The following is a 111,679-nucleotide window of genomic DNA, read 5'->3' on the forward strand; positions in this document are numbered from 1 at the left end:
CGGTCAATCTCGTCGCCCTCGGATGCGAGGTCCGGCTCGTCGGTGCTGTCGGCAACGACCGCAATTCCGAGGACCTCAAGGAAATTCTCGCTCGGAAGGGCGTGTCAACCGACCATCTCGTGACCGATTCTTCCCGGCCGACGATTTGCAAGACCCGCGTCGTAAGCGGTCGGCAGCAGTTCTTCAGGATCGACCACGAGTCCGTTACGCGCCTGTCGCGCGACGTCGAGGAGGCCATCGTCGCCTCGGCTCGCACCGCGATGGCAGACGCCGAGATCGTGCTGCTGTCGGACTATGCCAAGGGCGTGTTCAGCGATTACGTGCTGAAGCAGATCATTGACGCCGCCAAGTCGTCGGGCAAGCTCGTGCTTGTCGATCCGAAGCGACGAACCTGGGAAGCCTATCAGGGAGCGGACATCATCAAGCCGAACGCCGGCGAGCTCGCCGCTGCAACGGGAATGCGTTGCAGCTCCGACGCCGAGGTCGAGATGGCCGCGGCTGCGGTCGCAAGCCAGTTCGGCGGCACGCTGCTCGTCACCCGCGCCGAGGCGGGCATGTCGTTGATCAGGCGTGGGCTGCCCGTCAAGCACTTCAAGACCGCGGTGCTGGAGGTGGCGGACGTCTCCGGCGCCGGCGACACGGCGCTCGCGGCCCTGGCGGTCGCCATGGTTGACGGATACTCGATCGAGGAGGCGACGAAGATTTCCAACGCAGCTGCCGCGGTTGCCGTCAGCAAGCTGGGCACCGCGGTGGTCAGCAGGGCCGAGCTCAACGCGGCGCTGGCGCGGGCCTCCAGCGCCAAGCATCACCCGGGATCGCTCGTAACCAAATCGACGGCGGCCGAAATGGCCGCGAACTGGCGGCGCATGGGCGAGCGCCTCGTCTTCACCAACGGCTGCTTCGATCTCATCCACACCGGGCATATCGAGCTGCTGTCTTTTGCCGCGCGCGAAGGCGACCGGCTGATCGTGGGGCTGAATTCAGATGCGTCGGTAAGAAAGCTCAAGGGGCCGACGCGTCCGATCCAGTCCGAGCAGGATCGCGCCCGCATCGTGGGTGCCTTGAGGGCGGTGGATCTCGTCGTGCTGTTCGACGAGCTCACGCCGCTGTCATTGATCGACGCCATCTCGCCCGACGTTCTCATCAAAGGCGCCGACTATGCCGAAGAACAGGTCGTGGGCGGCGACCTCGTCAAGGCGCGTGGCGGTCGCATAGCCCTGTTCCCCCTGATAGAAGGCCGCTCCTCGACGAAGATCGTGGAACGGATGAAGTCGTGAGTGCGACGATCGAGCCAGCGCTTGGGCTGCGCCGGCTAAAAACTTTTGTCGCCGGGCAGGCGCTGCCGCTTTGGGCGACGGCCGGGTTCGACGAGGCTGCGGGATGTTTTCACGAGCGGCTGGCGCTCTCCGGCGAGCCGGTCGGAGAGGTGCCCCGGCGCCTGATGGTGCAGGCCCGGCAGATCGTGGTCTATTCGCGTGCCTCGCTGGCCGGCTGGAGCAAGGGCGGCGAAGAGCGCGTGTGGCGGGCTTTCGAGAACGCCCGGCGCCGTTACCGGTCGCCGGACGGAAAGCCGGGGTGGATCTTTTCCGTCGATCCCGGTGGTCGCCCCCATGATGCCACGCGTGACCTCTACACGCACGCCTTCGTCCTCTACATGCTCGCGTGGCTTTATCGGCTCGGCGGAGATGCGTCCCTGCCTGCATTGGCCGACAGCACCCTTGAAGATGTCGATCTCGTGTTTTCGCGACCCGCGCAACCCGGTTTTCTCAGCAAGGTGCCGGGGAAGCCGGATTTGCGCGAGCAGAATCCGCATATGCATCTGTTAGAGGCTCTGCTCGCGCTCGCCGATGCAAGCAAGCAGGAACGCTATCTGGCGCGGGCGACCGCGATCGTCGAACTCTTCGACGCGGCCTTGTCAGACCCGGCAACCGGCACGGTTCGCGAAATATTCGGGGAGGACTGGAAGCCGGATCGGGCTCCCGGGGAGAATGTCGTCGAGCCGGGGCATCAGATGGAATGGGCCTGGCTGCTGCGGGAATGGGAACGGCTCACCGGCTTGGACGCGGGCGACAGGGTAGGGCGGCTCGTTGCGCATGCGGTGACCTATGGCATTGACCGGAAAAAAGCGCTGGTCAGGAGCCAGGTGCAGGAGAATGGCGCGGTCATCAGCGGCGGATCGCGCGTATGGCCCCAGACTGAAACCATCCGTGCCCTGTGCAGGGAGGATCCGGACGGCAAGCTCTGGCCGAACCTGGTGAATGAAGTCACAGAGGGCCTGTTCAGAACCCACTTGCCCGCCGATCTCAAGGGCGGTTGGATCGACCAGGTTGATCAGAACGGTGACCCGGCGGTGGCCTATATGCCCGCGAGCACGCTCTATCATCTCGCGGGCGCCGCCATCGACGGCACGAACGCACTCGAGACCAGGTGATCGACCGGCCGACGATTCTGGTTGCCGGAGCCGGCGGCTTCATCGGCGCGCGTCTGGCTGAAACGCTGTGCCGAGCCGGCGTCGCTCACGTCAAAGCCGGAGTCCTGAGCTCGACCAGCCGGGCGCGAATTGCCGCGTTGCCGATCGAGATCGTCGACTGCGATGTCATGGACCAAGGCTCGCTCGACACGGCCATGTCGGGCGTCGACGTGGTCATCCATTGCGCGCGCAACCGGACCGATCCGGGCGCGACCGTGAGGAGCACGGAGCTCGTCCTCGATCGCGCCAGGGCCCGCGGTGTGCGGAAGCTCATCTACATGAGCTCTGTCGCCGTCTACGGCAACGCGCGGGGCATCGTCACCGAGGATACCTCCCCTGTCCCACCCGTCAGCCTTTATGGGCGAAGCAAATACGCCGCCGAGCAGGCGTGCCGGGCCGCCGCCGGTCAACGGCTCGCGGTGGCGGTGCTGCGGCCATCGCTCGTCTATGGACCCTACGGCGAGGAGTGGACGGCGCGCTACATCGCGAGCATTCTCGCCGGCGAACTGAAGCAGCTCGGTCAAGCCGGAAACGGCAAGGCGAACCTGGTCCATGTCGACGATGTCGTTCGCTTCGCGAACCAGCTCGCCGTCGCCGAGCTTCCCAATTCCTATTCCGTTTTCAACGTGAACGGGCCGGAAATCCCGACGTTCAACGCGTATTTCGAAAAATTGAACCGGGCGCTTGGTTGCGGTTCGCTTCCGGATTCTCGCGACGGGTTCGCTCCGGGCGCGGCCATCAAGCGCCCCATCCGCGCGCTCGGCAAATATATTCAGGGAAATCATCAGGGTGCGCTGAGGGCCGCAAATAAAATCCCTGTTCTCAATGGCTTATTGAAGCAAGTTGAAGCGCGTTTGCGGTCGACCCCCGCCGAAGCCGTCGGCTTGTATGACGTCGACGTGGTTTTTTCTGCTTTGCATGCAAAACAGTTCGGCTTTGAAGCCCGGATTTCTCTCGACGAGGGCATTGCCAGTTGTGTGGATTGGGCCACACAGGCCGGTCTCATTTCACGAGACAGAGACTTTCCTTTTGCCAGCCGATAGAGCGGCTCGTAACTTGCAGCGATGAGCCACGACGGACCTTGCATGAGGGCTGAGCGGCTCATGCTGCTTGCAGTTTAGGCAGCGCTGTTGAATTCGAGACCCGGTATGCACTCAACGCCTGAACGTAGATTGGACTGTTCGCTCCGGTAGGATCGAAATAAACTTCCGCGGTCGCACGCGGATTATATGCGATTGTATTCGATGTATTTTTCGAAATTGACTTCAAGCCAACCGATCTTTGATATTTGCGTCATTGGGGCGGGACCTGTTGGGCTCACGGTCGCGCTTGAATGTGAGGCTGCCGGCTTGTCGGTTCTGCTTGTTGACGCCGGTACGGCGGACTCCGGGAAGCCGGTCAACAGCCTGGGCAATGTGGAAATTCACGACAACGCGCGCCACGCGTCGATCGATCTGGTCACGCGAAGCGGACTGGGCGGCACCTCGGCGCTCTGGGGGGGACGTTGCGTCCCCTTCGATGACATAGATTTCGACCAGCGATCGCACGTTCCCCATTCCGGTTGGCCGATCCCGCACCGGGATATCAAGAACTGGTATCGCAAGGCTGCCTTCTATCTGGATTGTGGCGCCGACGATTTCGTTTCTTCGAAAATCGATTGGAATGAAATGCCCGACGTTTCATTTCATACGGTGGAACGGCTTTCGTCGCAGCCTCGCCTGGGTCAGCGATTCAAGACCAGGCTGAAGACGTCGCAGCGGCTCAGCCTTCGCCTGGGCTTCGCGGTCGCCGGTCTGGATCTCGATGTCGACGGCACCTCGGTTCGCACGCTGAAACTCGAATCTGGTCGGACTGACGAAGCTCTGCCGCGCGCGCGCAACTTCGTGCTGGCCTGCGGCGGATTGCAGACGACACGGCTGCTGCTCGAGCTGCAGCGGCAATGGCCACAACGCTTCGGCGGCAATGCCGGTCCGTTGGGACGATTCTACATGGGACACCTCACCGGCAAGATCGCGACGCTGGTGCTGAACGATCCGGCCGATGTGCGGTATTTCGACTATGCGCGCGATGAACGCGGCTACTGGTGCCGGCGCCGGTTCACTCTTCCCGCCGCGACGCAGATCCAGCACCAACTCCTCAATACGGTGTTCTGGTTGGGAAACCCGCCGTTTCACGATCCGAGCCACGCCAACGCGGCGGCGTCATCGATGTTTCTGGCAATGGCGCTGCCGGTCGTTGGAAATAGGTTTTCATCAACGGAGTTCTTCGCCTTCCATCGCGGGCCGCCTCCGTTCCGGTACGGCAAGCACCTGGCGAACGTCCTGCGCGATCCGGCGAAGGCGGTCACAGGCATCGCCCATGCGGCGATCCATCTTGCGTCGTCGCGAAACATCAAGCCCTTCTTCTTCTGCAATCGCCGGGGAAGATATGCGTTGCACTATCATTCCGAGCAGGTTCCCAACCCGTCGAGCCAGGTTCGGCTGACCCATGATCCTCGACAGGGTACGAAACTGGTCGTGGATTTCAGGTACTGCGACGAAGAAGCAGAATCGATTGTGCGCGCTCACGAGGTCCTGGATGATGCGCTCCGCCGCAGCGGCCGCGGACATCTGGAGTACTGGCAGCCGCCGCAGCAACGTGCCGCAGACGTTCTTGCGCAGGCGCGGGACGGATATCACCAGATTGGCACGGCGAGGATGAATGAAAATCAGAGGCTGGGTGTGGTCGACAGCAATTGCCGTGTTCACGGTTTGAATAATTTGTATTTGGCTGGCAGCGCCGTGTTTCCGACGTCGGGGCAGGCGAATCCGACGTTTGCTGCCGTCGCTCTCGCCGCCCGGCTCGCAGAGCACTTGCGCGTTCGATCGGCGGTTGGCGACACGATATCGGCATAGCGGAAAGCCCGGTCTGATGGCAGCCGTGCACCGCGACACGCCGGGATCGAACGGGCCGAAGGCTGTTCTGCTTCAATAGCCCTCATCGACGGTTTGGATACCAAGAGCTGCTACTGCGCGATAGTTTGCGGGGTCAAAAAAACGATGTTAATTGAAACCTTGGATACTTATCCAGCCGCATCACAATTCAAGGCAGATATCATTATCATTGGCGGCGGCAAGGCAGGCGTCGCTCTCGCGCGGGAGTTCATGAACTCGAAGATCGAGGTCCTCATCCTCGAAAGCGGGCTGGTAACGGAGAGCGAGCTCCACGCCGAGTTGAACACGGTCGAGAGTGTCGGGGAGCCCCGAGGGGAGGCGTCCGCAGCGTTCCGCGCCGCCTTTCACGGCGGCAATATGCGGACCTACGATCCGGAGACGCAACCCTACGGGCTGCGCTGCCGGATGCTCGGCGGATGCCCCTACTGGGGCGGCAAATCGGCGACCTTCGACGAAATCGACTTCGCCAGGCGTGATTGGGTCCCGCATTCCGGCTGGCCGATCAGCAGGGGCACGCTGGAGCCCTACTTCAGGCGAGCCGCGGATCTGCTGAACCTGGGTCCGAACATCTACGGCGAGGGATTGTGGGACCTGATCGGGCCGCGGATCAAGCGACCACCGCTCGACAAGTCGAAGCTGCATTCCGCCTTCTGGCAATTTTCCCGGTCGCGGCTCAAGCATACCGAAATCTTGAATCTCGCGGAGGAATTTGCGGTCGAGCACGCGGACAATATTCGCATATTGACCAACGCCACCGTCGTTCACATCGATACCGACGCCGCGGGGAAGACCTTTCGTGGCCTCGAGATCAGCACGATCGGCGGAGCGCGTTCCTATGCAACGGCACGGCTGTGCGTGCTGGCGGCGGGCGGCATCGAGAACGCGCGGCTGCTGTTGATCTCCAACCGGCAGCACGAGCGCGGTCTCGGCAATTCACATGATGTCGTCGGCCGCTACCTGATGGATCATCCCGGTACGCGCATCGGCTACTTCAAGAGGGAGGATGTCAAGGCCGCCGATTATCTGGGCTTTTACACGATCCCGCACAACGGTGCCTTGGTCATGTACCTGCACGGGCTGTCGTTCAGTCCCGAACTTCAGGCCCGCGAGAAATTGCTCAATACCGCCGTTTTTGTCCTGCCCGAGATCGCGCGCGACGATCCCATCGAGGCGATCAAGCGGCTCATGAAGCTGAAGAGCGAAAGCTATTTCGCCGACCTCTGGTCGCTCGTGAAGAGCGCCGGCCTGTTGACCAAAGGCGTCGGCCTGCGGATTTTCCAGAGCAAGTACTTTCCCGGATTCCTGCAGCGACGCATTGTCGAGCTGGTCATGGCGATCAATCCCGGACTGGTGGTGCGTGAGTTTCAGAGCAAGGGCGTTCCTCACAAGCTGGACCGCATGGGGGTCCATGTCATCACAGAGCAGGAGCCTAATCCTGACAGCCGCCTCGTGTTGTCCGATCAGATGGACATGCTCGGCCTGCCCCGGATCAAGGCCTCGTGGAAGATTTCCGAAGCCGACCGCGCAAGCGTCATCCGTATGGGCCTGCTGCTGCTTAAGGAGCTGCCCGAGGCCGGAATGCCGGCACCCGTGATGGAAGACTGGATCGTCAACGACCGGCCGGACGAGGCGCCGCTGATCGACATGGGTCACATGATCGGGACGACGCGCATGTCCGTTGATCCCCGCTTTGGCGTGGTCGACAGCAATTGTCAGGTCCACGGAGTGAAGGGGCTCTATGTAGCCGGTGCTTCCGTCTTCCCGACAAGCAGTCACGTCAATCCGACATTGATGATCCTTTCGCTGGCCATTCGAACCGCCGATCATCTCAAGCAGGTGCTGGCCGACAGAGCCGCCGCGGCGTGAGGGCAATCACTCATCGACTATCTGTTGGAATTTCGCGCCAGCTTTTTGCATCTGCCGATCGGTTGAGGTCAATTTGACGTTTGCCCAGATCTTTTTGGTCTTGTTGGCAACGCGGGTGCAGAGCCAGTCGAGCTGTTCTCTTGGGTCGCGTCGCGCCGGGTAGGGCGGGATGAGGTTTTGTGACCGTGAATACCGTTCGATGATGGGGAATGGAAAAATGGAGTAAATGGGCAGCCGCGTCCGCCAGAAGCTGTCCAGCGCCAGATCGACCGGTTGATCGATCGATCTGAAGCTTTCCAGGAACAACCGGGCACCCGTCTTGGACATCAGGTAGGCCTGGGCTCCCGTGGGGCTGGTTTTGAACCGGACGATTTGTCGGTCAAAAAAGAACGTCAGCGGAATGCTCTCGGCATGGTGTTTGCCGAAGAGTCGGATATAGTCCAATCCTTTTTCCGCGCAAACCGTGCCGAACTTCTCGATCGGGAAGTCGGTGTCGTAGATGACATCGTCCTCCAATACCAGCACGTAGTCCGAAGTGCCGTACTTGAGGTGCTGGTCCAGCACCGCGACGTGGCTCGAGCAGATGGCCACCTCGGGACCAGAGAGCGTGCGTCCGAACCGCCTTCTGACTTCGTCCGGATCATATTGCAGCCCGGCATGCTGAAGTGAATCGTGTGCGTCGAAATAGCGCCACCTTATTCCAGTGCCGTCGAACATTGCCGCAATCCGACAGCGGCGCTCGGTGGCTTTCGGTAGGCTGATGACTACAACCTCAATGGTCTTCATGTTGCCTTCATTTCGAGGCTTCGGGTGGAGCGGATGTTCATGTCCCGGCCGGGCTCATCGCTTCGATCCAGCTGATGGCGGCCACAACAGCTACGAGGATAACGAACGGGCCAGCGTTCTGGCCTGCATCCATATTACGGGAGCAGGGTACTGCGGCCCCAATGAAACGTAGCAAGTGCGTTCAAGTATATCGAGCGTCCTGCTGCACATTTCCGCTGAGTACGTAATCTCACGATGCGCCCACTTGTATGGGTCAATTCGCGGGTTGAAGCTCCGCTGTGCGAAAATCGGCTCCCAATTGGTGTAGATGTGGCGTCCTGTCTCGATCAGGCGCTCCACGCCCCGTTGCGCGGCAAATTTCTTCGCATCCTCGGCTCGCTCGAATATGACGCTCAGGCCGACTGCGTTGGTCGGATCATGGTGCGGCGACACTTTCATCTTTTTGCCTTTCGAAAGATGCTTCACCATCATCTCGCGACGGCTGCGTAGACGGCGCAGAAGAGTGTCAAGCCGCGAAAGCTGCGCGAGCAACACCGCGCCCGTCAATTCGGAAACCCGAAAATTGACGCCGGAAAAAATTGGTTCGTTGCCTTCGAACTCGTGTTGACGGATATAGCTGCCGACGTCGTGATACATGCGGGCTCGCGTGAAAAGCCGGTCGTCATTCGTTATCACGGCGCCGCCTTCGCCGGCGTTAAGGTTCTTGTGGTAGTTGAAGCTAAAAATGCCAACGTCTCCGATCGTGCCCACAAAGCGGTCCTTGTAGCGAACGCCGACGGCCTGGCATGCGTCCTCGATTACATAGAGCCGATGACGCTTCGCGATCGCACTGATGGCGTCCATGTCGCAGACGAGATTCTTCATGTGAACCGGGATGATCGCCTTGGTGTATGGCGTGATCTTCCGTTCGATATCCTGCGGGTCGATCGTCAGGCTCTCGTCAATATCAACCAGCACTGGAACCGCGCCGACGGCGAGCGGAGCGATGGCTGTCGAGACCCATGTGTACGCAGGCACCAGCACTTCGTCGCCAGGGCCTATTCCGGCGGCAGCCAGCGCAGAGATTAACGCGCTGGTGCCGCTGTTAACCGTGAGCAGATGCTTGGCTTGCAGCCTCTCCGCGAACCGAGCTTCAAACCTGCTGGTCAAGCTCGCGCTGCCAGACTCGTAGCGTGACAACGTGCCGCTTGCGATCACACGGCCAAGAGCTAGCATTTCTCTGAAACCGACTCGCGGCATGGAGCGCCTCCTGACGTTGAGTTTAGTAAGCAGCTTTGCAGCGCCCCATCAAGGGGCAGCAAGAAATTTACGATAAGAGTCAAAGAGTTAGGTAAATTGGCGGGCCTCATAGCTGTGTACGACGATTTTCGCAGAGATTTCTGCGCGTTTGTCTGCACAGAGTCTCCCTTCATGTGAATTCCATCGTGGAAGATCGCGATGCATGCGCGTGAAGAAGTGCCGCGATGAAGCGGTGCTATGACGTTGTGATAGCCGGCAGCGGACTCGGCAGCAGCTCGCTGGCTTGCAAGCGAGGCGAGTCGAGTCTCGAGATTCTGGTCATCGGACGGGGAAGGCGACTTAGGCCAGATCCCGGTGATCTGCATCAATCGGCAACTATCTCTGCGGCGTTGCGAACAGTGCGGGTCTTTTCGTTGTCGGAAGGGCAAACAGGTTCCATGGCTCCATTCCTTGTTAAGTGCGCGAAAGCAGTTTCGAACCGGTCGAACGTCGCTTCGCCGGCATGGACCGCCTTTCACCGCGGCTTTACGCGCTTGGCAGGTGACGTGGTCAGCATTTGCCGATTGGGGACTTGATGGAGATCGTTGATCTTGCCTCATTCGATGCCAACTCGCTTTTCGAGGCGGATCTCATCATCGTCGGGGGTGGCCCGGCCGGCTTGACGATTGCACGGGAGTTCATGGGGACATCAACGCGGGTGCTGCTCCTCGAAAGTGGGCTCATGAATGAAGCGGCAAGCCATTCAGCTCTTTCGGAATTGGAGAGCGTCGGAGAACCGAGTACCGAAGCGCAAAAACAAAAACGCAGGATTTTTCACGGCGCCATCTCGTCAACATGGTCACAGGAAGCGCAACCCTATGGAGTTCGTTGCCGGGCGCTTGGCGGGAGCAGTCACGTCTGGATGGGCAAGTCGGCTGCGTTTGATGCGATCGATTTCCTCAAAAGGCCCTGGGTCCCCGATTCGGGCTGGCCAATTGCAGGGGACACACTGCAGGACTATCTCGACCGCGCAGCCGCAGTGTTGAATCTCGGACCCAATGTATACGACGAGCGGCTGTGGGATCTGATCGGCAGTTCGCATCCAATGCCTGGGCTCGCCTCGGACGACCTTCGATCCTTCTTCTGGCAATTCGCACGCTCTCGTCTCGATCAATTCGACAGCATGAGATTTGGTCAGGAGTTCGCGGCGCTGAAGGCGAACAACATCCGCGTTCTGCTCAATGCGACGGTAACGCGGATCGGCTTGACGCAGGATGGAAACTGCTTCGACCACGTCGAGATGTCTACCGTTCGCGGAGTGAAACACCGGGCGAAGGCAAGATCGGTGGTCATTGCCGCGAGCGCGGTCGAGAATGCGCGGCTGCTGCTGGCGTCAAACAACATCCATGCAGGGGGAATCGGCAATCATCAGGACCTGGTTGGTCGTTTCCTGATGGATCATGTTGTCGCGCGGGTCGGCTCGTTCAAGCCGAGCGACATCCCGATCGTGGCGCGGCAATTTGGCTTGTACGGTATCCGTTATGGCGGACGAACGCACATGTATATGCATGGTCTTGCTCTGACGCCGGACGTTCAAGAGCGCGAAAATCTGCTCAACTGCGCAGTTTATTTCATGCCCGACCGTTCACCGGACAATCCTTGGGATGCGCTCAAACGCCTGATGCGCCGCAAGACTCCTCATCCGATAAAGGATGCATATTCCGTGATCTCGGGAGCGGCGCTGATCGCGAAAGGCATTGGCGTGAAAGCCTTGTCCAGCAGGGGTAGCGTGCCGCACAAGCTGGCGGCTGTTTCAATAGACGTCATCTCGGAACAGCGGCCTGACCGTGACAGTCGAATCACGCTGTCGGAGCGGACTGATGCCCTGGGAGTGCCGCTTGCAAGGGTCGATTGGCGTATCAATGATGACGAACGTCGAACGGTTGTACGAGCCGCGCGTATGACCGGAGCCGCGTTTGCGCGGGCCAATCTCCCCGAGCCGATCCTTGAACCTTGGATTCTGCATGAGACGCTGCAGAACGGCGACCTGATAGATTTTGCTCACACCTGCGGGACCACCCGCATGTCGAGCGATCCGCAGTCCGGCGTGGTGGATCCGAACTGCCGGGTGCACGGGGTTTTTGGACTCTATGTCGCCGGCGGATCGGTATTCCCGACCAGCGGACATGCCAATCCCACGCTCATGATCCTTGCTCTTGCAATTCGTCTCTCTGATACGATCAAGTCCCAACTTGCTCGGGCCGGATAGCGACCGCCAACGCCGCAAGGGGTGATCGAACGTATAGCCATCGACAAGGTCGACGGCAGCCACGTCATTGCGTTGCTTGGAGCTATCGACCGAGCGGACGGGACCATCCCGCAGGCGGCGTTCATTCGATTTCCAGCACCAGGGCGTGGTCACTGAGGGTCAGCGGAACCGAGTTGACCGCGGTGAGGACCTGGATCGGTGTCGTGCCGGCCGTGACGTCATAAATCCTGACTTTCGGACGAGGCTCGCCGAGATCGACCGTGATGGCGCTGTGGCCGCTGACCTGCTCTCCCCAAACGATCAGCTCGAACGTGCCGTTGCTCTTTTGCAGCAGCAGATCATGGACAGTGGGCGGAGCGTTTGCGATCGTGTAGTTGAGCTGCCGGGGACGCTCGACGGGCGCGTTGTCGGCCAGAATTGACGTGAGGTTGTGGATGTATGTCGCGGCCAGCTTTGGCGTCCAATCCGGGTGGAAAAGGCCCTGATTGCCGCCGCCGCCTTCGCCTTCTCCGAGTTGGTAGATGAAGGTGTAGCGCCATCCCCGCTTGAACTGGGCGAGATAGGTGTTCACCAGAACGATGCCCTGCGTTCTTTCTTCCTCAGGACTTGCCGCGTCCCAGCCGGTTTCCGTCGTCACCCGCGGTAACGTCAGCAGTTGAGCGTTGGAATATCCCGGGAAGTGCCTTTTCCAGGTTCGTCCGTATTCGCCGTAGAGGCCATCCCAGCGGCCGTCCAGCACGGGATCGGCGGCCTGCCATGCCTGGTTGTCGACATAGCCGGCGCGGACGCCACTGACGTAATTGTGTGCGTTAGCGTAGTCGGCGAACCCCGTGCCCTCGGCAAGCAGCGTTTCTGCGCCGGCGGGAATCGTCAGGAACTGAAGACCGACATTGTCGGTTTCGGCGCCTCCTTCCGAGACATGAAAAACCGGGTAGCGGCTCAATTCAGGGTCGTTCTTGACCGCGCTGTAGAGATCCCGCTGCAGTTCGGCCACGGGCAGCCAGCTCACCCCGCTCGGCAGCAGGTCAACGAGCCAATCGGGGGTCCAGGCCGGGAGCCATTTCAGGCTCGTCCCGCCGCCCTGTCGCCCCTTGTAGGTGATCGGGAAATTGTTCGGCTCGTTCGGCCCTTCGATCGCGAGCAGCGCGCCGGCACGGGCCAAAATCCGCGCCGCGGCGGTGAGCTCGCTGACATCGATGCCGAGCAGATCGACCATGACGCCGGTCTGGGCATGGAGCATGAGGTGGCCGGTCAGGTGGCGGTGGCTGTCGCGGATGTTGCGGACGCCGAGATAGCGGAGCGGCTCGACATAGGCATAGGGGTTGTATCCCTGATCGATATGGGTATTGACCCCAAGCGAGCTGAGGAACGTATCGCTGCTTGTGGCGGTCACGCCGGTAGAGGAGGGGGCATCCGCCGCCAAGGCCGCAGACAGCGGACCGCCAAGCGCAAACACAGGCAGCAGCGCCACGCTCAAAACCGTGGCGATGGCACGGCTGGCGGTTATCCGCGGTGACCATGCCGACCTCACTGTCCCCCCACCATGCCGGCTTGGGTCGCCTCTTCCTGCGACTGCAATGTCTTCGTGATTACCATTGTTCAATGAAACAAGCCCCTGTCTTGGATGCTGATCGAGCTTCGCCGATGCGAGGAGTGGTGTCGCGTGGAGAATCTTGCTATCGACGACCTTTCTCGATTTTCTCTCTTTATCTTGCCGGCAAGCACAGAGCCGGCTCAGGGACGGATTTGATGGCATTTTCCATTTTTAAGGGCGGGTTGCTCATGAATTGCCAAGGGAGAAGCGGGGACGCAGCTTTGTCTCCAGTCACAGCAGGAGCAATGGAGCCTGACGTCAGCCTTGCATGAACGGACTTGGCAGCAGCGGTCGGCGGAGCGCGCGATGACGCCAATCCACATCAGTGATAATCAAGCGCGGCGCCCGCTGCCTGTCGCGGTCGTATTCTGAAAATGGAAATCACCGACCGCCGCGCCGTTGGACAGAGCTGGGCCATCAACGGCCGCTTTTTGACTCAGCGCATGACCGGCGTGCAGCGTTACGCCTACGAGATCGTCAGCGCGCTCGACGTCATCCTGACGCAGGCCGGCGGCGATGCTCCTGCCATGCGACTGGTCGTGCCGCCCGGCGTCGAAGCGACGCCCGCATTGTGCAGCATCGGCCTTTGCCGGACGGGCATGGGGTCGGGGCACGCCTGGGACCAGTTCGTTCTGCCGTTCCACGCGGGAGCAGGGGTGCTGAGCCTTGGAAATTTCGGGCCGCTTCTTGCGCGGCGTCACATCGTCTGCATTCACGATGCGAACACCTTCATCCTGCCCGAGAGCTACTCGCGCGCCTTTGGTTTGGCTTATCGGATGCTGCTGCCGTTGGTGGGCGGGCGGGCCAGCCGTGTCGCGACCGTGTCGCGGTTTTCCGCAGACATGCTGGTGAAATACGGCATCTGCACGGAGGACAAGATCTTCATCGCGCCCAATGGGCATGAGCATGTGCTGCGCTGGGACGCGAGCCGTGCCCAGGTTCCGGTCCTGGCGCGCCTGCAACGTCCCTATATCCTTCTGCTCGGGAGCGTCGCCAAGCACAAGAATATCGACCTCATCCTCGCGCAGGCCGAGGCCCTTGACGCAGCGGGGATCGAGATTGTCGTGGCCGGCGGCTCATCGAGCATCTTTGCCAATGGTGAGCCGACGGTCCAGCGATCCAATGTTCATCATGTCGGCTTTGTCGGCGACGATGACCTGGCAGCCCTTTACGGACGGGCGCTGTGCCTGGTCTTTCCGTCCACGACCGAGGGCTTTGGCATACCGCCGCTGGAAGCCATGGCGCTCGGATGTCCGGTGATTTCTTCCAGCGCGCCAAGTCTCGTCGAACTGGGAGGCGACGTCTTTCTCTACGTCGATCCCAGCGATGGCGATCGCTGGAGAGAGGCGATTATCGCGCTGTCACGAAATGCGGACCATCGTGCCGAGCTTTCCGCAAAGGGCCGGCAGCGTGCCGGACTGTTTTCCTGGAAACGCAGCGCAGAGATCTACCTTGGAGAAATTCGTCGACTGCTGCCCTCGGCGGATTGAAGAGGCGTGTATCGCCGGGCTGTCGCGGGGCGCCCTTCGTTACGCGACCATTTTTGCAACGAGGCAGGCCCGTCGCTCGGCGTTCGGCAAAACCGATGGAGCGAAGCTTCACGCGTCGGCGGCTCCTCAGATGAGTTTCCAGACCAGCCAGCCGATACCGGCCCACATTGCGCTGCTGATCGCAACCGCAAGCGCCCAGGGCCAGGGCGACGAATATCTCAGCGCCGGCCCGTAGGAGACGCTTCGCCCGTGGGATCGGTTGGATCTCTCTGCACCGCGCGCCACCGAGCGGGCGGGAAAATATGAATATCGTGACATTGACACGGCCGGCCCCCTTGCCAAAGCAACAGGGCACAAAATCATTTAATGATTTGGCCGCTGCGATGTTCCAATTGTGGCTTTATTAAAAAAGGTTAACCTTTCACCCAGTGTCGCTCAACGCGCCGCGCCGTCTGCTTCTCCGGCTTTGCGCCGCGCTCGAACCCCTGATTTGTAGGATTTTTCAAGGCGTTGTTCACTCAGATCGCAACCGTGAGGCGAGCGGGGGGGCCCCGTATTCGTGCGGAAGGAAAGGCGCCGAGTTTTCAACAACATTCCTCGAAGCAGCGCGATGCCTCGGCATTTTCGAAAAAGTGTCCGGAACACGCGCGTCCTCCAGCGCGCACCGTCGAAAATGTGGGCAGAACTCGTGTGCGCCTCGGCAGATGGATTGATCCCATTTGGGATATTGCGATAGTGCTCGGTGAGATGCAGCCAACGCCCGACAAGACCAAGCCGAAGCGCAAGCAGATTGCACGCGCCGAACTCGAACAGGTGATTGCCGAAGCAGTCAAAGCCGGTGACCCCGAGTGCCAGGAGTTTGTCGGCGTGATCGTCGAGCATGTTGCTCCGGCCGCGCCTGAAGGCGCCAACTGGGCCGTCAAGGGCATCAAGTACGGCAAGGCTGATCGCGCGCGCTGTGATGCAGCCTTGTCTGTATGTGTGGCCGAGAAGCAGCGCGAGTTCGAAATTTCGGACTGACGGCGCGATATCGCCTCCCGTCGCCGAGCGAAAGCGCCAAAGGGCAATTGTCCTGAAGGGCCGGGTCGCTATAATAAGCCATTGTTTTTTTGTGGTGTTTTCCTGATGCGGATTGGTGGCGCCATTTTGCTCGTGGCCGGCGTTTTGCTGTGCCTCACCATCGTATGGGCCACGATCGGGTTCCTGATGATGGGCTTCGGCCTGATCTGCCTCAACCTGGCGGAACTGAGACAAAAGCGGCTGGTGCCGTTGGCCAGGAAAAGATCGGAGAATACATCCGTCGCGCGGCCTTCTTCCCAGGCCGATCGAAAAGAACCGGAGCTGGTGGTGCGGCGCGAGGCTCCGCCGCCGGCTGCGTCGATCGCAGCAGTCGATACTGAACAGCATCCGTCCTATCCGGCCGAGCAGGTCCACCACGCCTTTCCGCCGGACCCAGCCGCGTCACCGGCCGCACCGCCTCTCGCTGTGAGAGCCGAGCGGGGACCGCCGATGTCGGTTGAATCCGCAAACGTCGCGCCGGAGCCTTCCGCGCAAAGCCTGCAAAGAAGGCGTCCCGCCAGCCGCCTGGTCCCGACCAACGCCAATAGCTATGACGGCGAAAAGTGGCGCGCGATTGCGCGCGACGATGCCGATGTCGCCAGGTCGATCGACGCTCTCGCGCCCTTCGGGAAAAAATACGTCGATCAACTGGCGACGGCGTATCTCGCGTTCAACGACAAATCTCATCTGCCCGTCATCATGAAGATGATCGCCGCCACGATCAGGAAGGACACAGGGCGTGACCTGGCAAGTCCGGACGACGATGCCGGGATGGACCTCGTCAACGTCGTTCTGAGTGAGGCGCGCAACGCGAGCGGCGCCGCCGCCGCGCCGGCGTTCTCGGAGCCTCAAACCAGAGAGCCCCTCCCGAAAGTCGAGCCTCGGCGGCGTCCGGATGAGGCCGACACCAAGGCGAGGATTGCCACGACCGAAGCTGCAGCGAGGGCGAAACAGCCGACAACCAGCCGGGTCGGCGCGCTGCCTGCCGCGCGGTCCTCCGATACCACGCAGTCTCCACCAAGGCCGCGCGAACCGATCGACGGTGACGAGGCACGCGACCTGACCGACCTGTTCAACAAGATCGCTTGAGGCATCGGTGCTGCGCTTTCAGCCCGGACAGGGGCCCTCGGGCGGTCCGGGCATTCACTCTGTTGGTAATCCCCTTGGATACCCTCCCCAAATCGGCTTGACTCTCCCAGGTCGGCATACTGCAATGCAACGATTGCAATGCAGCATGGTGCCTTTATGAGTGAGATCATTGATCGTGCTTTCAAAACCTATGAATTGACCCGTGCGATGGACACCGCGCAATTGGCGCAAACGCGTGAGAAAATCGGCCGATATATCGACAAGCTGGTGTCCGCCGGACAGAAGGACCCGCAGCAACTGACCGAATTTGCGCGGGCCTATCTCAAGGAGTTGGACCAGGGCCCCGACCCCCGATTCACGGGCTGCTGATCGCAGCCGAACGAGGCGGAAGGCCGGCTTTCACCCCCGCGCTCGAGCGCACATGCAAGAGCGACGTCTTTGCGCGCGCCGGCAAGGCGCTCTCGCCTTTCGAATTCAGAACAGCAGCCACAGGATGCGGGCAGCGATCGCATGCGCGATCGGCATCACGACGCCCTTGCTCTCGAGCAGGAAGACGAGGATCGAGCCCGTCAAGACCGCAATCGCGCCAAACGCCAATCCGCTCCAGCGCTCGCACCAGATCCTGTCACGCTCCGGCAAGCCGGGCGTGCGGAAAGCCTTGAAGACGAGGTAGGCCGCGGCGGCTGTCGCGCTGATCGTCCGCACCATCGCGAGCAGGAATTCGCCGACCGTCAGCTCGCCGAGTCGCCTGTCGAGCACCGCAAACGGAAAGACCTTGTGAAAGACGATGTAGGCGACGAGCAGCAACACGAATGAGCGGAGCGCGATCGCACAGCCGCGCTCGAGTCTTGAACTGTCGGTTGGGACTTTGGCGCGCAAGAAAAATCTGGACAAGCAAACAAGACCTGGCAATCGGCGTTGAAAAGGGCAATGTCGCGAAAACTGTCGATAGTAGCGGCCGGCAAATTAGCCGAAAGCCGGAAATATAGGCGATAAATCTACTTTTTGGGCGGACGCAGCGCGGCACTGTAGCATTCGAGGCGTCGTTGTCGGCGACAGCAGCGCGGGAAAGCATTTGCCTGCATCCGGCATTTTCGGCATGATATTCCGCATATTCCGCATATTCCGCGTTCGCGGCTAGCAGCTATTTTCACCAAGTCTTTTGTCATGTTGAAGTCATTTTTCGGCCACCTCCGGGCAAGGCGCGTTTCTCCCTCGTCGCGGGTGGAGACAATTTTATCTCCGCAGACTGCATCTGTTGAGGAGATCTGGAATTCATGGCGGTATAGCGCGCCGCCGCCGGCGCCCCGCGCGCCGAGCGAAACTGCGCAGAAACCGGATACCCCACCCAAGCGGGAAAGCAGGCCGCCACCAAAATCGGCCAATGCTGCCGGGCGAGTCAATCAGCTCAAGCGGCTGGGCGAATACGAGATGGCCTTGCGGGTTGTGCTCGGTGAAATCGAGCGAGAGGAGGAGAGCGGCTCCTTCGTCCTCGAGCGTCAGATCGTTCCCTGGTATTACTGGGAGGCGGCGTCGATCTATCGGAAGCTCAAGCGCTATGACGATGAGGTCGCCCTGGTTCGGCGCTTTGCCCGCAACTACGACATCAATTTCAGGGCTTTTTCGAAGCGTCACCGCGCTTCCTCCGGCGCCCACGATGCGTGGGCTGCGCGATTCCTGGAACGGCTCGATACGGCCAAGGCTGCGGCGGCCGAGCAGCAGGCTGGCGCGGCAAGGCAAGGCTAGTGGAGCGGATTTGACGTTCGCGACCCGCCTTCCGAGGTCCGATCAAATGCGTCGCCAGCCGGAGCTTTGCAGGTAACCTTACCCGGCGTTGTCGACTGACATAGCGCGCCCCAGGGGATATTGATCGGCATTCATTTTCGTCGATGCATAATGGTCCCTTCGGCGCCGACGCCGCGGCTCCAGACCAGCAATTTGCGCCGGAACAGGGAGCGCCCATGACCCCAAAAATCATGACCCCAAAAGTGATGACGCGAAAAATCATTCCCCTGATCATGTGCGGCGGCGCCGGAACGCGGTTGTGGCCGGCCTCGCGCGAGGTGCGTCCCAAGCAGTTCCTGCCGTTGTTCGGCGCGCGCTCGACGTTCCAGGATACGCTGGCACGGGTGTCCGATCCGGCGCTGTTCGAACGGCCGATCGTCATCACCAACGCCGCCTATCGCTTCATGGTGCTGGAGCAGCTCGCCGAGATCGGCATCGAGGCCGACGTGCTGCTGGAGCCGGCACGGCGGGATTCCGGTCCTGCGATCGCCGCCGGCGCGGTGTTTGCCCGATCGCGCGACGAGGAGGCGGTGGTGCTGGCGCTTGCCGCCGACCACGTGGTGCGCGACACCGCGTCCTTCATCGCGGCCTGCCGCGAAGGGCTGGCGGCAGCGGAGCAGGGGCGGATCGTGACCTTCGGCATCAAGCCGGAGCGCGCGGCGACCGAATATGGCTACATCAATCCCGGCGAGACGGTTGCCGGCGCCGTGCGCGCGGTTGCGAAGTTCGTCGAGAAGCCGGACCAGGCCAAGGCCGCCGAATACCTCAAGGCCGGCTATCTCTGGAACAGCGGCAACTTCATGTTCCGTGCCGCCGTGCTGCTCGACGAATACGGCAAGCTCGATCCCGACAGCGTGCAGGCGGTGACCGACGCGGTCGCCCGGGCCGGGCGCGACCTCGGCTTCGTCACGCTGGAGCCGCAGGCCTTCGGCGCGGCCAAGGCGATCTCGATCGACTATGCGGTGATGGAAAAGACCGCGCGCGCGGCGGTGGTGCCGGTTTCCTGCGGCTGGTCGGACGTCGGCTCCTGGCACGCGGTGTGGGAATTGTCGGACAAGGACGCGCAGGGCAATGCGGCGCGCGGCGCCGGCGTGTTCGAGGATTCCCGCAACTGCAACGTCGTGACCGACAAGGCGCTGGTGGCGCTGGAAGGCGTCGACGATCTGGTGGTGGTGGCGACGCAGGATGCCGTGCTGGTGTCGCGCCAGAAGGACGCCAACGGGCTGAAGCGGCTGGTCGCGAAACTGAAGACGGTGGCGCCACAGGTCACCGAGGATCATCTCAAGGTGCACCGTCCCTGGGGCAGCTATCAGTCGGTCGACAATGGCGAGCGCCACCAGGTCAAGCGGATCATCGTCAAGCCGGGGCAGCGGCTGTCGCTGCAGAAGCACTACCACCGCTCCGAGCACTGGATCGTGGTGCGGGGTGCGGCGCGCGTCACCGTCAACGAGGACGTCAAGACCGTGCACGAGAACCAATCGATCTACATCCCGATCGGCGCGGTGCACCGGCTGGAAAACCCCGGCAAGATCCTGCTGGAGCTGATCGAGGTGCAGACCGGCAGCTATCTCGGCGAGGACGACATCATCCGCATCGAGGATGACTACCGGCGGTCGTAAACGTTGCGTTCCATCTGAGGATCGCCTTATCTATCGGGCAGACGTTGGCGCCGCTCGACGTGGACGCTGCGGACGAGCCAGGCGATGCCGATGACCGAGGACGAACGGAACAAGAGACAATCGATCATCGACGCCTGCCGTCGCATGAACGCACTCGGCATCAATCAGGGCACCTCGGGCAATATCAGCCTGCGCCACGGCGAGGGCATGCTGATCACGCCGACCAGCGTGCCCTATGACGAGATGGTGCCGGAGCAGATCGTCTTCATGGGCTTCGATGGCGCCTTTGCGGCTGGCGCGAAGCCGTCGAGCGAGTGGCGCTTCCATCTCGACATCCTGCGCGCGCGGGGCGACGTGAATGCGGTGGTGCATGCGCACCCGACCTATGCGACCGTGCTCGCCATCATGGGCCGCGAGATTCCGCCGATCCATTACATGATCGCGGCTGCCGGCGGCGAGACGATCCGTTGCGCGCCCTACGCGACCTACGGCACCGCTGAGCTGTCCGCGCATGCGGTCAAGGCGCTGGAAGGCCGCTTTGCCTGCCTGCTGGCCCATCATGGCATGATCGCGGTCGGACCATCGCTTTCGCGCGCGCTGTGGCTTGCCGTTGAAGTCGAAACGCTGGCGCGCCAATATCACGGCTGCCTGCAGGTCGGGGAGCCGCCGCTCTTGTCGAGCGAGGAGATCGAGCGCGTCCGACAGAAGATAGCCGGATATGGGCATGCGTAATCCGTTCGCAACAATCAGAGCGCGCGCCAAGCGCCGCGACAGGGGAGTTTTCGCATGAAGGAATTTTCCGGCAGGATCGCCGTGGTCACCGGAGGCGGCACGGGCATGGGCCGCGAGCTGGCGCGCCAGCTCGTCGCCCAAGGCTGTCATGTCGCGATGTGCGACGTCTCGGACGACGCGATGAACGAGACGCGGCAGCTCTGTGCGGCGGAACGATCCTCGCCGGCGGTGCGTGTCACCACCCATATCGCCGACGTCTCCAGCGAAGCACAGCTGCAGCGCTTTCGCGACGAAATCGCGCGCCAGCACGCGACCGATCAGATCCACCTGTTGTTCAACAATGCCGGCATCGGCGGTGGCGGCAGCCTGTTCACCAACACCCGCGAGCAGTGGGAGCGCACCTTCAACATCTGCTGGGGCGGCGTCTATCTCGGCGTGCGCACCTTCCTGCCGATGCTCTTGAAGGCCGACGCGGGCCACATCATCAACACCTCCAGCGTCAACGGCTTCTGGGCCTCGGTCGGCATGGGTGTGTCGCACACCGCCTACAGCGCCGCCAAATTCGCGGTGAAGGGTTTTACCGAGGCGCTGATCAACGATCTCCGCCTCAACGCGCCGCACATCAGATGCTCGGTCGTGATGCCCGGTCATATCGGCACCTCGATCGTCTCCAACTCGCGCAAGGTGCATAACGGTGTTGACGAATTGTCGCCGGCCGATCTGGTGCAGACGCGGCAGCGGCTGAGCGGTGCCGGCATCGACATCAGCCAGATGTCGGATGCGGACATCCAGAAGCTCGCGCAAGAGCGCGCCCGCAGCTTCCGCGAGGAGGCGCCGACCACCGCTGCCGCCGCGGCCACGATCATTCTCGACGGTGTGAAGGCAGGGCGGTGGCGTATCCTGGTCGGCGACGACGCGCACCGGCTCGACGAGCGCGTGCGCGAAGCGCCGGAACGCGCCTATGACGCGGCGTTCTACGAGAGCTTCGCGAAAGAGGTCGGCTGGCGGCTGGGGTAGGCCTCGGCCGCGCGCTGGTGCCGCCGATCTGAAGTTCCCACAATCTGCGGCGATGATCCCCTCGGGAACTTCAGATCGCGGCGATGTATCACGAACTTCGGAAAGCGGTCGCTGGACGCGCCCGGTAGGCGAGGCGCGAATGGCCGGCGCAATAGGGGAGGCCCTCGACCGGCAGGTTGCCGCAGAAGCAGAAATCATCCGCGCCGGGGCTGTTGATCGGCCACCGGCAGCGTCCCTCGTTGAGCTCGAGCAGGGAGCAGCGATGCGCGTCGCTGATCGGCTCAGCTAGGGCGACCGGCTCAGGCTCGGCATAGATCGCGCGCAGGATCTGGTATTGCTGGCGCGGCGTCGTCTTCAGCCGGGCGTGCTTGTCGGACTCCTTGCGCGCCTTGCGCCGTTCGCGGGTGCGCTTGTCACGGGTGAGGTTGAGCCGCGACAGCTTGCCGATCACGGCGTTGCGGCTCACCCCGATGTCGGCGGCGATCTCGCGGCAGGAGAGGCCGGCGGCAAAATGGGTCTTCAGCAGTTCAAGGCGTTCGTCGGTCCAGGTCGGCAGGGCAGGCATGGTGTCGGTTTCCAGGGTTGGAGCCCTTCCGCATCCTTCTGCCTTGCGCTGATTCGACCCTGCCGCACCCCAAAACCCCTTACGTCTTGCCGTTGTCGCGGATCGAGAGCAGCCCATCCTTGATGGCGAGCCGGATTCCTTCCTCGATCAGCGTCCTTGCGACGCCGGGAACGCTAGTACCGTGGGTGCCCTGTCTCACGAGCTTTTCGAGATAGGCGATGGTCGAAAGCGCCAAGGTGACTGGAACGCGGTCGGTCTCGGCTTTTTCTGTGGCCATGGCCTAAAAAGCTAATCGGTTACTTGTGTACGGAAAAGTATCTTTTCAGACTCTATTAAGATTTGGGCTGGCTGTACAGGGTTCTCCGTCCGTTTGGTTAAGCCGTTGATATAAATAATAATATTGTCACGCGCCAAACCAGCCCGCCGCCCTTTCGGGAAGCAGGCCGGTGCAGCGGACGGAAAAAGCCGGGTCTTCGGGGTTTTTTCGCGCGAATCCGAGGGCTCCAGGCGGGGAGGTCGGGTGGACCGCAGGCGCGCCCCTAAAAGGCTTCGCGCGCCTGATCGTGATGCTGGTCTTCGGGCTCTGCTGGATGGTCTGGAATACCGCGCAGTATCTGTGGTGAGCTCCACGATCTGGTCCAGTTGCGCGGGCCGATTGTCAGAGCATTTCGTGATAGAGGCCGATCGCGGACAGCAGCAGCGCGATCAGCGTCCATGCCACGGGGCTATTCAGGTATCGCCACACCGGAGCCTCCCAATTCGGCCGGAAAATCCCTCAGCTTCGGCAAGCCGTCTTTCATCGGCAGGACCGTCTCCGCGTAATTGACGTGCACGTGGGGCGTGAATTTCAGCGCCGGGATCGTCGCCGCATAGACGTCGACCAGGCCGAGCGGCGGATGGTCGGTCATCAGATGGCCGCCGCAGCGCTTGCAGTATTGGCGGTGGCTGCTTTCGGTCTTCATGTATTTTCCGATCAATTCCGCGCCTCTGCTGACGCGGACATTCTGCGGCTTCCACAGCGTGAACGCGTTGACGGGCGCAGCCGACCATGAGCGGCAGGATGAGCAATGGCAGTAGCCCATGCCCTCCGGCTCTCCCTGCACCTCGATCTCGACGGCGCCGCAGAAGCACTTGCCCTTGTGCGTGGTCATGTCCTGATCTCCTTCGGTTGACGCCTGCTTCTCGCCTGTCTGCGCGGCGAACTGAATGATCAGGCGTCTCGATTGCATGACGCGGCGTTCGTTCCTGCGCCGGCGCGGCACGACGCTTGACCGGCCGTCCGGGTCGCATGACAGGTCGTCCGCAATCGACGAGGGCGATTGGCACCGCGTTGAACGGATCGCCAGTTTTGAAAGACCAATCGAGGAAGGACCCTCTCGAAAATCCGGCGAGCGCGCGACGTGGCCACCGACACCCTGTCCGACGTCCTGAAGACCGTGCGGCTGACGGGGGCGGCCTATTTCGATATCGCCGCGCAAGAGCCATGGTCGGTGCACTCGCCGGCGCGCGACCTGATCCTGCCGCGCATCCTGCCGGGCGCCGACCATCTCATCGCCTATCACGTGGTGACGTCGGGCCGCTGCTTCGCGGGCCTTGACGGCGGCGAGGCCGTCGCGGTCGAGGCGGGCGAAGTCGTGATGTTCACGCATGCCGACCCGCATGTGATGTCGAGCAGCGCCGGCATGCAGGGTGAGGCGCCGAGCGCCGACATGATCGACATCGCCGAAGCCGGGCTGCTGCCTTTCCACATCAATCTGATGAACGGTGGCGCGGTGTCGGCGCGGCTCGTCTGCGGCTATCTCGCCTGCGACGCCAAGCCGTTCAACCCGCTATTGGAAGCTCTGCCGCCGATGCTCAAGGCCGGCGACATCAGCCGCAACGATTCCGGCTGGCTTGGCCATTTCATCCACTTTGCGGTCGCCGAGGTTGCCGAAAAGCGCGCCGGCAGCGAAAGCATTCTGACCAGGCTGAGCGAACTCATGTTCATCGATGTGGTGCGGCGCCATATCGAATCGCTGCCACCGCAAAAGACCGGCTGGCTCGCGGGCCTGCGCGACCCCTCGGTCGGCAAGGCATTGGCGCTGATCCATGCGCGCCCCTCTTTCAACTGGACCATCGAAGGCCTGGCGCGCCAATGCGGGACCTCGCGCACGGTGATGGCCGAGCGGTTTTCGCAGTTCGTCGGGGTCCCGCCGATGCACTATCTCGCGAAATGGCGAATGCAGGTCGCCGCCGAGATGCTCAACCGCGGCAATTCCCAGATGGCGACGATTGCCGCCGAGATCGGCTACGAATCCGAGGCCTCGTTCAGCCGCGCGTTCAAGAAGATGATGGGCGTGCCGCCGTCGGCGTGGCGGCAGGGCACGCGGTAGCAGGTGCGGACGGTCACGCGGCGCGCCCGCGCTCGGGACTTCAGAAAACGGCCGGAACGATCATCTCGGGCGGGACCTGCTCGCGCCGGTACGAGGGATCGTGGATGCGGTCGGGCAGCACAACGGGAGGATGCGCGACCTCGCCATAGGGGATTTGCGTCAGGAGGTGCGCGATGCAGTTGAGCCGCGCGCGCCGCTTGTCGACCGCCTCGACCACCCACCACGGCGCCTCGGCAATATGCGTCCGATGCAGCATCTCCTCCTTGGCCTTGGTGTACTGCTCCCAGCGACTGCGCGACTGCACGTCCATCGGACTCAGTTTCCACTGCTTGAGCGGATCGTGGATGCGCATCAGGAAGCGGAACTGCTGCTCCTCGTCTGATATCGAGAACCAGTACTTGATCAGGACGATGCCGGAACGCACCAGCATACGCTCGAACTCGGGCACCGACCGGAAGAACTCCTCGACCTGCCCCTCGCTGCAAAACCCCATCACGCGTTCGACGCCGGCGCGGTTGTACCAGGAGCGGTCGAACAGCACGATCTCGCCGCCGGCCGGCAGGTGGGTGGTATAGCGCTGAAAATACCATTGGGTACGCTCGCGCTCGTTGGGGGCGGGCAGCGCCGCGATCCGGCAGACGCGCGGATTGAGCCGCTGGGTGATGCGCTTGATGACGCCGCCCTTGCCGGCGGAATCGCGGCCTTCGAAGATCACGGCCACCTTGAGCTTGTGGTGCTGGACCCAGTCCTGCAGCTTGACCAGTTCACCCTGCAGGCGGAACAGCTCCCTGAAATAGACGGAGCGCGGAATTGACGGCTCGTGCTCGTGCGCGGGGCTCGCGGCGCGGAACTGGTCGAGCGCGTGATCCTCCAGCTCGAGTTCGAGTTCTTCATCGAGGCTGTCGCGCAAATCGGCGCCAATCCGCCCGCGTATCTGTTCCTCGTCGATGGTGCTCATTCGCATTCCCCTGTCCTGGTTGGTCCGGCCCCGAAATTCCCGTGCGCCCTTGACGCTGGTATGACGGAAATACGGGCCGGGACTGCCCGGGCGCCTTGCCTTTCACACCGCCGTCAAGAACGGCCGCTAGGCAGGAGCAGTCCTTGCCGGCGCGGCGATCAGCCGTCGCGCCCTCGCACAAGCCTTCCTCGCGCAAGCCTTCCATGCAGCGGATGATCGAGAATTTCCGGATCGGCCGCCATGCCATGCGCTACAGCGCCTTCGTGCCGCGGCTCTACAATCTCTGTCGCTCGTTCGGCTTCGTGCGGGAGCGGATGATGCCGTCGCGCGCCTTTTGCTCCGACGAGAGCCAGGGCTATCCGGTCATCCTCATGACCCAGCATTTCGGCACCTTTCCCTTCGACCACGGCAGGGTCGGCGGCAAGGTCGCGGTGAACCGTCACGGGCCCTATGCCCATCACGGCGAAGACCTCGTGATCGTGCAGGCAAGCCATGTCGGGTACGACGCCGACAGCAGGCGCTTCGGCGTCTACCGGCGCCACCGCACCGCCGACCGCGCCTTTGGCGACAATTGCGGCAAGCTGTGCGCAGTGTTGCGCTGGTACCAGGAGGAGTATCGTCACGCCTGCGAGCAGGTGCTGTGCGGTGTGCTGGACGGCGAAGCCGCCGTCAGCGTGGACAACCAGTTCCTGGATGAGAGCCGGCCCGAGGGCCTGTTCCTTGATCTTGACCGCGTCATCGATCGCGCGAGCGGTCCGGTGAAGGTGCTGAGCACGGCAAAGGTTTTTCGTCCGTCGTCGGATTTGCGCCAACGCCTGTCGGAGACGGACTGGCAGGAGCCGCCGCGCGCGATCGGAAGCGGGCTCACGGCGGACCTGTTCACGTTCCGCCGGCCGCCGGCTGCCGACATCGAAGGCCACGATATCCTCGAGGCGGCGCTGCAAGCCGCGATGCCCGCGCTCGTGACCTCCGCCCATCCCGCGCTCGACGCCGCGCGCTACCACACCCAGGCCGAATTCGATCGCACCTATCGCAGCTTCCTGCGCGAGCCGTGCTACCGCGACAAGAACCTGCTGTTCATCGCCGGCATCAACATCGACATCTCGCCGCGCGAGGCGTTTCCGTTTCCGCTGATCAAGTTCGTGCCCTGGGCGGCCTATGTCTGCCTGCGCGACGGAAGCAGCTTTCTGATGGAGCAGCACGAGATTTCCGATGCGCTGCAACGGCAGCCCCTGGAGAACCCCGAGCGGCTGTCGTTCGACGAGGCGATCCAGCGCATGGCGGATGCCGACGAGATCCGCCTGCCGATCGATTGAGTTGCCGCAGGTGGAGCAATCGCTCAGCCCGCTCGCTTCGAGAGGCCGCTCGCCAGCGCCGAATAGTGCTGGTGGACATGAGCGGCGCCATAGGCACGTTCCAGCCGGCGCAAGGTGAAGTGACCCTTCGCGATCCGCTGAAAATGCTCCATGAAGATGATGTTGACGGTGGCCCCGCTGACCGCGCCGATCACAGGCACCGCGCCGGCGGCGATCTTGTCGGAAACGACCAGGCCGAAGCGCGAGACGATCTCGGTCACGAAGCCGGCGACGACAGGCGCGGATGCATCGACCGCGCCCCGCTCGAGGAACAGCGCTGCGACGTCGCCGGTGTATTTGCTGATCAGCGTGCGCGCGGCATAGTAGCCGACGTCGACATTTTCCTCCGTGCGCTTCGCGCCGAAGGCGAAGACTTCGAGGCAGGCCAGGCGCGCTTCGAGCTTCGAGAGATCCTCGCCCTCGTGCTGGGCGATCTCCGCGATCGCGCGCAGCATGAAGGTCGTGGTCAGCGGCAGCTCGACGGCGAGCGCGCCGAGGCCGAGCATGCCGCTCACGCCGCCTGCAACCCCCGCAAGCAGCGAGGAGAACGTCGTTGCCGGCGTTCCCGCCGGCTTTTCGTTCAGCGTATCGACGACGACGTCGAGGCCCTTCATCACGGCCGTGCGCACCAGTCCCGACAGCTGGCGGTTGACCGTCTTCGGCAGCAAGGTGAGGATCCGGTTGACCGGCGCGCCCGCATAGTCGGCAAGCCGCGCCGCGAAGTTCGGGGTTTCCAGATGCCTGACCGCGACCTTGAGCGCGGCATGGTCAGCCGGGGTCAGGACGATCGTGGTCGGTTCATGGCTCATTGATATCTGAGGATCGGCCGGATTCCGTTCATGCTGGCGAGGATCGCCGAGCCGTTGCTGATCAGCGCGGTGATCTCGGGCGTGATCAGCCCGCCGGGCAGCGCAAGCCCGAGCGCCAGCGTGTTGAGGATCGCCACGATGCCGTAGTTCTGCCTGATCAGGCGAACTGCGCCTTGCGAGATCTCGACCGCCTTGACGAGCTTCCACAGCGAATCCTCCATCAGGATCACGTCGGCGGATTCATGGGTGACTTCGGCGCCGTGCTTCATGGCGATGCCGACATCGGCGAAGCTCAACGCCGGGGAATCGTTGATGCCGTCGCCGACCATGGCGACCCTGCGGCCCGAACGCTGCAGTTCCTGGATCACGCTTGCCTTGTCGGCCGGAAGCATGTCGGCGAAATGTTCGGTGAGGCCGAGGTTGCGGCAGACGGCGCGCGCGACCACCGCGTTGTCGCCGGTCAGCATGATGCTGCTCCTGATCCCCAGCGCATGCAGACGTTCGATCACGGGACGGCTCTCGTTGCGGATCTCGTCGGAATAGGGGACGAGGCCGGCGAGCTCGCCGTCGACGGCGATATAGAGGCTCGAATAGCCGCGCTCATCCAGCGCGGCGCGGTCGGACGCCGAGTGTCCGACCGCAATGTCGCTCTGGCGCATGAAGCGCTCATTGCCGACATGGACGTAGTAGCCGTTGACCTGGCCCTCGACACCAAGGCCGATCCGATAGGTGGTCTCGTTGCAGGCGGGGATGTTGACCTTGAGCTGTCGTGCCCGGGTGCGAAGCGCCTCAGCGACCGGGTGCTGCAGCCGGGTTTCGGCGGCGGCGGCAAGGCCGAGCAGATGGCCCGGCGTGATCGATTTCTGGTAGGACAGGATGTCGAGCACGGCCGGCGTGCCGTGGGTCAGCGTGCCCGTCTTGTCGAACACGATGGTGTCGACATCGGCGAGCTTCTCCATGTGGCCGCCGCTCTTGATGATCATGCCGGCGCGCGCCGCGTGCGTCATCGACGACAGCACCGAGGTCGGCGCGGCGACGCGGATGCCGGTGCCGTAGTCGACGATGACGAGCGACAGGAAGCGGTTGAAGTCGCCGGTGACGGCCGCGGTGGAGGCTGCGAGCGCCAGCGTCGGCGCGACCAGGCGGTCGGCAAAGCGCTCGGCGTGGTTCTGCATGCGGGTGTCGCCGATCGGCGCGGATTCGACGAGATGCACGATCTGGCCGGCGGTGGTGGCCGAGCCCACACGAAGCGCCCGCACCGTGATCTGGCCTTCGCGGATCACGGTCGCGGCAAAGGCGGCTTCGCCCTTGCCGCGGTTCACGGGAAGGCCTTCGCCGGTGATGGTCTTCTGGTCGATCGTGGCCTGGCCCTCGATGACCTCGCCGTCGACGGGGATCATCTCGCCGGGATAGACGACTACGAGATCGCCGGCCGCAAGCTCGGCTGCGGGAACCGATATCACCGCGCCGTCCCGCTTGATCCAGGCGGTCTTGGTCTGGAATTCGAGCAGCTCGCTGATCGCGCGGCGCGAGCCGGCCGCGGTGAGGTCGCGGATCCAGTCGCCGAGTTTGATCAGCCAGGTGACGATGCAGCCGGCGAGCGGATTGCCCTGCAGGACCGAGGAGGTGATGGCGAGCGTGTCGAGCACGTCGATGTTGAGGCGCTTCTCGTTCGCCCAGACCTTCCAGGCACGCCGGGCGATCGGCACGGCGTTCCACAGCATCAAGGGCATGTTGAGTGCGATCACGACCGGATTGGCGGAGAACGCCATCGCGAGCGACAGCGTCGGCAACGCCAGCGGCGATTGCTTCGATGCTTCCTTGGCTCGTGCGCTCGATGGCGCCGCCTGCACAGCCTCCGCGCAGAACGCCTTGATCTCGGCGAGGCTGAGGCCCTTGACGCGATCGAGCAGGAGGCGGAGTAGCGTCTCCTGCGCCGGGTCATATTCCAGCACGAGGCTCGCGCAATCATAGTTGATCCGCGCGCTGCGGATGCCGTTCTGCGCGTTCAGCCAGGCGAGGAAGGTTTCGGCGAGCCGGCGGTTGTGACCGAGCGCGGGGATGCTGAGCCGCACCCGTCCGCGCATCGAATGTCGAAAGGAGTATTCCATGCAGTCCAGGTCTCCGCCGGCGCGTCGCGTCACGCGGTGGCGGGGACTTCCTCCTGCTGTTCGGCCGCGGCCATGTTGGCCTGGATCATGTGGTTGAGCGCGAAGATCGCCAGCGTGACCCAGACCGGGGTCGCGGCGTTGGCGCCCACCTCGAAAATGGTGAAAGCGGCAATGCCGCCGGCGAGCAGGATCTTGAGGTCGACGACGTTGCCGGTCGCGATCTTGATCTGGTGATCGAAGTCACGGAAGAAATCGACTACGGCCTTGGCGGTATGGGAATGTTCGGCGAGATATTCGGCTTCCTGCTCGATCTTGCGCGCCAGCGCATCGATCTCATTGTTCGGCGGCGGGCAATGGACGCCGGTGTGATGCTGAAGCTGGCCGTGAAATGCATGGTGCTGGTCGGTGTCGTAGTGAAGCACCACGCTCCCCGTCACCGGGTTGACGATGACCTCCTCGATCCCGGGGATCACGGCAAAGGTCTGCTTGATCTGCTCGGCCAGCTCAGGGTTGGCCTTGACCGACGGAACCTTCATGCGGATGCGCCCGGGCACCTGGTGCGCGATCTGCAGCTTCATCTTCGTCATCGAAAAATCTCTGGTGCTTGATCGCAAGCCCGCGACGCCGGGCCGCCGGCCTCGCGCCGCGTTGCATTCCCAACGGCCGGCGGTCCAGAAGCCGGCCGTCATCGGCCGGGTCTTGGCTCAGGCCGCGGTCTGGCTGCGGCCGGCCGGCGGCTTGGTCGCCTGGGCCTCATTCTCGGCCTTCACTTCGGCAACGATGTCGTTCACCTGCTCATGGGCTTCGGCGAACATCTCCTTCGAACGCTGCGCGAGCTTGTAGGTGCCGCGGACCGTGGATTTGAACAGCGGGTTCAGCGCACCCGCGAGCTTGGGGAAATATTTGGGGGCCGCGACTGCAGCGACGCCGACCGCAATGCCGGGCAGCAGCGCCGCCTCGAACAGGGCTGCCCCGACGGCAACCACCGCCACGGCCGCTACCGTCTTGTTCAACCCGCCGTTTTCCTGATCATCGTCCACCTGAGCGGCTACGCCGTCGGAATGAGACGGATCATGACCATTATGGCTGATGGGCATCGCAAACGTCCTTTGTTGAAGCCGCGGACAAACGCCCGCCCGCCATCCATAAAGGGCGATTGAAATGGATTAGTGACAGTTGCGTGACGGGCATTTTGCACGGTTGCACGGCGGGCATGACCCCCGCCGGGCGCAGACACGGGATGCGGCAGGCTGACGCGCGAGGAGGGCGGAGCCGTCTCGCCGGACCGGCTCAGCCGTGCACGATGTTCTTGGCGATCATGCAGTGGATGCCCTTGGAGCCGTTCACGGTCTGCGTCACCCGCAGGTCGGCGGCGAGGCTGCAGAGCGTATAGGCGTCCTCGCGCGACAGGTTGCGCTTTTCGCCGAGCAGCACGATCATGTCGCGCAGCGCCCGCACCACGCATTGGTCGAGGTCGGGGTCCATCGCCATGGTCATGAAGTGATCGGGCGTCTCGGCGCGGGGATAGGCGAGCCGCAGATCCTTGCGCAGCGTCAACCGGAAGCGGCCCTGAAGTGCAGTCTCGATCGCGGTGACGCAGACCTCGCCGTCGCCCTGCACGCCGTGCCCGTCGCCGCAGGAGAACAGCGCGCCCGGTACGAACACCGGCAGATAGAGTTTGGCTCCCGCGCCGAGCTCCTTGTTGTCGAGATTGCCGCCCATCGCGCGCGGGATCAGCGAGGTGATGCGGCCCCAGGCCGGCGGCGGCGCCACGCCCATGACCCCGAAGAACGGCTTCAAGGGCAGGTCAAGCCCCCAGGGCAGGCGGCCGACCATGCGGCTGAGATCGAGCGGGATGTTGAGCAGCCGCGGCTCGTGGAAATCGTCGGGCAGGGTGCCGGCGAGGGGACGGATCAGGTTGTAGCCCCAGTCCTGCCGCAGCTTCACATCGAGGATGTCGACTTCCAGCACGTCGCCGGGTTGCGCATCCCGAACAGCAACGGGCCCGGTGAGGATATGGCCGGGCACCATCCGCTCGTTCTTCGCATGCACCTCGAAAAGCTCGGGCGGGACGTGAAATTTCGTTTTGTCGGGCACGACGTCCGGACCGCCCGAGATGGTGTCGACGGTGACCTCGTCGCCGCTTTCGATGGTCAGGACGGGCTTGAGCCTGGCCTCGAAGAATCCCCAGTGACAGGTCTCGGGGCTTGAATGCAGATGATGGTAGGCCATGGGCAGCACTTCCCGTGTCTTTCAGATTCCTCGCCATTGCCGGGCTCGACCCGACAATCCATCATTCTTGATCAAATCTTCGCCTGAAGAAAGATGGATACGCGGATCAAGCCCGCGTATGACGAAGGGCCGTATGCCGCAACCGACGTTGGAAAGAGCCCTCTTTGTTTTTCGTCTTGTCGAAGACGCTCGGCGTCATCCTGGTGCCGACGAATTTCCTGATCTTGCTGGGCCTTGTGGGCGTGCTGCTGCTGGCGACACGCCGCGCCTCGCTGGGGCGTAAATGCCTTGTCGTGTCGATCGTGATGCTTGGCATTTGCGGATTTTCCCCGCTCGGCAACATCCTGATCTATCCGCTGGAGCAGCGGTTCCCGGTCTGGGATCCGGCGAAAGGCGCACCCGACGGCATCATCGTGCTCGGCGGACCGGTCGACGCGGATGTCTCGGTCGCCCGCGGCACGCCGGTGATCAGGTTCGCGCCCGACCGCATGTTTGCCGCCGCCGTGCTGGCGCGGCGCTACCCCAATGCCCGCATCGTCTACACCGGCGGCAGCGCCAACCTGATCTCCAACGATGCCCGCGAGGCCGATTTCGCCGGCGAGCTGCTTGCCGATCTCGGTATCGACCGCGCGCGGCTGATCATGGAGCGGCGCTCGCGCAACACCCACGAAAACGCGGTGTTCACGAAGACACTGGTCGATCCCAGGCCAGGCGAGCGCTGGCTGCTGGTGACCTCGGCCTTTCACATGCCGCGCTCGGTCGGTCTGTTCCGCAAGGCGGGGTTTGCGGTCGAGCCCTATCCGGTGGACTGGCATATCGGCAGCCGCGCCGATCTCTTCAATTTCTCGCTCAGTGCTGGCAATGGTCTGGCGCAGACCGATACCGCCGCACGCGAATGGCTGGGGCTCATCGCCTATCGCCTCAGCGGCCGGATCGACGACTGGTTTCCGGGACCGGAAGGACGATCGAGATAGCCACTTTTCCGGATGATGTGCCAAATTCCTGATAATACGCTGTATCGACACCGTCATTGGGAGAGAGATGCCATGCAGCAGACCGCGCCCGAGCAATTCGATCTGGCCGGCATGGTGGCCGATCTCAACACGCTGCTTCGCCTGAAGACGACGATCATCGGCATGAAGCTGTTTGCAACCGTCGAGGAAATGGCCGCGATCCCCAAGATCAGGCGCCCGAGCGCGGTCCACACCACCGACCAGATCGTCAGCATGGCCTCGCGGCTCGGCTGGACCGTCGGCATCACCGCCGACGACCTTGTCGGTGCGCAATGCCGCGCCGTGGTTGGCCTCGGGCCGCAGGACGACAAATGGCTTGCGGGCGAGAACTATGTCGGGGTCTGGCACGGCACTGCGGAGGACGCGCGCAAGCGCCAGGAGGCGCTCGACGTGGTTCCATACGGTCAATATCAGGCGCTCGCGGTGAGCCCGCTGACCAGCGGACGGCTCAATCCGCCGGACGTCTGCCTCGTCTATGCGACGCCCGGGCAGATGATCATCCTGATCAACGGCCTGCAATATACCGGCTACCGGAAATTCGAGTGGAGCGTGGTCGGCGAAACCGCTTGCGCCGATTCCTGGGGCCGGGCATTGAAGACCGGTGAGCCCTCGCTGTCCTTGCCCTGCTTTGCCGAACGGCGCTATGGCGGCGTACCCGACGAGGAAATGCTGATGGCGCTGCCGCCGTCCTATCTCGCCAAGGCGATAACAGGCATGAAGCAGCTTGCCAAAAACGGCCTGCGCTATCCGATCGCACCCTACGGCATCCAGGCCGACGTGCGCGCGGGCATGGGCGTGTCGTATGGGAAGAAGTGATCCGCGCCGTCCCTTGAGGAACTGAAATGAACGCTTCGCCGAAATTCGACATCATCGTCTATGGCGCGACCGGCTTCACCGGCCGGCTCGTCGCCGAATATCTCGCGGCTCATTACCGCAACGACAAGGCGCTCAAATGGGCGATGGCCGGCCGCAGCCTCGATAAGCTGAAATCAGTCCGCGACGAGATCGGTGCGCCCGCGGACACGCCGCTGGTCGTTGCCGACGCCAGCGATCCCGCCTCGTTGCAAGCCATGATCGGCCAGACCAAATCCGTGATCACCACGGTTGGTCCCTACCAGCTCTACGGCAACGAACTCGTCGCGGCCTGCGCTGCGTCAGGCACCGACTATTTCGATCTCTGCGGCGAGCCGGTTTGGATGCACCAGATGATCGGCAAGCACGAGGCGGCCGCAAAAGCGAGCGGCGCGCGCATCATCTTCTCCTGCGGCTTCGATTCCATCCCGTTCGAGCTCGGCGCTTTCTTCGTGCAGGAAGAAGCCAAACGGGCGTTCGGCGCGCCTGCCGCCCGCGTCAAGGGCCGTGTGCGCGACATGCGCGGCACGCTCTCCGGCGGCACCGCGGCGAGCGCGCGCGCGCAGTTCGAGGCTGTGGCCAAGGATCTCAGCCTGGTCGCCATCCTCAACGATCCGTTTGCGCTGACCCCGGGTTTCAGTGGCGCCAAGCAGCCGAAGGGCAACCGGCCTGTTTACGAGGAAGACCTGCAATCCTGGGCCGCGCCCTTCATGATGGCGCTGATCAACACGCGCAACGTCCACCGCTCCAACATGCTGATGGGCTTTCCGTATGGTCGCGAGTTCGTCTATGACGAGATGGTGCTGACCGGTCCGGGCGAGAAGGGCGAGGCGAACGCCAAGCGCGTGATGGCGGCCAATGCCGAGAAGACCGGCCCGAACGCGCCGAAGCCGGGCGAGGGGCCCTCCAAGGAGGAGCGCGAGAACGGCCGCTTCGATCTGCTCTATGTCGCGATCGCGCCCGACGGCCGGCAGGTTCGCGCCGGCGTGACCGGCGACCGCGATCCCGGCTATGGCTCGACCTCGAAGATGATTTCCGAATGCGCGATCTGCCTGTTGCGCGATACGCCGGACGTCAAGGGCGGGTTCTGGACGCCCGGCGCAGCCATGCAGCACAAGCTGATCAGGCGGCTAGTGGATCACGCCGGGTTGACGTTCGAGGTCGAGACGTAGGCTCGCATGGATTGTAGGCGTACATGAAATCCATGCCGCGTGACGTGAGCGGTAACAGCAGCGTCAGCATGCGGTCGCGAATCCATGCGCCGGTCGGACTGAATTCGCGCTTGGTGCTGCCGTTGCGCCGGGCGATGGCCACGATACGCTCGGCGCGCGGCCGGCGCTCTGCTTCAAAGCGCTCGAACGTGGTCTGAAGCTCCTCGTCCTCGCGCATCAGAAGCGACAGCCGCATGGCGTCTTCAAGCGCGAGGGAGGCGCCCTGGCCGGCGTGGGGGCTCGTGGCGTGCGCAGCGTCGCCGATCAGAAGCGTGCGGCCGCGCGACCAGGTCGGCAGGGTCGCAACATCGAGCGTGTCGGTCACCACGATGTTTTCGGCCGCATCGATGATGCGCGGGATCGGATCGCGCCAGCCCTGGTGAAAGTCGCGCAGGTGCTGCTTCAGTCTTTGGTCGCCCATGGCGCGAAAGGTCGCAGCATCGATGCCGTGCGACGGCTGCGTGCTCCACCACATCGCGCCCTGCGCGGGATCGGGGCTGCAGAAGCCATAGCCGAAGAATCCGCTCTGCCCGAACGTCGCCTCGATGAGCGGACCGATCCCCGCATTCTCCAGCAGCGACCGCGGCACGAAGCCGCCAATACCCACCAGACCGGTATCGAAGGGGCGTGGTCCGTCGGGGTTCACGTGTTGCCGCACCACCGAATGCACGCCGTCGGCGCCGATCAGGAAATCGCCTTCGGCGGTGGACCCGTCGGTGAAGGTCGCGACGATGGGCCTATCGGCGCGGTCCTCGATCCGCGCCAGACGCTTCTCGAAATGCACCTCGACGCAGGACGACCAGGCCTTGTCCACGAGCGCCTCGTTCAGCGTCGCGCGCCTCATGTTGACCGCCGGCTGACCGAACCGCGCCTTCATGTTGCGGTGGATCGAGCCGAGCCGCGCCCCGTTTTGGGAGTAGAAGTCGAACGCATCGGCCACCTCGCCGCTGCGAATGAGTTCGGAAGCCAGGCCGATCTCGGCAAGCACATGCATGCCGTTCGGCGCGATCTGCAGGCCGCCGCCGATGCCGGTCGAATAGGACCAGCCCTCGTAGATCGCGGCGTCGATGCCGGCTCTCTTCAACAGGATCGCGGCGACAGGGCCAGCGATGCCGGCGCCGATGATGATCGCTTTGCGGGGTCGTCGGGTCATGGCATGCTCCAGACTCGTAAAGGGGTTGAAAATCCCAGCCGCTTATTATCTTAGTATCTAAGATATTAGACGACTAAGACAAAAGGACTTGCCTTGTCAAGAGCGAAATCGCGCGCTGCGCTGATGCAGGAACTGGAACACGCAATTCGGCGCGCCTCTGGAATGGGCGCGATCTTCGGCCAGGCTGTTGCCGACTACGCCGGCATCTCGAGCTCAGACCTCGAATGCCTGGATTTTCTCACGCTGGAAGGCCGCGCGACCGCGGGAAGGCTTGCGGAGGTGACCGGATTGACCACGGGGGCCATCACCGGCGTCGTGGACCGGCTCGAGAAGGCCGGCTTCGTGCAGCGCGAGCGCGACGACAAGGATCGCCGCAAGGTGTTCATATCCATCGTTCCCGAGAATGTCGCAAAGGTCGGGAAACTCTACGAGCACATGCAACAGGGGATGCTGAAGAACTGGGGGGCCTATTCCGATGATGAATTGCGGCTGCTGCTGCGGTTCGCCTCCCAGAGCTATGAGACGATGCTGGCGGCGGCCGAGGAGCTCAAGGCAATGATCAGCGAGGCATCCGCTCGGAAGAGCGCGGCGGCTGCGAAAACACGGCGAGCACGTTAGGCGGCTCCGCGACGGCCTTGTAGGCCTGGGCGGCGGCGAGCATGCCCCACATCGCCCCCAGCATCATCCAGAAGTGCCGCCAGTGGTCGCTGTCGATCACGAAGCTTTCGCCGACCGTGCCGAGGAAAGCCGCGAACACGGCGAGGTAGGTCCGCTGCCAGGGCACGCGAACGAACAGGTGGCGGAAGCCGAGCACCACGGTCAGGAACACCAGCGCGGGATAGCAGATCCCGGAAATCCACCCGCCCGACATGAAGGCGTTGAGGTAGGAGTTGTGGGTGTCCTCGGGGAAGTAGCGATGGAACTGCAGCGGACCGATGCCGAACGGCAGGTCCAGCGCCATGTCGGCGCCGAGGATGTGGCGGCCGAAACGGCCGAAGCGGCCGGTGTCGTAGCTCTGATCGAAGCTTGCCCGCTGCTTGAACATGTCGGCGACGGAATCGAGCGACAGCAGCACCGCGATCAGCGCCGCGACCGCGAACACCGCGACCAAAGCGGTCATGATGATGCGCGATCGCTCGCGGCCGGAGCGGCTGGTCAAGACCATCAGCGCCAGCATGAAGGCCGCCGTGACGATGAGGCCGCCCCATGCGGCGCGGGAGAAGGCGAGCAGCAGCGCCAGCGCCATTGACGCCAGCGCGACGGTGGCGCGGAGCGCCTTGCCGAACGGCGCGGTGACCACGTCCTGCAGCACGAACAGCGACGGCAGGATCAGGAACGCGCCGAGCACGTTGGGGTCCTTGAAGGTGCCGCGGGCGCGTTCGTACAGCGTCAACAGGTCATGCCCGCCGGGCACGAGGTTGAAATAGCCGCCGATCGCCGCGAGCGAGGCGATCATTGCCCCGGTCACCAGGCCACGGCGCAGCATCGCGAGCCGCGCCTCGGTGTCCTCAGCAATCACCATGGCGAGGAACACCACGGTCACCGCCATGTACCAGGACGTGACGACCCAGCTTGCGACTTCGGGCTGGGCGAGCAGGGGGATGGCGCCGATGCTGTAGCCGATATTGAGCGTCGCGAGCAGCAGCACCAGCGGCATGAATGCGAGCCGCAGCCGCAAGCCCGTCGCGAAGAACACGACGATGGCCACAGTCGTCACGAGCTCGTACGGGCTCGGCTCGATGAAGACGATGGCGCTGGAGGCCGCGATCAGCCACACCAGCGCGCGCTGCAGCGCCAGCACGCCGGGCGCAGCAGAGGCAGGGTAGCTTCCGGCTGTCGCCGCATACGCCATCGCATACTCGCAAACTTACGCAACACAACGCGAACCCGCCGCGCGCCAACGCTCAGTAGGCGTTCTCGCTCTCGGTCATCAGAGCCATCGGCGTCTTCAGGAGAATGTAGAGATCGAACAGCACCGACCAGTTCTCGATGTAGTAGAGATCGAACTCGACGCGCTTCTGGATCTTTTCCTCGTTGTCGATCTCGCCGCGCCAGCCGTTGATCTGCGCCCAGCCCGTGATGCCGGGCTTGACGCGGTGCCGCGCGAAATAGCCGTCCACCGCCTCGTCGAACAGCCGGCTCTGCAGCTTGCCCTGCACGGCGTGCGGGCGCGGGCCGACCAGCGACAGGTTGCTCTTGAACACCACGTTGAAGAGCTGCGGCAATTCGTCGAGGCTGGTCTTGCGGATGAAGCGACCGACACGCGTGACGCGCGGATCGTTTCTGGTCACCACCTTCGACGCGTTCGGGTCGGCCTGGTGGTGATAGAGCGAGCGGAACTTGAAGACGTCGATGCGCTCGTTGTTGAAGCCGAAACGCTTCTGGCGGAACAGCACCGGTCCCGGACTGTCGAGCTTGATCGCCAGCGCGACCAGCGCCATCACGGGCAGCGCCATCAGCAGGATGGCCGCGCCGACCAGATGGTCGAACAGCCATTTCATCACCAGATCCCAGTCGGTGATCGGCGCCTCGAACACGTCGAGGGTGGGCACCTCGCCGAGATAGGAATAGGAGCGGGGACGGAAGCGCAGCTTGTTGGTGTGGGCGGAAAGCCGGATGTCGACCGGCAGCACCCACAGCTTCTTCAGCATTTCGAGGATGCGCGTCTCGGCCGAGATCGGCAGCGCGAACAGCACAAGATCGACGCGGGTGCGGCGGGCAAACTCGACGATGTCGTCGACCTTGCCGAGCTTGGGGCTGCCGGCGCAGGTCTCGAGCGCGCGGCTGTCGTTGCGGTCGTCGAACACGCCGAGCACGGCGATGTCGGAATCCTCCTGCGCCTTCAGCGCTTTCACCAGTTCCTCGCCGCTGCGGTCGGAGCCGACGATGATGGTGCGGCGATCGAGCCGGCCCTGGCGCGCCCAGCGGCGTACCATCGCGCGTAAAAACAGCCGTCCCGCGATCAGCGTGGCGAGACCGATGACGAAGAAGGCGGCGAGCCACAGCCGCGAGACCTCGCCGCCGAGCTTGGCGAGGAACGACACCCCGGTGAACAGCAGGAAGACAAAGGTCCAGGACGAAATCATCCGGCTCATCTGCCGAAGCTGACCGCGGAACACCTGGACCTGGTAGATATCAGCCGCCTGGAAGCAGATCACCGTGCTTGCCGTCATCCCGATGATCGAGGCGGCGTATTCCCAGTGGAAGCCGGAAAGCGGCACGACATAGCCGACATAGAGCGCCATGCCGACGACGCTCAGGACGACGAAGTCGGCGAGGCGGACGAAGCCCGCGATCACGATCGGCGAATAGGCGCGCGCAACGCGCTGGTTGGTGACCGCCAATGCCGCGGGCGACAGCCGCCGGCGGCGTTCGACCCGCGGCCGGGAAGGCGTCGCCGTCGCCACCGCATTCGCGGCGGCATCGAGCATCGAGCGAGCGTTGATTGGTTCCACGTGTCCCTTCCGTTCTTTGCCGCACATGTGGGAATGCGTGCGCGGCCGCGGAATTGCCCCGTCATCGGCTTAGAGGACAAATCGGAAGAAAGGGTTACGTTGGTAAATGACGGTTAACGACCGGCAAATGTCGCGTGTGCGGCGCGTTCTTCTATCGCTGCGCGAACGCCTCGCGGTAGGCGGCGAGCACGCCCTCGACCATCGCCTTCTGCGAGAAGTGCAGGAAGATGCGCTCGCGCAGCGATCTGGCGCGCTCGCGCGCCGCCTCGGGATTCTCCATGGCGATTTCGATCGCGTCCGCCATGGCGCCGGCGATCCCGGGCGCGAACAGCGCCTCGGTCTGGGTTCCGAAGATCTCGGGGATGCCGCCGATCTTGGCGGCGACCATGGGAACGCCGGCCGCGCCTGCCTCGATCACGACATAGGGCATGGAGTCGCCCCGCGAGGGCACAACCAGCAGCCGGCCCTTGGAAAAGCCGTGGCGCGGCTTGACGTGGCCGATGAAGCGAACGGCTTCGGCGAGGCCCAACCGTGCGACCTGCGCCTTCAGGGCCTCGGTCTCCTCGCCGTCGCCGGCGAGCGTCAGCGTGACCGGCTTGCCGTCGGCATGCAGCCGAGCCACCGCATCGATCAGGAGGTCCGTCCCCTTGATGTGCCTGAATTCACCGACATAGACCACATCGGTGGCGTCCTGCGCCGGTGTGATGGGATCGAATTCATTGGCGGTGACGCCGTTGAACACGCAGCGCACGAGGCCGTTGGGGGTGCCGATGGTGCGCAGAAGGGTGTCGCGCGCAAACACGCTTTCGAACAGGAACAGGTCGGTGTTGTTGATCAGCGTCCGCTCGAGACGGCTGTAGATCTGCCCCTTCACCGTGTTGGGCGGATAGTGCAGCGATCCGCCGTGCGGCGTGTAGACCCGGATGGTGTCCTTGGACGCGCCGCGCAGGCGGATGAAGGCGCCGGCCTTGGCGCCGTGGCCGTGCAGGACATCCGGCCTCAGCCGCCGGATCAGGCGCTGGAAGCGCAGCCAGACCAGCACGTCCGTGGGCCAGGGTTCGCGATGGATCGCAAGCCTGTGCACGCCGAGTTTCATGCGCGGCGCGATTTCCTCAAGCGCCGCTTGCGCGCGTTCGCCGCCGGTCAGGCTGTCGGCGACGATGCCGACCTGGTGGCCGCGCTCCGCCTGGCCGCCGGCGATGTCGAGGACATGACGAAATATCCCGCCAACCGGCGCGCGCACCGCATGGAGAATACGAAGCGGCTGGTCCGGTGCAGGCATGGATCAAGGCCGGCGATCGCCAGCCATTGCAGCCGGCACGGCTGCCCGCGCGCGGCCCGGCAAGGCCGGCGCAGCAAGCAGGCAGTAGGGAATGGCGCGCACGCCCGGCATTGACCGATCCATTGGAAAATCCTGATTCCGATTAAGGACTTTCATGGTTAACAAAACATGACCTTTGCCGTCAGGGAAGCGCAATTCTGGCCGTCAAAAGCCCGCTCAATTAACCAGCCGGCAACCTTAATGGAGTGTAGTCGCGGGCAGGCGAGGTGGAGTCGTGGGCGTCCGTGGGAGTGTGTGATGCGTCTAGCGTTGTGGCGTAAGGCTGACGGCGTGACGGTCGACAAGGCCGCTGCACCGTCCGCGCCCGCGGCGCGGCCGGTTGCGGCGGCTCCTTCCGGTGATATCGACCTGCACGCCCTTGGCGATGCGTTGATGCGCCACCGGCGCTGGATCATCCTCCCGGCGGCCTTCGTCTTTGTGCTGTCGCTTCTCGCGGTCAATCTGGTGACGCCCCGCTACAAGTCCGAGGCACGGATCCTGGTCGACGGGCGCGAGAACGTGTTCCTGCGGCCGAACGGCGATCGCAGCGAAGAGCGCGCCGCGCTCGATGCGGAGGCCGTGACCAGCCAGGTGCAGCTTCTGCTGTCGCGCGAGCTCGCGCGCGAGGTCATCAAGAAGAACAAGCTGGCCGAGCGTCCCGAATTCGATCCCGTGCTGCAGGGCTTCTCGCCGCTGAAGTCGCTGCTGGCGCTGTTCGGGATCGGTCGCGACCCGTTCTCGATGACTCCCGAGGAGCGGGTGCTGGAGTCCTATTTCGATCGTCTGACCGCCTATGCGGTGGACAAGTCCCGCGTCATCGTCGTCGAGTTCCAGTCCCGCGATTCCGAGCTTGCGGCGCGCGTCGCCAACTCGATCGCCGAAGGCTACCTGGTGCTGCAGCAAAGCGCGCGGCAGGAGCAGGCGAAATCGGCGAGCCAGTGGCTCGCGGGCGAGATCGACAGTCTGCGCAACAAGGTGTCGGAAGCGGAATCCCGCGTCGAGGATTTCCGCTCCAAGTCGAGCCTGTTCATCGGCACCAACAATACCACGCTCTCCAATCAGCAGATGGGTGAACTCAACACCCAATTGAACAACGCCCGCGCGTTGAAATCCGATGCCGAGAGCAAGGCGCGCCTGATCCGCGAGATGCTGCAAGGCGGCAGGCCGATCGAAGCCTCCGAAGTGCTCAATTCCGAATTGATGCGGCGGCTATCGGAGCAGCGCGTGACGCTGCGCGCGCAGCTTGCCGAGCAGTCGTCGACCCTGCTCGACAATCACCCTCGGATCAAGGAATTGAAGGCGCAACTCGCCGATCTCGATCGCCAGATCAGGGACGAGGCGGGCAAGATCTCGCGCTCGCTCGACAACGATGCGCGCATCGCCGGCGGCCGGGTCGAAGGTCTCACCGCGAGCCTCGAACAGCTGAAGAAGCAGGCCTCGTCCTCCAACGGTCAGGACGTGCAGCTCCGTGCGCTGGAACGCGAAGCCAAGGCGCAGCGCGACCTCCTGGAATCGTATCTGGCGAAGTATCGCGAGGCGACCACGCGCGAGAATATCGACGCGGCGCCGGCCGACAGCCGGATCATCTCGCGCGCCATCGTGTCCAACACCCCGGCCTATCCGAAGAAGCTCCCGATCGTCCTGATCGCGACCCTGGCGATGCTGCTGCTGTCGACCAGCGTGATCGTCACCGGTGAGCTCCTGCGCATGACCGCGCCGCGCGCCGTGGCCGCGTTCGTGTCGCAGGCCGCCTCGATCGGCGTGCCGATCCCGGCACGTCGGTCCGCCGCGGAGGCCGATCCGCTCGCCGAGCCCGTCGACGCCGGCGTTGTGGAAGCCGCCGCAGCAGAGCCCGAGCGCAGCGATGCCGCGCAGACCGTGCTTGGCGAAATCGAGCAGCTTGCAGCCGCCCTGCGCGAGGCGGGAGCGGCGGCGCACAAGATCACCGTGCTCGGCACCGCCGCCGGCGACAGCGTGACGCTGACGGTGCTGACGCTCGCCCGCCTGCTGGCGCGCGAAGCGCGGGTCGTGGTCGTCGACCTCGCGGCATCCTCGCCGACGATGCTGGCCGTCTCTGCCGATCCGACCGTGCCCGGCCTTGCCGAGATGATGCAGGGCGCGGCGTCGTTCTCGCAGATCATCACCAAGGATCGCCTGTCGCGCGTGCACCTCGTCAATGCGGGCCGACCCGGCTTCGACCGCAGCCTTTTGCAGTCGCCGCGGCTGTCGCTGGCGATCGATGCTCTGTTGCGGGTCTATGACCATGTGCTGCTCGATGCCGGGGCGGCATCCGACCTGCCGGCGGAACTGCTCACCGCGAAGGCGCGTGCGGTGGTGGTGCCCGATGCATCGATGCCGCGGGACGCCCGCGCGCAGATGAGCGAGCAGCTCAGGGCTGCCGGCTTCTCTGACGTGACGATGTTGGCCGGTCCGGCGCAGCCGTCCAACGCCCTCGAGGTGGCGCCGCCGCGCGCCGCCTGAGCCGTCAGCGGAAGGTGTGGCGGAGCTTTTGCGCCAGATTGAGCAGCGTCTGGTTGCGCTTCACCATCCGCTTGGTGCGGTTGAGCCCGGACATCGCAGGCGCGGCCAGCCTGCCGCGCAAGGTCAGCGGGATGAAGCTGTCGAAAATCGGCTCGTCGTCCTTGCAGAACATGCGCTTGTAGTCGTCCGAACCGATGCCGAGGTCGAGCGCGCGATAGCCTTGCTCCGCGTGGCGGTCGATGATGCTGCGCATCAGGATCAGTCCCGGGCTGTAGCGCGCGCGCTCTGACAGCGTGTAGGTGTTGAACATCATCGAGAAGCGCGCGCCGTCGGCGACGCCGGCGAATATCGCGATGACCTCCTCGTCGCATTCGAGCGCGTGAATATCGATGGCGCGGCCTCCGCCCGGGAGCGGCGCACGGCAGGCGCCGCGGATGAACTGCTCGACGCCCGGTTCGGCAAAGACGTCGGGAAGCTTCTGCTCTGCCATCCGCAGCGGCTTGACGCGGAAGAACCAGTCGAGCAGCCGGTCGATGTCGGCGTCGCTGCTTGCGACATGGTAGCGGTAACCCGACGCCTGCAGCTTGCGCTCCTTGCCCTTGAGGCGGCGGCGGAACGAGTTGCTGAGCAGATCCGTGGGCGCGGCGCCCGGCGCGATCGCCAGCACCGGGCAGTCATTGACCGATGGCTGCCTCGGCAGCAGCGCAAAGGGATTGAGGACGTCGCGCCAATGCCGCGGCTGCTGCGTCAGCGCCAGCACATCGGCTGCGGATTGCGCCCGCAGCGGCGCGAGCAGGGCGGTGAGGTCGGCAAGCGTCGCCTGCCTGGCGAACTCGGCATCCCACAGCGCCATGTTGAACGTGGTGTGCTTGCCGCCCATGAAGCAGGCGAGGCGGAGGCCATGCCACGCCTCGAGCACCAGCGGCAGCAGCAACAGCGGCCTTCGCTCGCCGTCGCGGGCGACCACGACAAGCGCGGCGGCATTCTCGCGCGCTCCCACTTCGCGGTACCAATGGCTCAGCAGATCGAAGCGCTGATAGGGTGTTGAAAGCTGGCCCTGCGCCTCGAGCTGGCGCCAGGCCGGTTCGGCCGAGGCGAGATCGGGAATGATTTCCACGCTCGCGATGCGGCTGTCGCGCGATCGCGCTGGCGCCTCTGCCGTCCGGCGTTCGATCACGGCCGCCATGGTCATCGCGAAACCTGTTTTGAGGGATTGTTGCTTTTCGCAGCCCGGCCGACCTTTACAAAGAAATGTCAACAAAAAGTAATGACAATGCCGCGGCGGTGGGATGGATTCGCGACAGCAAGGGGCGATTCATTGCCATCCACCGATGCCTTCCTGACGAGCCTGAAACTCGAGTTCGCCTATTGGGCCGGCCGTGCCTGGACCGGCAGCCGCGGAGCGGGTGCGGTCCTGCATTTTGCGCGCGTGCGCCCGCCCGTGGCGGGCGGGTTCCGGCCGTTCCAGGCGCACGAAATCACGCCGCGCTTCCTCGACCGGACCATCCGAGCGCTCAAGCGCTGGAAATACGACATCGTCGACATGGACGAGGTTTGCCGGCGCGCGGTGATCATGCAGGGGCCGCGCCGGTTCGCCTGCCTGACCTTCGATGGCATCTACAAGGACCTGATCGAGCATGCCTATCCGGTGCTGTCGCGCCACGCCGTACCGTTCACGCTCTACGTGCCGACCGCGTTTCCCGACGGCGTCGGCGAGGCCTGGTGGCTCGCGCTGGAGCAGATCATCGCCCGCGAAAGCCGGGTGAGCCTGGTGATCGACCGCATCGAGCGGCACTTCGGTACCCGGACCCTCTCGGAAAAATATGACGCCTATGAGTATCTCGAGAGCTGGATGCGCGCACTGCCGCCGCCGGATCAGTCGGCCGCGATCAAGGATCTGTGCAAGCGGTATTCGGTGGATCTTGCGCGGCTGTCGCGCGAGGTGTCGATGGATTGGGCCGACCTCGCAAGGCTTGGCGCCGATCCCAACGTCACGTTCGGCAGCGCGACGGTGAACTATCCGGTGCTGACGAGCCTGAAGGACGCCGCGGCCCAGCGCGAGATGACGATGGGCAAGGCCGTTGCCGAGACGGCGTTTCGCCGTAACGTCGGGCACTTCGCCTATCCGTTCGGCGACCGCAATTCCTGGCGCAGGGCGCATGTGGTGATGGCCGAGGAAGTCGGCTTTGCCAGCGCCGTGTCGACGATTCCTGGCATTGTCGATGTGGAGGGACGGACCAACCTGCGCGCCTTGCCGCGGATCAGCTGGGACGGGCGGCTGCGTTCGCTGCGCGCCATGCGCGTGCTGCTTTCCGGCGCGATGTTCGATCCGGTCAAGCCGACGCCGAGCAAGCCTATCTAGGCTATTTAGGATCGGGCCGCGCCATCCAGCTCACGATCGGCATGGCCGGCAGCACCCAGCCGAGGCCCGCCACCACATAGAAGATCGCCTGTGCGATCCCGGAACTGGCAAGCAGCGGCATCTGCGCGATCGCCATCCCCAATAGCGACCACACCACGACCAGCACCAGCAGCGCGATGGTTCCAAAGAATTTGCGGGTGCGGATGGCCATGACGATTTGTGCGGTCCCCTGCGGCGGCGCGGCTTGCGCGTTCGGCGAGGCGGACTATAAGGGGCGCGAAAATTCATTCAAGCCAGGGTTTTACGTGCAAGACGCTTCGCAGGTCCGCGCGATCCGCTGGTGGCTGTTTTCGGTCGCCGCGCTGATCGCGATCATGGTGCTGGTCGGCGGCGCGACGCGCCTGACCGAATCCGGGCTGTCGATCGTCGAGTGGAAGCCGGTCACCGGCGCGCTGCCGCCGCTGAACGAGGCGCAGTGGACGCAGGCCTTCGAGGCGTACAAGACCATCCCGCAATATCAGAAGCTCAACGCCGGGATGACGCTTGCCGAATTCAAGACGATCTTCTGGTGGGAATGGAGCCATCGGCTGCTCGGCCGGGCGATCGGCGCCGTCTACCTGCTGCCGTTCCTGTACTTCCTGTGGCGCGGCGGAATGAGCGGGGAACTGAAGCGTCGGCTGTGGCTGATCTTCGGGCTTGGCGCGCTGCAGGGCGCGGTGGGCTGGTGGATGGTCGCCTCCGGCCTCTCGGAGCGCGTCGAGGTTTCGCAATACCGGCTTGCCACCCATCTCGTGCTGGCGCTGTTGATCTTCGCCGGTATCGTATGGACCTTGCGCCGGCTTGCCGGGCGGCCCGCGATCGTGGCGGCCACACGGTTCAGGATCACCAGTGCCGCGCTGGTCGTGCTGACCTTCGTGCAGCTTTACCTGGGCGCGCTGGTCGCGGGCCTGCGCGCCGGCCTCGTGTTCAACACCTGGCCCGCGATCGACGGCGCCCTGATCCCGTCCGCCGCGCGGCTATGGTTCGAGACGCCATGGTGGCGCAACCTGTTCGATAACACGCTGACAGTGCAGTTCCAGCACCGCATGACCGCCTACGCGCTGTTCGCGCTTGCGGCCTTGCATGTGATCGACGTCGTGCGCTCGCGCGCGCCGGCGGCAGCAGTCAACGGCGCGCTGGCGCTATGGGCCGCGGTGACGCTGCAGGCCACGCTCGGCATTCTGACGCTGCTCTACCAGGTGCCGATCGGGCTCGCGCTGGCGCATCAGGCGGTCGCGATCGTGGTCCTGACGCTGGCGGTGCTGCAGGCGGAACGATTGGCGTTGCGCCCGTCACCGCGGGCTTTCGCAATTCCCGCTGCCTCCAGCCGCCTGGCTAGCTAGCTAGCAGTAGCCGGTCACGCCGCAGGCGTAGGGCTCGCGGATGAAATAGGGCTCATAGCCGTTGCCGTATTCGCCGCCGTAATAGGCGCCCTGATAGTAGTAGTCGAACGGCCGCCCGTAGTAGCCCGGCAGGGTGTAGGACCCCGGCAGCAGCGGCGTCGTCCAGACAAAGGATGAGATCAGCGGCTCCGCCTCGACTTGGGCAGGCGGAGGAGCTACGCGCGCGGCGCGCCCGGGATAGGGAGCCAGGTCTGCGCCGAGCGCGGAATTGGCGGCGGCGATCATGAAAAGCATCAGCGTCGTGGCGCGCAGCATCGCTTGAATCCGATCCGCAAGGATTTCTTTTCGGCGACTCGACCATGTCGATGGTCGACCCGACAGCCGCCATCCTTCCGGACCATGGTAAATGGATGGTTAAGGTGCAGCACAGGGCTGCACCTTCCGGTCGATTTCTCGCGATTGATGTCGCCGCGCCCCGGCGTGTTGCTACGCGCTCAAGGCCTGCTCGAGATCGGCGATCAGGTCTTCCTTGTCCTCGATGCCGACCGAGAGCCGCACCACGTCGGGGGCCGCGCCCGACTTGACCTTGGCGGCATCGTCGAGCTGGCTGTGGGTGGTCGAGGCCGGATGGATCACCAGCGAGCGGGTGTCGCCGACATTGGCCAAATGCGAGAACAGCTTCAGGTTCGACACCAGGCTGACGCCGGCGTCATAGCCGCCCTTCAGGCTGAAGGTGAACACGGCGCCCGCACCCTTCGGCGCATATTTGCGCGCAAGGTTGTTGTACTTGTCGCCGGGAAGCCCGGCATAGCTCACCGAGGCGACCGCGCGATGGCCAGAGAGGAATTCTGCGACCGCCTTGGCATTCTCGCAGTGCTTCTGCATGCGCAGCGGCAGCGTCTCGATGCCGGTCAGGATCAGGAACGCGTTGAAGGGCGACAGCGCGGGCCCGAGGTCGCGCAGCCCCAGCACGCGGCAGGCAATCGCGAAGGCGAAGTTGCCGAACGTCTCCTGCAGCTTGATGCCGTGATATTCCGGGCGCGGCTCGCTCAGCATCGGATATTTGTTGCCCTTCGACCAGTCGAAGGTGCCGGCATCGACGATGATGCCGCCGATCGAGTTGCCGTGGCCGGCGAGGAATTTCGTCAGCGAGTGCACGACGATGTCGGCGCCGTGGTCGATCGGCCGGATCAAATACGGCGTCGCCAGCGTGTTGTCCACGATCAGCGGCACGGCGGCCTTGCGTGCGACCGCCGAGATCGCCTCGATGTCGGTGATGCTGCCGCCGGGGTTGGCGATCGACTCGATGAAGATCGCCTTGGTGTGGGGCGTGACCGCGCGCTCGAAGCTGCCGACATCGTCGGGGTCGGCCCACACCACGTTCCAGCCAAAGCTTTTGAAGGCGTGGGTGAACTGGTTGATCGATCCGCCGTAAAGCTTGCGCGCGGCGATGAATTCATCGCCCGGCTTCAGGAGCTGTTGCAGCGCTACGACCTGCGCGGCGTGGCCTGACGCGACCGCTAGCGCCGCCGTGCCGCCCTCGAGCGCCGCGACGCGCTCTTCCAGCACCGCATTGGTGGGATTGCCGATGCGGGTATAGATGTTGCCGAACGCCTGCAGCCCGAACAGCGAGGCGGCATGATCGGCGTCGTTGAACACGAATGACGTGGTCTGATAGATCGGCGTCGCCCGCGCGCCCGTGGTGGGGTCAGGCTGCGCGCCGGCGTGGACGGCGAGGGTGGAAAATCCGGGAGGACGATCGGTCATTCTGCTTCCTTTTGCGCAAGCGTCACCCCGGGGCGTGCGCCGGGTGACCGCGGACGAGGCGGATCGGGTGTTATAGGCGAGGCGCGGGGACGTCGCCTCCTTCCAAGGGAGGACAATTGCGGCAGCCGCGTGAGCCGTCAAGGCGGTGCGGCCGGTCAGGGCTGCTTTGAAACGGCGGTACTCTGTCGCGCCCGTTCGGCAGCAGGATCGTTTTGCGCGGGCGTCAGGAATCCTCGTTCCTGTTTTTGGCGGCGCGGTCGGATGCCGCGGTATCGCCGCCGCCGACACTGGTGCGATTCAAGGACAGCCGCATGCCCTGCGTCGGCACCGGGGCCCGCTTCGAACTCAGCGTGCGCGAGTTGACGCCCATCCAGGAAATCTCCGACGACAGCCGTCCATATTCGATCTTCGGGCAGCGGTTCATCACCACCTTGATGCCGACGGCCTCCGCCTTCGCTGCCGCCTCGTCGTCGCGCGCGCCAAGCTGCATCCAGATCACCTTCGGCAGCGGCGAGAGCCTCAGCGCCTCCTCGACGACCGGCATGATGTGGGCGGAATTCCTGAAAATGTCGATCATGTCGACCGGCCGGCCGATCTCGGCGAGCGAAGCGACGAACGGCTTGCCGAGCAGCTCCTTGCCGACATGGCCGGGATTGACCGGGATCATGTCGTATCCGCGCTGCGCCAGATATTTGAACGCGAAGTAGCTCGGCCGCACATTGACCGGCGAGGCGCCGACCATGGCGATCGACTTCACGCTGTTGAGGATGCCGCGGATGTAGTTGTCGGGATAGGCGTCGTGATTCATTCTTGTTCCTCGAGCCTCATCCTGGGCAGCGGCGTCAGCCGCGTCTCGAAGGATGAAGGCCAGTCCGGAGCCTCACGGTCCGAGACGCGCTTCGCGCGCTCCTCACCGTGAGCATTACCGGTCCTGCCATTTCGGCTCGCGCTTCTCGATGAAGGCGGCGATGCCTTCCTCGGCGTCGCGCGCCAGCATGTTTTCCGTCATCACTTCTGCCGCATAGCGATAGGCGCCGGCAAGGCTCATCTCGGCCTGGCGGTAGAAGGCCTCCTTGCCGAGCTTGACGGTATAGGCCGATTTCAGCGCCACCTTCTGCGCGAGCTCGATGGCGGCCTGACGTTCCTGGCCCGCTGCAACGACGTGGTTGACGAGGCCGATCTCGCGCGCGCGGGCGGCAGGAACCAGTTCGCCCGTGAGCAGCATCTCCATCGCCTGCTTGCGCGGCACGTTGCGCGACAGCGCCACCATCGGCGTCGAGCAGAACAGGCCGATGTCGACGCCGGGCGTGGCGAAGGCTGCGGCCTCGGAGGCGACCGCCAGATCGCAGCTTGCGACCAGCTGGCAGCCGGCGGCGGTTGCAACCCCCTGGACGGAGGCGACCACCGGCTTCGGCAGATGCACGATCGCCTGCATCATCGCGCTGCAGGCTTTCATGATCTGCGCAAAATAGGCGCGGCCGCGATCGGCGTCGCTGCGGCGCGCCGTCAGCTCCTTCAGGTCATGGCCAGCGGAGAAGGCCGGCCCGTTCGCCGCGATGACGACGGCGCGCACCGCCTTGTCGGCGGCGATCTCGTGCAGCGCCACATGCAGGTCGCCGATCATCGCCTCCGAAAGGCTGTTGCGCGCTTCGGGGCGGTTCAGCGTGAGAACCGCGACGCTGCCGATCGTTTCGCGCAGGAGGATCGGCGGTTGCTGCGTCGTGGCGCGGGCGGCTTGGGTGGACATCGGAAATTCCATTTGGGTGATGGTCGTAATCTAAGGTAACAGGCGCAAACAGGCGAGGGCAGGGAAGACGATGAGCACTGCGAAAATGAACGTAGCGGAACTGGAGCAGTTCCTCCGCCGGGAGTTTCCCCAGGCGTTCAGCGGCGACGACATCACCATCGACAGCGCCGACGGCGCGACCTGCCTGCTGCGCCAGCGCTACAGCGAGCGGATGCTGCGTCCTGGCGGCACGATTTCAGGGCCGACGCTGATGGCGCTGGCGGATTTCGCGATGTATGTGGTCTTGCTGTCGGCGATCGGCCCGGTCGGGCTCGCGGTCACGACCAACCTCAACATCAATTTCCTGCGCAAGGGCGAGCCGGGCCGCGATGTGCTGGCGGCGGCGCGGCTGTTGAAGCTCGGCAAGCGCCTCGCGGTTGGTGAGGTCAGCCTGCTCTCGGGCAGCGCACCCGATCCGATCGCCCACGTCACGGCGACCTACTCCATTCCAAATAAATAAAGTTTTTGCAGGTAATATTGCACCTTAATTTCAAGCCATTGATTTTTATGAGTTATTTTTGTCGACCGGCCATTGACGTGCGCCGGCGCGTTATCTAGAAAACCGCGCAGTTCGGCGCGCCTTCGCGCGTTCGGTTTCTCCTGTCACGGATTCCGTAAGATGAAAACGTTTTCGGCAAAGCCTGCCGAGGTGACGAAGAAATGGGTGTTGATCGACGCCAAAGGTCTGGTGGTCGGCCGGCTTGCCACTTTCGTTGCCATGCGGCTGCGCGGCAAGCACCTCCCCACCTATACGCCCCATGTCGATTGCGGCGACAACGTCATTATCATCAACGCCGCGCACGCGGTGCTGACCGGCCGCAAGCGCGACCAGAAGGTCTATTACAAGCACACCGGCTATGTCGGCCACGTCAAGGAGCGCACCGCCAGGGAGATCCTGGAAGGCCGCTTCCCGGAGCGTGTGGTCGAGAAGGCGATTGAGCGCATGATCCCGCGCGGTCCGCTCGGCCGTGTCCAGCTCGGCAATTTGCGCGTCTATGGCGGCGCCGAGCATCCGCACGAGGCGCAGAGCCCGGAAAAGATCGACGTCGCCAAGATGAACCGCAAGAACACGAGGGCCGCATAATATGGCCGAGACCATTCAATCGCTCGATCAGTTGTCGCAGCTGAAGCCGGCTGCTCCTGATGCGCCGAAATACGTCAAGAAGGTCGACAAGCAGGGCCGCGCCTATGCCACCGGCAAGCGCAAGGACGCGGTCGCCCGCGTCTGGATCAAGCCCGGCGCCGGCAAGGTCGTCGTCAATTCCCGCGAGGTCGAGGTCTATTTCGCGCGGCCCGTGCTGCGGATGATGATCCAGCAGCCGCTGGTCGCAGCCGCCCGCGCCGGCCAGTACGACGTGATCTGCACGGTCGCCGGCGGCGGCCTGTCCGGCCAGGCCGGCGCCGTCCGTCACGGCCTCTCCAAGGCGCTGACCAATTTCGAGCCGGAACTGCGCGGCGTGCTGAAGAAGGGCGGTTTTCTCACCCGCGACTCCCGCACCGTCGAGCGCAAGAAGTACGGCCGGGCGAAAGCGCGCAAGTCGTTCCAGTATTCGAAGCGCTAATTGCTTCGCTAAAAATTGCCGCGAATGCGGCTTTGCGAAAAGCGGAAAGGGCGCCGGCAAGGCGCCCTTTTTTCGTTGCCGCGTTAATTTCCAATTGACGCAGTTTTTCCTGAAAACTTGTCCGTGAACGCAAACGGATTTCGAACGCGCCGTCCCTAGACTTTTGGGCAAGGGGGCACAATCCAGCCTGATACGGCGCGTCTTGCGCCCCTCCGTTCATATTTCGGGATGACCATGTCGCTCGACAGTCACACGCTTTATCTGATCGCCACGATGGTCGCGGCCATGCTTGGCGCAATGCTGCTGTTTTTCGGCGGCCAGGAGAACAATCCGGCGTTGAAATGGTGGGGAACCGCCTATCTGCTCGGGGCTGCCTCGGTCGCGCTCTGGACGCTGGCGGGTCATCTCCTCAACGACATGCTTTCGCTCGCGATCGGCGCCGTCGGCTTCATCGCCTGCGGCATGATCTGGAACGCGGCGCGGGTGTTCCATGGCCGCAAGCCGAACCTGCCGGGACTGGTGCTCGGCGCCATCGCCTGGATCGGCGCCGCGACGCTGCTCGATCCGGCGGCCGCCGCGCTGCGCGTCACGATCGGTGCCGCCATCGTCGCCCTCTACGCGGTGCTGACCGCGATGGAATTGTGGTCGGAGCGGCGGCGGACGCTGAAGCGGCGCTGGCCCGCGATTGTCGTGCCGGTGCTGCATGGATTCGTGCTGATGCTGCCGATCCTGATCGGCGACTTCCTGCTTGCGCCGGGCGAGAAATTCGCCGGCAGCCTCTGGGCCACGGTGTTCTCGATCGAGCTCGTGCTCTACGCGATCGGCACGGTGTTCGTGATCTTCATGCTGGTCTCGGAACGCACGGTGACCGCGCACAAGAACGCGGCCTCGATGGACCCCCTGACCCAGATGCTCAACCGCCGTGGCTTTGCGGAAGCCTGCGGCCGCGTCATCGAACGCGAGGCCACCGCTGGTCGCCCGGTCACCGTCATGATCTTCGACATCGACCATTTCAAGTCGATCAACGACCGCTTCGGCCATCCCGCGGGCGATGAAATCCTGAAGCTGTTCTCCGCCGTCATCGTCAACAATTTGCGGATCAGCGATCTTTCGGGCCGCATCGGCGGCGAGGAGTTCGCGGCGCTGCTGCCCTGCTCGCTGGAAGAGGGCGTGATCGTGGCCGAGCGCGTGCGCGAGGCGTTCGAGGCCTCCGGCATCGTCTGCGAGGACGGTGCGGTCGACACCACGGTCTCGATCGGCGTGGCCGGCGGGCCCGCCGGCACCGAGCTCGAAGTGCTGCTCGCCGCCGCCGACACCGCGCTCTACCAGGCCAAGCGCGGCGGCCGCAACCGCGTCGAGGCCGCCGAGGAGCTGCCGTTGTCGCTGGAGAAATGGCGGCGCACGACGGCGGGGCTGCCGGCGCACGCGCGCGCCCGGCCGGTGGTGGCCTGACCGGGCGTAACCGCGCGTTTACCATCACTCTCTATCCTCGTTGCATGGACTCATCGCGCAATCGACGTGCCCGGCTTGCCCTGATGTCGCTGGAAGCGGCGGCGGCCACGGCGCGCGGCGGCTTTGCCTGCATGTTCTCGACGGCGGACGAGTATGAGAGTGCGCTGATCTCGGAGCGGCGGGCGCAAGGTCGCTATCGCCAGTCCGGCCCCTGGCCGACCGTGATGTTCATCGGCTGCTCGCTGATGGTCGCGGGTGCGGCGCTGCTGCTCGGCTGAGATACCGCCGCAGCGCGGTTAAGTGCCGTCCGTGTGATTGGCATCTGGCTGCCCGCCGTGGCACCAACCGCTAATGCAGCTTCAGTCGACGCTTACCTGTCCGCATTGCGCCCACCAGGCCACCGAGACGATGCCTGTCGACGCCTGCCAGTTCTTCTACGACTGCAAGGGGTGCGGCGAACGGCTGAAGCCCAAGCCAGGCGATTGCTGCGTTTTCTGCTCCTATGGCTCGGTGCCATGCCCGCCGATGCAGGCGGGGAATTGCTGCTCATGAAGTTCCACTCTTTCCAGGCCCGCGCGGCGTCGTTAGAAACGCAAGTTCCCGACGAGAGGCTCCATCCATGATCACCGAAATCGCCCAGATCGACATCAAGCCCGGCAGCGAGAAGGATTTTGAGGCGGCGGTGGCCAAGGCACGTGCCGCCTTCGGCCGCTCCAAGGGCTTTCACGGCTTCGAGCTGCATCGCTCGATCGAGAAGCCGCAGCGCTATCGCCTGATGGTCAAGTGGCAGACGCTGGAGAACCACACTGTCGACTTCCGCGGCTCGGAGAACTTTGCCGAATGGCGGGGCCTTGTCGGCCAGTATTTTGCCTCGCCGCCCGAGGTCGAGCACACCAGCACGGTGCTGACCTCGGCAGTCTGAGCGCTCGCCGTCAGGCCACCGCGGCCTCGCGCGGCGGGGCGTCGGCCTTGAAATAGTCGATCATCACCTTGGCGATCGCCATCAGCGGCAGCGCGAGCGCGAGCCCCCAGATGCCGAACACCACGCCGAGCAGGATCTGGAACGCAAACAGCGTGGCCGGCGGGATGTCGAGCGCCTGGCGCTGGATGATGGGGGTCAGCACGTAGCTCTCCAGCGCATGCACCCCGAGGAACAGGACGAACGCGCTGAGCGTGGCGATCCATCCCGATGCAAGGCTCGCCAGCACCACGATCAGCCCGGCCAGAATCGCGCCAACCGTCGGGATGAAGGCGAGCAGGCCGGCCTGGATTCCCAGGATGAACGAGCCCGGAATGCCGATGATGGCGAGGCCAATCCAGGTCACCAGGAACACGGCGCACATGGTGAGGATCTGCGCGATCAGCCAGCGCTCCAGTGTCTCGCCGATGCGGTCGACGATGACGGTGGCGCGGGCGCGGTGCTTGGCCGGCGCCATGAACAACAGCCCGTTGCGGTAGACCGACGGCTGGGCGGCGAAGGCAAGCCCCAGGAACAGCACGATGAAGAAGTTGCCGACCGCGCTGACCGTGCCCAGCAGCAGTTTCAGGGTCTGGCTGACAATCGCGCCGCCGCTGGACGCGATGGCGCCGGCGCCCGGAAAGTTATGCGTAGACGGAGTGGCCGGCGTCGCGGAAGCGGGCGATGAGCCCGCAGCGGCCTCACCCTGGTTGCCGAGATCGAAGTAACTGGTATCGATCCCGTTCTTCTCCAGGAAGGCTTTCACGTTCACGAGCTGCGACTTGATCGTGTTGCTCAGCGCCGCCGCCTGCTGTGCGATGGTGGTGCCGCCGAGAAAGACGATGCCGGACAGCATGCCGGCAAGCACCAGGCAGACGATGGTCAGCCGCAGCGCATGCGGCAGTTTGACCACGCGGCCGAGCAGGTGGGTCATCGCGGTCAGGGCGACGCCGAGCAGCATGCCGGCAAAGATCAGAAACAGCGTCGCCGCGAACGACCAGGCAAACCACAGCAGGCCTGCGAACAGCACGATGCCGATACCGCCGACCGTGATCGCCCAGGCGAGGTCATTGCGGGCGGAGAGGCGCTCTTCGCTCAGGCCGGTCACGGTGATTCCTTCTTGCACGACGTCCGCCGGCAGTGTTTCGTCAAAAGCCGTCGGGATCAAGCCCGCGCCGGGGCGCAGGGCTGCTGTGTGCGCCGCCCGCGATTCGGACAGCTGCCCAGGTGGTCCGAACCGGCATTCTTGCAGGGCTGTGGAGCAGACGACGGATGTTGATCGGGACGCGCCCGCCGGGCATGATCGCGGCTCCATTCGCGGCAGGAGGCAGAAACGGCGATGAGGAGGCCGGTGGTCGGCGTGATCGGAAACACCCATCGCGTCGAAAATCGATTTCAGGTGCAGATGGTCGGTGAGCGGAATCTCCGCGCGCTCGCCGACGTCGCCGGCGCCCTGCCGCTGATGTTTGCCGGCCTGCCCGAAATCACCGATGTCGGCGCGCTGCTGGACACGGTCGACGGCATCGTGCTGACCGGCGCGCGGGCCAACGTGCATCCGACGCGGTTCAACACCGAGCCCGACGCCAAGCACGAGCCTTACGACATCCACCGCGACGAGGTCGCGCTTGCGCTTTCCCAGGCCTGCGTCGCGCGCGGCGTGCCGCTGTTCGGCATCTGTCGCGGCCTGCAGGAGATGAACGTCGCCTTCGGCGGCTCGCTGCATCCGGAGATCCGCGAGCTGCCCGGCCGCATGAACCACCGCATGCCGCGGCTGGAGAGCGGCGAGATCCATCCCGATCCCAAGGTGATCTTTGCCGACCGGCACGAAGTGACGCTGACGCCGGGCGGCGCGTTCGCGACCCTCCTGGGTTGCGAGATCATCCGGGTGAATTCGCTGCACGGGCAGGGCATCCTCGAGCCCGGCAAGCGCGTCGTCATCGAAGGGGTGGCGGAAGACGGTACGATCGAGGCGATCCGGATTGCGGAGGCGCCCGGCTTTGCGCTCGGGGTGCAGTGGCACGCCGAGTACGACCCGCAGAAGAACCCGATCAACCGCAAGCTGTTCGAGGCTTTCGGCGAGGCGCTCGCGAAGCATCGGCGCGCGGCCTGAGCGGCCGCAGCCGCGAGGTTCTTGCAACCAGCCTGCAAAGCAAAAGGCGCCCCGGACGGGGCGCCTTTCTCATTTCGCGTGCTGCTTACAGCGAATAGTACATGTCGAATTCGACCGGATGCGGCGTCATTTCGAAGCGCTCGACCTCGGTCAACTTCAGCTCGATGTAGCTGTCGATGAAGTCGTCGTCGAACACGCCGCCGGCCTTGAGGAACGCGCGGTCCTTGTCGAGGCTTTCCAGCGCCTCGCGCAGGCTGCCGCACACGGTGGGGATCGCCTTCAGCTCTTCCTTCGGCAGGTCGTAGAGGTCCTTGTCCATCGCCGGGCCCGGATCGAGCTTGTTCTTCACGCCGTCGAGGCCCGCCATCAGCATCGCGGCGAAGCCGAGATAGGGATTGGCCATCGGGTCGGGGAAACGCACCTCGACGCGCTTGGCCTTCGGGTTGGCCGTGTACGGGATGCGGCACGAGGCCGAGCGGTTGCGCGCGGAGTAGGCGAGCAGCACCGGCGCCTCATAGCCCGGGACCAGACGCTTGTACGAGTTGGTCGACGGATTGGTGAAGGCGTTGATCGCCTTGGCGTGCTTGATGATGCCGGCGATATAGGAGAGGCAGATCTCCGACAGGTCGGAATACTTGTTGCCGGCGAACACCGGCTTGCCTTCCTTCCAGATCGACTGGTGGCAGTGCATGCCCGAGCCGTTGTCGCCGTAGACCGGCTTCGGCATGAAGGTGGCGGTCTTGCCGTAGATGTGCGCGACCTGGTGGATGCAGTATTTGTAGATCTGCATCTGGTCGGCCATCAGCGTCATCGTGTCGAACTTCATGCCGAGCTCGTGCTGGGCCGAGGCCACCTCGTGGTGGTGCTTCTCGACCTTGACGCCCATCTTGGCCATGGCGCCGAGCATCTCCGAGCGCATGTCCTGCACGGAGTCCTGCGGCGGCACCGGGAAGTAGCCGCCCTTGGTGCGGATGCGGTGGCCGAGGTTGCCGCCCTCATATTCGGTGTCGGAATTGGTCGGCAGCTCCGAGGAATCGAGCCGGAAGCCGGTGTTGTAGGGGGTCGCGGAAAAGCGCACGTCGTCGAACACGAAGAATTCCGCCTCGGGTCCGAAGAACACGGTGTCGCCGATGCCCATCGACTTCACCATCGCCTCGGCCTTCTTGGCCATGCCGCGCGGATCGCGGTTATAGGGCTCGCCGGTGGTCGGCTCGAGCACGTCGCAGATGATGACCATGGTGGTCTCGGCGAAGAACGGATCGATCGTCGCGGTGACCGGATCGGGCATCAGGCACATGTCGGATTCGTTGATCGCCTTCCAGCCGGCGATCGACGAGCCGTCGAACATCTGGCCTTCAGCAAAGGTGTCCTCTTCGATCATGCTGACGTCGAAGGTCACGTGCTGCCACTTGCCGCGCGGATCGGTGAAACGCAGGTCGACGTATTTGACGTCGTTGTCCTTGATCGCTTTGAGGACGTCTTTGGCGGTCTTCATGAATACCCCTTATTTCTCCGGGTCGGTTTCCAAGTGAGGGCGTTAGATTCCGCGAACGAATTTAGGGCCGCCATCGCGGCCTCTTTCTGCTTCTGGTGCGGTGGATTTGACATTCGCTTCGGTGTTGTTCGGATAGCATCGGGCTCAAATAGCGTCCAGCCCGGATTCGCCGGTGCGGATGCGAATGGCTTCCTCGATGTTGGACACGAAGATCTTGCCGTCGCCGATCCGCCCCGTTTGGGCCGCGCGGCGGATCGCATCGATTGCCCGCTCCACGAGGTCGTCGCCGATCACGATCTCGATCTTCACCTTGGGCAGGAAGTCGACGATGTATTCAGCGCCCCGATAGAGCTCGGCATGCCCCTTCTGGCGACCGAAACCCTTGGCCTCGGTGACCGTGATGCCCTGCAGTCCGACTTCCTGGAGCGCTTCCTTCACCTCGTCGAGCTTGAACGGCTTGATGATGGCTTCGATCTTCTTCACTTAGCGCCTCCCGGGCATTGCAGGTCAAACGAGCGAGCTGGTCGGTCGCGAAAGGCGCGCAGGTTTTGCGCTTGTCCTCGATGCCGGGCGTTGTCTGGCTGCCGAGCGGCAGTCCGATGCACCGATCGCGGCCTGCATGCGCGACGAACCAGAGTGGCTTCCTCGAAAGCAGGGTCTATGCCAAGTTGTTAACGGACCTGTTTTCGGAACGTTATCAGACTTTTGATAGGCATTTCGCCTGCGAACGAGTGAAAGTCCAGCATAGCGAAGCACATGAAATAGGCAAATAGGTCAATATCTGTGCAATTCCTGGCGGCGTACCGCGGGCCGGCGGGCGGAATGCCTCAGGATTGATCGGGGACTGGATATGGAAGTTCTGACGACGGCCGAGATTGAACGCGCCGACCGGCTCGCCATCGCCGCGGGCACGCCGGGCTTCGCGCTGATGCTCAGCGCCGGCCAGGCGGTCGCGGAAGCCGCGACGGATCTCGTCGAGCAGGGGCCGATCCTGGTGGTGGCGGGCCCCGGCAACAACGGCGGCGACGGCTTCGTCGCGGCGGCCGAGCTTGCCGCGCAGGGCCGCGAGGTCTCGGTGATCCTGATGTGCGAGCGCGACCAGCTCAAGGGCGACGCGGCGTCCGCCGCGCGCGGCTGGAAACATCCGCTGCTCCCGTTCACGCCGCAGGCGATCGGCAAGCCCGCGCTGATCATCGATGCGCTGTTCGGTGCGGGCCTCAGCCGTCCCGTCGAGGGCGAGGCGCGCGCCATGATCGAGGCGATCAACGCTAATGGCGCGCCGGTGCTCGCGGTCGACCTGCCGAGCGGGATCAACGGCACGTCGGGCGCGGTGATGGGTGTCGCGGTGCAAGCGACCGAAACCGTGACTTTCTTCCGCAAGAAGCCCGCGCATCTCCTGCTGCCGGGCCGCATCCATTGCGGTCCCGTCCGGCTTGCCGACATCGGCATCCCTGCGCAGGTGCTGGATGAGATCAGGCCGCAGACCTTCGAGAACACGCCGGAGGTGTGGCGGACCCGGTTTCCGGTGCCGAAGATCGACGGCCACAAATATGCCCGCGGCCACGCGCTGATCGTTTCCGGCGGCATAGAGGCGACGGGCGCGGCACGCATGGCGGCGCGGGCCGCCTTGCGCGCGGGCGCCGGGCTCGCGACGCTCGCCTCACCTCGGGATGCGCTTGCCGTGAATGCCGCAGCGCTCACCGCGGTAATGGTCCGCGCCGTCGACACGGTGGTCGAGTTCGGCGAGCTGCTTGCCGACAAGCGGTTCAATGCGCTCGTGATCGGGCCGGGCGCCGGCGTCGGCGAGCGGACCCGCGATTTCGTGCATACGGCGCTGTCGATGCGGCGACCGGCCGTGCTCGATGCGGATGCGTTGACGAGCTTTGCTGCCGCACCCGAGCGCCTGTTCGAGTCGATCAGGCTTTCGTTCGATCCGCAGGTGGTGCTGACGCCGCACGAGGGCGAGTTTCCGCGGCTGTTTTCCGACATCAGCAACAAGAATCCTGGTCGCTCCAAGCTGGAACGGGTGCGCGATGCGGCCGAACGTTGCGGCGCCGTGGTGCTGCTGAAAGGTCCCGATACAACGGTGGCCGCGCGCGACGGCCGCGCCAGCATCGCGGCCAATGCGCCGCCCTGGCTGGCGACCGCCGGCGCCGGCGATGTGCTCGCCGGCATCATCGCGGGGCTTCTCGCGCAGGGCGTGCCGGCCTTCGAGGCCGCTTCGATCGGGGTGTGGATGCATGGCGAGGCCGCGCGCGAGGCCGGCCCGGGCCTGATCGCCGAAGACCTGCCGGAAACGCTGCCCGCCGTGTTCAGGCGCATCTATGACGAGTTCGGCATCGACTATTGAGAAGCGCGGGCGCGCGTTGCGGCGCCTGGACCTTGCGGATATGGACGAAGCGGCGCGGGTCCACCGCGTTGCCTTTGACGCTGCGCTGCCGCGGCTCGCCGGGCGCCATACGCCGGAAGAAGACCGCTGGTTCTTCCGTGAGCGGGTGTTCCCGGCCTGCGAACTCTGGGGCGCGTTCGACGGCGCGGCGATGCGAGGGATGATCGCTTTCCGAGCGGACTGGATCGACCAGCTCTATGTGCTGCCACAGGCGCAAGGGGACGGCGTCGGCAGCGCCTTGCTGCAAATCGCCAAGGATGGCTGCGCCGGCCTGCAGCTTTGGACCTTCCAAAGCAACGTGAGAGCGAGGCGCTTCTATGAACGGCGGGGATTTGCGCTCGTTCGCCAGACCGATGGCGACAATGAGGAGCAGGAGCCCGACGCGCTGTATCGCTGGACGCGCGGCTGACGCTACCGTTTCAGCTCAGCACGTATTTCGCGACCGCATCCTCGCTCCATTCGAGGCCAAGGCCAGGCCCGCGCGCGCTGACGGTGCCGTCGACGATCCTGATCGGCTCGACAAGGATGGCGCCCGCGAGGTCGAGGACTTCGAGCCAATGTGCGGTCGGCGTCACCGTGAGCACATGCGCGCTGGCCTCCGCGAACAAATGGCTCGACATCGGGATCGACGCGGCGTCGGCCTGTCCGGCGACGTTGAGCCAGCCGGTGACGCCGCCGACCTTCATCAAATCGGGCATGATGAAGTCGCTGGCGCCGGCCGCAATCGCCTCGGCGAAGCCGCGCGGGAACCACCAGTTCTCGCCGGCCTGGATCGGGATCGGCGAGTTCTCGCGCACCCTGGCATGGCCCGACAGGTTCTCCTGCGCCACCGGCTCCTCGATCCAGCAGAGGTCGTAGGGCGCCAAGCGAGCGATGCGGCAGATCGCCTCGGCGGGATCGAGCGACTGGTTGAAGTCGAGCATCAGGGCTACGTCAGGGCCGAGCAGGGCACGCAGCCCCTTGATCATGCGCTCGTCTTCGGCGGCATCACCGGTGCCGCCCTTGACCTTGATGCCGCGAAAGCCGAGCTCGATCGAGCGCCGAAGCTGTCTCTCGTCGGCGACCGGATCGACCGCGCCATAGCTGTCATAGGCCCTGACCGGGCGCGGCGATCCACCGAGCAGGGCTGCGACCGGCTTGCCGGCGAGCCTGCCGAGCGCGTCCCAATAGGCCATGTCGAGGCCGGACACCGCCATGCCGACAAGGCCCTGCCAGCCGAGCAGGCGGAACTTGGCGTCCATCGCCGCCATCAGGTCGAACGGTGCAATCGGCCGGCCAACGAGGTCGCGGCCGATCCCCTCGATCAGATGCACCAGCGGCTGCAGCGTCAGCCTTGTATAGGCGAAGACGTAGGCGCGTCCGGTCACACCCTGATCGGTCAAAACATCGATCAGCACCAGCGGCGCTTCGCTGATGACACCGAAGGCGTTCTTCACGGGGCGGCCGACCGGCGCGATGACGGCGCGGGCCTTCACGCTGCGCAGGGTTGGCGTGGTGTTGCTCATGGTCTGATCCTCACTCGACACTGTACCAGCGGACGAGACGCGGCGCCGCCCAGTCGGTAACGCAGGCCTCGACCAGCCAGCGCCCGGCATGCTCGGCCAGGAGTGCGACGCGCTGGGTCTGTCCCGGCTCGACGGCGAGCGTATCGAGCCAGAACGGCTTCCAGCCATCGTCGAGCCGGTCGAGCAGGCGGAAATGGTGGCCATGCAGCCGGAACACGGTCGGCTTCTCGGCAGGATTGGTCAATGCCAGCACCACGGCGCGGCCGCGCCTGGCGCGGAACGCGGGCGATGCTGTCGGTTGCAATTCTTCCGCAGGTGTCCAGGCCGGTGACCGCCCGAGCGCCATATCCACCCGCAAGGCGTCCTTGAGATCGATCCGGTCGGGCAGGCCGTTGGCAGGCAAGGCTGGAGCTGCCGGCAGCGGAGCCGGGCGCGCCGCTGGTCCGTCGGCGACGACGAGCCGGCCGATCGGGCGCGCCGTCTGCCCGTCATGCAGCAGGATCGGCGAGGCCGAAGCCGGCTTGCCGGTCGCGTCGATGAAGGCATCGACGCGGGCCCCGGGTGCAAGTACCAGGGCACCGTTACGGGCCTGGAACGGCTCGCAGGGCTGGCTGTCGAGGGCCATCACCCGGACGTCGAGCCCTTCGATTTTCACCGCAATGACGCGGCGCTCCGAACCGTTGATCAAGCGAAGCCTGAGCCGCTCGTGAGCGCGAAGCGAAATATCCTGGGACAGAGCGCCGTTGGCGGTGAAGATCGTCTCGGCACCACCGGCGTCGGCGCCGGCCGCGACGGGCGTTCCGTCGGCACGCAGCCGCCATTCCTCGACCAGGAGCACCTCGTCGCGATCGACGGCCACCGGTTCCTTCTCGGTGGCGACCAGTGCGAGCGGCCGCACCGGTTGCGCCCCGCCGCCAAGCGGCCGCAGCGCGCAGAGAAAGGTCCCGGCATGGCCGAGCGCAAGTTCAAGCGATGCTTTAGCTCCGGCCGCCAACGGCTTTTGCGCCAGCAGCGGCTCCAGTCCGGGAGCGGCGTCCAGGCCATGGCAATCCAGTGCAAGCGCGACCGGCAACGCGTTGGTGACGGTCAGATCGAGCCGTTCGCCCTGGCCAAACCGCGCCGTGCCCGCCGCCGCGGCGGTTCTGAGGGCCCAAGCCGCGGTTTCGGCCTGGTTCGGCCTCAGGCCAACCGTCTCCGCCGCCGCCCGCAGGGCCAGCGGGGTCGCCGGGGCGGCGATCGCGGGCCAATGCGGGCCAAGCACAGCCGCCCCGAGGCCCGCCATCACCCTGCGTCGATTGATCCGCAAAATCGGGTTTGACATGAGGTGGATGCGGACCATTTTTAGGATGAAGTGTCCAGTGGAGCGGATTTGACGTTCGCTACGTGCTCGCCGCGACGGCGTCATGCGAACGTCGAATCCAAAGCCCCACTAGCATCAACTATTTGCTGGTGGTCCTTTGATTCCGACATTCGCAAGCTTGCCTCCCAAAGTGGGTAGCGAATGTTAGAATCCGACCATCCGTCCGGCAGGCCGCCGGGGAGGGACCGAACCGGCCATTTTTTTGCTGCGGACGGGGTGGCTCATGGTATAAGCCCGCCGCCCGCGGCATCGCGGCCGGACTTGATGCTAATCCGAGCGGGCGTGGCGGAACTGGTAGACGCGCTGGATTTAGGTTCCAGTGACGAAAGTTGTGGGGGTTCGAGTCCCTCCGCCCGCACCAAGCGCTTGCAGCGTTTGCACGAGGAATTGCCGGAGAGCCGGTCCCTGCATAAGGGATATGGTTCACCGATCACCGGCGCGGGACGTCTGTTCGCGCGCTGACAACATTGAAGACTGTTCGGGCCGTGCGCCCGACGAAGCGGAAGAAGATTGAACGCCATGCAGGTCACCGAAACCCTCAACGAAGGGCTCAAGCACGAATTCAAGATCAGCGTTCCCGCATCCGATCTCGATGCCAAGCTGGACGCGCGCCTCGTCGATCTCAAGGACAAGGTCCGCCTGAACGGATTCCGCCCCGGCAAGGTGCCGGTGAGCCATCTGAAGAAGGTCTACGGCCGCTCCGTGATGGCCGAGACGATCGATCAGACCATCCGGGACACCAACACGCAGATCTTCACCGAGCGCGGCTTCCGCCTTGCGACCGAACCCAAGGTCACGATGCCGACGGAAGAGAAGGAGGTCGAGCAGCTCCTGAGCGGCCATTCCGACCTCACCTATACCGTGTCGATCGAAGTGGTGCCGCCGATCCAGCTCGCCGATTTCAAGAGCTTCAATGTCGAGAAGCCGGTCGCCGAGGTCAGCGACGCCGACGTCGACGAAGCGATCAAGCGGATCGCCGATCAGAACCGTACCTATGCGCCGAAGGCCGAGGGCGCCAAGGCCGAATCCGGCGATCGCGTCACCATCAACTTCAAGGGCAGCATCGACGGCACGCCGTTCGAAGGCGGCACCGGCGAGAACATCCAGGTCACGATCGGCTCCAACACCTTCATTCCCGGCTTCGAGGATCAGCTGGTCGGCATCGCCTCCGGCGAAACCCGCACGCTGAAGGTTTCGTTCCCGAAGAACTATGCGAGCGCCAAGCTTGCCGGCCAGCCAGCCGAGTTCGAGACCACCGCGACCCTGCTCGAGGCGCCGCAGGCGGTCGACATCAATGACGAGTTCGCCAAGATGCTCGGGCTGGAATCGCTCGACAAGCTGAAGCAGGCCGCGCGCGAGCGGATGGCCGCTGAGTTTGCCGGCGCGACGCGCCAGCGCGTCAAGCGGCTGCTGCTCGACCGTCTCGACGAGAGCCACAAATTCGACGCGCCGCCGTCGCTGGTCGACGAAGAGTTCAACCTGATGTGGACCTCGATCAAGGCCGAGATGGAATCCGCCGGCAAGACCTTTGCCGACGAGAACACCACGGAAGAGGCGGCGAAAGAGGAGTACCGCAAGATCGCCGACCGCCGGGTCCGCCTTGGTCTCGTGCTCTCCGAAATCGGCGAGAAGAACAAGATCACCGTCACTGACGACGAGGTGGGCCGTGCCGTGATCGAGCGCGCCCGCTCGATGCCGGGGCGCGAGAAGGAAGTCTGGGATTATTACCGCAGCAATGCCAATGCGCTCGCCCAGCTTCGTGCTCCGATTTATGAGGACAAGGTCGTCGACTTCATCCTCGAGCTTGCCAATGTGAGCGAGAAGAAGGTCTCGCGCGAAGAGCTGTTCAAGGACGACGACGCGGAAAAGACCGCGGCCTGATCTAGTGGTCCGATTCTAGCAATCGCTCCACCAGGTTCCGGGGCGTTAAGCATGAAGCGCGAATGCGGCGCGCTCGGCCGCGGGCGCGCTGGCAGCGCTCTTGAGAATCGGCTTCAAGTCGCGAAGCCTAGCCTCATGGGTGATTGCCCTTGCCGGCGCGGCAAGCGGCCCATATCTGTGGGCTCTATACAAGTCCTGCATCACGGGACGGTCGTCCGCGCCGCCAACCGGCAAGGCCTGCGGAAGCCGTCCCTGCCAACCCTGGGTGACACATGCGCGATCCCGTCGAAACCTACATGCAACTCGTGCCGATGGTGGTTGAGCAGACCAACCGCGGCGAGCGCGCCTACGACATCTTCTCGCGCCTGTTGAAGGAGCGCATCATCTTCGTCACCGGCCCGGTCGAGGACGGCATGTCGACGCTGATCGTGGCGCAGCTTCTGTTCCTGGAGGCGGAGAACCCGAAGAAAGAGATCGCGATGTACATCAACTCGCCGGGCGGGGTGGTGACTTCGGGGCTTGCGATCTACGACACCATGCAGTTCATCCGCCCCGCAGTATCGACGCTGTGCACCGGGCAGGCGGCCTCGATGGGATCGCTCCTGCTTGCGGCCGGCCACAAGGACATGCGCTTCTCGCTGCCGAACTCGCGCATCATGGTGCATCAGCCCTCGGGCGGCTTCCAGGGCCAGGCGACCGACATCATGCTGCATGCGCAGGAAATCCTGAACCTGAAGAAGCGGCTCAACGAGATCTACGTCAAGCACACCGGCCAGACCTACAAGTCGATCGAGGATGCGCTGGAGCGCGACAAGTTCCTCACCGCCGATCAGGCGAAGGAGTTCGGCCTTGTCGACAAGGTTATCGACAAGCGCCCCGAGGATCCGGCGCCTTTGAAGGGGCCGTAGTCATCCGGTCTGTCGTTAGCCATACCGGTCGGGTCAAATCGGTCGGTCAAGGGCCATGGCACGGGCCGAAAGTTCCGCTTTCGTCCCGGTTTTGCGTGGCAATCCCGCAACGCTCCCGTGATTTCGCGCCCTTTGCCTCGTACGGAAGGCTTAAATCACGGTATTGTCACGGTGCCCGCGGCGTCCCCGATTAGCGAATTCTTGATAGTCGGGTGTCAGCATGGTTGGCTACGGTTGATCGGTTATGGTCGAAGGGGATTCGAGTTGGCCGCGATTCGGCTAGGTCTGTGAAACGCAGGGCCTTTTTTGGTACGGATTTTGCTCTATCTAACAATCGATGCCGGTCGGCACCGGAATGGGACGGTAGAGCAGAATAGCGGACGGCGGACGGAGAGATGAATGAGTAAGGTCGGCACGAGCGACTCCAAGAACACGCTGTATTGCTCGTTCTGCGGCAAGAGCCAGCACGAGGTGCGCAAGCTGATCGCGGGCCCGACCGTCTTCATCTGCGACGAATGCGTCGAACTCTGCATGGACATCATCCGCGAGGAGAACAAGTCCTCGCTGGTCAAGTCGCGCGACGGTATCCCGACCCCGAAGGAAATCTGCAAGGTTCTCGACGACTACGTGATCGGCCAGAGCCACGCCAAGAAGGTGCTCTCGGTCGCCGTGCACAATCACTACAAGCGGCTCAACCACCAGACCAAGCACAACGACGTCGAGCTCGCGAAGTCGAACATCCTGCTGATCGGCCCGACCGGTTCGGGCAAGACGCTGCTTGCGCAGACGCTGGCGCGCATCCTGGACGTCCCCTTCACCATGGCGGACGCGACCACGCTCACCGAGGCCGGCTATGTCGGCGAGGACGTCGAGAACATCATCCTGAAGCTGTTGCAGTCGGCCGACTACAATGTCGAGCGCGCGCAGCGCGGCATCGTCTATATCGACGAGATCGACAAGATCAGCCGCAAGTCCGACAACCCCTCGATCACCCGCGACGTGTCGGGCGAGGGCGTGCAGCAGGCGCTTCTGAAGATCATGGAAGGCACGGTGGCCTCGGTTCCTCCGCAGGGCGGCCGCAAGCATCCGCAGCAGGAGTTCCTGCAGGTCGACACCACCAACATCCTGTTCATCTGCGGCGGCGCCTTCTCGGGCCTCGAGAAGATCATCTCCGCACGCGGCCGTTCGACCTCGATCGGCTTCGCGGCCCAGGTGCTGGCGCCGGAAGACCGCCGGACCGGCGAGATCTTCCGCCATGTCGAGCCCGAGGATCTCCTGAAGTACGGGCTGATCCCCGAATTCGTCGGCCGTCTGCCCGTCGTTGCGACGCTGGAGGACCTCGACGAGGCCTCGCTGAAGAAGATCCTGACCGACCCGAAGAACGCGCTGGTGAAGCAGTATCAGCGCCTGTTCGAGATGGAGAACATCGAGCTCACCTTCGCCGATGAGGCGCTTGGCGCGGTCGCCCGCAAGGCGATCGAGCGCAAGACCGGCGCGCGGGGCCTGCGCTCGATCCTCGAAAGCATCCTGCTCGAGACCATGTTCGACCTGCCGGGCCTGGAAGGCGTCGAGGAAGTCGTCATCTCGCGCGAGGTGGTCGAGGGGACCGCACGTCCGCTCTATATCTACGCCGATCGGTCCGATCGCGCGGTGGAAAGCAGCGCAAGCGCCTGATCGCCGGCCGTTTGGACCGGCGCGGAAAAAAGCTGCGGGATCAGTTCCCGCAGCCTTTCACAGCATAATCGTAAATTCGCGTTTCAGCCTTATTTTGCAGGCACTTCCGGGACTTGACACCCCCCGGGGCGATAGCCACCTAATGCTGTCGGTGGCGAAACATCGCGATGCAGATTCGCGTCTCGCCATCTGATCCGGGGAGCAGGCTTCGACGAGCCTGACGACCCATACCGGCACCTTGTGGTGGCCGCGCAATCGGGCGGGCCGCGTGCAAGGGGGCACAACAAAAGGAACAGGCCATGACGACCCCAAAACCCCGGCCAACCATCGTTCACGGCGAGTCCCATTCCTATCCGGTGCTGCCGCTGCGCGACATCGTCGTCTTCCCCCACAACATCGTTCCGCTCTTTGTCGGCCGCGAGAAATCGATCCGCGCGCTCGAAGAGGTGATGAAAAACGACGCGCTGGTGCTGCTCGCGACGCAGAAGAACGCGTCCGACGACGATCCGGCGCCCGACGCGATCTATGAGACCGGCACGCTCGCCAGCGTCCTGCAGCTGTTGAAGCTGCCCGACGGCACCGTGAAGGTGCTGGTCGAGGGCCTTGAGCGTGCACGTGTGGAGAAATATTCCGAACGCGCCGACTACTACGAGGCGAGCGCGGTCGCGCTCGCCGACGCCGACGCCAAATCCGTCGAGGCGGAAGCGCTGGCGCGCTCGGTCGTGTCCGACTTCGAAAGCTACGTGAAGCTGAACAAGAAGATCTCGGCCGAAGTGGTCGGGATGGTGCAGGGCATCACCGATTTCGCCAAGCTTGCCGACGCGGTGGCCTCGCATCTCGCCGTCAAGATCGCCGACCGCCAGTCGATCCTGGAGACACTCTCCGTGCCGCAGCGGCTGGAGAAGGTGCTCGGGCTGATGGAGAGCGAGATCTCGGTGCTGCAGGTCGAGAAGCGCATCCGCTCGCGCGTCAAGCGCCAGATGGAGAAGACCCAGCGCGAGTATTACCTCAACGAGCAGATGAAGGCGATCCAGAAGGAGCTCGGCGACGACGATGGTCGCGACGAGCTCGCCGATCTGGAAGAGAAGATCAACAAGACCAAGCTCTCCAAGGAAGCGCGGGAGAAGGCGCAGCACGAATTGAAGAAGCTGCGCCAGATGTCGCCGATGTCCGCGGAAGCGACCGTCGTGCGCAACTATCTCGACTGGCTCTTGTCGATCCCGTGGAACAAGAAGTCCAAGGTGAAGAAGGATCTGGAGGCCGCGCAGGCGGTTCTGGATGCGGATCACTACGGGCTCGAGAAGGTCAAGGACCGCATCGTCGAGTACCTGGCGGTGCAGTCGCGCGCCAACAAGCTGACCGGGCCGATCCTGTGCCTGGTCGGGCCTCCCGGCGTCGGCAAGACCTCGCTCGGCAAGTCGATCGCGAGGGCGACGGGGCGCGAATTCGTGCGCGTCTCGCTCGGCGGCGTGCGCGACGAGGCCGAGATCCGCGGTCATCGCCGCACCTATATCGGCTCGATGCCCGGCAAGATCATCCAGTCGATGCGCAAGGCGAAGACCTCGAACCCGTTGTTCCTGCTGGACGAGATCGACAAGATGGGCGCCGATTTCCGCGGCGATCCGTCGTCGGCGCTGCTCGAGGTGCTCGACCCCGAGCAGAACTCGACCTTCAACGACCACTATCTCGAGGTCGACTACGATCTCTCCAACGTGATGTTCATCACGACCGCGAATACGCTGAATATTCCCGGACCGCTGATGGACCGCATGGAGATCATCCGCATCGCGGGCTACACCGAGAACGAGAAGCTCGAGATCGCGCGCAAGCACCTGATCCCGAACGCGCTCTCCAAGCACGGTCTGGACTCCAAGGAGTGGTCGATCGACGACGACGGGCTGCTGCTCATGATCCGGCGCTACACCCGCGAGGCGGGTGTGCGCAATCTGGAGCGTGAGCTGTCGACGCTTGCCCGCAAGGCGGTCAAGGACCTGATGATCTCCAAGAAGAAGTCGGTGAAGGTCACCGACAAGAACCTCGAGGAGTTCCTGGGCGTTCCGAAGTACCGCTTCGGCGAGATCGAGAGCGAGGACCAGGTCGGTATCGTCACCGGGCTCGCCTGGACCGATGTCGGCGGCGAGTTGCTGACGATCGAGGGCGTCATGATGCCGGGCAAGGGCAAGATGACCGTCACCGGCAATCTGCGCGACGTGATGAAGGAATCGATCTCGGCGGCGGCGTCCTATGTCCGCTCGCGGGCGATTACCTACGGCGTCGAGCCGCCGCTGTTCGACCGGCGCGACATCCACGTCCACGTGCCGGAGGGGGCGACCCCGAAGGACGGCCCGTCGGCCGGTGTTGCGATGGCGACCGCGATCATCTCGGTCATGACCGGCATTCCGGTCCGCCATGACGTCGCGATGACCGGTGAGATCACGCTGCGGGGCAGGGTGCTGCCGATCGGCGGACTCAAGGAGAAGCTGCTTGCCGCTGCCCGCGGCGGCATCAAGACGGTGCTGATCCCCGAGGACAACGCCAAGGATCTCACGGAGATTTCCGATGCGATCAAGGGCGGCATGGACATCATCCCGGTCGCCCGCCTCGACGACGTCGTCTCGCGTGCGCTGGTGCGCCCGCCGGTGCCGATCGTCTGGGAAGAGGACACCAAGGTGCCGGTCAAGCCGGATGGCGACGAGCCGTCCAGTGGCCTGACCGCCCACTAGGCAAAGCTGAAACGACGAAACGGCGCCTTCGGGCGCCGTTTCTGCTCTTGGAAAGCGCACACCCCTTCGCGTGAAGAAATCGGGTCAAAGCGGGACCGAAGCGATGCGGATCGACGGACAATGCCATTGCGGACGCGTGACCTATGAAGCCGAAATCGATCCGGCGAGGGTTTCGATCTGCCACTGCACCGACTGCCAGTCGCTCACCGGCTCGCCCTTCCGCGTGACGGCGATCTGCTCCGCCGACCAGGTTCGCATGACCGGACAGGCGCCGAAGATCTACGTCAAGACGGGCGACAATGGCGCCATCCGCTACCAGCATTTCTGCGGCGAATGCGGCTCGCCCCTGTTCACCAGCGGCGAGGGCGGTCCCGACGACTGGGGGATTCGCTGGGGCAGCATTCGCCAGCGCGGCGAATTGAGGCCGGCGCGGCAGTTCTGGTGCCGCTCGGCGGCGCCGTGGCTCGACGAGATCGCAACATTGCCGGGGCTGCCGACCGAGTGATTCCCGCGCTTGCGCGGGCGGGCGCGGCAGGGCAAAAGGGCGGGCGAGGGCGGTTAGCTCAGCTGGTTAGAGCATCTCGTTTACACCGAGAGGGTCGGGAGTTCGAATCTCTCACCGCCTACCACCGCTGACGACGGCGGCTCGCGTTTCGCGCCCTGGCCCTTGTACGATAAACAGACTTGCCCACAACGGACTCAGCTGCCCCGGCGCGGACCGTTATCGCCCGGCAGCTTCGATGAGCCGCGGCACTACAGGCGCGAAGACCGACGACGGAAGTGCCCATGCAGCCCTACACGCGAAAAGAGAAAGCGAAAATCACGGCGGGTGCCGTCGCGGCCCTCGTGATGACAGGGTTTCTGTTTGTCATCGCGCTGGCTTTGTTGATGGCGCCACGCGGCTAGAGGGGCGCCAGCCGAGCCGGCCGGAGCGGGAAAATCGGGTCGCGCATTTCCGATCTTGCCGAACCGCCGGCGCTGCCTCGAACCCCCTGTCCTAGGCCCCTCGCGCCCGCCATCGCATCCCCGCCACGTGATTTCCCGTGACCTTCTATGCCTTTTTTTGGGCGCCTATGTGGACGAAGCTTGTCGGGCAGGGCCTTAGCAAGAATGGCAGTTTTCCCGTAAAAATGGCTGGCGGCCACCGCCGGGAGACGGCTGCAATGGATCGCGCCGACAAGAGCTCACAGGATCAAGACCTTCGCAACCTCGCTCGGGTCGTTTCAGCCTGCACCTTGGGGCTCTGGGCCTTTGCAGCGGGTCTGCTGATTGGGGTTTTTCTGTTTTCCTGATGGGCACCCGAGACACAACAAGCTGCGCCAGCACGGTGCCCAGGCGCCTGCCGCGCTGCAGGAGGCGACGCTGATCCTGGCCGCGCTGATGCATCGCTTCGATCTGCGGCTGTTGCCGCGCGCCTCGATTTTGCCGGACAGGCCGCCTAGCCCTTCCCGCCAGCCAGTTTGTGGTCAGAGGACATGCCGATGGAAAGCCCGACGGCCGCGCAAGACAACGCCGACCAGATCGCGTTCTGGAACGGCCCGGCCGGCCAGCGCTGGACCGATCGGCAGGAGGTGCAGGACGTCCTGCTTGCCGGCATCTCCGACATCCTGGTCGCGCGCGCCGCGGCGAGGCCCGGCGAGCGAATCCTCGACGTGGGCTGTGGATGCGGCGCGACCACCATCGCGCTGGCCGAACGGGCCGCGCCGGGCGGCTTCGCGCTCGGCATCGACGTGTCCGCGCCGATGCTGGCTAGGGCGCGGCAGCGGGCGCCGCGCGGCCTGCCGCTCGATTTCGTGCAGGCCGACGCCGCCCTCTATCCTTTCGACCCCGAAAGCTTCGACCTTCTGGCGTCGCGATTCGGCGTGATGTTCTTCGCCGAGCCGTCGCGGTCGTTTGCCCATATGCGCCGGGCGTTGCGGCCGTCGGGTCGCCTCGCTTTCGTCTGCTGGCGCGAGCCGCGCGAAAACCCGTGGATGATGACGCCGCTGCAGGCGGTCTATCAGCACGTGCCCAGGCTCCCGCAGCCCGGTCCGGAGGACCCTGGCCCGTTCGCATTCGCCTCGGAACAACGCGTGCGCGGCATCCTCACCGAGGCCGGCTTCAAGGCGATCGCGATGGAGCCGCAGACGCTCTCGCTTGATCTCGCCATCGGGCGCGGCCTGGATGCGGCGGTCCAGGGCGCGCTCGAAATCGGTCCGGCCGCGCGTGCGCTCGAGGGCCATCCGGCCAACGTCCAGGCGGCGGCGAACGAGTCGATCCGCGCGGCCCTCGCACCCTTCGCGCAAGGTGGCAGCGTCAGGCTGCCGGGATCGATCTGGATCGTGACGGCGCGCGCAAGCTGACGTCCGGCCGTCGTTCGTCGTCGCTCTGCCTGCGGCTGCTGCCGCGCCTTCAGGCGCGCTCTTCCCAGATCATCGAAAGATGCACGATGGTCTGCACCGCCTTTTCCATGTCCTGCCGGCTGACCCATTCGAGCCGCGAATGGAAGGCGTGCTCGCCGGCGAAGATGTTGGGGCAGGGCAGTCCCATGAAGGACAGCCGCGAGCCGTCGGTGCCACCGCGGATCGAGCCGCGCACCGGCTTGAGGCCGGTGCGGCGGACCGCCTCGATGGCGTAATCGACAATCTGCGGATGGCGGTCGATCACCCGCTTCATGTTGCGGTATTGCTCCCGCACCTCCATCCGGTAGCTCGAGCGCGGATAGGACTTCATCACATCCCTGACGATGTCCTCGAGCAGCGTCTCCTTCTGCCTCAAGCGCTCATCGTCGAAATCGCGCACGATGAATTCGAGCCTCGCCTGCTCAAGCGTGCCCGACAGCGCGACCGGATGCAAAAAGCCTTGCCGGCCTTCGGTGGTCTCTGGCGAGCAGCTCTCCTTCGGCAGCGCCGCCACGATCGCGGAGGCGATCTTGATCGCGTGCTCCATCTTGCCCTTGGCAAATCCCGGATGGGTCGAGACCCCGTCGATGATGATGGTGGCGCCGTCGGCGGAGAAGGTCTCGTCCTCGATATAGCCGGCGGTCTCGCCGTCGATGGTGTAGGCGAAATCGGCCCCGAGCTTGTTGAGGTCGACCTTGTCGACGCCGCGGCCGATTTCCTCATCGGGCGTGAACAGGATCCGGATCGTGCCGTGCTTGATCTGTGGATGGGTGACGAGGAAATGCGCGGCATCCATGATCTCGGCGACGCCGGCCTTGTTGTCGGCGCCGAGCAGCGTGGTGCCGTCGGTGGTGATGATGTCATGGCCGATCTGCTCGGCGAGCGCGGGATGCTCGGCGGCGCGGATCACCTGCGAGCGGTCGCCCGGCAGCACGATGTCGCCGCCCGGATAGTTGCGCACGACCTGCGGCCTGACGTTGCGGCCCGTGCAATCGGGCGACGTGTCCATGTGCGAGCAGAAGCAGATCACCGGCACGTGCTTCGTCGTGTTGGCCGGGATGGTCGCATAGACGTAGCCGAATTCGTCGAGATGAGCGTCCTCGATTCCCATTTCCCTGAGCTCGCGAACGAGCACGCGGCCGAGATTCTTCTGCTTTTCGGTGGAAGGGAACGTAGGCGAGGCCGGATCGGACTGGGTATCGATGACGACGTAGCGCAGGAAGCGCTCGGTCACCGTATGGGTAAACACTGGAGGCGAGGTCACAGTCGGGGCCCGTGCTTCAGGGGAACGGAACTGGGCAAACCATATAACAGAAAAGCGTCATTCCGGCGGCCGCGTCGCGCGCCGGAATGACGCTGATTTTTCTGAATCGAGCGGTAGGACCCGGGTCTTTAGACGGCTTCCTTGAGCTCCTTGGCGGCGCGGAAGGCCACCTTCTTGCTGGCCTTGATGTGGATCGCTTCGCCGGTGGCGGGATTGCGGCCCATCCGGGCGGCGCGCTTGCGCACCTGTAGGATGCCAAGCCCGACGATGCGGATGCGGTCGCCCTTCTTCAGGTGCTTAGTGATCCGGGCGACCATGTCGTTCAGGATCGTCTCGGCCTGCTTCTTGGAGAGTTCCTGATCCTCGGCGATCGCTGCCGCGAGGTGCTTGAGCGTGACAGTCGCCGGGGTCGCTGCTTTCTTCGCCATATCTGGCCCTCCTCGTTGACGATGGCTTCGGAAGTTCAGGTTTAACAGGCCTTAAATGATTCGGGGACGCTGTGACTACGCTGTTTCGCCCGGAAATAGGGCATTATTTGCATCGGCATCGCGAAAAGCCCTGCCGCACGGGCGGATTCGCAACATCCTTGACTTGGAATGGTGGCCCCTTTAAGCCCTCATCCCGATGCGGGCCTATGGCATCCGCGGGAGTAGCTCAGTTGGTTAGAGCGCCGCCCTGTCACGGCGGAGGTCGCGGGTTCGAGCCCCGTCTCTCGCGCCATTGATTTGAATGGTCTGGAACCACCTGGTGGAATTCCGTGTCTCAGAATCAATGGCTTGCAGAGCCTTGCGAGCCGTAGCCGCAAACAAAAAGCCGCCCAGAGGGCGGCTTTTTTGCTTTGTCCGGCGCTTGAGCGTCAGCGGACGGTCGAGCTATTCGAGCTCGTGATCACGACCGGCTTGCCAGCTTTGATGACCTGGGCAGTCTGGCTGTAGTCCACATTGCTTCGCGCCGCGATGCCGAATGCCGCGACCGCGATTCCCGCCACGAGCGCGATGACGACGATCTTCAGATGCGTCGCGCGGTCCGCGGAATGGATCGAGTGGTTCATGGAAGCCTCCCGGCGCCTGAAAGCGCCTTTCGTTGCCTAGCCGTTTACGCCCGGATTGTTTCCGTTCCGTTTCGCGGGTTCCGCAAAATGGTTTCATCAGCCGAATTGGACTGCGCGGGCGCCTTGCCGGGCGGGGCGGTTGGACTGACATTCCCGCCCGGTGGTTCCGATCGCTGGGAGGAAAACAATAATGAAATCAACGAAATTGACCCAGCGAAGTCTGCTCGGGAGGACATCGGCCGCCGTTGCGGGCGCCGTTCTCGGTCCTCCGGCGCGAGCGGCCGCCGAGTTCGAGTTCAAGCTCGGCGTCAACACGCCGGACCGCCACCCGTTGACGATCCGCCTGATCGAGGCGGCGCAGGCGATCGCGAGCCAGTCGCCGGGAAGGCTGGCCATCACGGTTTTTCGCCAGCCGGCTCGGCGGCGATCCGGAAATGCTGTCGCGGCTCCGCGCCGGCGGCATCGAGCTCCTCGCCGCGCCGTGCATGGCGGCGATGGATGGCGCGGTGGTGCACGAGGCCATCGGCAAGGCGGGAATCGTGCCGATGAAGAGGATCTGGGACAACGGCGTCCGCCAGATCACCTCCTCGGCGCGCTGCCTGCGAGCATCGGCTACAGCAGCTCTATTCGGCCCTGCAGACCCACATCGTCGAACGCGCGTTCGAGGCCGCAGAAGCCGGCTGCCGTCGCTGCGTGAGGGACGCGCGACCAGGCGGCGTCTTCAGGGTTATCCAGAGGCCGAACGAGGGGGCATCGAAGCGTCAAAATTGCTTGTCTTGCGCCCTTTGGTGCGCTGCGCTAAGCCTCAGAACCATTCCAAATCGAACGAATCTGCGGTGCTCGGGAAAGCCGCGGGAAAAGGTCATGGCCGATGGGCGGCATCCTCCAGAACTATCTTCCTTTGGTGGTGTTTATCGGAGTGGCGGGCCTGATCGGCCTGGTGCTGCTGATCGCCCCGTTCGTGGTCGCGTTCCAGCAGCCTGACCCCGAAAAGCTTTCGGCGTATGAATGCGGCTTCAACGCCTTCGATGACGCGCGCATGAAGTTCGACGTCCGCTTCTACCTGGTGGCGATCCTCTTCATCATCTTCGATCTCGAAGTCGCCTTCCTGTTCCCGTGGGCGGTGGCGTTCGGCAAGCTCGGCGCCACCGGCTTCTGGTCGATGGTGGTGTTCCTCGCGGTGCTCACCGTCGGCTTCGCCTACGAATGGAAGAAAGGGGCGCTCGAATGGGATTGAGCCCTGTGATCGCGCCGGCGCCAACCGGCATCCTCGATCCCGCCACCGGCATGCCGGTCGGCGCCAACGACCCGTATTTCCGCGAGGTCAATCACGAGCTGTCCGACAAGGGCTTCTTCGTTGCCGCGGCCGACGACCTCATCACCTGGGCGCGCACCGGCTCCTTGATGTGGATGACCTTCGGGCTCGCCTGCTGCGCGGTCGAGATGATGCAGGTGTCGATGCCGCGCTATGACGTCGAGCGCTTCGGCTTCGCCCCGCGCGCCTCGCCGCGGCAGTCGGACGTGATGATCGTCGCCGGCACGCTGACCAACAAGATGGCGCCGGCGCTGCGCAAGGTCTACGACCAGATGCCGGAGCCGCGCTACGTCATCTCGATGGGCTCCTGCGCCAATGGCGGCGGCTACTATCACTATTCCTACTCGGTCGTGCGCGGCTGCGACCGCATCGTGCCGATCGACATCTACGTGCCCGGGTGCCCGCCGACGGCGGAAGCGCTGCTCTACGGCGTGTTGCTGCTGCAGAAGAAGATCCGGCGCATCGGCACGATCGAACGCTAAGGTTTTAGGTCAATGGATGACGCCAAGCTCGACGCCCTGGGGCAGACGATTGTTGGTGCGCTTCCGGGCGCGGCAACCGCGCATTCGGTCGCGTTCAACCAGCTCACCGTGACGGTCGAAGCCGGCCGGATCGTCGAGGTCGCGAAATATCTGCGCGATGATCCGGCCTGCCGCTTCGTCAACCTGACCGACGTCACTGCGGTGGACTATCCCGGCCGCGAGAAGCGGTTCGACGTGGTCTATCACCTCTTGTCGCCGACGCTGAATGCGCGGATCAGGGTGCGCGCGGAGGCCGACGAGACCACGCAGGTGCCGTCGATCATCGACGTCTTTCCCGGCGCCGACTGGTTCGAGCGCGAGACCTACGATCTCTACGGCGTGATCTTCGTCGGCCACCCGGACATGCGGCGTCTGCTGACCGATTACGGCTTCGAAGGCCACCCGCTGCGCAAGGACTTTCCGCTCACGGGCTTCGTCGAGGTCCGCTACGACGACCAGGAGAAGCGGGTGCTCTACGAGCCGGTGCGCCTCAACCAGGAATTCCGCAAGTTCGATTTCATGTCGCCGTGGGAAGGTGCCGACTATCCTGTCCTTCCAGGTGACGAGAAGGCGGGCCCCAAGCAGTGATTCTATTCGCTATTCGCCTCGCAGCAGCAGGAGCTGCGCCATGAACGAGCAACCGCAAAACCTCCGCAACTTCACCATCAATTTCGGGCCGCAGCACCCGGCGGCGCACGGCGTGCTGCGCCTGGTGCTGGAGCTCGACGGCGAGGTCGTCGAGCGCGTCGATCCGCACATCGGCTTGCTACATCGCGGCACCGAGAAGCTGATCGAGCACAAGACCTACCTGCAGGCGATTCCCTATTTCGACCGGCTCGACTACGTCGCGCCGATGAACCAGGAGCACGCCTTCTGTCTTGCCGCCGAAAAGCTGCTCGGCATCGAGGTGCCGCGCCGCGGCCAATTGATCCGCGTGCTCTACTGCGAGATCGGCAGGTTGCTGTCGCATCTGCTCAACGTCACCACGCAGGCGATGGACGTCGGCGCGCTCACCCCGCCGCTCTGGGGGTTTGAAGAGCGCGAGAAGCTCATGGTGTTCTATGAGCGCGCCTCCGGCTCGCGCATGCACGCCGCTTATTTCCGCGTCGGCGGCGTCCACCAGGACCTGCCGCCGAAGCTGATCGACGACATCGAGGCATTCTGCGATCCGTTCCTGAAGGTGGTCGACGACCTCGACCGCCTGCTCACCGGCAACCGCATCTTCAAGCAGCGCAACGTCGACATCGGCGTGGTGACGCTGAAGCAGGCCTGGGAGTGGGGCTTTTCCGGCGTGATGGTGCGCGGCTCGGGGGCGGCGTGGGATCTGCGCAAGGCGCAACCCTACGAGTGCTACGCCGAGATGGATTTCGACATCCCCATCGGCAAGAACGGCGACTGCTACGACCGTTATCTGATCCGCATGGAAGAGATGCGCCAGTCCGTGCGCATCATGAAGCAGTGCATCCAGAAGCTGCGCGCGGCGGACGGGCAGGGACCGGTGGCGGTGCAGGACCAGAAGATCTTCCCGCCGCGGCGCGCCCAGATGAAGCGCTCGATGGAAGCCCTGATCCATCACTTCAAGCTCTACACCGAGGGCTTTCATGTCCCGGCCGGCGAGGTCTATGTCGCCGTGGAAGCGCCGAAAGGCGAGTTCGGCGTCTATCTGGTCTCCGACGGCACCAACAAGCCCTACAAGTGCAAGATCCGCGCGCCGGGCTTTGCCCACCTGCAGGCGATGGATTTCATCTGCAGGGGTCATCTCCTCGCCGACGTCTCCGCGATTCTCGGCTCGCTCGACATCGTGTTCGGTGAGGTCGACCGATGATGGGGCAGGCGCCGATCCAGTTCGACCGCGCTTCGGGGGCTCTCGCGGGAGCAAACCTCTGGGAGCGGACGGCTGCGCTGGCGCTGGCGACGGGATCGAAGATCTCCTCGCATTTCTCGCATCGCGGCTACATCTCCTGCGCAAATTTGCTGCGCAAGACGCTGCCCGAGCGCAACATCGCGATCAAGCTGAATGCCGATGCCACCTTCGAGTTTCCCTATGGCGACGGCTACTGGAGCAAGCTGCTCAACCGCTCCTATCACTACGAAGACGAGATCGAGCTCCTGTTCCGCCATTCGGCCGATGTCGACTACACGCTGATCGATTGCGGCGCCAATTATGGCTACTGGTCGGTGCTGGTCTCGAGCAGCCCGTTCGGCGCGCACCGCGCCATCGCGATCGAGCCGTCGTCGCAGAATTTTCCAAAGCTCGCCAACAACGCCGCGGTCAACGGCAACCGTTTCGAGGTCATGAAGTGCGCGATTGGTGCTTCGCGTGGCACCGCGCGTCTGACCGGCACCAAGCACGAGGCCTTCAGCATCGCCGGTGATCCGGCCGACGACGGCGAGGAAGTGCCCGTCATCGCGCTCGACAATCTGGTCGACGACGGCAAGGTTTCCGCCGGCGGCAAATTCCTGATCAAGCTCGACGTCGAGGGCGTCGAGATCGAGGCCATCAAGGGTGGTGCGCGGCTGCTTGACGCCGACAGCGTCATCATCTGCGAAGAGCACGGCAACGACCCCGATCATACGGTGTCGCGCTACATCCTCGAACAGACGCCGCTCGAGCTGCTCGTCTACGATCCGCGCTCCCGGCGCATGGAAACCGTCACCGAGCTTTCGATCCTCGATCGCATCAAGGTTTCCGCCCACGTCGGCTACAACGTCTTTGGCACCGCGAGCCGGTTCTGGCAGGACCGGATCGACGCCCTCAACGCCAGCGCCGCGCGCCGCATGCAATGAGAGATTGAAACGAATGTCCGTCCGCCGCCTAGCCCCGAAGGAATTGCAGCCCGCGAGCTTCACGTTCACGGAGGAGAACCTCGCCTTCGCGAAGAAGGAGATCGCCAAATATCCGCCGGGCCGCCAGGCCTCCGCCGCGATCGCGATCCTGTGGCGGGTGCAGGAGCAGCACGAGGGCTGGGTCTCGGAGGCCGCGATCCGTGCGGTCGCCGACCTGCTCGACATGCCCCATATCCGCGTCATGGAGATCGCGACTTTCTACACCATGTTCCAGCTCGCGCCGGTGGGCAAGAAGGCCCATGTCCAGGTCTGCGGCACCACACCCTGTCGCCTGCGTGGGGCGGCCGATCTCATCCAGGTCTGCCAGAGCCGGATTCATCACGATCCCTTCCACGTCTCCAAGGACGGCAATTTCAGCTGGGAAGAGGTCGAGTGCCTGGGCGCCTGCGTGAACGCGCCAATGGTCCTGATCGGCAAGGACACCTATGAGGACCTGACCCGGGAAAGCTTCGGCAAGGTGCTCGACGGCTTCGCGTCGGACAATCCGCCGAAGCCCGGTCCGCAGAACGGCCGGCAGTTTTCGGCGCCGGCCACGGGGCCGACCACGCTGAAGGAAGTGACATGAGGCGCGGTGGTGCACGAGGGGCCGGCGGGGAGCGAGGTGTCGGCACGATGAAGAACTGGCGCTATATCGTTCTGCATACGGTCGCGGCAGCCGGCTTCATCTTCCTGCTGCAGCGCTACGCGCTCAACGCCTCGCTGGAAACAAGCCTGTTGTGGATGGTGGCCTTTGGCGGTTGCGCCGCAGGTCTCGCCTACATGCAGTCCAATCGCTGATCGGGAAGCTTTTCATGCTCGACGACAAGGATCGCATCTTCAAGAACCTCTACGGCCTCCACGACTGGGGGCTTGAGGGCGCGCGCCGTCGCGGCGCCTGGGACGGCACCAAGTCGATCATCGACAAGGGCCGCGACTGGATCATCAACGAGATGAAGTCGTCGGGCCTGCGCGGCCGCGGCGGCGCCGGCTTCCCGACCGGCATGAAATGGTCGTTCATGCCGAAGGAATCGACCGACGGCCGGCCGAACTATCTCGTGGTCAATGCCGACGAGTCCGAGCCCGGCACCTGCAAGGACCGCGAGATCATGCGGCACGATCCGCATCTTCTGGTCGAAGGGTGTCTGCTCGCGAGCTTCGCGATGGGCGCGCACGTCTGCTACGTCTACATACGTGGCGAATTCATCCGCGAGCGCGAGCGCCTGCAGGCAGCGGTCGATCAGGCCTATGAGGCCAAGCTGATCGGCAAGGACAACGTCAACGGCTGGCCGTTCGATCTCTACATCGCCCATGGCGCCGGTGCCTATATCTGCGGCGAGGAGACCGCGCTGCTCGAAAGCCTCGAGGGCAAGAAGGGCCAGCCGCGGCTGAAGCCGCCTTTCCCCGCCAATGTCGGCTTGTTCGGCTGCCCGACCACCGTCAACAACGTCGAGTCGATCGCGGTTGCACCCGACATCCTGAGGCGCGGCGCGGCCTGGTTCTCCTCGATCGGGCGGCCCAACAATGTCGGCACCAAGCTGTTCTGCATCTCCGGTCATGTCGAGCGCCCCTGCAACGTCGAGGAGGCGATGGGGATTCCGTTCCGCGAGCTGATCGAGCAGCATTGCGGCGGCATCCGCGGCGGCTGGGACAACCTGAAAGCGGTCATTCCCGGCGGTTCGTCGGTGCGTATGGTACCAGCCGAGCAGATCATCGACACGCCGATGGATTTCGACAGCCTGTCCAAGCTGCGCTCGGGGCTCGGGACTGCGGCCGTCATCGTCATGGACAAGTCGACCGACCTGATCCGGGCGATTGCGCGCATCTCCTACTTCTACAAGCATGAGAGCTGCGGCCAGTGCACGCCGTGCCGCGAGGGAACCGGGTGGATGTGGCGGGTTCTGACCCGCATGGCCGAAGGCCGCGCGCACAAGCGCGAGATCGACATGCTGCTGGAAGTGACCAAGCAGGTCGAAGGCCACACCATCTGCGCGCTCGGCGATGCCGCTGCCTGGCCGATCCAGGGCCTGATCGCGCATTTCCGTCACGAGATCGAAGCACGGATCGACGAGTATTCGCGGAAGGCCGACATCGACGATGCAGGCATTCTCGATCCCGTGCACATGGTCGCGGCGGAGTGACGGTGATGGGTCTCCTGGGCGACATTCGTTCGGGCAAGCGTGGCGCGGCCGGTTTTGGCGGCGACGCGATCGCATTCTGGCTTCTTGCAGGCTTGGTTACTGCGGGTGTCGTCGCTAGCTATGGATTCGGCAGTTCCGAGAAGCTTGCGCTGCTCTTGGCAGTTCTTGGCGTGGGTGTCGGGCTTTGTCTCGGCCTCTATGCCGCGTTTGGCGCCACAAGGCTCGCAAGGATCTTGATGTTGCCCGGATTGCTGATCGCGCTGCTGCATTGAGATGATGGGAACGATGTCGCAACCGAGCATTTTGTGGTGGCAGAAATACGGAACGCTTGCGCAGATGGCGCAGGCGACCGTGGCGCTGCTCGGCTTCGTCGCGATCCTGCTGCAGATCAACGAGATCCGCGCCACCAACCGGGCGACGAGCGCGCGGGCTGCCTTTCTCGGCTACACCGACCTCGCGTTCAAGAATCCGAAATTTTCGCAGCCGGACTACGATGCGATCAAGGCGGCCGGGCGTGACGAGAAGGTGCAATATGAGAGCTTCGTCTCGTACTTTCTCTATGCCTGCGAGGAGGCCCTCTCGGCCTTCGCCGATCGGCGCGAATGGCTCGCGTCCTGCGACTACGATCTGAGGCCGCATCTGCCGTTCCTGTGCGAGAAGAACGCAGTGCAGCCCGCCTATCTCGGCACCTACGGCGCCGAAACCCAGAAATGGATCAAGACGACGCTGCAGAGTGCGGGCGTCACACCACCCGACTGCAAGCTCGGAAAGACTTGAAAGCCATGACCAAGCTGATCATCGATGGCAAGGAGATCGATGTCCCCGCGGAATACACGCTGCTGCAGGCGTGTGAGGCGGCGGGCGCCGAGATTCCGCGCTTCTGCTACCACGAGCGCCTGTCGATCGCGGGCAACTGCCGGATGTGCCTGGTCGAGGTGAAGGGCGGGCCGAAGCCGGTCGCGAGCTGCGCCTGGGGCGTGCGCGACTGCCGGCCCGGGCCGAAGGGCGAGCCGCCGGAGATTTCCACCCGCTCGCCGATGGTCAAGAAGGCGCGCGAAGGCGTGATGGAGTTCCTGCTGATCAACCATCCGCTCGACTGCCCGATCTGCGACCAGGGCGGCGAATGCGACCTGCAGGACCAGGCGATGGGCTACGGCGTCGACACCAGCCGCTTCGCCGAGAACAAGCGCGCGGTCGAGGACAAATATCTCGGCGCGCTGGTCAAGACCTCGATGAACCGCTGCATCCAGTGCACCCGCTGCGTGCGCTTCTCGGCGGAAGTCTGCGGCACGCCGGAAATGGGCGCGACCGGCCGCGGCGAGGACATGGAGATCACGACCTATCTGGAGCAGGCGCTGACCTCCGAGCTGCAGGGCAACTTGGTCGACATCTGCCCGGTGGGCGCGCTGACCTCGAAGCCCTATGCCTTCGTCGCGCGGCCCTGGGAGCTCGGCAAGACCCAGTCGATCGACGTTATGGACGGCGTGGGCTCGGCGATCCGCGTCGATACCCGCGGCCGCGAGGTGATGCGCATCCTGCCGCGCGTCAACGAGGCCGTGAACGAGGAGTGGATTTCCGACAAGACCCGTCACGTCGTCGACGGCCTGCGCACCCAGCGCCTCGACCGCCCGTATCTGCGCGAGAACGGCAAGCTGCGCGCGGCGTCCTGGCAGGAAGCCTTTGCCGCGATCGCCGCCAAGGCCGGCCGGATCGACGGCAAGCGCATCGGCGCCATCGCCGGCGACCTCGCCGCCGTCGACGAGATGTTTGCGCTCAAGGAGCTGCTCGGCAAATACGGCTCGGCGAACCTCGCGGTGCAGGGCGGCGACGCCTTCGATCCGAAGGCCGGCCGCGCGTCCTACCTGTTCAATCCGACCATCGCCGGCATCGACCAGGCCGATGCGCTCCTGATCATCGGCGCCAATCCGCGCCGCGAGGCCGCCGTCCTCAATGCGCGCATCCGCAAGCGTTGGCGGAGCGGCCAGCTCAAGATCGGCGTGGTCGGCCCCAAGGCCGACCTGACCTATGCCTACGACCACATCGGCGCAGGTGCGGATTCGCTGTCCGATCTCGCCGCCGGCAAGCATTCCTTTGCCGACGTGCTCAAGGCCGCCAAGCACCCGATCGTGCTGGTCGGCGCCGGCGCCTTCGGCCGGCACGACGGCGGCGCGGTTCTTTCGCTCGCCGCCAAGCTTGCCGTCGACCTCGGTGCGATCAAGGACGGCTGGAACGGCTTTGCCGTGCTGCACGACACCGCGTCGCGGGTCGGCGCGCTCGATATCGGCTTTGCGCCGGGCGCTGGCGGCTTGAGCGCGGCGCAGATGACGGCGTTCGGCACGCTCGACGTCCTGTTCCTGCTCGGCGCCGACGACATCAGGGTTCCTGATGGCACCTTCGTGGTCTATATTGGCACCCATGGCGATGCGGGCGCGCACCGGGCCGACGTCATCCTGCCGGGCGCTGCGTACACCGAAAAGTCCGGCATCTACGTCAACACCGAGGGCCGCGTGCAGGTCGCCGGCCGCGCGGCCTTCCCGCCGGGCGAGGCGCGCGAGGACTGGGCGATCATCCGCGCGCTGTCGGACGTGCTGGGCAGGAAGCTGCCCTATGACTCGCTTGCCGCGCTGCGTCAGGCCCTGTTCAAGGCGGTGCCGCATCTGATCCGTGTCGATCAGATCGAGCCCGGCAATGCCGCCGACGTCAGGACGCTGGCGGGCAAGGGCGGCACCCTGGAGAAGGCGCCGTTCAGGGCGGCGATCGAGGATTTCTATCTCACCAACCCGATCGCGCGCGCATCCGCAGTCATGGCGGAATGCTCGCGCCTGGCTGGCGGGCGGGTGCTGAGCGCAGCGGAGTGAGCGTGATCTGATGGAAGAATTCTTCGCAAGCTCATTCTGGACCGGCTTCCTCTGGCCGCTGATCATCATGGTCGCGGAAAGCCTGCTGCTGCTCGTGGTGCTGCTGATCGCGATCGCCTACATCCTGCTCGCCGACCGCAAGATCTGGGCGGCTGTGCAGATCCGCCGCGGTCCCAACGTGGTCGGGCCCTGGGGCCTGCTGCAGTCCTTCGCCGACCTGCTGAAGTTCGTGCTGAAGGAGCCGATCATCCCGGCCGGCGCCAACAAGGGCGTCTTCCTGCTCGCCCCGCTGGTCTCCTGCGTGCTCGCGCTCGCCGCCTGGGCCGTGATCCCGATGAATCTCGGCTGGGTGATCTCCGACATCAATGTCGGCGTCCTCTACATCTTCGCGATCTCCTCGCTGTCGATCTACGGCATCATCATGGCCGGCTGGTCGTCGAACTCGAAATACCCGTTCCTGGCCGCGCTGCGCTCGGCGGCGCAGATGGTGTCCTACGAGGTCTCGATCGGCTTCGTCATGATAACGGTGCTGTTGTGCGCGGGCTCGCTCAACCTCTCCACGGTCGTGGAAGCGCAGAACACGCGGGGGATCGCCAGCCTGATCGGCCTGCCGCAGCTCACCATCCTGAACTGGTACGTCTGGCCGCTGCTGCCGATGTTCGTGGTGTTCTATGTCTCGTCGCTGGCGGAGACCAATCGTCCGCCATTTGACCTGGTCGAAGCCGAATCCGAACTGGTGGCGGGCTTCATGGTCGAATACGGCTCGACGCCGTATCTGTTGTTCATGCTCGGCGAGTACGTCGCGATCACCACGATGTGCGCGCTGGCGACGATCCTGTTCTTGGGGGGATGGCTGCCGCCGGTGAACCTGCCGCCCTTCAACTGGATCCCGGGCGTGATCTGGTTCGCGCTGAAACTCTTTTTCATGTTCTTCCTGTTCGCGATGGCGAAGGCAATCGTGCCGCGCTACCGCTACGACCAGTTGATGCGGCTCGGCTGGAAGGTGTTCCTGCCGCTGTCGCTGGCGATGGTGGTTGTCGTCGCCGGCGTGCTGCATTTTGCTGGCATCGCGCCGAAATGAGGTCGTCATGAGTGTCAACATCAACGCCACGGCCCGCTCGCTGCTGCTGTCGGAATTCGTCTCGGCGTTCTTCCTCGCCATGCGCTATTTCTTCCAGCCGAAGCCGACCCTGAACTATCCGTTCGAGAAGGGGCCGATCTCGCCGCGCTTCCGCGGCGAGCATGCGCTGCGCCGCTATCCCAACGGCGAGGAGCGCTGCATCGCCTGCAAGCTGTGCGAGGCGATCTGCCCGGCGCAGGCGATCACGATCGAAGCCGGTCCGCGCCGCAACGACGGCACCCGCCGTACCGTGCGCTACGACATCGACATGGTGAAATGCATCTATTGCGGCCTCTGCCAGGAGGCCTGCCCGGTCGATGCCATCGTCGAGGGACCGAACTTCGAGTTCGCGACAGAGACGCGCGAGGAGCTCTACTATGACAAGGCGAAGCTGCTCGCCAATGGCGACCGCTGGGAACGCGAGATCGCGAAATCGATCGAACTCGACGCGCCGTACCGGTGAGGCCTAGGGCATGATCCTTCCAGCGCTGTTCTTTTATCTGTTTGCCGGGGTCTGCGTCGCCTCCGCCGTGATGGTGATCGCCTCGCGCAATCCCGTGCATTCCGTGCTGTTCCTGATCCTCGCCTTCGTCAACGCCTCCGGGCTGTTCGTGCTGATGGGCGCCGAATTCCTCGCCATGATCCTGATCGTGGTCTATGTCGGCGCGGTCGCGGTGCTGTTCCTGTTCGTGATCATGATGCTGGACGTCGACTTCGCCGAGCTGCGCGAAGGCTTCCTCGAATACCTGCCGATCGGGCTCGTGATCGGCGGCGTCTTCATGGTGGAGCTGCTGCTGGTCGGCGGCGGCTGGGTGATCAATCCCGCCGTCACCAAGTCGATCACGGCGGCGATCCCGACCAACGTCAGCAACACCGAGGCGCTCGGGCTGGTGCTCTACACGAAGTACATTCACTACTTCCAGATCGCCGGCATGGTGCTGCTGGTGGCGATGATCGGCGCGATCGTGCTGACGCTGCGCCACAAGGTCAACGTCAAGCGGCAGGACATCAACGTGCAGAATGCACGCACGCCCGAAATCGCGATGGCGGTCCGCAAGGTGGCGTCGGGGCAGGGGCTGCAGGACGCGGACGCGGCGGAGTGGGTGCAATGACGATCGGGCTCGGACATTACCTCGCTGTCGGCGCCATCCTGTTCACGCTCGGCATCCTCGGCATCTTCCTGAACCGCAAGAACATCATCGTCATCCTGATGTCGATCGAACTGATCCTGCTTGCGGTCAACATCAACCTGGTGGCGTTCTCGACCTTCCTCGGCGACATCGTCGGCCAGGTGTTCGCGCTGCTGGTGCTGACGGTCGCCGCCGCCGAGGCCGCGATCGGCCTTGCCGTGCTGGTGGTCTATTTCCGCAACCGCGGCTCGATCGCGGTTGAAGACGTCAATCTGATGAAGGGCTAGACGCATGATCCGGAAAAGTGGGTGCCGGTTTTCCGGTCAGATCATGCGCAAGGGATTCCACTGATGGTTCAGGCAATCGTATTCCTGCCGCTCCTGGGCGCGATCCTCGCCGGCATCATCGCCGTATTTGGCGCGCATGGCCGCTGCCCGAGCGGCGACACCGTCGAGCATCATGACGACGCGCATGGCGCCGATGCTCATGCTTCCGATGCGCATGACGCGCACGCCGACGATCACGGCCACGACGACCATCACGCCGCCGAGCCGCCGGCGGCAGGCTCGCGGGCGGCCGAGCTGATCACGACCGGCCTGTTGTTCTTGTCGGCCGCGCTGTCCTGGGTGGTGCTGGTCGATGTCGGCTTCATGCATCACGACGCGCGGATCGCGCTGTTCCCGTGGATCAATTCGGGCGACCTGCAGGTCGCCTGGTCGCTGCGGGTCGACACGCTGACCGCCGTCATGCTGGTGGTGGTGACGACCGTGTCCTCGCTCGTCCACCTCTATTCGATCGGCTACATGGACGAGGACCCGTACCGGCCGCGCTTCTTCGGCTATCTCTCGCTGTTCACCTTCGCGATGCTGATGCTGGTGACTGCCGACAACCTGGTTCAGCTTTTCTTCGGCTGGGAAGGCGTCGGCCTCATGAGCTACCTGCTGATCGGATTCTGGTACCAGAAGCCGTCGGCCAACGCCGCGGCGATCAAGGCCTTCGTCGTCAACCGTGTCGGCGATTTCGGCTTCCTGCTCGGCATTTTCGCGATCTTCGCGCTGGTCGGCTCGATCGATTTCGAGACCATTTTCCACGCCGCGCCGGGGCTCACCGGCAAGACCGTCGATTTCCTCGGCTGGCATGCCGACGCGCTGACGCTGACCTGCCTGCTCCTGTTCATGGGCGCGATGGGCAAGTCGGCGCAGTTCCTGCTGCACACCTGGTTGCCTGACGCCATGGAAGGCCCGACCCCGGTGTCGGCGCTGATCCACGCCGCGACCATGGTGACGGCGGGCGTGTTCATGGTGGCGCGGCTGTCGCCGCTGTTCGAGCTCGCGCCGAACGCGCAGGCCGTCGTCATGTTTTTCGGCGCGACCACGGCGTTCTTTGCCGCAACCGTCGGCCTCGTCCAGAACGACATCAAGCGCATCGTGGCGTACTCGACCTGCTCGCAGCTCGGCTACATGTTCGTGGCGATGGGGGCGGGGGCGTATTCGGTCGGCATGTTCCACCTGTTCACGCACGCCTTCTTCAAGGCGCTCTTGTTCCTGGGTTCCGGCTCGGTGATCTATGCGATGCACCACGAGCAGGACATCCGCATGATGGGCGGCCTGAAGGATCGCATCCCCTACACCTATTTCGTGATGGTGATCGGCACGCTGGCGCTGACCGGCTTCCCGCTGACCGCCGGCTATTTCTCCAAGGATGCGATCATCGAGTCCGCTTACGCCTCGGGCAATCCGCTCGCCTTCTACGGCTTCCTGATGACGGTGGTCGCGGCTGGCCTGACCTCCTTCTATTCCTGGCGGCTCATCTTCAAGACTTTCCACGGCGAGCCGCACGACCAGGAGCACTATGAAGCGGCGCATGAGAGCCCGCTCTGGATGCTGATCCCGATCGGCATCCTCGCTGCAGGATCGATCTTCGCGGGCTTCCCGTTCAAGGAGCTGTTCGCGGGCCATGGCGTGGAGGAGTTCTTCCGCGACTCCGTGAAGATGAATCCGCACATCATCGAGGAGATGCACCACATCCCGCAGGCCGTCGCTCTTCTGCCGACGGCGATGATGGTGATCGGCTTCGTGATCTCGTGGCTGTTCTACATCCGCCGGCCGTACATCCCGGTCGAGCTCGCCAACGACCACCAGATGCTCTACCAGTTCCTGCTCAACAAATGGTATTTCGACGAGCTCTATGACCTGATCTTCGTGCGTCCGATCAAGTGGATCGGCTACCAGCTCTGGAAGAAGGGCGACGGCTACATCATCGACGGCTTCGGTCCCGACGGCGTATCGGCGGGCGTGCTCGACGTCACCCGCAACGTGGTGAAGATCCAGACCGGCTATCTCTATCACTACGCCTTCGCGATGCTGATCGGGGTTGCTGGCCTGATCACCTGGTTCATGTTCGGCCTGGGAGGCCAGTGATGACGACCTGGCCCATCCTTTCCGTCGTTACCTTCCTGCCGCTGGTCGGCGCGCTGATCGTCTATGGCAGCCGCGGCGACGATGAAGCCGCTCGCCGCAACGCGCGCTGGATTGCGCTGTGGACCACGCTGATCACCTTTGCGATATCGCTGATCCTGGTGGCGCGCTTCGACCCGGCCCAGACCGACTTCCAGTTCGTCGAAAAGGCCTCCTGGCTTGCCACCGGGATCACCTACCACATGGGAGTCGACGGCATTTCGCTGCCCTTCGTGATCCTGACCACCGCCCTGATGCCGTTCTGCATCATCGCGAGCTGGAAATCGGTCACCGACCGCGTGCGCGAATACATGATGGCGTTCCTGATCCTGGAAACGCTGATGGTCGGCACCTTCTGCGCGCTCGACCTCGTGCTGTTCTACCTGTTCTTCGAGGGCGGCCTGATCCCGATGTTCCTGATCATCGGCGTCTGGGGCGGCCCGCGCCGGGTCTACGCCTCCTTCAAGTTCTTCCTCTACACGCTGCTCGGCTCGGTCCTGATGCTGCTCGCCATCATGGCGCTGTACTGGAACGCCGGCACGACCGACATTCCGACGCTGATGCATACGGCGGTGCCGCGCTCCCTGCAGACCTGGGCCTGGCTTGCCTTCTTCGCTTCGTTCGCGGTGAAGATGCCGATGTGGCCGGTGCACACCTGGCTGCCGGACGCGCATGTCGAGGCGCCGACCGCAGGCTCGGTGATCCTGGCGGCGATCCTGCTGAAGATGGGCGGCTACGGCTTCCTGCGCTTCTCGCTGCCGATGTTCCCGCTGGCCTCGCACGACTTCGCGCCGCTGATCTTCACGCTCTCGGTGATCGCGATCATCTACACCTCGCTGGTGGCGCTGATGCAGGAGGACATGAAGAAGCTGATCGCCTATTCGTCGGTGGCCCATATGGGCTTCGTCACCATGGGCATCTTCGCCGGCACCATCCAGGGCGTCGCCGGCGGCGTGTTCCAGATGATCTCGCACGGCATCGTCTCCGGCGCGCTGTTCCTCTGCGTCGGCATCGTCTACGACCGCATGCATACCCGCGAGATCGCGGCCTATGGCGGCCTCGTCAACCGCATGCCGCTCTATGCGCTGGTGTTCATGGTCTTCACCATGGCCAATGTCGGCCTGCCCGGGACGAGCGGCTTCATCGGCGAGTTCATGACGCTGATCGGCACCTTCAAGATCTCGATCCCGACCGCGTTCTTCGCGACCACGGGCGTGATCCTGTCCGCGTGTTATGCGCTGTGGCTCTACCGCAAGGTGATCTTCGGCACGCTGGTCAAGCCATCGCTGATGAGCATCAAGGACCTGACCTTCCGCGAATGCCTCACGCTGTTCCCGCTGGTGGCGCTGACCATCCTGTTCGGCGTCTATCCGAAGCCGGTGCTGGACATGTCGGCGGCCTCGGTCCAGCAACTCGTCTCCAACTACAACACCGCCGTGTCAGCCGTGAAAGCGGCCGCCTTGCTGCAATGACGGAAGTGGGTCTGGGATATCAGCCATGAACTTTGCGACCGCAGGTTATCAATTGCAGCCTGTCCTGCCGGAGATGGTGCTTGCCGTCGGCGCGATGGCGCTGCTGATGCTCGGTGCCTATCGCGGGCAGGGCACGACCCGGCTCGTCACCGTGCTTTCGATCTGCCTCCTGGTCCTGACCGGCATACTTGAACTGATGCTGCCGGCAGGCAAGCTGACGACCTTCGGCGGCAGCTTCATCGTCGACGACTTCGCGCGCTTCCTCAAGGTTCTGGCGCTGATCGGCTCGGCCGCAACGTTGATCCTGTCGACGGAATTCTTGTCCGATCCGTCGCGGCGGCTGTTCGAATATTCGATCCTGGTGCTGCTCTCGACGCTCGGCATGATGATCCTGATCTCGGCCGGCGACCTGATCTCGCTCTATCTCGGGCTGGAGCTGATGTCGCTTGCGCTCTACGTCGTCGCCGCAAGCAATCGCGACAACCTCAAGTCGACCGAAGCGGGCCTGAAATATTTCGTGCTGGGCGCGCTCTCGTCCGGCATGCTGCTCTACGGCGCCTCGCTGATCTACGGCTTCACCGGCACGGTGAGCTTTGCCGGCATTGCGGCGGCGGCCAAGGTCGGCAGCCTGGGGCTGGTGTTCGGCCTCGTGTTCCTGCTCGCCGGCCTCTGCTTCAAGGTCTCGGCGGTGCCCTTCCACATGTGGACGCCTGACGTCTATGAGGGGGCGCCGACGCCCATTACCGCTTTCTTCGCCTCCGCGCCAAAAGTCGCGGCGATGGCGGCCTTCACCCGCGCGACCCTGACCGCGTTCCCCGGCATCGTCACGCAGTGGCAGCAGATCGTCGTGTTCGTGGCGATCGCCTCGATGGCGCTGGGCTCGTTTGCCGCGATCGGGCAGAAGAACATCAAGCGCCTGATGGCCTATTCCTCGATCGGCCACATGGGCTTCGCGCTGGTCGGGCTTGCCGCCGGCACGGTCGAAGGCGCGCAGGGCGTGCTGATCTATATCACGATCTATGTCGCGATGACGCTCGGCTCCTTCGCCATCATCATCGCCATGAAGCGCGACGGCGTGGCGCTCGAGCAGATCAGCGATTTCGCGGGCCTGTCGCGCACCAATCCGCTGCTCGCCTTCTTCTTCGCGATGCTGCTGTTCTCGCTCGCCGGCATCCCGCCGCTCGCCGGCTTCTTCGCCAAATGGTATGTCTTTGTCGCCGCGATCAAGGCCGGCCTGTTCACGCTCGCCGTGATCGGCGTGCTCACCAGCGTCGTGGGTGCGTACTACTATCTCATGATCGTCAAGACGATGTATTTCGACGAGCCGCTGACCCAGCTCGATCCGGTGCGCGTGGAGCTGCGCACGGTGCTTGCGGTCGCCGGCCTCTTCAATATCCTGTATTTCGTTTATCCCGGACCGCTGGTCAGCGTCGCGACGGCCGCGGCCAAGTCGTTGTTCTAGGAGATGGTCTTCAAGCTCGGTCCGCGCGCAGCCTCCGCAGGTTACCGGCTCTTTGCCTTCGACCGGATCGGCTCGACCAATGCCGAAGCAATGGCGCGCGCCCGCGCCGGCGAGCGTGGCCCCGCCTGGTTCGCGACCTCCGAGCAGACCGCAGGCCGCGGGCGGCGGCACCGCCCCTGGATCGCGCCGCGCGGCAATCTCGCCAGCAGCATCATCGAGGTGATGGACGTCTCGCCCTCAGTGGCGGCGACGCTCGGGTTCGCCGCGGGGCTCGCGCTTGAGCAGGCGCTGCGCAGGCTCAGCGTCGAGGCGGCGATGCGTTCGGCCGGTGGCGATGAACTGAATTTCTCCTTGAAATGGCCGAACGACGTGCTGGCGGGGCGGCGCAAGCTCGCCGGCATCCTGCTGGAAGCCGAAGCCGTTGCGGGCGGCGGGCTCGCGGTCGTCGTCGGCATCGGCACCAACGTCGTTGCGGCGCCCGAGGGCACGCCGACGCCGGCGACCTCGCTGGCGGCGCTCGGCGTCCAGGTCGGCGCCGAAGAACTGTTCGCTGCACTTTCCGACGGCTGGGCCGAGTTTCGCGGCATCTGGGATCTTGGCCGCGGCTTTGCCGAGATCCGGAAGTTGTGGCTCGACCGCGCCGCGGGCCTGGGCGAGGCCGTCTCGATCAAGTCGGGTGCGTCAACGATCGAGGGCACCTTCGATACGCTCGATGACCAGGGCTGCATGATCGTGCGCACGGCCGGCGGGCAGCGCGTGCCGATCACGGCCGGCGACGTCTATTTCGGCTCGGCAGCCTCGACGGGGACAAGTTAATGGCGCGCCCGGACGAACTGGTGTTTGCGCCGCTGGGCGGCGTCGGCGAGATCGGCATGAACCTGTCGGTCTATGGGCTCGGCAATCGCCACCAGGGTTCCTGGCTTGCGGTCGACCTCGGCGTCTCCTTCGGCGACGAGGAGCATCTGCCCGGCATCGACCTGATCATGCCCGACATCGCTTTCCTCGAGAAGGAACGGAAAAACCTGGTTGGGCTCGTGCTGACGCACGCCCATGAGGACCATTTCGGCGCCCTGATCGACCTCTGGCCGCGGTTGCGATGCCCTGTCTATGCGACCAAGTTCAGCGCCGCGCTGTTCGAGGCCAAATGCGCCGCCGAACGCAACCCGCCGAAGATTCCGGTGACCGTGGTGCCTTCGGGCGGCCGGGTCGACATCGGGCCGTTCAATGTCGAATTCATTCCGGTCGCGCATTCGATTCCGGAATCGCATGCGCTGGCGATCCACACCGAAATCGGCACGGTGCTGCATACCGGCGACTGGAAGATCGATCCCACCCCGATCATCGGCCCGCCCACCGACGAGAAACGGCTGCGGGAGCTGGGTGACGCCGGCCTCTTGGCGCTGGTCGGCGATTCCACCAACGCGGTGCGCGATGGCCGCTCGCCCTCGGAGGCCGAGGTCGCGAAGACCATCACCGGGCTCGTGAAGGCCGCGAGGGGCCGCGTCGCGGTCACCACCTTTGCCTCCAACGTCGCGCGGATCAGGGCGGTGGCGGACGCGGCGAAGGCGGCCGACCGCGAGGTCGTGGTGATCGGCCGCGCCATGGAGCGCGTAGTGCAGGTCGCGCGCGAAACCGGCTATCTCCAGGGCGTGCAGAATTTCCGCAGCCCCGAGGTCTATGGCCACCTCCCGCCCGACAAGGTGCTGGCGCTGTGCACGGGAAGCCAGGGCGAGCCACGCGCCGCGCTGGCGCGGATCGCCAACGACGATCACCCCGAGGTCACCCTGAACAAGGGCGATTGCGTGATCTTCTCCTCGCGCACCATCCCGGGCAACGAGAAGGCGGTCGGTGCCATCATCAACGGGCTGGTGTCGCAGGGCGTCGAGATCATCAGCGACCGCACCCACCTGGTTCACGTCTCCGGCCATCCGCGCCGCGACGAGCTCAACGACATCATCGCCTGGACGCGGCCGAAGCTGCTGATCCCCGTCCATGGCGAGGCGCTGCATCTGTCCGAGCATGCCAAGCTGGCGCGCGCGGCCGGCGTGCCGAAGGTCTTGACCTGCCGCAATGGTGACCTCGTCAAGCTCGGCCCCGGCGATCCCGGCATCATCGACGAGCTGCCTTCGGGGCGCCTCTACAAGGACGGCTCCATACTGGAGGATTCAAAATCGCGCGCCGTCGTCGAGCGGCGGCGGATGGGCTTTGCCGGCTGCGCTTTCGTTGCGATTGCGATGACGCAAAACGGAGAGCTCGCCGACGATCCGGAGGTGGATCTCGTCGGCATCCCCGAGAAGAATGCGGCCGGCGAGGAACTCGACGACATCGTGTTCGATGTGGTTGTATCCACCGTCCAGGGCCTGCCGCGGGCGCGGCGGCGCGATCCGGACGCGGTGTCGGAATCGGTGCGCCGCGCGGTGCGCGCCGCCGTCAACGAGCACTGGGGCAAGAAGCCGCCCTGTCTCGTGCATGTGCTGACAGTGTGATCGCTTGGAGAGTTGCTAATGCTGGCGGTAGCGGCACGCTCCTCACTTGTCTGCTGGCTCGGTGCGGTGTCGTTTTGCAGCAGCCAGCAGATCGTTGCTGCTCAGTTAAATCTTCTTTCCGCCGATCTGGCCTTTCATTTCGTGTGCGAGGGGAAGTCGCGTGGCGAGCCGGAGAAGGCGATAGAGCCATTTCTTCGGGCGAGTGGCTTCCGCGTTCTAAACCTGGCTGAGATTCAGCGCCGACATGATGTCAATCTCTTTGACACTAACGTCATTGCGTTGGACCGCGACGGGAGAATTATCGACATAAGGTCAGTTCCACAGGCGCACCGGCGTTATTCCTTTTATTTGTACTCCTCTCCCCCAACGAGTCATTCGAATGACTTGGAAGAGCAGATATTGACGTTCGTTTCCGGGGACCTTGGGTGTGAGGTGCGTCAGATTGAACGACACGAAAATCGAGAGCTACAGAAGGGATTTTACGAATCCGAGCTGAGAAGAGTCGAAAGGTTGTTCGAGGAAGCAGACCGGATTAATGGTAAGCGGCGTCTCTAGTCTCTGGAGGAATTTACGATGCTCGGCCGGCTCAATCATGTGGCGATCGCGGTGAAGGACGCCAAAAAGGCCGCCAAGATCTATGGCGCCGCGTTCGGCGCGCAGATTTCGGAAGCCGTTCCGCTGCCCGAGCACGGCGTCATCACCGTGTTCGTCACCCTGCCGAACACCAAGATCGAGTTCATCGAGCCGCTCGGCGAGACCTCGCCGATCGCAAAATTCCTCGAGCGCAATGCCGATGGCGGCATCCATCATGTCTGCTACGAGGTCGCCGACATCATCGCCTCGCGCGATGTGCTGATCAAGGAGGGCGCGCGCGTGCTCGGCGATGGCGAGCCGAGGATCGGCGCGCACGGCAAGCCGGTGCTGTTCCTGCATCCGAAGGATTTCTCCGGCGCGCTCGTCGAGATCGAGCAGGCCTGACAACCGGGAGACGGACGGTGGTCTACACCATCTCCACTGCGTTTGCGATCTACTTCGTGCTGTGGTGGGTCACGCTGTTCGTTACGCTGCCGTTCGGCGTGCGCAGCCAGCATGAAACCGGCGAGGGCGCGCCCGGCACCGATCCCGGCGCGCCGATCGTGACCCGGATGGGCCGCAAGCTGATCTGGACCACCCTGATCTCGGCGGTGATTTTTTCGCTCGGCATGGCCGCCTACCATGCGGGCTATCTTTCGATCGAGCGGCTGTCGCGGCTGATGGGAATGCCGTTCTAGGTGCAGGTGCAAGGGCAGGGGGAGCCGATGACGTTTCAACGAATTGCAACCATCCTGTTCGTCCTGCTGATCGCCGCGCTCGGCGTCGCCCTCTACATCGACTGGAAGCTTGCCGTTCAGCTGCGCGGCGTGAAGGCGTTCGTCGAGGGTTACGTCTTCGCCGACGCGGTCACGGCCTGCGAGAGGGTGCAAAGCTCGACGCCGTTCAAGTGGAACGGCGGCAAGCAGACGGCGGTGATCGGGCTGAACTCCGTCAAGCTCAACAAGGACACGGTGGTTGCGAACTATACGCTCGTCGCCGACAGCGTTTATTGCGACTACGATCCGGTCTGGAAGAAGGCCGATATCGGCTCGAACTTCCTCGAGCGGGAATAGCTAGGGCGCGCCGATCTGAAGTCCTGCACCGGGTGCCGCAAATTCACCTCAGGAACTTCAGGTCGGAAAGCGGGCACTAGCCCAATCGCGCGACCAGCTCGTCGATCTGCTTGATCAGTTCGCGCCAGGCGCGGTCGATGTCGGCCGACCAGTCATGGCCCAACAACTCACGCAGCGTCTGCGCGATCACGCCGAAGAATGCGACGAACAGGCTGCGCGGCGTGCCATAGGCGTCATGCGATATTGCCTCGCATTCATGCGGAAATGGCCAGTGCGCTCGCCCGCAAAATCCAGGATCGCATCAATGGTCTGCGCGAGCATCGAGCCCTGGACGGACTCGCAGCCTTCGCTGCGGAACATCGCCCGCGCTTCGGGATGACAGGCAAACAGGCGGCGGTAGACCAGGGGCGCAAGATCATCGCAGCGTTCGGCGGCGATGGCGAAACTCGTTGCGATCGGATTGTCGGTCATCGTCGGCGCCTTGCTTCGCCGCAAAAATAAAGCCGCGCAAATAAAAAGGAGCAGGGCTGCGAGCCCTGCTCCAAAAATTGTGTCGACCCTGTATTAACCCCGAAAACAGGATTTGGTCTTGATTGGCGGGGCGGCGCTGCTTATGCGCGCCAGGGCTCCTCCCGAGACTTGGACCACCAGACTTCGACCAAACGGCCAGCCTGACGTTTCTGTCGTAGACCATCTTTTTCGCCTTGTCATCAATTTCAGCAACGATTGTTCAAAATTGCGGCGCAACACGAAATGATCGCGATTGACTCGAAAAAGGGGCTCGCTTGGTCGAGGTATTATGGTAGTCGCATCCTGCGCGACCTGCCTCGTGCAGGTCCGTGCAACCCCTTGATCGGCCGCTTATTCAGGGGCGCGATCAAAAACAAATTTTTGCACGAAGGCCACAGGCGCGCGATGATGAGGAACCTGATCTCGACTCGCGGCATGCGCAGTGGTTAGGTATCGCAACGCGGTGGTTCTCCTGATGCGTCGGCGCTTGAGCAAATTTCTTCCGGTCGTCCTGGTCGCACTGATGGTGCAGATCCTGGCGCCGGTTGCGGCATGCTGGGCGGCGAGTATCGCAGCATCCGACCCCCTGCAGGTCGCCGGCGCCATCTGCCACGACAGCGCAGGTGCAGCGCAGGATGGTCAGCAGGGCGTCCCGACCGGCGATCCGCGCGCCCATGGCGGCAGCTGCGCGATCTGTTGCATCGCCAATGCGGGCACCTCGCTCGATAGCCCAACGCCGGTTGCGCTTCCGACTCCCTACCGGCAGGTTGCGCGTGTCGTATGGCACGACCAGGCGCCAAGCCTGCTGACGGCACGCGCCGGCTCCAACACCCGGGCGCGCGCGCCGCCCTCTCTTTCCTGACCGACCTCGCTGCCGGCTGCCAGTCCTCGGGCTGTGCGCCGGTGAACTGTCATCGGGAACCGGCCTGAACAGCCGGCGTCAGGAATTTTCGAAATGTCGCGTCGCTATCGTGCCCTCCGTGGTGCGAGCTATCTTGCCGTGCAGGCGGTATTTGCCGCACCCCTGTCGGCGGCCTATGCGCAAAGCCAAACCGGCGACAAGGTGCTGCCGCCGGTCACCATCGAGGCGCCGAAGGAAGCGCGCGCCAAGCCCGCGGCGCAAAGGCCGCGCACCCGCGCGGCTGCAGCAAGCAGGCCGAACCGGCGGCCTGCCGCTGCCCCCGCCGCCAGTCCTTCCGCCGCCACCGTCGCTGATGGTGGCAAGCTGACACCGGCCGCCGCACGCGACAGCCTGAACCAGGCTCCATTAGGCCAGACCGAGACCACGATCGACCGCAGCCGGTTCGACGAGCAACCAGCATTCTCGATCTCCGACGTGCTGCGCGACAGCCCGGGCGTCTCCATCAAGCAGGGCAACGGGCCGCGCGACGTCGGTATCTCGATCCGCGGCTCCAACGCGCGCAACGGCTTTGGCATCCGCAACATCGTGATCTTCGAAGATGGGTTCCCGGTCACCCAGCCGGACGGCCTGTCGCGCAGCGACCTGATCGACCCGCACGCTTACGCAGCGATCGACGTGATCCGCGGACCGTCGTCGGCGCTGTACGGCAACTACGCGACCGGTGGCGCGCTCAACTTCCGCAGCCGGCCGGGCGGCACCGTCGACGGCGCGGAATATGGCGTCGAGGGCGGCAGCTTCGGCTACCTCAACAATTACATGACGTTCGGCAAGAAGGTCGGCAACTTCGAGGGCTCGCTGTTTGCGAGCGATGTGCGCGGCGACGGCTTCATCCAGAACAGCTGGTTCAACACCCAGACCGTCAACTTCCTCGGCACGCTGCAGGTGACGCCCGACGACCGCTTCACGGTCAAGCTGATCAACAACGATCTGAGCGCGCGGCTGCCGATCCGGCTGTCGCTCAACCAGTACTACCAGAACCCGTTCCAGCAGGGCTGCAACACAGGGGCGACCGCCGCGACCGGCTGCGCGACGGTGCCGCTATCCAACAACGGCTTCAACAAGGTTGCTGGAACCGATCTGGAAACTGCCCTGCAAGCCGGGCTCGGCCGCAACGACCGGCGCTCGGTCGTCGGCGCGCGCTGGGAGCATGATTTCGACAACCAGACCACCTGGCGCAACCAGTTCGTGTTCGACGACCGCGACATCAGCCAGCCGACCGGCGCGACCAGCGCGATCGGCGATTTTCCGTCGTTCAACTACATGAGCGACGTCATCCGCCGCGGCGAAATCCTCGGCATGGATTCGACCACCTATTTCGGCGGCTTCTACAACACGCTCACGGCGTCCAGCGACACGCGCAACGTCATCCCCGGCGGTTACGCCGCGCTCGGCAGGCTGTCCAGCAACCTGTTCAGCGATACGACCAATTATGGCGTGCGGGCGCGGGAAGAGCTGAAGCTGCTGCCTTCGCTTACCGCGATTGCCGGCATCGGCTGGGAGACCACGCTGCTGAAGGGCACGAACACGGCCTTCACCTATACGGGCGCCGCGGGGACGACGACTTCCGCCATCACCACCGCGGACCGGCAATTCCAGAACACCGCGCCGGAGCTGGCGCTGCTCTACAAATTGAACAGCGAGTGGCAGCTCCGCGCGCGCGCCGCGACCGGCTACGGCACGCCGCAGGTCAGCAATCTGTTTGTGTTGTCCGACGGCACATCCGGCAACAACACGCAGCTCAAGACGCAAACCAACCTCGGCTACGACCTCGGCGCGGACTGGACGCCGAACAATGCGGTCAAGCTGAGCGCGACGGCCTTTTATGAGTTCTTCCGCAATGAGCTGGTGACCCAGGCGACGCCGGTGGGCGCGCCGAACTCAAGCTTCACCTTCAACGCGCCGCGCTCGGAGCATCGCGGCGTCGAACTTGCCGCCGACTGGCGGTTCCAGCCGGGCTGGCGGTTTACCGCCGCCTACACCTATCTCGACGAGGTCTACACCGAATATGTCGAGAACCTCACCAACGGAGCCGTCTTCAGCTTCAACCGCGCCGGCAACAAGATCCCCGGCATCTCGCCGAATGAGCTGACGACGCGCGTCGGCTATGACGAATTCTCCGGACCGTTGCGCGGGCTTGGCGGGTTCGTCGAGCTGCAGTGGAAGGATTCCTTCTTCATGGACAATGGCAACCTCTTGAAGGCGCCAGGCTATGAGCTCGTCAATCTCAACCTGCACTACAAGACCGATCTCGTGTCCGATTATCTGAAGTCGCTCAATATGTACTTCGAGGTGCGCAACCTCTTCGACAGGACCTATGTGGCGTCCGCCAACAATGTCGGGAATACGGTCACGGCGGCGGGCGTGCAGAATCCGGGCGTCATCCTCGCGGCGACGCAGACCGGCTCGATCTATGCCGGGTCGCCGCGGGCCTTCATCGCCGGCATGAGGATCGCGTTCCGATGATGCAACAAGGAAAAAGAGGCCTGCTTATGCCAGGACGACGATCACTGCTCGCCGCAGCGCTTGCGCTCTGGCCACTCGCGGCGCTCGCCCAGATGAGCCATCACAACCATGCCTCGGAGGCCGCCTGCGAGGAAATCGCGCTGCGCTGCGCGAGCAAGGTCACGCCGACCTTCGCAAGGGAGGGAACGCTGTGGCTCGCCTGGATGGCGGGCGGGCAGGTTCTGGTCGCGGGCTCGAAGGACCTCGGCCACAGCTTCTCCGAGCCGGTTGCGGTCACCCCCGAAGCGCTCAACCTCGACTGGGGTCCCGACGCGCGGCCGAAGATCGTTGTCGACGGGCAGGGCCGGATCGCGGTCGCCTTTGCGATCTTCAGGGACAAGGCGTTCAATGGCCGCGTGCTCTATGCGCGCTCGGTCGACGGCGGCAAGAGCTTTGCCGAGCCGCGGCCGATCACGTCCAATGACGAGAGCCAGCGCTTCGAGGCGCTGGGGCTCGATCCAGACGGCACGGTGTTCGCGGCGTGGCTGGACAAGCGCAACCGCGCTCCGGCGCTTGCCCGCGGCGAGAAATATGACGGTGCGGGGCTGTTCTTCGCCTCATCCAGTGACGGCGGCGCCAGCTATTCCGAGGCGCGTCTCGTCGCCGACAACACCTGCGAATGCTGCCGCCTCGGGCTCGCCTTTGCCGGGCCCGGCCGGCCGGTCATCGTGTTCAGGAACATCTTTGACGGCGGCGTGCGCGACCACGCGGTGGTGACATTTGCCGATCCGGCAACGCCGGGTCCGGTCCATCGCGTCAGCACCGACGACTGGCAGATCAACGCGTGCCCGCATCACGGGCCGAGCCTGTCGATCTCGGACGGGGGAACCTATCACGTGACTTGGTTCACCAACGGCAAGGCGCGCAAGGGTCTGTTTTATGCCCGCTCGCAGGACCAGGGGGCGACGTTCTCCGAGCCCGTCCCGGTCGGCCGCGCGGATCGCAGCCCGTCACGGCCTTATGTGTTGGCGGCGGGTCCGCAAACGGCTGTTGTCTGGAAAGAGTTCGATGGCGAAAAGACCACCGTCAACCTGATGCTGTCGCGGGATGACGGGAAGACCTGGTCGCAGCCGAAAGCGGTCGCGGCAACCTCTGACACCTCCGACCATCCGCTGCTGGTCAGCGACGGGAAGAGGATCTTCCTGTCGTGGATGACCAAGGCCGACGGCTATCGCATCGAGTCGATCGAGGAGGCACCATGAAGCGCGAGTTGCTGACGGGGGCATTTCTGGCCGCGCTGGTGCTGTCGGCGCCCGCCTCCGAGATGTCCTCATCCCTCAAGCCGTTCGAACGCGGCAGCTGGCCGGCGCTGCTGCGGGCGCATGCCGGCCATCCGACCATCGTGCATTTCTGGGGCGTGACCTGTGGACCTTGCAAGGTCGAGCTTCCCTTGCTCGGCCAGTTCATGAAGGAGCATCCCGCGATCGACGTGGTGACGGTCAGCGCGGATCTGGTTCCCGGCATGACCGACGCCACCCGCTCGATGCTTGACAAGGCCGGCCTTGCCTCGGCCGAGAACTGGATCTTCGACGACGGCTATGTCGAGCGGCTGCGCTTCGAGATCGATCCGCTCTGGCAGGGCGACATCCCGCGCACGCTGCTGGTGGCGCGCGAGGGAACGGTCACGACGATCGAGGGCTCGGCCGACATGTCCGACATCGAAAAATGGAGCAATGAGCAGCTCGCCGGAAAACGATGATTTTCCTGCGCGGCTGATCGCAACAGGATGGAGAGAACCATGAAACAAACAACCCGCCTTCTGGCCTGCATGGCGCTTGGCGCGGCGCTGCTGTCAGCTCCCGCGCGCGCCGAGGACGTCAAGGCCGGCGACCTCGTGATCACGCAAGGCTGGAGCCGCGCCACGCCCGGCGGCGCCAAGGTCGGCGGCGGCTACCTCACGATCGAGAACAAGGGGTCGGCGCCGGATCGCCTGATCGGCGTTTCCACCGACGCCGCCGGCAAGGTCGAGGTGCACGAGATGGCCACGAACAACGGTGTCATGACCATGCGGCCGCTCGACAACGGCCTTGCGATCGAACCGGGCAAGACCGTCAAGCTCGCGCCCGGCGGCTACCATCTGATGATGATGGACCTCAAGGCGCCGCTCAAGCAGGGCGACAAGGTGCCGCTCACCCTGCAATTCGAGAAGGCCGGCAAGGTCGCCGTCACCCTCGACGTGCAGGGCGTCGGCGCGCAGGGCCCGGCGGGTTCGGGCAGCGGCGGCACGGGCATGAAGAAGATGCAGGACCATTCCGGCATGAAGATGTGATGCAATGAAAATCCTTTCGATTGACAGGCTCGCTGTGTCGGGCCGCAAACGTCTCGTGTCCTCCGTCATCTGCCTCGCCGCCGCGACCTGGCTCGTGACGGCGCCGATCGCGGCCGCGCCGGCGGACGAGGACTTCTTCACGCATCTGCATACCGAGAAGGCGATGGCCAACGTCACGGTATCGCCGGGGCGGTCAGGGCCGGTCGACATCACCATTCAGCTCGAGACCGGCGACGAGAGGCCGCTTGCGGCGAAGGGCGTCCTGGTCTCGCTCTCGGATACGCAGACCGGGCGCAAGCTGCTGGCGATCGCGGCGTCGCCCGTCGGCGAAGACAGCTGGCACGTGAAGATTGCTTCGCTGTCGGCCGGACGCTGGATGCTCGGGCTCGGCATTTCCATCTCCGAGACCGATCAGGTCAGCGTGGAATCGCCGATCTTGATCAAATGAGAGACGGGCCTGTTCGAAAGCGCGTGAGGGATGGCAAGCATGCTCAAGGTGGACATTGTCGCTGAAGATCGGCGGGCGGTCGCGGCCGGCGCCGCGGGCGAGTTTGCGCGCTGCGGCTGGGTTGTCGAAGTCGTCCTGGTCGATTTCGGTGAGCCCGGCGAGCGGACATTTTTCGCGGTGGGCCTGGAACATGCCCGGGAGTCGGAGCAGGCCGTGCTCCGCTATCCCGGTCTTGCCCCCGCGGACCTGCGTCGCGCAAGACGCCTGTTGTCTCCGCGAGAGCTGACGGCCCTGAAACTGAGGACGGGCGCAATCCGCCCCTACGGATGGAACATGGGGAATGTTCCTTAACCTTCGGACCTGACCATCAGTCAAAAATGCGTCAGTGGCGACGCAGAGGGAATATCCGGCAAGGTCGCTCGTCAATTGGCAGTGTGGCCGGAAATGTAGAGGTTTGAAATGCCGAAGCATCCGTACCTGATCCTTTGCGCGGTATTGGTCGCAGCGCCGGCCAGCGCCCATGTCGAACTGGAGCGCGGCCAGGCCCCGATCGGCTCGCCCTACAGGGCGGTGTTCGTCGTGCCGCATGGCTGTGCCGGCTCGCCGACCGTCAAGCTCCGGGTGCAAATCCCCGAAGGCGTGATCGCACAGGAGCCGGCGCCGAAGCCGGGTTGGACCGTCGAGACGGTCAAGGGCAAATTCGCCGCCGAATATGACTACAAGGGCGGCAGGGTGTCCGACGGCATCAGGGAAATCGCCTGGAGCGGCGGCAAACTGCCGGACAAGACCCGCGAGGAGTTCACGGTCGAGACTTACCTTGCCGACAGCCTCAAGCCGAACACCACGCTCTATTTCCCCGTGGTGCAGGAGTGCGAGCAGGGGGTGAGCCGCTGGATCGAGATTCCGGCTCAGGGCGCGGCGCATTCGCACGAGGGCAAATGGCCGGCGCCCGGCGTGAAGCTCGCGCCCCCGCTGCAATAGATGCGCTGGCTCGCTGGCCTTGCATTGCTGCTGCTGGCCGTCTGTCAGGCCGGCTCCGCGTCGGCGCATGCCTCGCTGGTCTCGGTCGAGCCGCGCGACGGCAGCGTGCTGCGAGAGCCGCCGAAGCGGATCGAGCTGCGTTTCAATGAAAGCGTGACGGCGGGCGCCATCAACCTGATCGACGCCACCGGCCGCCTGCGCGAAGATGCCGGCGTTGCGGCGAAGGACGAAGCGGTTGTCGTGACCGTGCCGGCCGACCTGCCGAACGGCACGCAGATCGTCAGCTACCGCGTGATATCGGCCGACGGCCATCCGGTGGCGGGCGCCGTGACCTTTTCGGTGGGCGCGCCGACCGCGACCAGGCCGCCGCCCGATCTCGAAGCGGGCGTCGACGGCCTGATCTGGCTGACCAGGGTGGGTCTCTATCTCGGGCTGTTCGCAGGGATCGGCGGCGTGTTCTTTCTGCGCTGGATCGCCGGATCGCGCGCTGCCGCGACGCCGATTGCCATTGCGCTTGCGATCGGCATCGTCTGCGCCGTCGCATCGATTCCATTGCAGGGGTTGGATGTGCTCGGCCTGCCGCTGTCCGGCGTCATCGGCACGGCGCCCTGGAAGATCGCGCTCGGCACCAGCCTCGGCCCGTCGCTGTCGATTGCCATCGCGGCGATGCTGGCGAGCAGTGTCGCCTTGCGGAGCAGCTCTCGGCGAATTGGCCGCATTGTCTCGGCCCTTTCGCTCGCGGGCGTAGGTCTCGCGCTTGCCGCCAGCGGCCATGCCGCGACCGCGCCGCCGCAGGCGCTGACCCGGCCGGCGGTGTTCCTGCACGGCACGGCGGTGGCGTTCTGGCTCGGTGCCTTGATGCCGCTGCTGGCAATCCTGTGGCGGGGGAAGACGGCGCCACTTCCGGTGCTTCACCGGTTCTCGAAAGTGGCTGTGCCGGCGGTAGTCATCCTGGCGCTGACGGGCATCGCGCTTGCCGTGGTGCAGCTCGAGCGGCCGCAGGCGCTGGTCGAGACGAGGTATGGCATTCTTCTCTCCATCAAGCTCGCGCTGGTGTTCACCCTGCTTGGTCTGGCCGCGCTCAACCGCTTCAGCCTCACGCCGGCGCTGGCGCGCGATCCACAGGCGACGCGGCCGCTGGCGCGTTCGATCCTGATCGAATGCGTGCTCGCGGCCGCTATCCTCGGCGTCGTCTCCGGCTGGCGTTTCACTCCGCCGCCGCGCACGCTCGTGCCGGACGCGCCGCTCGCGGTCCATATCCATACCGACAAGGCGATGTTCCAGGTGCTGGTGACGCCCGGCCGGGTCGGCGGCAATGATTTCGTGCTGCAATTGATGAACGGCGACGGCAGCCTGCTGAAGGCCAAGGAAGCAACGCTGACGCTGAGCCAGCCGGATCGCGGAATCGAAGGCGTCGAGCGGCCGGCGGTGCTGGGGCCCGACCGCTTCTGGCACGTTCCGGATGTGCCGCTGCCGACCGCCGGCCGCTGGCACATGCGGATCGACGCGCTCGTCACGGACTTCGAAAAGATCACGCTGGAAGACGATTTCGACGTTTCGACACAATAAAGGCTGGCGTCGCTTCGCCGAAAAATGATCAGCAAATCCGCTGATTTAGCGGCTTTTTCTGATACCCCGCTTGTGTTTTTCCGGCCAATCCGCTTTCACTCTTGTTCTTCCCGCCGATTCCCAGAGCGTTGGCCCATGCGACTGTCGCGATTTTTGCTTCCCATCCTGAAAGAGAATCCGAAAGAGGCCGAGATCGTGTCGCACCGGCTGATGCTGCGCGCGGGCATGATGCGGCAGGAGGCGGCCGGCATCTATGCCTGGCTGCCGCTCGGCTTCCGCGTCCTGAAGAAGATCGAGCAGATCGTGCGCGAGGAGCAGGACCGCGCCGGCGCGCTGGAACTGTTGATGCCGACGCTGCAGCTCGCCGATCTCTGGCGTGAGAGCGGACGCTACGATGCCTACGGCCCGGAAATGCTGCGCATCCTCGACCGCCACAAGCGCGAGCTGCTCTATGGTCCGACCAACGAGGAGATGATCACCGAGATCTTCCGCGCCTATGTGAAGTCGTATCGCAGCCTGCCGCTGAATCTCTATCACATCCAGTGGAAGTTCCGCGACGAGCAGCGTCCGCGTTTCGGCGTGATGCGCGGCCGCGAGTTCCTGATGAAGGACGCCTATTCCTTCGACCTCGACGAGGCAGCCGCGCGGCGCTCCTACAACAGGATGTTCGTCGCCTATTTGCGCACCTTCGCGCGGATGGGCCTGAAGGCGATCCCGATGCGCGCCGAGACCGGCCCGATCGGCGGCGATTTGAGCCACGAATTCATCGTGCTCGCGGAAACCGGGGAGTCCGGCGTCTACTGCAACAGTGACGTGCTCAATCTGCCGATTCCCGGCGACGACACCGATTATGACGGCGATCTCACGCCTGTCATCAAGCAGTGGACCTCGCTCTATGCGGCGACCGAGGACGTGCACGACGCGGAGCGCTTCGAGCGCGAGGTGCCGGCCGACAAAAGGGTGAATACCCGCGGCATCGAGGTCGGCCAGATCTTCTATTTCGGCACCAAATATTCCGACACGATGAAGGCGCTGGTCGCCGGCCCCGACGGCGTCGAGGTGCCGATCCATGGCGGGTCCTATGGCGTCGGCGTCTCGCGGCTGGTCGGCGCGATCATCGAGGCGTGCCACGACGATGCCGGCATCAAATGGCCGGAAGCGGTCGCGCCATTCAAGGCTGTCATCCTGAACCTGAAGCAGGGCGCCTCCGATACCGACGCGGAATGCGAGAAGCTCTATCGCGAGCTCACGGCAAAGGGCGTCGATGTCCTCTACGACGATACCGACCAGCGTCCCGGCGGCAAATTCGCCACCGCCGACCTGATCGGCATTCCCTGGCAGATCATGGTTGGCCCGAAGGGGCTTGCCGAAGGCAAGATCGAGCTCAAGCGGCGCAGCGACGGCTCGCGCGAAAACCTCACTCACGCCGACGTGGTCGCCAGGATCGCCGGATAGGTTTATCCACCGCAGGCCCCGTTGCGGTCCAACCCGGCCACAATTGACCCCGAATCATGGGATGATCGAGGCATGGATGAGACCATGAACGTACCGGTTCAGACTGGCGTCGCCGATCTGAAGTTCCTGCGCCGGGTGCCGCAAGCTCGCCTCGGGAACTTCAGACCGGGAAGCGGCACCAGAATCATGGATTTTCCAGTGCCCTTTGCTTCCCGACGTTCGTGAAAGAGGTTGCCGCAATGACGCACGACCTTCGGGAAGCCGGCCCCGCACCCTTCGCGCCATTCGAATGGATGCTTTCGGCGCGCTATCTGCGTGCGCGCCGGCGCGAGGGATTCATCTCGGTCATCGCCGGCTTTTCCTTCCTCGGCATCATGCTCGGCGTCGCCACGCTGATCATCGTGATGGCTGTCATGAACGGCTTCCGCAAGGAGCTCCTGGACAAGATCCTCGGCCTCAACGGGCACGTGCTGGTGCAGCCGCTGGAGTCACCGCTGACCGACTGGAAGGACGTCGCAGACCGGATCAGCCAGGTGCAGGGCGTGCGGCTCGCCGCACCGGTGGTCGACGGCCAGGCGTTGGCGTCCTCGCCGTTCAACGCCTCAGGCGTGTTCGTGCGCGGCATTCGCGCCGACGACCTGAACAACCTCACTTCCATTGCCAAGAACATCAAGCAGGGCTCGATCGAGAACTTCGACGAGGGGCAGGGGGTCGCGATCGGCCGCAGGCTCGCCGATCAGCTCTCGCTGCATGCCGGCGACAGCGTCACGCTGGTGGCCCCGCGCGGCGCGGTGACGCCGATGGGCACCACGCCGCGCATCAAGCCCTACAAGGTGGTCGCTGTGTTCGAGATCGGCATGTCCGAATACGACGCCGGCTTCGTGTTCATGCCGCTGCCGGAGGCGCAGGCCTATTTCAACCGCAACAACGACGTCACCGCGATCGAGGTGTTCACCAACAACCCCGACAGGATCGACGCTTTCAAGAAAGCCATTACCGAGGTGGCCGGCCGGCCGGTCTTTCTCGTCGACTGGAGGCAGCGCAACTCGACCTTCTTCAACGCGCTCCAGGTCGAGCGCAACGTGATGTTCCTGATCCTGACCATGATCGTCCTGGTCGCCGCGCTGAACATCATCTCCGGCCTGATCATGCTGGTGAAGGACAAGGGCAGCGACATCGCCGTGCTGCGCACGATGGGCGCCTCGCAGGGCTCGATCATGCGGATCTTCCTGATCACGGGTGCTGCGATCGGCGTGGTCGGCACGCTGACCGGCTTCTTCGTCGGGCTGATCATCTGCCTGAATGTCGAGTCGATCCGGCAGTTCCTGTCCTGGCTCACCAACACCGAGCTGTTCTCGCCAGAACTCTACTTCCTGTCGCGCCTGCCGGCCGAGGTCGATTTTGGCGAGACCACCGCGGTCGTCATCATGGCGCTGACGCTGTCCTTCCTGGCGACGCTCTATCCGTCGTGGCGCGCCGCGCGCCTCGATCCGGTCGAAGCGCTTCGGTACGAGTGAGGGGCTGATGGCAGAGGGGGCGGAAGATGCACCGGTCATCTATCTTCATGAGATCAAGCGCCAGTACGTGCAGGGCGAGGCGCCGCTGATCATCCTGGACGGCGCCAAGCTCGCGCTGTGGGCCGGACAGTCGGTGGCGCTGGTCGCGCCCTCGGGCTCCGGCAAGTCGACGCTGCTGCACATCGCGGGCCTGCTCGAGACGCCCGACGAGGGCGAGGTCTATGTCGCGGGCGCGCCGACCTCGCAATTGTCGGACATGGAGCGCACCCAGATCCGCCGCACCGAGATCGGCTTCGTCTACCAGTCGCATCGGCTGTTGCCGGAATTCTCGGCGCTGGAAAACGTCATGCTGCCGCAGATGATCCGCGGCCTGAAGCGCTCCGAGACCATCAAGCGCTCGACGGAGCTGCTGGGCTATCTCGGACTCGGCGAGCGGCTCAAGCATCGGCCGGCGGAGCTTTCGGGCGGCGAGCAGCAGCGGGTCGCGATTGCGCGCGCGGTCGCCAATGCGCCCCGGGCGCTGCTTGCGGACGAGCCGACCGGCAATCTCGATCCGCACACCGCCGATCACGTGTTCCAGGCGCTGATGCAGCTCGTCAAGGCGACCCAGGTCGCGATGCTGATCGCGACCCACAACATGGAGCTCGCCAGCCGGATGGACCGCCGGGTGTCGCTGGAAAACGGCCAGGTCGTCGAGCTGGATTAAGCGTGTGCTTGCAGATGCGCGCTGTCTGTCGGGGGATCGAGAGCGGACAAACGGCTGAGGAAACCCAGCCGTTCGCCGTCAGGAAGCTTGGCTTCGCAAGGAAGCGTTAGTGCGCCTTGGCGCCAACAGCCCGGGCAGCCTCCGCGATCAATGCCGCAACGGCCGCCGGCTTCGACACGTAGACTGCGTGGCTACCGGCAGTCTCGACCACCTTCGATCCCGCGCGCTGAGCCATTGAGCGTTGCGCGGGCGGCGGAATCATTTTGTCGTCCGTGGCCACCAGGTACCAGCTGGCCTTGTCTTTCCACGCAGGCTTTGTCACCGCGCCGCCGAGCGCCGCTAAACCCCAGGGGACCTGCGAGTCCGCCATGAACGCAGCCTTCTCAGGGCTGACGTCGGCGGCAAAGGAAGCCGCAAATTTGGCGCGGTCGAGCAGCAGAAATCCGTCCTGCGGCGGCAGGATAGGGGGGACCGGCGCGCCCGGGGGCGGATTGCTGATCAGCGACTCGACGGACTCGTTCTTGTCGGGCGCGAACGCGGTGACATAGACCAGGCCCTTAACGCGAGGGTTGTTGCCGGCTTCCGTGATCACGGCACCGCCGTAGGAATGCCCCACGAGCACGACGGGGCCGTCCTGAGCATCGATGACGCGCTTGGTGACGGCAACGTCGTCGGCCAGCGACGTCGTCGGGTTCTGCACGATGCTGACCTTGTAGCCGTCCTTTTTGAGGATGTTGTAGACGCCCTCCCAACCGGCACCGTCGACGAAACCTCCGTGGACCAGCACGATGTTTCCTGCGGCATTGGCGTTCTCTGACATTGGGTCTCTCCATTATTTATATTGTGATAATGATTATCACGATAATCATTTCGTAGGCCTGTCCGGAATGCTTGTCAAGCGACTTTTTATCGCTATATTGTTTATCGTGATAAGTTTCTGCGGGACTTTCAGAAAAAGGAGAAAGTCGTGTCGGCCTCGATCAACGTGCCTCTCGATAGCCAGCTTTGCTTCTCGCTCTATGGGACCTCGATTGCGATCAATCGGGCCTATAAGCCCATGCTGGACGAACTCGGGATAACGTATCCGCAGTACCTGGTCTTGAGCGCGCTTTGGGAAGGCGATGAGCGGACGATTACCGCGATTGCGGACCGGCTTGCGCTAGAGCCGAGCACGATCACGCCGCTCGTCAAACGGCTCGAGCAGGCCGGTTTCCTGGCGCGGCAACGCGATACCAAGGATGAGCGGCAGGTGCATGTTCGTTTGACAACGAAGGGCAGGAATCTCCGCGCAAAGACGAAATGCCTGACGGACACGCTGCTCGAACGATCCGGGATGACGGTCGATGAGCTCACGGCGCTCAATCGAAAGATCCAGGCGCTCCGCGACGCGCTGGTCGCCAGCGATCGGCGTTGAGCGGAAGCACCCGACGCTTCTTCAAGCGCATGCGCGCAAAAATCGATTTCGCAAGCGATTTCAAGCTGATTTGGGTCGTCCAGTCCCCAGCGCAAAAATATTGCGCTTGAGCCGTCGGGCAAATCAGTGGC

Annotated in this window: 112 protein-coding genes and 3 tRNA genes (1 of these 115 running past the window's edge); 81 read left to right on the top strand and 34 right to left on the bottom strand. The window is 64.2% G+C overall.

Going from position 1 to position 111,679, the window contains the following annotated elements; genetic code table 11:
• The 5 genes from rfaE1 to QOU61_RS17200 all read left to right on the top strand — a co-directional run.
• Positions 1-1,277, top strand: the 3' portion of a protein-coding gene (rfaE1, locus tag QOU61_RS17180; RefSeq protein ID WP_289660794.1) for a D-glycero-beta-D-manno-heptose-7-phosphate kinase. It extends 163 nt beyond the left edge of the window; only the last 1,277 of its 1,440 coding nucleotides appear in the window; its start codon lies beyond the left edge, outside the window; its stop codon occupies positions 1,275-1,277.
• The gene (locus QOU61_RS17185) at positions 1,274-2,431 is read left to right on the top strand and encodes an AGE family epimerase/isomerase (RefSeq protein WP_289660796.1); all 1,158 of its coding nucleotides are present in this window, start codon (positions 1,274-1,276) and stop codon (positions 2,429-2,431) included. The genes rfaE1 and QOU61_RS17185 overlap by 4 nt, the downstream gene beginning before the upstream one ends.
• Positions 2,428-3,513 carry an NAD-dependent epimerase/dehydratase family protein gene (locus QOU61_RS17190; RefSeq protein ID WP_289660799.1) on the top strand — a complete coding sequence of 362 codons (1,086 nt, stop codon included), beginning with the start codon at positions 2,428-2,430 and terminating at the stop codon, positions 3,511-3,513. Before QOU61_RS17185 ends, QOU61_RS17190 begins: the two co-directional genes overlap by 4 nt.
• Before the next feature lie 201 nt (positions 3,514-3,714).
• Positions 3,715-5,364: an FAD-dependent oxidoreductase gene (locus tag QOU61_RS17195; RefSeq protein ID WP_289661566.1), complete on the top strand. Its 1,650-nt coding sequence runs from the start codon at positions 3,715-3,717 to the stop codon at positions 5,362-5,364.
• Between the two features lie 93 nt (positions 5,365-5,457).
• Positions 5,458-7,269 carry a GMC oxidoreductase gene (locus QOU61_RS17200; RefSeq protein ID WP_289660802.1) on the top strand — a complete coding sequence of 604 codons (1,812 nt, stop codon included), beginning with the start codon at positions 5,458-5,460 and terminating at the stop codon, positions 7,267-7,269.
• A gap of 6 nt (positions 7,270-7,275) precedes the next feature.
• Here QOU61_RS17200 and QOU61_RS17205 read toward each other — a convergent pair whose 3' ends face one another.
• Both QOU61_RS17205 and QOU61_RS17210 read right to left on the bottom strand, forming a co-directional pair.
• Complete coding sequence (locus QOU61_RS17205; protein WP_289660804.1) at positions 7,276-8,055, bottom strand: glycosyltransferase family 25 protein; 780 nt, start codon at positions 8,053-8,055, stop codon at positions 7,276-7,278.
• 90 nt (positions 8,056-8,145) lie between these two features.
• Positions 8,146-9,294, bottom strand: coding sequence for a DegT/DnrJ/EryC1/StrS family aminotransferase (locus QOU61_RS17210; RefSeq protein ID WP_289660806.1), 1,149 nt, complete (start codon positions 9,292-9,294; stop codon positions 8,146-8,148).
• A 574-nt stretch (positions 9,295-9,868) separates the two neighbouring features.
• On the opposite strand from QOU61_RS17210, the gene QOU61_RS17215 reads away from it, so the two are divergent.
• Complete coding sequence (locus QOU61_RS17215) at positions 9,869-11,542, top strand: GMC oxidoreductase (protein WP_289660808.1); 1,674 nt, start codon at positions 9,869-9,871, stop codon at positions 11,540-11,542.
• 121 nt (positions 11,543-11,663) lie between these two features.
• On the opposite strand, the gene QOU61_RS17220 is transcribed toward QOU61_RS17215, so the two are convergent.
• Positions 11,664-13,013 (bottom strand): glycosyl hydrolase, encoded by a 1,350-nt coding sequence (locus QOU61_RS17220; RefSeq protein WP_289660809.1) that lies wholly within the window; start codon positions 13,011-13,013, stop codon positions 11,664-11,666.
• A 497-nt stretch (positions 13,014-13,510) separates the two neighbouring features.
• On the opposite strand from QOU61_RS17220, the gene QOU61_RS17225 reads away from it, so the two are divergent.
• The 4 genes from QOU61_RS17225 (at position 13,511) to QOU61_RS17240 (ending at position 17,143) form a co-directional block, all read left to right on the top strand.
• A complete protein-coding gene (locus QOU61_RS17225) occupies positions 13,511-14,626 on the top strand; it encodes a glycosyltransferase family 4 protein (protein ID WP_289660811.1) in 1,116 nt (371 codons plus the stop codon).
• 510 nt (positions 14,627-15,136) lie between these two features.
• Positions 15,137-15,646 carry a hypothetical protein gene (locus QOU61_RS17230; RefSeq protein ID WP_289660813.1) on the top strand — a complete coding sequence of 170 codons (510 nt, stop codon included), beginning with the start codon at positions 15,137-15,139 and terminating at the stop codon, positions 15,644-15,646.
• A gap of 105 nt (positions 15,647-15,751) precedes the next feature.
• Complete coding sequence (locus tag QOU61_RS17235; protein ID WP_289660816.1) at positions 15,752-16,774, top strand: hypothetical protein; 1,023 nt, start codon at positions 15,752-15,754, stop codon at positions 16,772-16,774.
• 156 nt (positions 16,775-16,930) lie between these two features.
• The gene (locus QOU61_RS17240) at positions 16,931-17,143 is read left to right on the top strand and encodes a hypothetical protein (RefSeq protein WP_289660818.1); all 213 of its coding nucleotides are present in this window, start codon (positions 16,931-16,933) and stop codon (positions 17,141-17,143) included.
• Positions 17,144-17,248: 105 nt separating this feature from the next.
• On the opposite strand, the gene QOU61_RS17245 is transcribed toward QOU61_RS17240, so the two are convergent.
• A complete protein-coding gene (locus QOU61_RS17245) occupies positions 17,249-17,653 on the bottom strand; it encodes a hypothetical protein (protein WP_289660821.1) in 405 nt (134 codons plus the stop codon).
• Positions 17,654-17,941: 288 nt separating this feature from the next.
• On the opposite strand from QOU61_RS17245, the gene QOU61_RS17250 reads away from it, so the two are divergent.
• The 4 genes from QOU61_RS17250 to QOU61_RS17265 all read left to right on the top strand — a co-directional run bounded on the left by QOU61_RS17250 (position 17,942) and on the right by QOU61_RS17265 (position 21,927).
• Entirely contained in the window at positions 17,942-18,520 is a 579-nt protein-coding gene (locus QOU61_RS17250) for a hypothetical protein (protein ID WP_289660824.1), read from the top strand.
• Between the two features lie 245 nt (positions 18,521-18,765).
• Positions 18,766-20,178, top strand: a complete 1,413-nt coding sequence (locus QOU61_RS17255; RefSeq protein ID WP_289654170.1) for a mannose-1-phosphate guanylyltransferase/mannose-6-phosphate isomerase — start codon at positions 18,766-18,768, stop codon at positions 20,176-20,178.
• Positions 20,179-20,262: 84 nt separating this feature from the next.
• Positions 20,263-20,910 carry a class II aldolase/adducin family protein gene (locus tag QOU61_RS17260; RefSeq protein WP_289660826.1) on the top strand — a complete coding sequence of 216 codons (648 nt, stop codon included), beginning with the start codon at positions 20,263-20,265 and terminating at the stop codon, positions 20,908-20,910.
• A gap of 54 nt (positions 20,911-20,964) precedes the next feature.
• Positions 20,965-21,927 carry an SDR family oxidoreductase gene (locus QOU61_RS17265; protein ID WP_289660828.1) on the top strand — a complete coding sequence of 321 codons (963 nt, stop codon included), beginning with the start codon at positions 20,965-20,967 and terminating at the stop codon, positions 21,925-21,927.
• 88 nt (positions 21,928-22,015) lie between these two features.
• On the opposite strand, the gene QOU61_RS17270 is transcribed toward QOU61_RS17265, so the two are convergent.
• From QOU61_RS17270 to QOU61_RS17280, 3 genes are all read right to left on the bottom strand, one after another.
• Complete coding sequence (locus QOU61_RS17270; protein ID WP_289660830.1) at positions 22,016-22,492, bottom strand: GcrA family cell cycle regulator; 477 nt, start codon at positions 22,490-22,492, stop codon at positions 22,016-22,018.
• A gap of 79 nt (positions 22,493-22,571) precedes the next feature.
• Positions 22,572-22,769 (bottom strand): hypothetical protein, encoded by a 198-nt coding sequence (locus tag QOU61_RS17275; protein ID WP_289660832.1) that lies wholly within the window; start codon positions 22,767-22,769, stop codon positions 22,572-22,574.
• A gap of 448 nt (positions 22,770-23,217) precedes the next feature.
• Positions 23,218-23,643 carry a GFA family protein gene (locus QOU61_RS17280; protein ID WP_289661568.1) on the bottom strand — a complete coding sequence of 142 codons (426 nt, stop codon included), beginning with the start codon at positions 23,641-23,643 and terminating at the stop codon, positions 23,218-23,220.
• Positions 23,644-23,892: 249 nt separating this feature from the next.
• Here QOU61_RS17280 and QOU61_RS17285 point away from each other — a divergent pair, with 249 nt between their 5' ends.
• The gene (locus tag QOU61_RS17285; RefSeq protein WP_289660834.1) at positions 23,893-24,864 is read left to right on the top strand and encodes an AraC family transcriptional regulator; all 972 of its coding nucleotides are present in this window, start codon (positions 23,893-23,895) and stop codon (positions 24,862-24,864) included.
• Between the two features lie 40 nt (positions 24,865-24,904).
• Here the strand turns inward: QOU61_RS17285 and ppk2 are convergent, their stop codons facing one another.
• Entirely contained in the window at positions 24,905-25,822 is a 918-nt protein-coding gene (ppk2, locus tag QOU61_RS17290; RefSeq protein WP_289660836.1) for a polyphosphate kinase 2, read from the bottom strand.
• Positions 25,823-26,025: 203 nt separating this feature from the next.
• On the opposite strand from ppk2, the gene QOU61_RS17295 reads away from it, so the two are divergent.
• A complete protein-coding gene (locus QOU61_RS17295; RefSeq protein WP_289660838.1) occupies positions 26,026-27,138 on the top strand; it encodes a hypothetical protein in 1,113 nt (370 codons plus the stop codon).
• A 23-nt stretch (positions 27,139-27,161) separates the two neighbouring features.
• On the opposite strand, the gene QOU61_RS17300 is transcribed toward QOU61_RS17295, so the two are convergent.
• The 5 genes from QOU61_RS17300 to QOU61_RS17320 all read right to left on the bottom strand — a co-directional run bounded on the left by QOU61_RS17300 (position 27,162) and on the right by QOU61_RS17320 (position 32,329).
• Complete coding sequence (locus tag QOU61_RS17300; protein WP_289660840.1) at positions 27,162-27,986, bottom strand: EcsC family protein; 825 nt, start codon at positions 27,984-27,986, stop codon at positions 27,162-27,164.
• Positions 27,983-30,097 (bottom strand): heavy metal translocating P-type ATPase, encoded by a 2,115-nt coding sequence (locus QOU61_RS17305; RefSeq protein WP_289660842.1) that lies wholly within the window; start codon positions 30,095-30,097, stop codon positions 27,983-27,985. The genes QOU61_RS17300 and QOU61_RS17305 overlap by 4 nt, the downstream gene beginning before the upstream one ends.
• A 29-nt stretch (positions 30,098-30,126) precedes the next feature.
• Complete coding sequence (locus QOU61_RS17310) at positions 30,127-30,684, bottom strand: HMA2 domain-containing protein (protein ID WP_289660844.1); 558 nt, start codon at positions 30,682-30,684, stop codon at positions 30,127-30,129.
• Positions 30,685-30,801: 117 nt separating this feature from the next.
• Positions 30,802-31,110 carry a DUF5132 domain-containing protein gene (locus tag QOU61_RS17315; protein WP_289660846.1) on the bottom strand — a complete coding sequence of 103 codons (309 nt, stop codon included), beginning with the start codon at positions 31,108-31,110 and terminating at the stop codon, positions 30,802-30,804.
• Positions 31,111-31,387: 277 nt separating this feature from the next.
• The gene (locus QOU61_RS17320) at positions 31,388-32,329 is read right to left on the bottom strand and encodes an acetamidase/formamidase family protein (RefSeq protein ID WP_289660848.1); all 942 of its coding nucleotides are present in this window, start codon (positions 32,327-32,329) and stop codon (positions 31,388-31,390) included.
• A gap of 164 nt (positions 32,330-32,493) precedes the next feature.
• On the opposite strand from QOU61_RS17320, the gene QOU61_RS17325 reads away from it, so the two are divergent.
• The 3 genes from QOU61_RS17325 (at position 32,494) to QOU61_RS17335 (ending at position 35,366) form a co-directional block, all read left to right on the top strand.
• Positions 32,494-33,303 (top strand): YdcF family protein, encoded by an 810-nt coding sequence (locus tag QOU61_RS17325; RefSeq protein WP_289660850.1) that lies wholly within the window; start codon positions 32,494-32,496, stop codon positions 33,301-33,303.
• 72 nt (positions 33,304-33,375) lie between these two features.
• Positions 33,376-34,158, top strand: a complete 783-nt coding sequence (locus QOU61_RS17330) for a DUF169 domain-containing protein (RefSeq protein ID WP_289660852.1) — start codon at positions 33,376-33,378, stop codon at positions 34,156-34,158.
• Between the two features lie 26 nt (positions 34,159-34,184).
• The gene (locus QOU61_RS17335; protein WP_289660854.1) at positions 34,185-35,366 is read left to right on the top strand and encodes a saccharopine dehydrogenase family protein; all 1,182 of its coding nucleotides are present in this window, start codon (positions 34,185-34,187) and stop codon (positions 35,364-35,366) included.
• On the opposite strand, the gene QOU61_RS17340 is transcribed toward QOU61_RS17335, so the two are convergent.
• Entirely contained in the window at positions 35,317-36,558 is a 1,242-nt protein-coding gene (locus tag QOU61_RS17340) for an FAD-dependent oxidoreductase (protein WP_289660856.1), read from the bottom strand. The genes QOU61_RS17335 and QOU61_RS17340 overlap by 50 nt on opposite strands.
• Before the next feature lie 123 nt (positions 36,559-36,681).
• On the opposite strand from QOU61_RS17340, the gene QOU61_RS17345 reads away from it, so the two are divergent.
• Positions 36,682-37,176 (top strand): MarR family winged helix-turn-helix transcriptional regulator, encoded by a 495-nt coding sequence (locus tag QOU61_RS17345; protein WP_289661570.1) that lies wholly within the window; start codon positions 36,682-36,684, stop codon positions 37,174-37,176.
• Here the strand turns inward: QOU61_RS17345 and QOU61_RS17350 are convergent.
• The 3 genes from QOU61_RS17350 to QOU61_RS17360 form a co-directional block, all read right to left on the bottom strand.
• Positions 37,118-38,410 carry an O-antigen ligase family protein gene (locus QOU61_RS17350; protein WP_289660858.1) on the bottom strand — a complete coding sequence of 431 codons (1,293 nt, stop codon included), beginning with the start codon at positions 38,408-38,410 and terminating at the stop codon, positions 37,118-37,120. The two genes, QOU61_RS17345 and QOU61_RS17350, sit on opposite strands and share 59 nt — an antisense overlap.
• Positions 38,411-38,462: 52 nt before the next feature.
• Positions 38,463-39,989: an undecaprenyl-phosphate glucose phosphotransferase gene (locus QOU61_RS17355; RefSeq protein WP_289661572.1), complete on the bottom strand. Its 1,527-nt coding sequence runs from the start codon at positions 39,987-39,989 to the stop codon at positions 38,463-38,465.
• Between the two features lie 175 nt (positions 39,990-40,164).
• On the bottom strand, positions 40,165-41,295 hold the full coding sequence (locus QOU61_RS17360) for a glycosyltransferase family 4 protein (RefSeq protein ID WP_289660860.1): 1,131 nt from the start codon (positions 41,293-41,295) through the stop codon (positions 40,165-40,167).
• A gap of 297 nt (positions 41,296-41,592) precedes the next feature.
• Between QOU61_RS17360 and QOU61_RS17365 the strand changes: the two genes are divergently transcribed.
• Complete coding sequence (locus tag QOU61_RS17365) at positions 41,593-43,815, top strand: GumC family protein (protein WP_289661574.1); 2,223 nt, start codon at positions 41,593-41,595, stop codon at positions 43,813-43,815.
• A gap of 4 nt (positions 43,816-43,819) precedes the next feature.
• Here QOU61_RS17365 and QOU61_RS17370 read toward each other — a convergent pair whose 3' ends face one another.
• A complete protein-coding gene (locus QOU61_RS17370; RefSeq protein WP_289660862.1) occupies positions 43,820-45,007 on the bottom strand; it encodes a GNAT family N-acetyltransferase in 1,188 nt (395 codons plus the stop codon).
• A gap of 126 nt (positions 45,008-45,133) precedes the next feature.
• On the opposite strand from QOU61_RS17370, the gene QOU61_RS17375 reads away from it, so the two are divergent.
• A complete protein-coding gene (locus QOU61_RS17375) occupies positions 45,134-46,177 on the top strand; it encodes a polysaccharide deacetylase family protein (RefSeq protein ID WP_289660864.1) in 1,044 nt (347 codons plus the stop codon).
• Between the two features lies 1 nt (position 46,178).
• Here the strand turns inward: QOU61_RS17375 and QOU61_RS17380 are convergent, their stop codons facing one another.
• On the bottom strand, positions 46,179-46,388 hold the full coding sequence (locus tag QOU61_RS17380; RefSeq protein WP_289660866.1) for a DUF2842 domain-containing protein: 210 nt from the start codon (positions 46,386-46,388) through the stop codon (positions 46,179-46,181).
• A gap of 163 nt (positions 46,389-46,551) precedes the next feature.
• On the opposite strand from QOU61_RS17380, the gene QOU61_RS17385 reads away from it, so the two are divergent.
• The gene (locus tag QOU61_RS17385) at positions 46,552-47,559 is read left to right on the top strand and encodes a COX15/CtaA family protein (RefSeq protein WP_289661576.1); all 1,008 of its coding nucleotides are present in this window, start codon (positions 46,552-46,554) and stop codon (positions 47,557-47,559) included.
• Here QOU61_RS17385 and QOU61_RS17390 read toward each other — a convergent pair whose 3' ends face one another.
• The 4 genes from QOU61_RS17390 to QOU61_RS17405 all read right to left on the bottom strand — a co-directional run bounded on the left by QOU61_RS17390 (position 47,560) and on the right by QOU61_RS17405 (position 51,073).
• The gene (locus tag QOU61_RS17390; RefSeq protein WP_289660868.1) at positions 47,560-47,874 is read right to left on the bottom strand and encodes a hypothetical protein; all 315 of its coding nucleotides are present in this window, start codon (positions 47,872-47,874) and stop codon (positions 47,560-47,562) included.
• A gap of 171 nt (positions 47,875-48,045) precedes the next feature.
• The gene (locus QOU61_RS17395) at positions 48,046-49,326 is read right to left on the bottom strand and encodes an O-acetylhomoserine aminocarboxypropyltransferase (protein ID WP_289660870.1); all 1,281 of its coding nucleotides are present in this window, start codon (positions 49,324-49,326) and stop codon (positions 48,046-48,048) included.
• A gap of 223 nt (positions 49,327-49,549) precedes the next feature.
• Positions 49,550-50,134, bottom strand: coding sequence for a CoA-binding protein (locus QOU61_RS17400; RefSeq protein WP_289660872.1), 585 nt, complete (start codon positions 50,132-50,134; stop codon positions 49,550-49,552).
• Between the two features lie 114 nt (positions 50,135-50,248).
• On the bottom strand, positions 50,249-51,073 hold the full coding sequence (locus QOU61_RS17405; RefSeq protein ID WP_289660874.1) for an enoyl-CoA hydratase: 825 nt from the start codon (positions 51,071-51,073) through the stop codon (positions 50,249-50,251).
• A 70-nt stretch (positions 51,074-51,143) separates the two neighbouring features.
• Between QOU61_RS17405 and QOU61_RS17410 the strand changes: the two genes are divergently transcribed.
• The 7 genes from QOU61_RS17410 to QOU61_RS17440 all read left to right on the top strand — a co-directional run bounded on the left by QOU61_RS17410 (position 51,144) and on the right by QOU61_RS17440 (position 55,048).
• On the top strand, positions 51,144-51,572 hold the full coding sequence (locus QOU61_RS17410; protein WP_289660875.1) for a PaaI family thioesterase: 429 nt from the start codon (positions 51,144-51,146) through the stop codon (positions 51,570-51,572).
• Between the two features lie 159 nt (positions 51,573-51,731).
• Positions 51,732-52,196 (top strand): 50S ribosomal protein L13, encoded by a 465-nt coding sequence (rplM, locus tag QOU61_RS17415; RefSeq protein ID WP_289660878.1) that lies wholly within the window; start codon positions 51,732-51,734, stop codon positions 52,194-52,196.
• A 1-nt stretch (position 52,197) separates the two neighbouring features.
• Positions 52,198-52,674 (top strand): 30S ribosomal protein S9, encoded by a 477-nt coding sequence (gene rpsI / locus QOU61_RS17420; RefSeq protein ID WP_289660880.1) that lies wholly within the window; start codon positions 52,198-52,200, stop codon positions 52,672-52,674.
• Positions 52,675-52,908: 234 nt separating this feature from the next.
• Positions 52,909-54,126: a GGDEF domain-containing protein gene (locus tag QOU61_RS17425; protein ID WP_289660882.1), complete on the top strand. Its 1,218-nt coding sequence runs from the start codon at positions 52,909-52,911 to the stop codon at positions 54,124-54,126.
• Between the two features lie 44 nt (positions 54,127-54,170).
• On the top strand, positions 54,171-54,404 hold the full coding sequence (locus QOU61_RS17430; RefSeq protein ID WP_289660884.1) for a hypothetical protein: 234 nt from the start codon (positions 54,171-54,173) through the stop codon (positions 54,402-54,404).
• Between the two features lie 73 nt (positions 54,405-54,477).
• Entirely contained in the window at positions 54,478-54,678 is a 201-nt protein-coding gene (locus QOU61_RS17435) for a GDCCVxC domain-containing (seleno)protein (RefSeq protein WP_289660886.1), read from the top strand.
• Positions 54,679-54,745: 67 nt separating this feature from the next.
• The gene (locus QOU61_RS17440) at positions 54,746-55,048 is read left to right on the top strand and encodes an antibiotic biosynthesis monooxygenase family protein (RefSeq protein WP_289660888.1); all 303 of its coding nucleotides are present in this window, start codon (positions 54,746-54,748) and stop codon (positions 55,046-55,048) included.
• A gap of 10 nt (positions 55,049-55,058) precedes the next feature.
• Here the strand turns inward: QOU61_RS17440 and QOU61_RS17445 are convergent, their stop codons facing one another.
• A complete protein-coding gene (locus QOU61_RS17445) occupies positions 55,059-56,192 on the bottom strand; it encodes an AI-2E family transporter (protein WP_289660890.1) in 1,134 nt (377 codons plus the stop codon).
• Between the two features lie 231 nt (positions 56,193-56,423).
• On the opposite strand from QOU61_RS17445, the gene QOU61_RS17450 reads away from it, so the two are divergent.
• Positions 56,424-57,194, top strand: coding sequence for a gamma-glutamyl-gamma-aminobutyrate hydrolase family protein (locus tag QOU61_RS17450; RefSeq protein WP_289660891.1), 771 nt, complete (start codon positions 56,424-56,426; stop codon positions 57,192-57,194).
• Between the two features lie 85 nt (positions 57,195-57,279).
• Here QOU61_RS17450 and glnA read toward each other — a convergent pair whose 3' ends face one another.
• Both glnA and QOU61_RS17460 read right to left on the bottom strand, forming a co-directional pair.
• Positions 57,280-58,689 carry a type I glutamate--ammonia ligase gene (gene glnA, locus QOU61_RS17455; protein WP_289660892.1) on the bottom strand — a complete coding sequence of 470 codons (1,410 nt, stop codon included), beginning with the start codon at positions 58,687-58,689 and terminating at the stop codon, positions 57,280-57,282.
• Positions 58,690-58,833: 144 nt separating this feature from the next.
• Complete coding sequence (locus tag QOU61_RS17460; protein ID WP_007603495.1) at positions 58,834-59,172, bottom strand: P-II family nitrogen regulator; 339 nt, start codon at positions 59,170-59,172, stop codon at positions 58,834-58,836.
• Between the two features lie 367 nt (positions 59,173-59,539).
• Between QOU61_RS17460 and QOU61_RS17465 the strand changes: the two genes are divergently transcribed.
• Together QOU61_RS17465 and QOU61_RS17470 are read left to right on the top strand one after the other, a co-directional pair.
• Positions 59,540-61,039 (top strand): NAD(P)H-hydrate dehydratase, encoded by a 1,500-nt coding sequence (locus tag QOU61_RS17465; protein WP_289660936.1) that lies wholly within the window; start codon positions 59,540-59,542, stop codon positions 61,037-61,039.
• 40 nt (positions 61,040-61,079) lie between these two features.
• Entirely contained in the window at positions 61,080-61,487 is a 408-nt protein-coding gene (locus tag QOU61_RS17470) for a GNAT family N-acetyltransferase (protein WP_289660938.1), read from the top strand.
• Between the two features lie 10 nt (positions 61,488-61,497).
• Here the strand turns inward: QOU61_RS17470 and QOU61_RS17475 are convergent, their stop codons facing one another.
• Entirely contained in the window at positions 61,498-62,583 is a 1,086-nt protein-coding gene (locus QOU61_RS17475; protein ID WP_289660940.1) for an enolase C-terminal domain-like protein, read from the bottom strand.
• Positions 62,584-62,593: 10 nt separating this feature from the next.
• The gene (locus QOU61_RS17480; RefSeq protein ID WP_289660941.1) at positions 62,594-63,922 is read right to left on the bottom strand and encodes a multicopper oxidase domain-containing protein; all 1,329 of its coding nucleotides are present in this window, start codon (positions 63,920-63,922) and stop codon (positions 62,594-62,596) included.
• A gap of 297 nt (positions 63,923-64,219) precedes the next feature.
• On the opposite strand from QOU61_RS17480, the gene QOU61_RS17485 reads away from it, so the two are divergent.
• The 9 genes from QOU61_RS17485 to QOU61_RS17525 all read left to right on the top strand — a co-directional run bounded on the left by QOU61_RS17485 (position 64,220) and on the right by QOU61_RS17525 (position 73,471).
• Positions 64,220-64,304 (top strand) — tRNA-Leu (locus tag QOU61_RS17485).
• 158 nt (positions 64,305-64,462) lie between these two features.
• Complete coding sequence (gene tig / locus QOU61_RS17490; RefSeq protein WP_289660942.1) at positions 64,463-65,824, top strand: trigger factor; 1,362 nt, start codon at positions 64,463-64,465, stop codon at positions 65,822-65,824.
• A gap of 272 nt (positions 65,825-66,096) precedes the next feature.
• Positions 66,097-66,732, top strand: coding sequence for an ATP-dependent Clp protease proteolytic subunit (locus QOU61_RS17495; protein WP_289660944.1), 636 nt, complete (start codon positions 66,097-66,099; stop codon positions 66,730-66,732).
• Positions 66,733-67,131: 399 nt separating this feature from the next.
• Positions 67,132-68,406 carry an ATP-dependent Clp protease ATP-binding subunit ClpX gene (gene clpX, locus QOU61_RS17500; protein WP_027537232.1) on the top strand — a complete coding sequence of 425 codons (1,275 nt, stop codon included), beginning with the start codon at positions 67,132-67,134 and terminating at the stop codon, positions 68,404-68,406.
• A gap of 299 nt (positions 68,407-68,705) precedes the next feature.
• Positions 68,706-71,129 carry an endopeptidase La gene (gene lon, locus QOU61_RS17505; RefSeq protein WP_289660949.1) on the top strand — a complete coding sequence of 808 codons (2,424 nt, stop codon included), beginning with the start codon at positions 68,706-68,708 and terminating at the stop codon, positions 71,127-71,129.
• Between the two features lie 103 nt (positions 71,130-71,232).
• Complete coding sequence (locus QOU61_RS17510; protein ID WP_289660951.1) at positions 71,233-71,634, top strand: GFA family protein; 402 nt, start codon at positions 71,233-71,235, stop codon at positions 71,632-71,634.
• A 47-nt stretch (positions 71,635-71,681) separates the two neighbouring features.
• Positions 71,682-71,758 (top strand) — tRNA-Val (locus QOU61_RS17515).
• Between the two features lie 414 nt (positions 71,759-72,172).
• Entirely contained in the window at positions 72,173-72,421 is a 249-nt protein-coding gene (locus QOU61_RS17520; protein ID WP_289660953.1) for a hypothetical protein, read from the top strand.
• Positions 72,422-72,610: 189 nt separating this feature from the next.
• Positions 72,611-73,471, top strand: coding sequence for a class I SAM-dependent methyltransferase (locus QOU61_RS17525; protein ID WP_289660955.1), 861 nt, complete (start codon positions 72,611-72,613; stop codon positions 73,469-73,471).
• A 49-nt stretch (positions 73,472-73,520) separates the two neighbouring features.
• Here the strand turns inward: QOU61_RS17525 and pepT are convergent, their stop codons facing one another.
• Positions 73,521-74,774 (bottom strand): peptidase T, encoded by a 1,254-nt coding sequence (pepT, locus tag QOU61_RS17530; RefSeq protein WP_289660956.1) that lies wholly within the window; start codon positions 74,772-74,774, stop codon positions 73,521-73,523.
• 128 nt (positions 74,775-74,902) lie between these two features.
• Positions 74,903-75,202, bottom strand: coding sequence for an HU family DNA-binding protein (locus QOU61_RS17535; protein WP_289660958.1), 300 nt, complete (start codon positions 75,200-75,202; stop codon positions 74,903-74,905).
• 215 nt (positions 75,203-75,417) lie between these two features.
• Here QOU61_RS17535 and QOU61_RS17540 point away from each other — a divergent pair.
• Positions 75,418-75,494 (top strand) — tRNA-Asp (locus tag QOU61_RS17540).
• A 136-nt stretch (positions 75,495-75,630) separates the two neighbouring features.
• On the opposite strand, the gene QOU61_RS17545 is transcribed toward QOU61_RS17540, so the two are convergent.
• Together QOU61_RS17545 and QOU61_RS17550 are read right to left on the bottom strand one after the other, a co-directional pair.
• A complete protein-coding gene (locus tag QOU61_RS17545; protein WP_289660960.1) occupies positions 75,631-75,825 on the bottom strand; it encodes a hypothetical protein in 195 nt (64 codons plus the stop codon).
• A gap of 196 nt (positions 75,826-76,021) precedes the next feature.
• Positions 76,022-76,390, bottom strand: a complete 369-nt coding sequence (locus QOU61_RS17550; protein ID WP_289660962.1) for a hypothetical protein — start codon at positions 76,388-76,390, stop codon at positions 76,022-76,024.
• A 306-nt stretch (positions 76,391-76,696) separates the two neighbouring features.
• Here QOU61_RS17550 and QOU61_RS17555 point away from each other — a divergent pair, with 306 nt between their 5' ends.
• The 24 genes from QOU61_RS17555 to QOU61_RS17670 all read left to right on the top strand — a co-directional run bounded on the left by QOU61_RS17555 (position 76,697) and on the right by QOU61_RS17670 (position 97,255).
• Positions 76,697-77,062 (top strand): NADH-quinone oxidoreductase subunit A, encoded by a 366-nt coding sequence (locus QOU61_RS17555; RefSeq protein ID WP_289660964.1) that lies wholly within the window; start codon positions 76,697-76,699, stop codon positions 77,060-77,062.
• Positions 77,053-77,622 carry a NuoB/complex I 20 kDa subunit family protein gene (locus QOU61_RS17560; RefSeq protein ID WP_289660966.1) on the top strand — a complete coding sequence of 190 codons (570 nt, stop codon included), beginning with the start codon at positions 77,053-77,055 and terminating at the stop codon, positions 77,620-77,622. The genes QOU61_RS17555 and QOU61_RS17560 overlap by 10 nt, the downstream gene beginning before the upstream one ends.
• Before the next feature lie 12 nt (positions 77,623-77,634).
• The gene (locus QOU61_RS17565) at positions 77,635-78,249 is read left to right on the top strand and encodes an NADH-quinone oxidoreductase subunit C (protein WP_289660968.1); all 615 of its coding nucleotides are present in this window, start codon (positions 77,635-77,637) and stop codon (positions 78,247-78,249) included.
• Positions 78,250-78,289: 40 nt separating this feature from the next.
• The gene (locus tag QOU61_RS17570) at positions 78,290-79,486 is read left to right on the top strand and encodes an NADH-quinone oxidoreductase subunit D (protein ID WP_289660971.1); all 1,197 of its coding nucleotides are present in this window, start codon (positions 78,290-78,292) and stop codon (positions 79,484-79,486) included.
• On the top strand, positions 79,486-80,448 hold the full coding sequence (locus tag QOU61_RS17575) for an FkbM family methyltransferase (protein ID WP_289661579.1): 963 nt from the start codon (positions 79,486-79,488) through the stop codon (positions 80,446-80,448). Before QOU61_RS17570 ends, QOU61_RS17575 begins: the two co-directional genes overlap by 1 nt.
• A 13-nt stretch (positions 80,449-80,461) precedes the next feature.
• Positions 80,462-81,073, top strand: a complete 612-nt coding sequence (gene nuoE / locus QOU61_RS17580; RefSeq protein ID WP_289660973.1) for an NADH-quinone oxidoreductase subunit NuoE — start codon at positions 80,462-80,464, stop codon at positions 81,071-81,073.
• Complete coding sequence (locus QOU61_RS17585) at positions 81,070-81,285, top strand: hypothetical protein (RefSeq protein ID WP_289660975.1); 216 nt, start codon at positions 81,070-81,072, stop codon at positions 81,283-81,285. The genes nuoE and QOU61_RS17585 overlap by 4 nt, the downstream gene beginning before the upstream one ends.
• Positions 81,286-81,299: 14 nt before the next feature.
• A complete protein-coding gene (gene nuoF, locus QOU61_RS17590; RefSeq protein ID WP_289660977.1) occupies positions 81,300-82,625 on the top strand; it encodes an NADH-quinone oxidoreductase subunit NuoF in 1,326 nt (441 codons plus the stop codon).
• Between the two features lie 5 nt (positions 82,626-82,630).
• Positions 82,631-82,897, top strand: coding sequence for a hypothetical protein (locus QOU61_RS17595; RefSeq protein WP_289660978.1), 267 nt, complete (start codon positions 82,631-82,633; stop codon positions 82,895-82,897).
• A gap of 13 nt (positions 82,898-82,910) precedes the next feature.
• A complete protein-coding gene (locus QOU61_RS17600) occupies positions 82,911-83,402 on the top strand; it encodes a hypothetical protein (protein WP_289660979.1) in 492 nt (163 codons plus the stop codon).
• Between the two features lie 5 nt (positions 83,403-83,407).
• Positions 83,408-85,483 (top strand): NADH-quinone oxidoreductase subunit NuoG, encoded by a 2,076-nt coding sequence (nuoG, locus tag QOU61_RS17605; RefSeq protein WP_289660980.1) that lies wholly within the window; start codon positions 83,408-83,410, stop codon positions 85,481-85,483.
• Between the two features lie 10 nt (positions 85,484-85,493).
• Positions 85,494-86,564, top strand: a complete 1,071-nt coding sequence (gene nuoH / locus QOU61_RS17610) for an NADH-quinone oxidoreductase subunit NuoH (RefSeq protein ID WP_289660982.1) — start codon at positions 85,494-85,496, stop codon at positions 86,562-86,564.
• A gap of 7 nt (positions 86,565-86,571) precedes the next feature.
• Complete coding sequence (nuoI, locus tag QOU61_RS17615; protein WP_079570014.1) at positions 86,572-87,066, top strand: NADH-quinone oxidoreductase subunit NuoI; 495 nt, start codon at positions 86,572-86,574, stop codon at positions 87,064-87,066.
• 10 nt (positions 87,067-87,076) lie between these two features.
• Positions 87,077-87,715: an NADH-quinone oxidoreductase subunit J gene (locus tag QOU61_RS17620; protein ID WP_289660985.1), complete on the top strand. Its 639-nt coding sequence runs from the start codon at positions 87,077-87,079 to the stop codon at positions 87,713-87,715.
• Entirely contained in the window at positions 87,712-88,020 is a 309-nt protein-coding gene (gene nuoK, locus QOU61_RS17625) for an NADH-quinone oxidoreductase subunit NuoK (protein WP_171581897.1), read from the top strand. Before QOU61_RS17620 ends, nuoK begins: the two co-directional genes overlap by 4 nt.
• A 63-nt stretch (positions 88,021-88,083) precedes the next feature.
• Entirely contained in the window at positions 88,084-90,153 is a 2,070-nt protein-coding gene (nuoL, locus tag QOU61_RS17630) for an NADH-quinone oxidoreductase subunit L (RefSeq protein WP_289660991.1), read from the top strand.
• Positions 90,153-91,661, top strand: a complete 1,509-nt coding sequence (locus QOU61_RS17635) for an NADH-quinone oxidoreductase subunit M (RefSeq protein ID WP_289660993.1) — start codon at positions 90,153-90,155, stop codon at positions 91,659-91,661. Before nuoL ends, QOU61_RS17635 begins: the two co-directional genes overlap by 1 nt.
• A 25-nt stretch (positions 91,662-91,686) precedes the next feature.
• Positions 91,687-93,123 carry an NADH-quinone oxidoreductase subunit NuoN gene (gene nuoN / locus QOU61_RS17640; RefSeq protein ID WP_289660995.1) on the top strand — a complete coding sequence of 479 codons (1,437 nt, stop codon included), beginning with the start codon at positions 91,687-91,689 and terminating at the stop codon, positions 93,121-93,123.
• Positions 93,124-93,126: 3 nt separating this feature from the next.
• On the top strand, positions 93,127-93,939 hold the full coding sequence (locus tag QOU61_RS17645; protein ID WP_289660998.1) for a biotin--[acetyl-CoA-carboxylase] ligase: 813 nt from the start codon (positions 93,127-93,129) through the stop codon (positions 93,937-93,939).
• Positions 93,939-95,609 carry a ribonuclease J gene (locus tag QOU61_RS17650; RefSeq protein ID WP_289660999.1) on the top strand — a complete coding sequence of 557 codons (1,671 nt, stop codon included), beginning with the start codon at positions 93,939-93,941 and terminating at the stop codon, positions 95,607-95,609. Before QOU61_RS17645 ends, QOU61_RS17650 begins: the two co-directional genes overlap by 1 nt.
• Before the next feature lie 18 nt (positions 95,610-95,627).
• On the top strand, positions 95,628-96,164 hold the full coding sequence (locus QOU61_RS17655) for a hypothetical protein (RefSeq protein ID WP_289661000.1): 537 nt from the start codon (positions 95,628-95,630) through the stop codon (positions 96,162-96,164).
• A gap of 18 nt (positions 96,165-96,182) precedes the next feature.
• Positions 96,183-96,587, top strand: coding sequence for a methylmalonyl-CoA epimerase (gene mce, locus QOU61_RS17660; RefSeq protein WP_289661003.1), 405 nt, complete (start codon positions 96,183-96,185; stop codon positions 96,585-96,587).
• 17 nt (positions 96,588-96,604) lie between these two features.
• On the top strand, positions 96,605-96,880 hold the full coding sequence (locus QOU61_RS17665) for a DUF1467 family protein (RefSeq protein ID WP_289661005.1): 276 nt from the start codon (positions 96,605-96,607) through the stop codon (positions 96,878-96,880).
• A gap of 27 nt (positions 96,881-96,907) precedes the next feature.
• Positions 96,908-97,255: a hypothetical protein gene (locus QOU61_RS17670; protein ID WP_289661007.1), complete on the top strand. Its 348-nt coding sequence runs from the start codon at positions 96,908-96,910 to the stop codon at positions 97,253-97,255.
• A 186-nt stretch (positions 97,256-97,441) separates the two neighbouring features.
• On the opposite strand, the gene QOU61_RS17675 is transcribed toward QOU61_RS17670, so the two are convergent.
• Complete coding sequence (locus tag QOU61_RS17675) at positions 97,442-97,726, bottom strand: globin family protein (RefSeq protein WP_354142534.1); 285 nt, start codon at positions 97,724-97,726, stop codon at positions 97,442-97,444.
• A 526-nt stretch (positions 97,727-98,252) separates the two neighbouring features.
• On the opposite strand from QOU61_RS17675, the gene QOU61_RS17680 reads away from it, so the two are divergent.
• The 13 genes from QOU61_RS17680 (at position 98,253) to QOU61_RS17740 (ending at position 110,134) form a co-directional block, all read left to right on the top strand.
• Positions 98,253-98,627 (top strand): DUF2946 family protein, encoded by a 375-nt coding sequence (locus QOU61_RS17680; RefSeq protein ID WP_354142535.1) that lies wholly within the window; start codon positions 98,253-98,255, stop codon positions 98,625-98,627.
• Between the two features lie 93 nt (positions 98,628-98,720).
• Positions 98,721-101,150 carry a TonB-dependent receptor family protein gene (locus QOU61_RS17685; protein ID WP_289661012.1) on the top strand — a complete coding sequence of 810 codons (2,430 nt, stop codon included), beginning with the start codon at positions 98,721-98,723 and terminating at the stop codon, positions 101,148-101,150.
• 26 nt (positions 101,151-101,176) lie between these two features.
• Entirely contained in the window at positions 101,177-102,391 is a 1,215-nt protein-coding gene (locus tag QOU61_RS17690) for a sialidase family protein (RefSeq protein WP_289661015.1), read from the top strand.
• The gene (locus QOU61_RS17695) at positions 102,388-102,888 is read left to right on the top strand and encodes a TlpA family protein disulfide reductase (RefSeq protein WP_289661017.1); all 501 of its coding nucleotides are present in this window, start codon (positions 102,388-102,390) and stop codon (positions 102,886-102,888) included. Before QOU61_RS17690 ends, QOU61_RS17695 begins: the two co-directional genes overlap by 4 nt.
• A gap of 39 nt (positions 102,889-102,927) precedes the next feature.
• Positions 102,928-103,458, top strand: a complete 531-nt coding sequence (locus tag QOU61_RS17700; protein ID WP_289661019.1) for a copper chaperone PCu(A)C — start codon at positions 102,928-102,930, stop codon at positions 103,456-103,458.
• 4 nt (positions 103,459-103,462) lie between these two features.
• Positions 103,463-103,906 carry a hypothetical protein gene (locus tag QOU61_RS17705; RefSeq protein ID WP_289661021.1) on the top strand — a complete coding sequence of 148 codons (444 nt, stop codon included), beginning with the start codon at positions 103,463-103,465 and terminating at the stop codon, positions 103,904-103,906.
• Positions 103,907-103,945: 39 nt separating this feature from the next.
• Complete coding sequence (locus tag QOU61_RS17710; RefSeq protein ID WP_289661024.1) at positions 103,946-104,257, top strand: hypothetical protein; 312 nt, start codon at positions 103,946-103,948, stop codon at positions 104,255-104,257.
• Between the two features lie 108 nt (positions 104,258-104,365).
• Complete coding sequence (locus tag QOU61_RS17715) at positions 104,366-104,887, top strand: YcnI family copper-binding membrane protein (protein WP_289661026.1); 522 nt, start codon at positions 104,366-104,368, stop codon at positions 104,885-104,887.
• Positions 104,888-106,456, top strand: coding sequence for a copper resistance CopC/CopD family protein (locus QOU61_RS17720; protein ID WP_289661029.1), 1,569 nt, complete (start codon positions 104,888-104,890; stop codon positions 106,454-106,456).
• A 135-nt stretch (positions 106,457-106,591) separates the two neighbouring features.
• Positions 106,592-107,911 carry a proline--tRNA ligase gene (proS, locus tag QOU61_RS17725; protein WP_289661032.1) on the top strand — a complete coding sequence of 440 codons (1,320 nt, stop codon included), beginning with the start codon at positions 106,592-106,594 and terminating at the stop codon, positions 107,909-107,911.
• Positions 107,912-107,983: 72 nt separating this feature from the next.
• A complete protein-coding gene (locus tag QOU61_RS17730) occupies positions 107,984-108,136 on the top strand; it encodes a hypothetical protein (protein ID WP_289661034.1) in 153 nt (50 codons plus the stop codon).
• A 14-nt stretch (positions 108,137-108,150) separates the two neighbouring features.
• Entirely contained in the window at positions 108,151-109,428 is a 1,278-nt protein-coding gene (locus QOU61_RS17735; protein WP_289661037.1) for a lipoprotein-releasing ABC transporter permease subunit, read from the top strand.
• 4 nt (positions 109,429-109,432) lie between these two features.
• A complete protein-coding gene (locus QOU61_RS17740) occupies positions 109,433-110,134 on the top strand; it encodes an ABC transporter ATP-binding protein (RefSeq protein WP_289661581.1) in 702 nt (233 codons plus the stop codon).
• A 106-nt stretch (positions 110,135-110,240) separates the two neighbouring features.
• Here the strand turns inward: QOU61_RS17740 and QOU61_RS17745 are convergent, their stop codons facing one another.
• Positions 110,241-110,954, bottom strand: coding sequence for an alpha/beta hydrolase (locus QOU61_RS17745; RefSeq protein ID WP_289661039.1), 714 nt, complete (start codon positions 110,952-110,954; stop codon positions 110,241-110,243).
• Positions 110,955-111,113: 159 nt separating this feature from the next.
• On the opposite strand from QOU61_RS17745, the gene QOU61_RS17750 reads away from it, so the two are divergent.
• Positions 111,114-111,548: a MarR family winged helix-turn-helix transcriptional regulator gene (locus QOU61_RS17750; protein WP_502876963.1), complete on the top strand. Its 435-nt coding sequence runs from the start codon at positions 111,114-111,116 to the stop codon at positions 111,546-111,548.
• Positions 111,549-111,679: the final 131 nt, after the last annotated feature.

The sequence above is a fragment of the Bradyrhizobium sp. NP1 genome (assembly GCF_030378205.1).
In the GTDB taxonomy this organism is placed as follows: Bacteria; Pseudomonadota; Alphaproteobacteria; order Rhizobiales; family Xanthobacteraceae; genus Bradyrhizobium.

Excerpts from the sequence above, each read along its gene's own strand:
- QOU61_RS17195 (WP_289661566.1), top strand. The coding sequence starts at position 3,715 with ATGTATTTTTCGAAATTGACTTCAAGCCAACCGATCTTTGATATTTGC.
- QOU61_RS17205 (WP_289660804.1), bottom strand. The coding sequence starts at position 8,055 with ATGAAGACCATTGAGGTTGTAGTCATCAGCCTACCGAAAGCCACCGAG.
- QOU61_RS17210 (WP_289660806.1), bottom strand. The coding sequence starts at position 9,294 with ATGCCGCGAGTCGGTTTCAGAGAAATGCTAGCTCTTGGCCGTGTGATC.
- QOU61_RS17215 (WP_289660808.1), top strand. The coding sequence starts at position 9,869 with ATGGAGATCGTTGATCTTGCCTCATTCGATGCCAACTCGCTTTTCGAG.
- QOU61_RS17225 (WP_289660811.1), top strand. The coding sequence starts at position 13,511 with ATGGAAATCACCGACCGCCGCGCCGTTGGACAGAGCTGGGCCATCAAC.
- QOU61_RS17235 (WP_289660816.1), top strand. The coding sequence starts at position 15,752 with ATGCGGATTGGTGGCGCCATTTTGCTCGTGGCCGGCGTTTTGCTGTGC.
- QOU61_RS17240 (WP_289660818.1), top strand. The coding sequence starts at position 16,931 with ATGAGTGAGATCATTGATCGTGCTTTCAAAACCTATGAATTGACCCGT.
- QOU61_RS17250 (WP_289660824.1), top strand. The coding sequence starts at position 17,942 with ATGTTGAAGTCATTTTTCGGCCACCTCCGGGCAAGGCGCGTTTCTCCC.
- QOU61_RS17255 (WP_289654170.1), top strand. The coding sequence starts at position 18,766 with ATGACGCGAAAAATCATTCCCCTGATCATGTGCGGCGGCGCCGGAACG.
- QOU61_RS17260 (WP_289660826.1), top strand. The coding sequence starts at position 20,263 with ATGCCGATGACCGAGGACGAACGGAACAAGAGACAATCGATCATCGAC.
- QOU61_RS17265 (WP_289660828.1), top strand. The coding sequence starts at position 20,965 with ATGAAGGAATTTTCCGGCAGGATCGCCGTGGTCACCGGAGGCGGCACG.
- QOU61_RS17270 (WP_289660830.1), bottom strand. The coding sequence starts at position 22,492 with ATGCCTGCCCTGCCGACCTGGACCGACGAACGCCTTGAACTGCTGAAG.
- QOU61_RS17275 (WP_289660832.1), bottom strand. The coding sequence starts at position 22,769 with ATGGCCACAGAAAAAGCCGAGACCGACCGCGTTCCAGTCACCTTGGCG.
- QOU61_RS17280 (WP_289661568.1), bottom strand. The coding sequence starts at position 23,643 with ATGACCACGCACAAGGGCAAGTGCTTCTGCGGCGCCGTCGAGATCGAG.
- ppk2 (WP_289660836.1), bottom strand. The coding sequence starts at position 25,822 with ATGAGCACCATCGACGAGGAACAGATACGCGGGCGGATTGGCGCCGAT.
- QOU61_RS17295 (WP_289660838.1), top strand. The coding sequence starts at position 26,026 with ATGCAGCGGATGATCGAGAATTTCCGGATCGGCCGCCATGCCATGCGC.
- QOU61_RS17300 (WP_289660840.1), bottom strand. The coding sequence starts at position 27,986 with ATGAGCCATGAACCGACCACGATCGTCCTGACCCCGGCTGACCATGCC.
- QOU61_RS17305 (WP_289660842.1), bottom strand. The coding sequence starts at position 30,097 with ATGGAATACTCCTTTCGACATTCGATGCGCGGACGGGTGCGGCTCAGC.
- QOU61_RS17310 (WP_289660844.1), bottom strand. The coding sequence starts at position 30,684 with ATGACGAAGATGAAGCTGCAGATCGCGCACCAGGTGCCCGGGCGCATC.
- QOU61_RS17320 (WP_289660848.1), bottom strand. The coding sequence starts at position 32,329 with ATGGCCTACCATCATCTGCATTCAAGCCCCGAGACCTGTCACTGGGGA.
- QOU61_RS17330 (WP_289660852.1), top strand. The coding sequence starts at position 33,376 with ATGCAGCAGACCGCGCCCGAGCAATTCGATCTGGCCGGCATGGTGGCC.
- QOU61_RS17335 (WP_289660854.1), top strand. The coding sequence starts at position 34,185 with ATGAACGCTTCGCCGAAATTCGACATCATCGTCTATGGCGCGACCGGC.
- QOU61_RS17340 (WP_289660856.1), bottom strand. The coding sequence starts at position 36,558 with ATGACCCGACGACCCCGCAAAGCGATCATCATCGGCGCCGGCATCGCT.
- QOU61_RS17345 (WP_289661570.1), top strand. The coding sequence starts at position 36,682 with ATGCAGGAACTGGAACACGCAATTCGGCGCGCCTCTGGAATGGGCGCG.
- QOU61_RS17350 (WP_289660858.1), bottom strand. The coding sequence starts at position 38,410 with ATGGCGTATGCGGCGACAGCCGGAAGCTACCCTGCCTCTGCTGCGCCC.
- QOU61_RS17355 (WP_289661572.1), bottom strand. The coding sequence starts at position 39,989 with ATGCTCGATGCCGCCGCGAATGCGGTGGCGACGGCGACGCCTTCCCGG.
- QOU61_RS17360 (WP_289660860.1), bottom strand. The coding sequence starts at position 41,295 with ATGCCTGCACCGGACCAGCCGCTTCGTATTCTCCATGCGGTGCGCGCG.
- QOU61_RS17365 (WP_289661574.1), top strand. The coding sequence starts at position 41,593 with ATGCGTCTAGCGTTGTGGCGTAAGGCTGACGGCGTGACGGTCGACAAG.
- QOU61_RS17370 (WP_289660862.1), bottom strand. The coding sequence starts at position 45,007 with ATGACCATGGCGGCCGTGATCGAACGCCGGACGGCAGAGGCGCCAGCG.
- QOU61_RS17380 (WP_289660866.1), bottom strand. The coding sequence starts at position 46,388 with ATGGCCATCCGCACCCGCAAATTCTTTGGAACCATCGCGCTGCTGGTG.
- QOU61_RS17385 (WP_289661576.1), top strand. The coding sequence starts at position 46,552 with ATGGTGCTGGTCGGCGGCGCGACGCGCCTGACCGAATCCGGGCTGTCG.
- QOU61_RS17390 (WP_289660868.1), bottom strand. The coding sequence starts at position 47,874 with ATGCTGCGCGCCACGACGCTGATGCTTTTCATGATCGCCGCCGCCAAT.
- QOU61_RS17395 (WP_289660870.1), bottom strand. The coding sequence starts at position 49,326 with ATGACCGATCGTCCTCCCGGATTTTCCACCCTCGCCGTCCACGCCGGC.
- QOU61_RS17400 (WP_289660872.1), bottom strand. The coding sequence starts at position 50,134 with ATGAATCACGACGCCTATCCCGACAACTACATCCGCGGCATCCTCAAC.
- QOU61_RS17405 (WP_289660874.1), bottom strand. The coding sequence starts at position 51,073 with ATGTCCACCCAAGCCGCCCGCGCCACGACGCAGCAACCGCCGATCCTC.
- QOU61_RS17410 (WP_289660875.1), top strand. The coding sequence starts at position 51,144 with ATGAGCACTGCGAAAATGAACGTAGCGGAACTGGAGCAGTTCCTCCGC.
- rplM (WP_289660878.1), top strand. The coding sequence starts at position 51,732 with ATGAAAACGTTTTCGGCAAAGCCTGCCGAGGTGACGAAGAAATGGGTG.
- rpsI (WP_289660880.1), top strand. The coding sequence starts at position 52,198 with ATGGCCGAGACCATTCAATCGCTCGATCAGTTGTCGCAGCTGAAGCCG.
- QOU61_RS17425 (WP_289660882.1), top strand. The coding sequence starts at position 52,909 with ATGTCGCTCGACAGTCACACGCTTTATCTGATCGCCACGATGGTCGCG.
- QOU61_RS17430 (WP_289660884.1), top strand. The coding sequence starts at position 54,171 with ATGGACTCATCGCGCAATCGACGTGCCCGGCTTGCCCTGATGTCGCTG.
- QOU61_RS17435 (WP_289660886.1), top strand. The coding sequence starts at position 54,478 with ATGCAGCTTCAGTCGACGCTTACCTGTCCGCATTGCGCCCACCAGGCC.
- QOU61_RS17440 (WP_289660888.1), top strand. The coding sequence starts at position 54,746 with ATGATCACCGAAATCGCCCAGATCGACATCAAGCCCGGCAGCGAGAAG.
- QOU61_RS17450 (WP_289660891.1), top strand. The coding sequence starts at position 56,424 with ATGAGGAGGCCGGTGGTCGGCGTGATCGGAAACACCCATCGCGTCGAA.
- glnA (WP_289660892.1), bottom strand. The coding sequence starts at position 58,689 with ATGAAGACCGCCAAAGACGTCCTCAAAGCGATCAAGGACAACGACGTC.
- QOU61_RS17465 (WP_289660936.1), top strand. The coding sequence starts at position 59,540 with ATGGAAGTTCTGACGACGGCCGAGATTGAACGCGCCGACCGGCTCGCC.
- QOU61_RS17470 (WP_289660938.1), top strand. The coding sequence starts at position 61,080 with ATGGACGAAGCGGCGCGGGTCCACCGCGTTGCCTTTGACGCTGCGCTG.
- QOU61_RS17475 (WP_289660940.1), bottom strand. The coding sequence starts at position 62,583 with ATGAGCAACACCACGCCAACCCTGCGCAGCGTGAAGGCCCGCGCCGTC.
- QOU61_RS17480 (WP_289660941.1), bottom strand. The coding sequence starts at position 63,922 with ATGGTCCGCATCCACCTCATGTCAAACCCGATTTTGCGGATCAATCGA.
- tig (WP_289660942.1), top strand. The coding sequence starts at position 64,463 with ATGCAGGTCACCGAAACCCTCAACGAAGGGCTCAAGCACGAATTCAAG.
- QOU61_RS17495 (WP_289660944.1), top strand. The coding sequence starts at position 66,097 with ATGCGCGATCCCGTCGAAACCTACATGCAACTCGTGCCGATGGTGGTT.
- clpX (WP_027537232.1), top strand. The coding sequence starts at position 67,132 with ATGAGTAAGGTCGGCACGAGCGACTCCAAGAACACGCTGTATTGCTCG.
- lon (WP_289660949.1), top strand. The coding sequence starts at position 68,706 with ATGACGACCCCAAAACCCCGGCCAACCATCGTTCACGGCGAGTCCCAT.
- QOU61_RS17510 (WP_289660951.1), top strand. The coding sequence starts at position 71,233 with ATGCGGATCGACGGACAATGCCATTGCGGACGCGTGACCTATGAAGCC.
- QOU61_RS17525 (WP_289660955.1), top strand. The coding sequence starts at position 72,611 with ATGGAAAGCCCGACGGCCGCGCAAGACAACGCCGACCAGATCGCGTTC.
- QOU61_RS17535 (WP_289660958.1), bottom strand. The coding sequence starts at position 75,202 with ATGGCGAAGAAAGCAGCGACCCCGGCGACTGTCACGCTCAAGCACCTC.
- QOU61_RS17545 (WP_289660960.1), bottom strand. The coding sequence starts at position 75,825 with ATGAACCACTCGATCCATTCCGCGGACCGCGCGACGCATCTGAAGATC.
- QOU61_RS17555 (WP_289660964.1), top strand. The coding sequence starts at position 76,697 with ATGGGCGGCATCCTCCAGAACTATCTTCCTTTGGTGGTGTTTATCGGA.
- QOU61_RS17560 (WP_289660966.1), top strand. The coding sequence starts at position 77,053 with ATGGGATTGAGCCCTGTGATCGCGCCGGCGCCAACCGGCATCCTCGAT.
- QOU61_RS17565 (WP_289660968.1), top strand. The coding sequence starts at position 77,635 with ATGGATGACGCCAAGCTCGACGCCCTGGGGCAGACGATTGTTGGTGCG.
- QOU61_RS17570 (WP_289660971.1), top strand. The coding sequence starts at position 78,290 with ATGAACGAGCAACCGCAAAACCTCCGCAACTTCACCATCAATTTCGGG.
- QOU61_RS17575 (WP_289661579.1), top strand. The coding sequence starts at position 79,486 with ATGGGGCAGGCGCCGATCCAGTTCGACCGCGCTTCGGGGGCTCTCGCG.
- nuoE (WP_289660973.1), top strand. The coding sequence starts at position 80,462 with ATGTCCGTCCGCCGCCTAGCCCCGAAGGAATTGCAGCCCGCGAGCTTC.
- QOU61_RS17585 (WP_289660975.1), top strand. The coding sequence starts at position 81,070 with ATGAGGCGCGGTGGTGCACGAGGGGCCGGCGGGGAGCGAGGTGTCGGC.
- nuoF (WP_289660977.1), top strand. The coding sequence starts at position 81,300 with ATGCTCGACGACAAGGATCGCATCTTCAAGAACCTCTACGGCCTCCAC.
- QOU61_RS17595 (WP_289660978.1), top strand. The coding sequence starts at position 82,631 with ATGGGTCTCCTGGGCGACATTCGTTCGGGCAAGCGTGGCGCGGCCGGT.
- QOU61_RS17600 (WP_289660979.1), top strand. The coding sequence starts at position 82,911 with ATGTCGCAACCGAGCATTTTGTGGTGGCAGAAATACGGAACGCTTGCG.
- nuoG (WP_289660980.1), top strand. The coding sequence starts at position 83,408 with ATGACCAAGCTGATCATCGATGGCAAGGAGATCGATGTCCCCGCGGAA.
- nuoH (WP_289660982.1), top strand. The coding sequence starts at position 85,494 with ATGGAAGAATTCTTCGCAAGCTCATTCTGGACCGGCTTCCTCTGGCCG.
- nuoI (WP_079570014.1), top strand. The coding sequence starts at position 86,572 with ATGAGTGTCAACATCAACGCCACGGCCCGCTCGCTGCTGCTGTCGGAA.
- QOU61_RS17620 (WP_289660985.1), top strand. The coding sequence starts at position 87,077 with ATGATCCTTCCAGCGCTGTTCTTTTATCTGTTTGCCGGGGTCTGCGTC.
- nuoK (WP_171581897.1), top strand. The coding sequence starts at position 87,712 with ATGACGATCGGGCTCGGACATTACCTCGCTGTCGGCGCCATCCTGTTC.
- nuoL (WP_289660991.1), top strand. The coding sequence starts at position 88,084 with ATGGTTCAGGCAATCGTATTCCTGCCGCTCCTGGGCGCGATCCTCGCC.
- QOU61_RS17635 (WP_289660993.1), top strand. The coding sequence starts at position 90,153 with ATGACGACCTGGCCCATCCTTTCCGTCGTTACCTTCCTGCCGCTGGTC.
- nuoN (WP_289660995.1), top strand. The coding sequence starts at position 91,687 with ATGAACTTTGCGACCGCAGGTTATCAATTGCAGCCTGTCCTGCCGGAG.
- QOU61_RS17645 (WP_289660998.1), top strand. The coding sequence starts at position 93,127 with ATGGTCTTCAAGCTCGGTCCGCGCGCAGCCTCCGCAGGTTACCGGCTC.
- QOU61_RS17650 (WP_289660999.1), top strand. The coding sequence starts at position 93,939 with ATGGCGCGCCCGGACGAACTGGTGTTTGCGCCGCTGGGCGGCGTCGGC.
- QOU61_RS17655 (WP_289661000.1), top strand. The coding sequence starts at position 95,628 with ATGCTGGCGGTAGCGGCACGCTCCTCACTTGTCTGCTGGCTCGGTGCG.
- mce (WP_289661003.1), top strand. The coding sequence starts at position 96,183 with ATGCTCGGCCGGCTCAATCATGTGGCGATCGCGGTGAAGGACGCCAAA.
- QOU61_RS17670 (WP_289661007.1), top strand. The coding sequence starts at position 96,908 with ATGACGTTTCAACGAATTGCAACCATCCTGTTCGTCCTGCTGATCGCC.
- QOU61_RS17675 (WP_354142534.1), bottom strand. The coding sequence starts at position 97,726 with ATGACCGACAATCCGATCGCAACGAGTTTCGCCATCGCCGCCGAACGC.
- QOU61_RS17685 (WP_289661012.1), top strand. The coding sequence starts at position 98,721 with ATGTCGCGTCGCTATCGTGCCCTCCGTGGTGCGAGCTATCTTGCCGTG.
- QOU61_RS17690 (WP_289661015.1), top strand. The coding sequence starts at position 101,177 with ATGCCAGGACGACGATCACTGCTCGCCGCAGCGCTTGCGCTCTGGCCA.
- QOU61_RS17695 (WP_289661017.1), top strand. The coding sequence starts at position 102,388 with ATGAAGCGCGAGTTGCTGACGGGGGCATTTCTGGCCGCGCTGGTGCTG.
- QOU61_RS17700 (WP_289661019.1), top strand. The coding sequence starts at position 102,928 with ATGAAACAAACAACCCGCCTTCTGGCCTGCATGGCGCTTGGCGCGGCG.
- QOU61_RS17705 (WP_289661021.1), top strand. The coding sequence starts at position 103,463 with ATGAAAATCCTTTCGATTGACAGGCTCGCTGTGTCGGGCCGCAAACGT.
- QOU61_RS17710 (WP_289661024.1), top strand. The coding sequence starts at position 103,946 with ATGCTCAAGGTGGACATTGTCGCTGAAGATCGGCGGGCGGTCGCGGCC.
- QOU61_RS17715 (WP_289661026.1), top strand. The coding sequence starts at position 104,366 with ATGCCGAAGCATCCGTACCTGATCCTTTGCGCGGTATTGGTCGCAGCG.
- QOU61_RS17720 (WP_289661029.1), top strand. The coding sequence starts at position 104,888 with ATGCGCTGGCTCGCTGGCCTTGCATTGCTGCTGCTGGCCGTCTGTCAG.
- proS (WP_289661032.1), top strand. The coding sequence starts at position 106,592 with ATGCGACTGTCGCGATTTTTGCTTCCCATCCTGAAAGAGAATCCGAAA.
- QOU61_RS17730 (WP_289661034.1), top strand. The coding sequence starts at position 107,984 with ATGGATGAGACCATGAACGTACCGGTTCAGACTGGCGTCGCCGATCTG.
- QOU61_RS17735 (WP_289661037.1), top strand. The coding sequence starts at position 108,151 with ATGACGCACGACCTTCGGGAAGCCGGCCCCGCACCCTTCGCGCCATTC.
- QOU61_RS17745 (WP_289661039.1), bottom strand. The coding sequence starts at position 110,954 with ATGTCAGAGAACGCCAATGCCGCAGGAAACATCGTGCTGGTCCACGGA.